At 69.8% G+C, this 111329-nt stretch carries 104 protein-coding genes, 2 rRNA genes and 5 pseudogenes; 63 read left to right on the forward strand and 48 right to left on the reverse strand.

The annotated features are described in order from the left end of the window. From ACZ68L_RS01710 to ACZ68L_RS01755, 10 genes are all read left to right on the forward strand, one after another. Window positions 1–73 (forward strand): 23S ribosomal RNA (locus tag ACZ68L_RS01710); the annotation flags it as partial. A 77-nt stretch (window positions 74–150) separates the two neighbouring features. Further along, a 5S ribosomal RNA gene (gene rrf / locus ACZ68L_RS01715) occupies window positions 151–267 on the forward strand. A 72-nt stretch (window positions 268–339) separates the two neighbouring features. After that, window positions 340–984, forward strand: coding sequence for an HAD family hydrolase (locus ACZ68L_RS01720; protein WP_469573331.1), 645 nt, complete (start codon window positions 340–342; stop codon window positions 982–984). A 42-nt stretch (window positions 985–1026) separates the two neighbouring features. Continuing rightward, window positions 1027–2226, forward strand: coding sequence for an MFS transporter (locus ACZ68L_RS01725; RefSeq protein WP_469573333.1), 1200 nt, complete (start codon window positions 1027–1029; stop codon window positions 2224–2226). Continuing rightward, a complete protein-coding gene (locus ACZ68L_RS01730; RefSeq protein WP_469573335.1) occupies window positions 2195–3367 on the forward strand; it encodes an acetoin utilization protein AcuC in 1173 nt (390 codons plus the stop codon). The genes ACZ68L_RS01725 and ACZ68L_RS01730 overlap by 32 nt, the downstream gene beginning before the upstream one ends. Window positions 3368–3488: 121 nt before the next feature. Then, entirely contained in the window at window positions 3489–4304 is an 816-nt protein-coding gene (locus ACZ68L_RS01735; RefSeq protein ID WP_469573337.1) for a phosphatase, read from the forward strand. A 128-nt stretch (window positions 4305–4432) separates the two neighbouring features. Continuing rightward, the gene (locus ACZ68L_RS01740; protein WP_014046653.1) at window positions 4433–4645 is read left to right on the forward strand and encodes a helix-turn-helix domain-containing protein; all 213 of its coding nucleotides are present in this window, start codon (window positions 4433–4435) and stop codon (window positions 4643–4645) included. Between the two features lie 110 nt (window positions 4646–4755). Next, window positions 4756–4854, forward strand: a complete 99-nt coding sequence (locus ACZ68L_RS01745) for a 30S ribosomal protein bS22 (protein ID WP_003948845.1) — start codon at window positions 4756–4758, stop codon at window positions 4852–4854. Between the two features lie 202 nt (window positions 4855–5056). Continuing rightward, window positions 5057–6151: an NAD-dependent epimerase/dehydratase family protein gene (locus tag ACZ68L_RS01750; RefSeq protein ID WP_469573339.1), complete on the forward strand. Its 1095-nt coding sequence runs from the start codon at window positions 5057–5059 to the stop codon at window positions 6149–6151. A gap of 15 nt (window positions 6152–6166) precedes the next feature. Next, window positions 6167–7234, forward strand: a complete 1068-nt coding sequence (locus tag ACZ68L_RS01755; RefSeq protein WP_469573341.1) for a lysophospholipid acyltransferase family protein — start codon at window positions 6167–6169, stop codon at window positions 7232–7234. A gap of 129 nt (window positions 7235–7363) precedes the next feature. On the opposite strand, the gene ACZ68L_RS01760 is transcribed toward ACZ68L_RS01755, so the two are convergent. The 3 genes from ACZ68L_RS01760 to ACZ68L_RS01770 form a co-directional block, all read right to left on the reverse strand. Next, the gene (locus ACZ68L_RS01760) at window positions 7364–8554 is read right to left on the reverse strand and encodes a DUF5667 domain-containing protein (RefSeq protein ID WP_469573343.1); all 1191 of its coding nucleotides are present in this window, start codon (window positions 8552–8554) and stop codon (window positions 7364–7366) included. A gap of 224 nt (window positions 8555–8778) precedes the next feature. Continuing rightward, window positions 8779–9555, reverse strand: a complete 777-nt coding sequence (locus tag ACZ68L_RS01765) for an ECF subfamily RNA polymerase sigma factor, BldN family (protein ID WP_469573344.1) — start codon at window positions 9553–9555, stop codon at window positions 8779–8781. 362 nt (window positions 9556–9917) lie between these two features. Beyond that, window positions 9918–10883 (reverse strand): HAD family hydrolase, encoded by a 966-nt coding sequence (locus tag ACZ68L_RS01770; protein WP_469573346.1) that lies wholly within the window; start codon window positions 10881–10883, stop codon window positions 9918–9920. Window positions 10884–11053: 170 nt separating this feature from the next. Between ACZ68L_RS01770 and ACZ68L_RS01775 the strand changes: the two genes are divergently transcribed. The 9 genes from ACZ68L_RS01775 (at window position 11054) to ACZ68L_RS01815 (ending at window position 23270) form a co-directional block, all read left to right on the forward strand. Continuing rightward, entirely contained in the window at window positions 11054–11329 is a 276-nt protein-coding gene (locus tag ACZ68L_RS01775) for a glutaredoxin family protein (RefSeq protein WP_361457875.1), read from the forward strand. Between the two features lie 271 nt (window positions 11330–11600). Further along, complete coding sequence (locus ACZ68L_RS01780) at window positions 11601–12368, forward strand: redox-sensing transcriptional repressor Rex (protein ID WP_469573348.1); 768 nt, start codon at window positions 11601–11603, stop codon at window positions 12366–12368. Beyond that, window positions 12365–13858: a glutamyl-tRNA reductase gene (locus ACZ68L_RS01785; RefSeq protein ID WP_469573350.1), complete on the forward strand. Its 1494-nt coding sequence runs from the start codon at window positions 12365–12367 to the stop codon at window positions 13856–13858. Before ACZ68L_RS01780 ends, ACZ68L_RS01785 begins: the two co-directional genes overlap by 4 nt. Continuing rightward, window positions 13855–14841 (forward strand): hydroxymethylbilane synthase, encoded by a 987-nt coding sequence (gene hemC / locus ACZ68L_RS01790; RefSeq protein ID WP_469573352.1) that lies wholly within the window; start codon window positions 13855–13857, stop codon window positions 14839–14841. The genes ACZ68L_RS01785 and hemC overlap by 4 nt, the downstream gene beginning before the upstream one ends. Then, the gene (locus ACZ68L_RS01795; RefSeq protein WP_469573354.1) at window positions 14838–16508 is read left to right on the forward strand and encodes a bifunctional uroporphyrinogen-III C-methyltransferase/uroporphyrinogen-III synthase; all 1671 of its coding nucleotides are present in this window, start codon (window positions 14838–14840) and stop codon (window positions 16506–16508) included. The genes hemC and ACZ68L_RS01795 overlap by 4 nt, the downstream gene beginning before the upstream one ends. 134 nt (window positions 16509–16642) lie before the next feature. Then, window positions 16643–17641, forward strand: a complete 999-nt coding sequence (hemB, locus tag ACZ68L_RS01800; RefSeq protein WP_469573355.1) for a porphobilinogen synthase — start codon at window positions 16643–16645, stop codon at window positions 17639–17641. Window positions 17642–18068: 427 nt separating this feature from the next. Further along, complete coding sequence (locus ACZ68L_RS01805) at window positions 18069–20927, forward strand: right-handed parallel beta-helix repeat-containing protein (protein WP_469573357.1); 2859 nt, start codon at window positions 18069–18071, stop codon at window positions 20925–20927. 370 nt (window positions 20928–21297) lie between these two features. After that, window positions 21298–22371 carry a MarR family transcriptional regulator gene (locus tag ACZ68L_RS01810; protein ID WP_469573358.1) on the forward strand — a complete coding sequence of 358 codons (1074 nt, stop codon included), beginning with the start codon at window positions 21298–21300 and terminating at the stop codon, window positions 22369–22371. A 218-nt stretch (window positions 22372–22589) separates the two neighbouring features. Continuing rightward, entirely contained in the window at window positions 22590–23270 is a 681-nt protein-coding gene (locus tag ACZ68L_RS01815; protein WP_469573360.1) for a GAP family protein, read from the forward strand. A gap of 30 nt (window positions 23271–23300) precedes the next feature. On the opposite strand, the gene ACZ68L_RS01820 is transcribed toward ACZ68L_RS01815, so the two are convergent. The 6 genes and pseudogenes from ACZ68L_RS01820 to ACZ68L_RS01845 all read right to left on the reverse strand — a co-directional run. Then, entirely contained in the window at window positions 23301–23645 is a 345-nt protein-coding gene (locus ACZ68L_RS01820; RefSeq protein WP_469573361.1) for a hypothetical protein, read from the reverse strand. Between the two features lie 212 nt (window positions 23646–23857). Then, entirely contained in the window at window positions 23858–24541 is a 684-nt protein-coding gene (locus ACZ68L_RS01825; protein WP_469573363.1) for a tyrosine-protein phosphatase, read from the reverse strand. Window positions 24542–24706: 165 nt separating this feature from the next. After that, complete coding sequence (locus ACZ68L_RS01830) at window positions 24707–25498, reverse strand: DUF4253 domain-containing protein (RefSeq protein WP_469573364.1); 792 nt, start codon at window positions 25496–25498, stop codon at window positions 24707–24709. A 173-nt stretch (window positions 25499–25671) separates the two neighbouring features. After that, complete coding sequence (locus ACZ68L_RS01835) at window positions 25672–26340, reverse strand: maltokinase N-terminal cap-like domain-containing protein (protein WP_469573366.1); 669 nt, start codon at window positions 26338–26340, stop codon at window positions 25672–25674. A gap of 30 nt (window positions 26341–26370) precedes the next feature. Then, window positions 26371–26562, reverse strand: coding sequence for a DUF397 domain-containing protein (locus tag ACZ68L_RS01840; RefSeq protein WP_469573368.1), 192 nt, complete (start codon window positions 26560–26562; stop codon window positions 26371–26373). Further along, window positions 26559–26849: pseudogene (locus ACZ68L_RS01845) on the reverse strand (Scr1 family TA system antitoxin-like transcriptional regulator); the annotation flags it as partial. The gene ACZ68L_RS01840 and the pseudogene ACZ68L_RS01845, both read right to left, overlap by 4 nt. Before the next feature lie 11 nt (window positions 26850–26860). On the opposite strand from ACZ68L_RS01845, the gene ACZ68L_RS01850 reads away from it, so the two are divergent. Continuing rightward, the gene (locus ACZ68L_RS01850; RefSeq protein ID WP_469573370.1) at window positions 26861–27766 is read left to right on the forward strand and encodes a hypothetical protein; all 906 of its coding nucleotides are present in this window, start codon (window positions 26861–26863) and stop codon (window positions 27764–27766) included. 296 nt (window positions 27767–28062) lie between these two features. Here the strand turns inward: ACZ68L_RS01850 and ACZ68L_RS01855 are convergent, their stop codons facing one another. The 3 genes from ACZ68L_RS01855 to ACZ68L_RS01865 all read right to left on the reverse strand — a co-directional run bounded on the left by ACZ68L_RS01855 (window position 28063) and on the right by ACZ68L_RS01865 (window position 30810). After that, window positions 28063–28659: a dihydrofolate reductase family protein gene (locus ACZ68L_RS01855; RefSeq protein ID WP_469573372.1), complete on the reverse strand. Its 597-nt coding sequence runs from the start codon at window positions 28657–28659 to the stop codon at window positions 28063–28065. A gap of 384 nt (window positions 28660–29043) precedes the next feature. Next, on the reverse strand, window positions 29044–29451 hold the full coding sequence (locus tag ACZ68L_RS01860; RefSeq protein ID WP_469573373.1) for a hypothetical protein: 408 nt from the start codon (window positions 29449–29451) through the stop codon (window positions 29044–29046). Between the two features lie 954 nt (window positions 29452–30405). Then, on the reverse strand, window positions 30406–30810 hold the full coding sequence (locus tag ACZ68L_RS01865; RefSeq protein ID WP_469573374.1) for a hypothetical protein: 405 nt from the start codon (window positions 30808–30810) through the stop codon (window positions 30406–30408). A 171-nt stretch (window positions 30811–30981) separates the two neighbouring features. Between ACZ68L_RS01865 and sigJ the strand changes: the two genes are divergently transcribed. After that, window positions 30982–31968: an RNA polymerase sigma factor SigJ gene (sigJ, locus tag ACZ68L_RS01870; RefSeq protein ID WP_469573375.1), complete on the forward strand. Its 987-nt coding sequence runs from the start codon at window positions 30982–30984 to the stop codon at window positions 31966–31968. 113 nt (window positions 31969–32081) lie between these two features. Here the strand turns inward: sigJ and ACZ68L_RS01875 are convergent, their stop codons facing one another. The 3 genes from ACZ68L_RS01875 to ACZ68L_RS01885 form a co-directional block, all read right to left on the reverse strand. Continuing rightward, window positions 32082–32567 carry an ester cyclase gene (locus tag ACZ68L_RS01875; RefSeq protein WP_469573377.1) on the reverse strand — a complete coding sequence of 162 codons (486 nt, stop codon included), beginning with the start codon at window positions 32565–32567 and terminating at the stop codon, window positions 32082–32084. A 73-nt stretch (window positions 32568–32640) separates the two neighbouring features. Then, window positions 32641–33204 carry an ester cyclase gene (locus ACZ68L_RS01880; protein WP_469573379.1) on the reverse strand — a complete coding sequence of 188 codons (564 nt, stop codon included), beginning with the start codon at window positions 33202–33204 and terminating at the stop codon, window positions 32641–32643. A gap of 37 nt (window positions 33205–33241) precedes the next feature. After that, window positions 33242–33802 carry an NADPH-dependent FMN reductase gene (locus ACZ68L_RS01885; RefSeq protein ID WP_469573381.1) on the reverse strand — a complete coding sequence of 187 codons (561 nt, stop codon included), beginning with the start codon at window positions 33800–33802 and terminating at the stop codon, window positions 33242–33244. Between the two features lie 201 nt (window positions 33803–34003). On the opposite strand from ACZ68L_RS01885, the gene ACZ68L_RS01890 reads away from it, so the two are divergent. Continuing rightward, window positions 34004–34477, forward strand: coding sequence for a MarR family winged helix-turn-helix transcriptional regulator (locus ACZ68L_RS01890; RefSeq protein WP_469573383.1), 474 nt, complete (start codon window positions 34004–34006; stop codon window positions 34475–34477). Window positions 34478–34547: 70 nt separating this feature from the next. Beyond that, window positions 34548–34724: pseudogene (locus ACZ68L_RS01895) on the forward strand (serine hydrolase); the annotation flags it as partial. A 224-nt stretch (window positions 34725–34948) separates the two neighbouring features. Here the strand turns inward: ACZ68L_RS01895 and ACZ68L_RS01900 are convergent. The 3 genes from ACZ68L_RS01900 to ACZ68L_RS01910 form a co-directional block, all read right to left on the reverse strand. Then, window positions 34949–36343 carry an MFS transporter gene (locus ACZ68L_RS01900; RefSeq protein ID WP_469573384.1) on the reverse strand — a complete coding sequence of 465 codons (1395 nt, stop codon included), beginning with the start codon at window positions 36341–36343 and terminating at the stop codon, window positions 34949–34951. A 116-nt stretch (window positions 36344–36459) separates the two neighbouring features. Beyond that, entirely contained in the window at window positions 36460–38115 is a 1656-nt protein-coding gene (locus ACZ68L_RS01905; protein ID WP_469573386.1) for an amidohydrolase, read from the reverse strand. Between the two features lie 283 nt (window positions 38116–38398). Continuing rightward, entirely contained in the window at window positions 38399–39298 is a 900-nt protein-coding gene (locus tag ACZ68L_RS01910) for an Lrp/AsnC family transcriptional regulator (protein WP_469573388.1), read from the reverse strand. A 244-nt stretch (window positions 39299–39542) separates the two neighbouring features. Between ACZ68L_RS01910 and ACZ68L_RS01915 the strand changes: the two genes are divergently transcribed. Both ACZ68L_RS01915 and ACZ68L_RS01920 read left to right on the forward strand, forming a co-directional pair. Further along, window positions 39543–40523: a C-terminal binding protein gene (locus ACZ68L_RS01915; protein ID WP_469573390.1), complete on the forward strand. Its 981-nt coding sequence runs from the start codon at window positions 39543–39545 to the stop codon at window positions 40521–40523. Continuing rightward, a complete protein-coding gene (locus tag ACZ68L_RS01920) occupies window positions 40520–41350 on the forward strand; it encodes a class II aldolase/adducin family protein (RefSeq protein WP_469573391.1) in 831 nt (276 codons plus the stop codon). The genes ACZ68L_RS01915 and ACZ68L_RS01920 overlap by 4 nt, the downstream gene beginning before the upstream one ends. A gap of 73 nt (window positions 41351–41423) precedes the next feature. Here ACZ68L_RS01920 and ACZ68L_RS01925 read toward each other — a convergent pair whose 3' ends face one another. Continuing rightward, the gene (locus ACZ68L_RS01925; RefSeq protein WP_469573393.1) at window positions 41424–42161 is read right to left on the reverse strand and encodes a hypothetical protein; all 738 of its coding nucleotides are present in this window, start codon (window positions 42159–42161) and stop codon (window positions 41424–41426) included. A 153-nt stretch (window positions 42162–42314) separates the two neighbouring features. Here ACZ68L_RS01925 and ACZ68L_RS01930 point away from each other — a divergent pair. Beyond that, a pseudogene (locus tag ACZ68L_RS01930) lies at window positions 42315–42566 on the forward strand (transcriptional regulator); the annotation flags it as partial. A 176-nt stretch (window positions 42567–42742) separates the two neighbouring features. Here the strand turns inward: ACZ68L_RS01930 and argS are convergent. Beyond that, window positions 42743–44515 carry an arginine--tRNA ligase gene (argS, locus tag ACZ68L_RS01935; RefSeq protein ID WP_469573395.1) on the reverse strand — a complete coding sequence of 591 codons (1773 nt, stop codon included), beginning with the start codon at window positions 44513–44515 and terminating at the stop codon, window positions 42743–42745. 188 nt (window positions 44516–44703) lie between these two features. Here argS and lysS point away from each other — a divergent pair, with 188 nt between their 5' ends. Continuing rightward, entirely contained in the window at window positions 44704–46476 is a 1773-nt protein-coding gene (lysS, locus tag ACZ68L_RS01940; RefSeq protein ID WP_469573397.1) for a lysine--tRNA ligase, read from the forward strand. A gap of 123 nt (window positions 46477–46599) precedes the next feature. Here lysS and ACZ68L_RS01945 read toward each other — a convergent pair whose 3' ends face one another. The 3 genes from ACZ68L_RS01945 to ACZ68L_RS01955 all read right to left on the reverse strand — a co-directional run bounded on the left by ACZ68L_RS01945 (window position 46600) and on the right by ACZ68L_RS01955 (window position 50386). Next, window positions 46600–48003, reverse strand: coding sequence for a DUF2637 domain-containing protein (locus ACZ68L_RS01945; RefSeq protein WP_469573980.1), 1404 nt, complete (start codon window positions 48001–48003; stop codon window positions 46600–46602). Window positions 48004–48359: 356 nt separating this feature from the next. Continuing rightward, window positions 48360–49196 (reverse strand): DUF3558 family protein, encoded by an 837-nt coding sequence (locus tag ACZ68L_RS01950; RefSeq protein WP_469573399.1) that lies wholly within the window; start codon window positions 49194–49196, stop codon window positions 48360–48362. Window positions 49197–49477: 281 nt separating this feature from the next. Further along, a complete protein-coding gene (locus tag ACZ68L_RS01955) occupies window positions 49478–50386 on the reverse strand; it encodes a DUF3558 domain-containing protein (protein WP_469573401.1) in 909 nt (302 codons plus the stop codon). A 170-nt stretch (window positions 50387–50556) separates the two neighbouring features. On the opposite strand from ACZ68L_RS01955, the gene ACZ68L_RS01960 reads away from it, so the two are divergent. Next, window positions 50557–51750 carry an RtcB family protein gene (locus tag ACZ68L_RS01960; RefSeq protein WP_469573402.1) on the forward strand — a complete coding sequence of 398 codons (1194 nt, stop codon included), beginning with the start codon at window positions 50557–50559 and terminating at the stop codon, window positions 51748–51750. Window positions 51751–52060: 310 nt separating this feature from the next. Here ACZ68L_RS01960 and ACZ68L_RS01965 read toward each other — a convergent pair whose 3' ends face one another. Both ACZ68L_RS01965 and ACZ68L_RS01970 read right to left on the reverse strand, forming a co-directional pair. After that, window positions 52061–52819 (reverse strand): SDR family NAD(P)-dependent oxidoreductase, encoded by a 759-nt coding sequence (locus tag ACZ68L_RS01965; RefSeq protein WP_469573404.1) that lies wholly within the window; start codon window positions 52817–52819, stop codon window positions 52061–52063. Between the two features lie 54 nt (window positions 52820–52873). Continuing rightward, window positions 52874–53209: a YnfA family protein gene (locus tag ACZ68L_RS01970; protein ID WP_469573406.1), complete on the reverse strand. Its 336-nt coding sequence runs from the start codon at window positions 53207–53209 to the stop codon at window positions 52874–52876. A gap of 550 nt (window positions 53210–53759) precedes the next feature. Here ACZ68L_RS01970 and ACZ68L_RS01975 point away from each other — a divergent pair. Next, entirely contained in the window at window positions 53760–54134 is a 375-nt protein-coding gene (locus ACZ68L_RS01975) for a hypothetical protein (protein WP_469573408.1), read from the forward strand. A gap of 61 nt (window positions 54135–54195) precedes the next feature. On the opposite strand, the gene ACZ68L_RS01980 is transcribed toward ACZ68L_RS01975, so the two are convergent. Beyond that, complete coding sequence (locus ACZ68L_RS01980; RefSeq protein ID WP_469573410.1) at window positions 54196–55653, reverse strand: FAD-dependent oxidoreductase; 1458 nt, start codon at window positions 55651–55653, stop codon at window positions 54196–54198. Window positions 55654–55777: 124 nt separating this feature from the next. Here ACZ68L_RS01980 and ACZ68L_RS01985 point away from each other — a divergent pair, with 124 nt between their 5' ends. Further along, complete coding sequence (locus ACZ68L_RS01985; protein WP_469573411.1) at window positions 55778–56350, forward strand: TetR/AcrR family transcriptional regulator; 573 nt, start codon at window positions 55778–55780, stop codon at window positions 56348–56350. Between the two features lie 121 nt (window positions 56351–56471). Continuing rightward, complete coding sequence (locus tag ACZ68L_RS01990; RefSeq protein ID WP_469573413.1) at window positions 56472–57023, forward strand: MarR family winged helix-turn-helix transcriptional regulator; 552 nt, start codon at window positions 56472–56474, stop codon at window positions 57021–57023. 24 nt (window positions 57024–57047) lie between these two features. On the opposite strand, the gene ACZ68L_RS01995 is transcribed toward ACZ68L_RS01990, so the two are convergent. Continuing rightward, window positions 57048–57791, reverse strand: coding sequence for a Mut7-C RNAse domain-containing protein (locus tag ACZ68L_RS01995; RefSeq protein ID WP_469573415.1), 744 nt, complete (start codon window positions 57789–57791; stop codon window positions 57048–57050). 147 nt (window positions 57792–57938) lie between these two features. Next, window positions 57939–58817: an SDR family oxidoreductase gene (locus ACZ68L_RS02000; protein ID WP_469573417.1), complete on the reverse strand. Its 879-nt coding sequence runs from the start codon at window positions 58815–58817 to the stop codon at window positions 57939–57941. Window positions 58818–59141: 324 nt separating this feature from the next. Here ACZ68L_RS02000 and ACZ68L_RS02005 point away from each other — a divergent pair, with 324 nt between their 5' ends. Further along, entirely contained in the window at window positions 59142–59579 is a 438-nt protein-coding gene (locus ACZ68L_RS02005) for a GNAT family N-acetyltransferase (protein WP_469573419.1), read from the forward strand. Between the two features lie 18 nt (window positions 59580–59597). Here the strand turns inward: ACZ68L_RS02005 and ACZ68L_RS02010 are convergent, their stop codons facing one another. The 4 genes from ACZ68L_RS02010 to ACZ68L_RS02025 all read right to left on the reverse strand — a co-directional run bounded on the left by ACZ68L_RS02010 (window position 59598) and on the right by ACZ68L_RS02025 (window position 63261). Then, a complete protein-coding gene (locus ACZ68L_RS02010) occupies window positions 59598–60134 on the reverse strand; it encodes a GNAT family N-acetyltransferase (protein ID WP_469573421.1) in 537 nt (178 codons plus the stop codon). 147 nt (window positions 60135–60281) lie between these two features. Continuing rightward, the gene (locus tag ACZ68L_RS02015; protein ID WP_469573423.1) at window positions 60282–61139 is read right to left on the reverse strand and encodes a DUF6597 domain-containing transcriptional factor; all 858 of its coding nucleotides are present in this window, start codon (window positions 61137–61139) and stop codon (window positions 60282–60284) included. 126 nt (window positions 61140–61265) lie between these two features. Then, complete coding sequence (locus tag ACZ68L_RS02020) at window positions 61266–62180, reverse strand: universal stress protein (protein WP_469573425.1); 915 nt, start codon at window positions 62178–62180, stop codon at window positions 61266–61268. Window positions 62181–62259: 79 nt separating this feature from the next. Further along, window positions 62260–63261 carry an Acg family FMN-binding oxidoreductase gene (locus ACZ68L_RS02025; protein ID WP_469573427.1) on the reverse strand — a complete coding sequence of 334 codons (1002 nt, stop codon included), beginning with the start codon at window positions 63259–63261 and terminating at the stop codon, window positions 62260–62262. Window positions 63262–63616: 355 nt separating this feature from the next. Between ACZ68L_RS02025 and ACZ68L_RS02030 the strand changes: the two genes are divergently transcribed. The 7 genes from ACZ68L_RS02030 to ACZ68L_RS02060 all read left to right on the forward strand — a co-directional run bounded on the left by ACZ68L_RS02030 (window position 63617) and on the right by ACZ68L_RS02060 (window position 71131). Further along, on the forward strand, window positions 63617–64381 hold the full coding sequence (locus tag ACZ68L_RS02030) for an HAD family hydrolase (protein ID WP_469573429.1): 765 nt from the start codon (window positions 63617–63619) through the stop codon (window positions 64379–64381). Continuing rightward, window positions 64378–66999 (forward strand): glycoside hydrolase family 65 protein, encoded by a 2622-nt coding sequence (locus tag ACZ68L_RS02035; RefSeq protein ID WP_469573431.1) that lies wholly within the window; start codon window positions 64378–64380, stop codon window positions 66997–66999. Before ACZ68L_RS02030 ends, ACZ68L_RS02035 begins: the two co-directional genes overlap by 4 nt. Window positions 67000–67414: 415 nt before the next feature. Further along, complete coding sequence (locus ACZ68L_RS02040; protein ID WP_361443704.1) at window positions 67415–67912, forward strand: SigE family RNA polymerase sigma factor; 498 nt, start codon at window positions 67415–67417, stop codon at window positions 67910–67912. Further along, complete coding sequence (locus tag ACZ68L_RS02045; protein WP_469573432.1) at window positions 67905–68411, forward strand: hypothetical protein; 507 nt, start codon at window positions 67905–67907, stop codon at window positions 68409–68411. The genes ACZ68L_RS02040 and ACZ68L_RS02045 overlap by 8 nt, the downstream gene beginning before the upstream one ends. Before the next feature lie 77 nt (window positions 68412–68488). Beyond that, the gene (locus tag ACZ68L_RS02050) at window positions 68489–69742 is read left to right on the forward strand and encodes a mannosyltransferase family protein (protein WP_469573434.1); all 1254 of its coding nucleotides are present in this window, start codon (window positions 68489–68491) and stop codon (window positions 69740–69742) included. A 184-nt stretch (window positions 69743–69926) separates the two neighbouring features. After that, window positions 69927–70460 (forward strand): hypothetical protein, encoded by a 534-nt coding sequence (locus tag ACZ68L_RS02055; RefSeq protein WP_469573436.1) that lies wholly within the window; start codon window positions 69927–69929, stop codon window positions 70458–70460. 215 nt (window positions 70461–70675) lie between these two features. Continuing rightward, window positions 70676–71131 carry a VOC family protein gene (locus tag ACZ68L_RS02060; RefSeq protein WP_469573437.1) on the forward strand — a complete coding sequence of 152 codons (456 nt, stop codon included), beginning with the start codon at window positions 70676–70678 and terminating at the stop codon, window positions 71129–71131. A 168-nt stretch (window positions 71132–71299) separates the two neighbouring features. On the opposite strand, the gene ACZ68L_RS02065 is transcribed toward ACZ68L_RS02060, so the two are convergent. The 5 genes from ACZ68L_RS02065 to ACZ68L_RS02085 all read right to left on the reverse strand — a co-directional run bounded on the left by ACZ68L_RS02065 (window position 71300) and on the right by ACZ68L_RS02085 (window position 75708). Then, window positions 71300–72634, reverse strand: coding sequence for a Dyp-type peroxidase (locus tag ACZ68L_RS02065; RefSeq protein ID WP_469573440.1), 1335 nt, complete (start codon window positions 72632–72634; stop codon window positions 71300–71302). Between the two features lie 17 nt (window positions 72635–72651). Continuing rightward, window positions 72652–73665: a hypothetical protein gene (locus ACZ68L_RS02070; protein ID WP_469573441.1), complete on the reverse strand. Its 1014-nt coding sequence runs from the start codon at window positions 73663–73665 to the stop codon at window positions 72652–72654. Window positions 73666–73687: 22 nt separating this feature from the next. After that, window positions 73688–74221, reverse strand: a complete 534-nt coding sequence (locus tag ACZ68L_RS02075) for a hypothetical protein (RefSeq protein ID WP_469573443.1) — start codon at window positions 74219–74221, stop codon at window positions 73688–73690. A gap of 237 nt (window positions 74222–74458) precedes the next feature. After that, window positions 74459–74971, reverse strand: a complete 513-nt coding sequence (locus tag ACZ68L_RS02080; RefSeq protein ID WP_469573444.1) for a hypothetical protein — start codon at window positions 74969–74971, stop codon at window positions 74459–74461. A 146-nt stretch (window positions 74972–75117) separates the two neighbouring features. Beyond that, a complete protein-coding gene (locus tag ACZ68L_RS02085; protein WP_469573445.1) occupies window positions 75118–75708 on the reverse strand; it encodes a hypothetical protein in 591 nt (196 codons plus the stop codon). A 327-nt stretch (window positions 75709–76035) separates the two neighbouring features. Between ACZ68L_RS02085 and hemL the strand changes: the two genes are divergently transcribed. The 8 genes from hemL to ACZ68L_RS02125 all read left to right on the forward strand — a co-directional run bounded on the left by hemL (window position 76036) and on the right by ACZ68L_RS02125 (window position 84869). After that, window positions 76036–77343 carry a glutamate-1-semialdehyde 2,1-aminomutase gene (hemL, locus tag ACZ68L_RS02090; RefSeq protein ID WP_469573982.1) on the forward strand — a complete coding sequence of 436 codons (1308 nt, stop codon included), beginning with the start codon at window positions 76036–76038 and terminating at the stop codon, window positions 77341–77343. Next, complete coding sequence (locus tag ACZ68L_RS02095; RefSeq protein WP_469573447.1) at window positions 77340–78032, forward strand: histidine phosphatase family protein; 693 nt, start codon at window positions 77340–77342, stop codon at window positions 78030–78032. The genes hemL and ACZ68L_RS02095 overlap by 4 nt, the downstream gene beginning before the upstream one ends. A gap of 686 nt (window positions 78033–78718) precedes the next feature. Next, window positions 78719–79972, forward strand: a complete 1254-nt coding sequence (locus ACZ68L_RS02100) for a polysaccharide deacetylase family protein (RefSeq protein WP_469573448.1) — start codon at window positions 78719–78721, stop codon at window positions 79970–79972. Window positions 79973–80039: 67 nt separating this feature from the next. After that, a complete protein-coding gene (locus ACZ68L_RS02105; protein ID WP_469573450.1) occupies window positions 80040–80651 on the forward strand; it encodes a TlpA family protein disulfide reductase in 612 nt (203 codons plus the stop codon). Window positions 80652–80655: 4 nt separating this feature from the next. Next, a complete protein-coding gene (locus tag ACZ68L_RS02110) occupies window positions 80656–81420 on the forward strand; it encodes a cytochrome c biogenesis CcdA family protein (protein ID WP_469573451.1) in 765 nt (254 codons plus the stop codon). A 5-nt stretch (window positions 81421–81425) separates the two neighbouring features. Then, the gene (resB, locus tag ACZ68L_RS02115; RefSeq protein WP_469573453.1) at window positions 81426–83201 is read left to right on the forward strand and encodes a cytochrome c biogenesis protein ResB; all 1776 of its coding nucleotides are present in this window, start codon (window positions 81426–81428) and stop codon (window positions 83199–83201) included. Next, a complete protein-coding gene (gene ccsB / locus ACZ68L_RS02120; protein ID WP_469573454.1) occupies window positions 83198–84286 on the forward strand; it encodes a c-type cytochrome biogenesis protein CcsB in 1089 nt (362 codons plus the stop codon). Before resB ends, ccsB begins: the two co-directional genes overlap by 4 nt. A 55-nt stretch (window positions 84287–84341) precedes the next feature. Next, a complete protein-coding gene (locus ACZ68L_RS02125) occupies window positions 84342–84869 on the forward strand; it encodes an SRPBCC domain-containing protein (protein WP_469573455.1) in 528 nt (175 codons plus the stop codon). A gap of 7 nt (window positions 84870–84876) precedes the next feature. On the opposite strand, the gene ACZ68L_RS02130 is transcribed toward ACZ68L_RS02125, so the two are convergent. The 5 genes from ACZ68L_RS02130 to ACZ68L_RS02150 form a co-directional block, all read right to left on the reverse strand. Continuing rightward, complete coding sequence (locus ACZ68L_RS02130; RefSeq protein ID WP_469573456.1) at window positions 84877–86436, reverse strand: hypothetical protein; 1560 nt, start codon at window positions 86434–86436, stop codon at window positions 84877–84879. Beyond that, window positions 86429–88612, reverse strand: coding sequence for a hypothetical protein (locus ACZ68L_RS02135; protein ID WP_469573458.1), 2184 nt, complete (start codon window positions 88610–88612; stop codon window positions 86429–86431). Before ACZ68L_RS02135 ends, ACZ68L_RS02130 begins: the two co-directional genes overlap by 8 nt. Window positions 88613–88727: 115 nt before the next feature. Then, window positions 88728–89156, reverse strand: a complete 429-nt coding sequence (locus tag ACZ68L_RS02140; RefSeq protein WP_469573983.1) for a nucleoside deaminase — start codon at window positions 89154–89156, stop codon at window positions 88728–88730. 73 nt (window positions 89157–89229) lie between these two features. Continuing rightward, on the reverse strand, window positions 89230–89625 hold the full coding sequence (locus tag ACZ68L_RS02145; protein ID WP_469573460.1) for a PLD nuclease N-terminal domain-containing protein: 396 nt from the start codon (window positions 89623–89625) through the stop codon (window positions 89230–89232). Window positions 89626–89697: 72 nt separating this feature from the next. Beyond that, window positions 89698–90507 carry a class I SAM-dependent methyltransferase gene (locus tag ACZ68L_RS02150; protein WP_469573462.1) on the reverse strand — a complete coding sequence of 270 codons (810 nt, stop codon included), beginning with the start codon at window positions 90505–90507 and terminating at the stop codon, window positions 89698–89700. 89 nt (window positions 90508–90596) lie between these two features. On the opposite strand from ACZ68L_RS02150, the gene ACZ68L_RS02155 reads away from it, so the two are divergent. The 4 genes from ACZ68L_RS02155 (at window position 90597) to mqnP (ending at window position 94255) form a co-directional block, all read left to right on the forward strand. Then, entirely contained in the window at window positions 90597–91331 is a 735-nt protein-coding gene (locus ACZ68L_RS02155; protein WP_469573463.1) for a GntR family transcriptional regulator, read from the forward strand. Window positions 91332–91471: 140 nt separating this feature from the next. Then, a complete protein-coding gene (locus tag ACZ68L_RS02160; protein WP_469573464.1) occupies window positions 91472–91756 on the forward strand; it encodes a hypothetical protein in 285 nt (94 codons plus the stop codon). A gap of 127 nt (window positions 91757–91883) precedes the next feature. After that, a complete protein-coding gene (locus ACZ68L_RS02165; RefSeq protein WP_469573466.1) occupies window positions 91884–93341 on the forward strand; it encodes a menaquinone biosynthesis decarboxylase in 1458 nt (485 codons plus the stop codon). Continuing rightward, entirely contained in the window at window positions 93338–94255 is a 918-nt protein-coding gene (gene mqnP / locus ACZ68L_RS02170) for a menaquinone biosynthesis prenyltransferase MqnP (protein ID WP_469573467.1), read from the forward strand. Before ACZ68L_RS02165 ends, mqnP begins: the two co-directional genes overlap by 4 nt. Before the next feature lie 99 nt (window positions 94256–94354). Here mqnP and ACZ68L_RS02175 read toward each other — a convergent pair whose 3' ends face one another. Continuing rightward, window positions 94355–94906, reverse strand: coding sequence for a rhomboid family intramembrane serine protease (locus tag ACZ68L_RS02175; protein WP_469573984.1), 552 nt, complete (start codon window positions 94904–94906; stop codon window positions 94355–94357). 192 nt (window positions 94907–95098) lie between these two features. Between ACZ68L_RS02175 and ACZ68L_RS02180 the strand changes: the two genes are divergently transcribed. After that, complete coding sequence (locus ACZ68L_RS02180; protein ID WP_469573985.1) at window positions 95099–95773, forward strand: UbiX family flavin prenyltransferase; 675 nt, start codon at window positions 95099–95101, stop codon at window positions 95771–95773. A gap of 8 nt (window positions 95774–95781) precedes the next feature. Here ACZ68L_RS02180 and ACZ68L_RS02185 read toward each other — a convergent pair whose 3' ends face one another. Then, window positions 95782–95916 (reverse strand): hypothetical protein, encoded by a 135-nt coding sequence (locus ACZ68L_RS02185; protein ID WP_469573469.1) that lies wholly within the window; start codon window positions 95914–95916, stop codon window positions 95782–95784. A gap of 132 nt (window positions 95917–96048) precedes the next feature. On the opposite strand from ACZ68L_RS02185, the gene ACZ68L_RS02190 reads away from it, so the two are divergent. From ACZ68L_RS02190 to ACZ68L_RS02215, 6 genes are all read left to right on the forward strand, one after another. Continuing rightward, complete coding sequence (locus tag ACZ68L_RS02190) at window positions 96049–96504, forward strand: Lrp/AsnC family transcriptional regulator (RefSeq protein WP_469573470.1); 456 nt, start codon at window positions 96049–96051, stop codon at window positions 96502–96504. A 97-nt stretch (window positions 96505–96601) separates the two neighbouring features. Then, complete coding sequence (gene mqnE, locus ACZ68L_RS02195) at window positions 96602–97765, forward strand: aminofutalosine synthase MqnE (RefSeq protein ID WP_469573471.1); 1164 nt, start codon at window positions 96602–96604, stop codon at window positions 97763–97765. 111 nt (window positions 97766–97876) lie between these two features. Beyond that, the gene (locus tag ACZ68L_RS02200; protein ID WP_469573473.1) at window positions 97877–98401 is read left to right on the forward strand and encodes a GNAT family N-acetyltransferase; all 525 of its coding nucleotides are present in this window, start codon (window positions 97877–97879) and stop codon (window positions 98399–98401) included. A gap of 145 nt (window positions 98402–98546) precedes the next feature. Then, window positions 98547–98843, forward strand: coding sequence for a DUF4229 domain-containing protein (locus ACZ68L_RS02205; protein WP_469573475.1), 297 nt, complete (start codon window positions 98547–98549; stop codon window positions 98841–98843). A 428-nt stretch (window positions 98844–99271) separates the two neighbouring features. After that, the gene (locus tag ACZ68L_RS02210; protein ID WP_469573476.1) at window positions 99272–100600 is read left to right on the forward strand and encodes a dicarboxylate/amino acid:cation symporter; all 1329 of its coding nucleotides are present in this window, start codon (window positions 99272–99274) and stop codon (window positions 100598–100600) included. Between the two features lie 287 nt (window positions 100601–100887). Beyond that, window positions 100888–101019: a hypothetical protein gene (locus ACZ68L_RS02215; RefSeq protein ID WP_469573478.1), complete on the forward strand. Its 132-nt coding sequence runs from the start codon at window positions 100888–100890 to the stop codon at window positions 101017–101019. Window positions 101020–101062: 43 nt separating this feature from the next. Here ACZ68L_RS02215 and ACZ68L_RS02220 read toward each other — a convergent pair whose 3' ends face one another. Beyond that, on the reverse strand, window positions 101063–102250 hold the full coding sequence (locus ACZ68L_RS02220; protein ID WP_469573479.1) for an alpha/beta hydrolase family protein: 1188 nt from the start codon (window positions 102248–102250) through the stop codon (window positions 101063–101065). Window positions 102251–102528: 278 nt separating this feature from the next. Here ACZ68L_RS02220 and ACZ68L_RS02225 point away from each other — a divergent pair, with 278 nt between their 5' ends. Continuing rightward, on the forward strand, window positions 102529–103182 hold the full coding sequence (locus ACZ68L_RS02225; RefSeq protein ID WP_469573986.1) for a TetR/AcrR family transcriptional regulator: 654 nt from the start codon (window positions 102529–102531) through the stop codon (window positions 103180–103182). Here the strand turns inward: ACZ68L_RS02225 and ACZ68L_RS02230 are convergent. Together ACZ68L_RS02230 and ACZ68L_RS02235 are read right to left on the reverse strand one after the other, a co-directional pair. Then, on the reverse strand, window positions 103112–104002 hold the full coding sequence (locus tag ACZ68L_RS02230; RefSeq protein WP_469573481.1) for a MaoC family dehydratase: 891 nt from the start codon (window positions 104000–104002) through the stop codon (window positions 103112–103114). The genes ACZ68L_RS02225 and ACZ68L_RS02230 overlap by 71 nt on opposite strands. Window positions 104003–104020: 18 nt before the next feature. Continuing rightward, window positions 104021–105340 (reverse strand): 3-oxoacyl-ACP reductase, encoded by a 1320-nt coding sequence (locus tag ACZ68L_RS02235; protein ID WP_469573483.1) that lies wholly within the window; start codon window positions 105338–105340, stop codon window positions 104021–104023. A gap of 83 nt (window positions 105341–105423) precedes the next feature. On the opposite strand from ACZ68L_RS02235, the pseudogene ACZ68L_RS02240 reads away from it, so the two are divergent. Together ACZ68L_RS02240 and ACZ68L_RS02245 are read left to right on the forward strand one after the other, a co-directional pair. Further along, window positions 105424–105783: pseudogene (locus tag ACZ68L_RS02240) on the forward strand (acetyl-CoA C-acetyltransferase); the annotation flags it as partial. Between the two features lie 89 nt (window positions 105784–105872). After that, a complete protein-coding gene (locus ACZ68L_RS02245; RefSeq protein WP_469573485.1) occupies window positions 105873–107777 on the forward strand; it encodes an AMP-dependent synthetase/ligase in 1905 nt (634 codons plus the stop codon). A gap of 78 nt (window positions 107778–107855) precedes the next feature. Here ACZ68L_RS02245 and ACZ68L_RS02250 read toward each other — a convergent pair whose 3' ends face one another. After that, the gene (locus tag ACZ68L_RS02250) at window positions 107856–108956 is read right to left on the reverse strand and encodes a glycosyltransferase (protein ID WP_469573487.1); all 1101 of its coding nucleotides are present in this window, start codon (window positions 108954–108956) and stop codon (window positions 107856–107858) included. Between the two features lie 550 nt (window positions 108957–109506). Between ACZ68L_RS02250 and ACZ68L_RS02255 the strand changes: the two are divergent. Together ACZ68L_RS02255 and ACZ68L_RS02260 are read left to right on the forward strand one after the other, a co-directional pair. Beyond that, window positions 109507–109665 (forward strand): annotated as a pseudogene (locus tag ACZ68L_RS02255) (SH3 domain-containing protein); the annotation flags it as partial. Window positions 109666–111042: 1377 nt separating this feature from the next. Next, window positions 111043–111189 carry a hypothetical protein gene (locus ACZ68L_RS02260; protein WP_469574025.1) on the forward strand — a complete coding sequence of 49 codons (147 nt, stop codon included), beginning with the start codon at window positions 111043–111045 and terminating at the stop codon, window positions 111187–111189. Window positions 111190–111329 lie beyond the last annotated feature (140 nt).

Genomic DNA, 111329 nt, shown 5'->3' on the forward strand with positions numbered 1-111329 from the left:
GTTGATAGGCCAGATGTGGAAGCCCGGTAACGGGTGGAGCTGACTGGTACTAATAGGCCGAGGGCTTGTCCTCAGTTGCTCGCGTCCACTGTGTTTGTTCTGAAATAACGAACGGCCGTGTTGTTCCGGTGTTGGTTAATTTCATAGTGTTTCGGTGGTCATTGCGTTAGGGAAACGCCCGGTTACATTCCGAACCCGGAAGCTAAGCCTTTCAGCGCCGATGGTACTGCAGGGGGGACCCTGTGGGAGAGTAGGACGCCGCCGAACTCCTTTTACGGAAAAGCCCCGTGCCCTTGTGGCACGGGGCTTTTCCGCGTTCACAGCGTCTAGTCTCGAACCATGCGCTACGAACTGGTCATCTTCGACAACGACGGTGTGCTCGTGGACAGCGAGCCGATCTCGAACACCATCCTGTCCGAGTACCTCACGGAGCTCGGTCACCCGACCTCGTACCAGGAATGCCTTCGCGACTACATGGGGGCTGCCGTGCACCGGGTGCACGACCTCGTCGAGGAGAGGACCGGGGAGAAGCTGCCCGCAGACTTCGACGAGACGCTCCACTCGCGGATCTACGCGGCGTTCCAGCAGGAGCTGGTGCCGGTGCCAGGCGTCGATGACGTGCTGGGGAAGCTTGTCGCCGACGGGGTTGCCTACTGCGTCGCGTCCTCCGGCAACCACGAGCGGATCAGGGTCGGACATCGTAAGACCGGACTCGACCAGTGGTTCGAGGACGAGTGGATCTTCAGCGCGGAGGATGTCGGGCACGGGAAGCCGGCGCCCGATCTTTTTCTGCATGCCGCTGAGCGGATGGGTGTTCCCCCCGAGCGGTGCGTCGTCGTCGAGGACAGCCCGCTCGGAGTGGAGGCGGCTCGGGCCGCGGGGATGGATGTGTACGGGTTTACGTCGATGATGCCGGCGGACCGGCTCGCCGGCGTGACCGGGCACTTCTCCGACATGAGCCAACTGCGGGAATTGCTCGCCTGATCCATCTACCCATGGGTAGAAACTGGCCTTACGCTCGCGGCCATGACAGATGCTCGTTTGCGTCACGGCAGAGCCTCCCTCTCGTTGAGCTTCTTCGTGCAGGGAGTCACCTTCGCTCTGCTCGTGACACGGATTCCCGCCATCCAGGACCGGTACGGGATATCCGACGGGCTGTTGCCGGTGTTCCTGGCCGCGGTGCCGATCCTGGCCGGGGTGGGCAGTGTGGTCACCGAGAAGGTGGTCGCGCGGGTGCGGCCCGGAATCGTACTGAGGTGGGCGCAGCCCGTTGTGCTGCTTGCGCTGCTCGGTGTCGGGGCCGGGAGCACGTTGTGGGAGGCGGCGCTGGCGCTCGGGGTGTTCGGGCTTGCCGTCGGGTCGCTCGACGCCTCCATGAACATGATGGGAGTCAGTCTCCAGCGGGCGTACGGGCGTTCCATCATGCTCGGGTTCCATGCCGCGTACAGCCTGGGCGGGATCGCCGGGGCGTCCATGGCGTGGGCCGGGGCGCACTGGGACCTCTCGCTGCTGGTCTCCTACCTGCCGGCGGTGGTCGTGCTGCTGCCCGTCGCGTTCATCGGCAGCCGGTGGTACGCCGAGGGCGTGTCGGCGGAGACGGGCACGGCGCAGGGGAAGGGGGCCGCGCCGGTCTCCTTCAAGTTGTTGATGCCGCTCTGTCTGGTGATGAGCTTCGCGTACATCGGGGACTCGACGGTCTCCAACTGGAGCGCCAAGTATCTGCAGGATGTGCTGGGGAGCTCGGAGCAGCTGTCGACGGTTCCGTACAACGTCTACATGGTGACCACGCTGCTGGGGCGGGCCGTGGGGGACTTCGGGGTGCGGCGGTTCGGGGCTGTGGCCGTGGTGCGGTCCGGGAGTGTGCTGGCCGCTGTCGGGTTCGCCGTGGTGGCGGTGGCCGGTGGGGCGTGGGTCGGGATGCTCGGGTTCACGCTGCTGGGGCTCGGGCTGTGCGTGATCGTGCCGCAGACGTTCGCTGCCGCCGGGCGGATGTTCCCCGGGGCGAGTGATTCGGCCATCGCGCGGCTGAACGTCTTCAACTATGTGGGATTCCTGGTGGGATCGCCGTTGGTGGGGGCGCTCGGGGACGCCTGGAGCTACCGGGGTGCGATGCTCGTGCCGATGGTTCTGGTGCTCGCGACGCTCGTGTACGCCAAGTCGTTCGGCGCGGAGCCTGCCCGATACGGTGGCGGGCATGAGCGGCCGCGCACAGCTGATGTGGGATGACGCAGTAACGGGTTACGACTTCGGGGAAAGTCATCCGATGGACCCCGTCAGACTCGCTCTGACCATGGGACTGGTGCGGGCCTTCGGGCTCGACGGTGCGGTGGATGTGGTGGCGGCCAGGCCCGCCGGGGAGTCCACACTGCGGCTCGTGCACCGCGAGGACTACGTGGCCGCCGTGCGTGCCGCCTCAGCGGATCCCCGGCACGCCGATCAGCAGTACGGGCTCGGGACGGTGGACGATCCCGCGTTCGCGGGGATGCACGAGGTGTCGGCGCTGATCGCCGGGCAGTCGGTGGCCGCGGCGGAGGCGGTGTGGCGTGGGGACACCGCGCATGCCGTGAACTTCACGGGCGGACTGCACCACGCGATGCCGGGTGGTGCGGCGGGGTTCTGCATCTACAACGATCCGGCGCTCGCCATCGCGCGGATGCTGGAGCTGGGTGCCGAGCGGGTCGCGTACATCGATGTGGATGTGCACCACGGTGACGGGGTGCAGGCGGCGTTCTGGGAGGACCCGCGGGTCCTGACCGTGTCGCTGCACGAGCACCCGCGGACGCTCTTCCCGCAGACCGGCTGGCCGGAGGAGACCGGCTCCGGGGCGGGCGAGGGCAGTGCGGTGAATGTGGCGCTGCCGGCGGGTACGGGGGACGCGGGGTGGCTGCGGGCGTTCCACGCGGTGGTGCCGGAGCTGCTGGCGGACTTCCGGCCGCAGGTGCTGGTGAGTCAGCACGGGGCCGATACGCATTTCGAGGATCCCCTCGCCCATTTCGCGGTGTCGCTCGACGCGCAGCGGGTGGTGATGGCGGCCTGCCACGATCTCGCCCATGAGTACGTCGAGGACGGGCGCTGGGTGGCGCTCGGCGGGGGCGGCTATGCGGTGGTCGATGTGGTGCCGCGGTCCTGGACGCATCTGGTGGGGATCGCCGCGCACGCGCCGGTGGACCCCGAATCGGTGATTCCGTCCTCGTGGCGGGACGAGGTCTTTGCCCGGACCCGGCAGCTGGGACCGGCCCGGATGACCGACGGGCGTACTCCCGCCTGGAAGCCGTGGGAGCAGGGGTACGATCCTGCGGACCGGCTGGACCAGGCGGTGTTGGCGACCAGGCGGGCGGCCTTCCCGTTGCGGGGGCTGCTGACCTGAACCGGGCGGGGACGGTCACGGCGCGGCCGCTTTGTGTGCCGGCGAGGAATGGTTACGCCAACTGTGGGGCGTGACCGGACTTCTGGCCCCCCGTCCGGGTGATTGGGGGAGCATCGGTGGGGTGTTGAGCATCGGAGCGCTGCGTGCGCATCTGCTGGCGGCCCGGCTGGCCGGGCCCGTGGCCACATCGAGGGAGGCGAGCCTGCGCAGCTATCGGCTCTTCGTGGCCCGCGACCCGAGGGTGACGCTCGGCCTCTCCCCCGAAGGGGGCTGGGAGGAGCAGGATCTCCTTCGTCTCATGGCCGACAAGTGCGGGGTCTCTGACGATCCTGCTCATGTTTCCGGTCCTGATGTGATCGACCCGGAGCGCACCCTGGCCGGTCTGGAGGCTTTCGCCGAGCGGTTGTCGCATGCCGCGGCGCGCCGGGCGCCAGTACTGCTCGGGACCGGTCATCCGCATCGGCTGCTCGGTTTCTACGCAGAGCTGGCAGACGCCTTGTCGGCGGCCGGGTGCCTCGTACTCACTCCCGCGCAGGGGCGATGTGTCGACATAACGACCCGGTTCGGCGTACGCACGTACAACCTCGGTTACGTACGAGGAGTCGCGATGGTGCGCGAACCCGGCGCGCGAGGTGCCGGTGGTGACACCGGCGCACATACCCATTCACCGCTGCCGGTCCGGGTCGCTCTGGAGGCGGCGGCGGAGGGGGGAGGGGGGCTGCCGGAGCTGGTCGTGGGGGACCACGGATGGGTCTGCGGGGCTGGTCAGCTGGGCATCGAGGCGATCGGGCTGGCGGATACGGACGATCCCGCGCTGTTCGTCGGGGAGGCCGAGGGGCGGGTGGCGGTCGCCGTTCCGCTCGACGACGCCGTGCGGTCCGCCTACTACCGGCCGCTCACGCGCTATGTACTCAATCGGGCGTGTCTGTCACAGTAGGCGGCCGATCGCCTCTCCTCTTCCCCACTCGCATCACCCGCCCCTAATCTGGGGAGTGAGCGCACAACGACGAAGAGTCACCGGAGGGGAAGCCGGTGGGCGTCTCGTGCGGAAGGTACAGGTGGGTCATGGCTGCTGGCAGCGAGAGGCCTCTCAACGAGGTCAAGTTTCTGACCGTGGCGGAAGTCGCCTCGGTCATGAGGGTGTCGAAGATGACCGTGTACCGCTTGGTGCACAGCGGTCATCTGCCGGCGATCCGGGTGGGCAGGTCCTTCCGGGTTCCGGAGCAAGCGGTTCACGAGTATCTCCGCGAGTCCTTTGTGGGGGTGGAGTCCGCCTGAGGTTCACCTCGGATTACGCCCCTCACGCGGTGGCGGGTAGGCTAGGCCGACGTAGGTCGTGTGGGCCCAGACGCCCCGCACCAGTGAAGAAGAAGTGAGCGAGGGTAGTCGTGGGCTCTGTTATCAAGAAGCGGCGTAAGCGGATGGCCAAGAAGAAGCACCGCAAGCTGCTCAAGCGCACGCGCGTTCAGCGTCGCAACAAGAAGTAAGCGAACGCGGTTCGTGAATCCGCAGCCCTCCCGCCGATACGGCGGGAGGGCTGCGGTGCGTTGCGCCGCGGCGTCCGCGCGCTGCGCGGTACCCGCATTCGGGCCAAAGACTCGGCAGAAGGCCGCCGCGCGGTCATCACAGGGCAACATCCACCCGCTACGGTGACGACCAGGGGAAACCTTTCGACGGGAGGCGCTGATCTTGGGGAAGGTCGTGCTGGTCACCGGAGCCGCCCGGCAGTTGGGCGGCCGCTTCGTGCGGCGCGTCCAGCGTGATCCGGAGGTGGACCGGGTGGTCGCCGTCGACGCGGTCACGCCCGGACACCCGTTGGGCGACGCCGACTTCGTCCGCGCGGACATCCGGCAGCCCGCGATCGCCAGAGTCCTCGCCGAGCACTCCGTCGACACGGTCGTCCACCTGGACGTCTCCGCCAAATCGGTCGGTATGAGCGGTCGGACGACGGTCAAGGAGACCAACGTCATCGGCACCATGCAGCTGCTCGGGGCCTGCCAGAAGGCGCCGAGCGTGCGGCGGCTGGTGGTCAAGTCCAGTACGAACGTGTACGGCTCCGCGCCCCGCGACCCGGCGGTCTTCACCGAGACCACCCCGCCCAAGTCCCTGCCGAGCGGGGGCTTCGCCAAGGACGTGGTGGAGGTCGAGGGGTACGTACGCGGCTTCGCGCGCCGTCGGCCGGACGTGGCCGTGTGCGTGCTCAGGTTCGCGAACATCCTGGGGCCGGAGGCGGATTCGCCGCTGGCGGACTATCTGTCGCTGCCCGTGCTGCCGACGGTGTTCGGATACGACCCGAGGCTCCAGTTCGTGCATGAGGACGATGTCGTCGACGTACTGGGAATCGCCTCGCGCGAGCCGAGGCGCGGGACGCTGAACAGCGGCACCTTCAATATCGCCGGGGACGGCGTGCTGCTGCTCTCGCAGTGCTCGCGGCGGCTGGGGCGGCCGACGATGCCGTTGCTGCTGCCCGCCGTCACCTGGGTCGGCCAGGCGCTGCGCAGGGTCGGCATGACGGACTTCTCGCCGGAGCAGATCCGGCTGCTCACCCACGGCCGGGTGGTCTCCACCGTCCAGATGCGCGAGACCCTGGGTTTCCACCCGCGGTTCAGTACCGCGGAGACGTTCGCGGAGTTCGCGCGCAGTCAGGGGCCCGGACTGCTGCCGCCGGAGGCGGTGGGAAGGGCGGTCGACAGGCTGGCCGCCCTGCCGTTCGCCGGGGCGGGCGGCGATGTTTTGGGGTTCACCGGGGCGGGCGGCACACGCCCGACCCCCAGCGCCAGGTAGAGGAGCGCACCGACGATGGCGGATGCCAAGGTCATTCCGTTCGACGACGACCGTTCGCGGTCGGGCGGCTCACCGCGCTCCGCGCGACGCCGGACCGCGGGGAGCGGCAGCCGGGTCCAGGGGCCCGTGGCGGCCTCCGTGGTCGGGACGGCGGCCGTCAGTGCCCTACCGGGGCAGCAGGACGCCTCGTTGCCGTCGGAGGAGCCCGAGCAGGCCGGTCCGCACTCGGAGGGGGCCGGGCGCGGTGACTGGGACCGGCGGATCGCCGGCGGGCTCGCGTTCCTGCGGCGGCGGGTCACCGGCGAGTACGAGGTCGATGAGTTCGGGTACGACAAGGAGCTGACCGACCATGTCCTGATGTCGACGCTGCGGCCGCTGTACGAGAAGTACTTCCGGGTCGAGGTGAAGGGCATCGAGAACATCCCGTCCGACGGCGGGGCACTCATCGTGTCCAACCACTCGGGGACGCTGCCGCTCGACGGGCTGATGCTCCAGGTCGCCGTGCACGACAATCATCCGGCGGGCCGTCATCTGCGGCTGCTCGCCGCCGATCTCGTCTTCATGCTGCCGGTGGTCAACGAGCTGGCCCGCAAGGCCGGGCACACGCTGGCCTGTGCGGAGGACGCGGAGCGGCTGCTGCGGCGGGGCGAGGTCGTCGGGGTGATGCCGGAGGGCTTCAAGGGTATCGGCAAGCCGTTCGGCGAGCGGTACAAGTTGCAGCGCTTCGGGCGGGGCGGCTTCGTGTCCACGGCGCTGCGGGCCGGGGTGCCGATCGTGCCGTGTTCGATCGTGGGGGCGGAGGAGATCTACCCGATGATCGGCAACTCGAAGACGCTGGCGCGGTTGCTGGGGTTTCCGTACTTCCCGATCACGCCGACGTTTCCCTGGCTGGGGCCGCTGGGGGTGGTGCCGCTGCCGACGAAGTGGACGATCCAGTTCGGGGAGCCGATCTCCACGAGTGGGTATCCGGTGGAGGCGGCGGAGGATCCGATGCTGATGTTCAATCTGACGGATCAGGTGCGGGAGCAGATCCAGCACACGCTGTACAAGTTGCTGGTGCAGCGGAGGTCGGTGTTCTTCTGACGACGGCCGCCGGGGCACCGGTGGGTTTCTTGTCGCCGATCGCCGGACGGGCTCGGGGAGCCCGTCCGGCGATCGAGGGTTGCGCGAGGTCCTGGCCGACCCGATCCACCCGGGATTACGGGACAGTCCTTAGTCGCGCAGATCCTCGCTGTTGATGCCCAGGCCCGGGAGCAGGCCGGGGAGGAGCGGGGGCAGGGTGACGTCCGGGGCGGGCGGGGGGCTGATCCGGGTGTCGGCGGACGGTGTGGTGCCCTGGGGCGGGGGGCCGAAGAGGCCGTCCGTGCCGCCGGCGATCAGGCCGTCGGACGGGGCACTGCCGGAGCTGGACGGGTGGGGCGTGGCGCTGTCGCCCGTGTGCTCCTGCGAGGCATGCGGGGACGAGGGCGTGGAGTGGCGCGTACCCGACGATCCAGTGTTCCGCTCCGTGGTGCCCGAGCGGGGGGAACCGCTTTCCTTGCCCGGGGCGGGAGGCAGCAGCGACTGCAGCGGTTCGACCTCTTCGTCTATGGCGTCGAAGACCGAACTGACCTGGTCGCGGACATCGGTCAGCTGTACGGGCAGCCGGTCGCGCAGACTGCTCCAGCTGTCTCGGTGCGCGCGGGAGAAGGAGTCCAGGGTCCGGATCGGGCCGATGGCGCCGTCCCGCTGGTAGGCGGCGTGGAGCAGGCGGTGGCCCTCGGTGGCGTCGTGCGTCATGCCGTTGAGCGTGCGCCTGACTTCGCCGAGCTGTTCGTGGTCCAGGTCGCCGGAGCGGGCGCGCTCCATCAGGCGGCGGGCTTCGCCGAGGCGGGTCGAGGCCTGGTCGAGGTAGACCTCGCCGCGGTCGGCGTCGCCGCTGGCCATGCCGAGATGGATGTCCTCCATGCCGCGCTTGAGCCCGTACAGCGAATCACCCGGCAGGGCGTCGGAACTGGCAGCGGCCACTCCGCCGAAGGCTCCCGCCGCCACGCCGACGGTGAGTCCGCCGGCCGCGAGCCCCTTCGCCCAGCGTGAACGCGGACGCAATTTCCGGAGCGGGGAGGCCCGGTGGGCCCCCTTGGTCCGCTGTTCGGGCACCGTAGGGTCCGCGGCCGCGCCGCCCTCGGCGAACATGGCCTCCATGGCGGCGACGAGCTGGGCTCGCTGCACCACTTTGACTTCGGGATCCATCTCCGGCCGCGGTAGCTCACCGAGGCCGTTCGCCAGGGCCAACAGCGGTCCGCGGTCGGCCGGTTCGGCCGGTTCCTCGGGCTGTACGGCCGCCGCACCGCGGAGCGACTGCTCCTCCAGGGCCTGGGCGAAGGCGTTCGCCCGCCGGTGCGCCGAAACGTTTGCGATCACTGGCGGCACCTCCTCTCGTCATGACGGTCGACTCCCCTGATGGTCCGGAAGGTTGCACACCTTGAGCGCTTCCACACGAATGAGTGAGTGTCGGCGGACATGGGGTGACGACAGGGGGCCTGTAACCGGCATAACGAGGGGCGCGGCACTTGGGTTACGCACGAAGGATGATCGGACCAGTGCGTGATGAGCATGTCGCCGAGAGTGATTCGGTCGGGGGCGGGTCAGCGGGCATCGTCCGGAAGGAGCCGGGCCAGGGTGCGGACGGCGCGGTACTGCAGGGTCTTGATCGCGCCCTCGTTCTTTCCCATGACCCGGGCGGTCTCGGCGACCGAGAGGCCCTGCAGGAAGCGCAGGGTCACGCACTCCTGCTGCTGGGGATTGAGGCGGCGCACGGCCTGGAGCAGTGCGGCGTTGGAGAGGGACTCCAGGACGGAGTCCTCCGGGCTGCGCTCGACCTCGTTGGCGTCGAGCATCTCGCCGGTGGTCACTTCCAGCCGGAAGCGGCTGGACTTGAAGTGGTCGGCGACCAGGTTGCGGGCGATGGTGACCAGCCAGGCGCCGAAGTCGCGCCCCTGCCAGGTGAAGGTGGAGATGCGGCGCAGGGCGCGGAGGAAGGTCTCGCTGGTGAGGTCCTCCGCCGTCGCCTTGCCGCCCACGCGGTAGTAGATGTAGCGGTAGACGGTGTCGCTGTACTGGTCGTAGAGGCGGCCGAAGGCGTCGGCCTCGCCGGCCTGTGCGCGCTCGACGAGTTCCATCATGCGCGCGCTGTCGCTGTCGGCGGTGGGCCGGCGGACGGTGGACGTAGTAGTTGCGCCGCGGTTGCTGCGTCTTCCGACCGCCGCACCGCGTTCGGCCATGGCGTAGCAAGGGCCGACAGGTGCAGGGGTGGCACATGCGGGTACGGCGTACGCGGTGGGGACGAAGCCGCGCAAGCGGTCGAGGACCGTTGCGCGCAGCGTAGCCAGGCCCGAGGCGTCAACCCCGACGTGTGGGTACACGGGACTCCCAGAGGCAGAGCTTCCATCACGTGCAGTGCGAAACCGTCACTCGTCGTAGTGAGTGGTGGGTTCCGGAATGCGTCTGAGGAGAATAACGCTTCGTACAGGCGGTGCTACACCCAGTTGCTCAAATCATCGATTACGTCGCTTCTGTAGCGACTAATCGACGCATCAAGTAGCACATCGTGACCGGTTATTGATCGGATTACTTCGCGATCTGCCTGCGGGCGCGACGGGTTGTGGTCAGGTGCGAGCAATCCGACTGGCGGGAGCGGTCGCTGGGTGGAGGGTTCCGATCGGCGGCCGTCGTCCGGGCGCGGCTCGGCGGCCCCCGGCGGTGAACGAACGGGTGTGCGTCAGCGTCAGCGGCGGCGACGGTGCAGGGCGACGGCGGCCGCGGTGCCGCCCGCGAGAGCGCCGACGCCGGCCGCGGCCGGGATACCGACCCTGGCCGCCTTGCGGCCCGTCCGGTAGTCCCGCAGCCGCCAGTCGAGCGCGCGGGCGTGCTTGCGGAGCTTGGCGTCCGGGTTGATCGCGTAGGGGTGTCCGACCAGGGACAGCATCGGGATGTCGTTGTGCGAATCGCTGTAGGCCGCGCAGCGGTCGAGGTCCAGGCCCTCGGCCGCCGCGAGGGCGCGGACCGCCTCGGCCTTCGCGGGCCCGTGCAGCGGCTCGCCGACCAGGCGGCCGGTGTAGACGCCGTCGACGGATTCGGCGACCGTGCCGAGCGCGCCGGTCAGGCCGAGGCGGCGGGCGATGATCGTGGCGGTCTCCACCGGGGCGGCCGTGACCAGCCAGACCCGCTGTCCGGCGTCGAGGTGGGCCTGGGCGAGGGCGCGGGTGCCCGGCCAGATGCGGTCGGCCATGTACTCGTCGTAGATCTCCTCGCCGATGGACATCAGCTCGGAGACCCGGTGGCCCTTGACGATGGACAGGGCGCTGTCGCGGGCGTCCTGCATGTGTTCCGGATCCTCGACGCCGGCCAGCCTGAACCAGGCCTGCTGCCAGGCGAACCGGGTCAGCTCGCGGCGCTGGAAGAACTTCCGCTTGTACAGACCACGGCCGAAGTGGAAGATCGCCGCGCCCTGCATGACGGTGTTGTCCAGGTCGAAGAAGGCGGCGGCCCGGTCGTCGCCGACGACGGGGAAGGCGGGCTCCTCGGCCTCCGTGCGGACAGAGGTGTCCTGGTCGGCGGCGGAGAACAGGTCGTCGGGGAGTTCGGCGGGGAGGGAGGTCTTCCGCGCTGCCTCAGCTGCGGCCTCGCCTGCCAGCACGCTCCGTGCTGTCGCGGGGCGCCTACGGGCTGTGAGCCATCCAAGTGCGGCCATGTCGTGAGCATAGCCAGTCGGTCCGTCCGTTCCCGACCTGCTGGGATGCCGTGCCGTGAACTCTTGGCTGCCGATTTGTCGAACGGGCGTTTCGGGGCGTACCGGATCAAGGGGAGAACCGGCCCTCTTCCGGCTCGGGGTGCCGGTCCGCCTCGGCGCAGAATGAAGGCATGAGTGCACTGTTGCGACGTAGGACGAAGAAGCCCGCGGACCGGGTGGTCACCCTGGTGGGGAAGCCCGGATGCCACCTCTGTGACGACGCGAGGGCGGTGGTGCGGGAGGTCTGCGAGGAGACCGGTGCGTCCTGGGAGGAGAAGGACATCACCCAGGACGAGGGGCTGCACCGGGAGTACTGGGAACAGATCCCGGTCGTCCTGATCGATAACGAACAGCACACGTTCTGGCGGGTGGACCCGGCGAGGCTGCGCAGCGCACTGCTTTCCTGAGTGAACCCGGTTACCATCGTGGGCGTTTTGAGTGGTCTCGGGGGAGTGGCTATGAGGAGTGTGTACCGCCTTGCCCCCTTCGGGCCCGCAACGGGTTGATGCGATCCTTGGTTCCGGGATCGCACGACGAATGTGCGTGACCCCGGTCACTTTGACCGGACAAAACGGACACTATCTTTGTGCACGTGTTCACAAAGACATAGCCTGCATTCGACGGGGCGGCCTTGGGACGCACGGCCGCCTGCAGCCCCGCTCATCCCGCAGGAGCACCGTGGCAACTGGCCGAACTCACCGACCGGCGACCCGTAGCCGAGGAATTCCCGAGGCCACCGTCGCCCGGCTTCCGCTGTATCTACGCGCACTGACCGCGCTCTCCGAGCGCTCGGTCCCCACGGTCTCGTCCGAGGAGCTTGCCGCGGCGGCGGGGGTCAACTCTGCCAAGCTGCGCAAGGACTTCAGCTACCTGGGGTCCTACGGGACGCGCGGGGTCGGGTACGACGTCGAGTATCTCGTCTACCAGATCTCCCGTGAGCTCGGGCTCACCCAGGACTGGCCCGTCGTGATCGTCGGCATCGGTAACCTCGGCGCCGCGCTCGCCAACTACGGCGGCTTCGCCTCCCGCGGTTTCCGCGTCGCCGCGCTGATCGACGCCGATCCCGCGATGGCCGGAACGCCCGTCGCCGGGATCCCCGTGCAGCACGCCGATGATCTGGAGAAGATCGTCGGCGACAACGGCGTGTCGATCGGTGTCATCTCGACCCCGGCCGGTGCCGCGCAGCAGGTCTGCGACCGGCTCGTCGCCGCGGGTGTCACCTCCATCCTGAACTTCGCGCCGACGGTGCTCTCCGTGCCCGACGGCGTGGACGTCCGCAAGGTCGACCTCTCCATCGAGCTTCAGATCCTCGCCTTCCACGAGCAGCGCAAGGCCGGTGAGGACGGGGTCGAGAGCAGCCCGGATCCGGCCGCGCCGCCCGTGCGCGCGACCACCGGCAACCGGAAAGGACCTGACGGGGACATGCCCGCCGTGATGCCGGCATGAGTCTTCTTGTCGTAGGGCTGAGCCACCGCAGCGCTCCCGTCTCCGTACTGGAGCGGGCGTCGCTGGCTGCCGAGACGCAGGCCAAGCTGCTTCAGGACTCCCTCGCCGCGGAGCCCGCGGTCGAGGCCGCCGTGCTGGCCACCTGCAACCGCATCGAGCTGTACGCCGACGTGGACAAGTTCCACGCGGGCGTCGCCGAGCTGTCCACGCTCCTCGCCCAGCACAGCGGCGTCGGGCTCGACGAGCTCACTCCGTATCTCTATGTGCACTACGAGGACCGGGCCGTCCACCACCTCTTCTCGGTGGCCTGCGGACTGGACTCGATGGTCGTCGGCGAGGGCCAGATCCTCGGCCAGATCAAGGACGCACTGGCGCTGGGGCAGGAGCTCCACACCGCCGGCCGCCTGCTGAACGACCTGTTCCAGCAGGCCCTGCGGGTCGGCAAGCGCGCCCACAGCGAGACCGGGATCGACCGGGCCGGGCAGTCGCTCGTCACCTTCGGCCTCGAACAGCTCGCTGCCGGTGCGGACGTCGCCGGCTGGGCCAGGGGCAAGCGCGCCCTGGTGATCGGGGCCGGCTCGATGTCCTCGCTGGCCGCCGCCACCCTGGCCCGTGCGGGCGTCGCCGAGATCGTCGTCGCCAACCGGACCCGGGCCCGCGCCGACCGCCTGGTCGAGATCCTGCGCCAGCCCGGTGGTACGGGAGTGGCGGCCCAGGCCGTGGAGATGGCCGCGGTCCCCGACGAACTGACACGTGCCGACGTCGTCGTGTCGTGCACCGGCGCGACGGGGCTCGTGCTCACCGCCGAGGCCGTCGCCGGGGCGCTCGGCCTGGCCTTCGACCCCGCGTACGAGGCGCCCGCCGCGTCCGTCCCCGCGCCGCCCGCCGACCCCGACCGGCACGCCGCCTGGGTGGAGAACGGCGCCGCCGGCACGGTGCGCCAGGCGGTGCGCCGGGCCACGGTGCCCGCCCAGGGCGCCGGTCCCGTCCGCCTCGCCCTGCTCGACCTCGCCATGCCGCGCGACATCGACGGTGCCACGGCCCGTCTCGACGGTGTGCGTCTCGTCGACATCGAGTCGCTCGCCGAGGCGTCGGCGGACGCCCCGATGGCCGCCGATGTGGACCAGGTGCGCACCATCGTCGCCGACGAGGTCGCCGCCTTCGGCGCCGCGCAGCGTGCCGCCCACATCACCCCGACCGTCGTCGCCCTGCGCACGATGGCCGCCGGAGTGGTCGCGGGCGAGATCGCGAGGCTCGACGGACGCCTCCCCGACCTGGACGAGAAGCAGCGCGCCGAGATCTCGCAGACCGTGCGCCGCGTCGTCGACAAGCTCCTGCACGCGCCCACCGTGCGGGTCAAGCAGCTCGCCAGCGAGCCCGGCGGCGCCGGGTACGCCGATGCGCTGCGGGAACTCTTCGACCTCGACCCGCAGACGGTCGCCGCCGTCTCCCGGGCAGACCTGAACGACCCGAATCGAGGGCGGTCATGACCGACAACTCACCCCTGCGCGAGGGGACCACCGAGCCGCTGAGGCTGGGCACCCGGCGCAGCAAGCTCGCCATGGCGCAGTCCGGCCTCGTCGCCGACGCGGTCAGCGAGGTGACCGGGCGGGCCGTCGAGCTCGTGGAGGTCACCACGTACGGCGACATCTCCCGGGAGCACCTTGCGCAGATCGGCGGCACCGGCGTGTTCGTCGCGGCTCTGCGCGACGCGCTGCTGCGCGGCGAGGTGGACTTCGCCGTCCACTCGCTCAAGGACCTGCCGACCGCCCAGCCCGAGGGCCTCGTGCTGGCCGCCGTACCGGTGCGCGAGGACCCGCGCGACGTACTGGTGGCCCGGGACGGGCTGACCTTCGAGCAGCTGCCGTCCGGTGCCCGCGTCGGCACCGGCTCGCCGCGCCGCATGGCGCAGCTGAACGCGTACGCCCGTAGCCACGGCCTCGACATCGAGACGGTGCCGATCCGGGGGAACGTCGATACGCGTATCGGATTTGTACGAAGCGGGGAGCTGGACGCGGTGGTACTCGCCGCGGCCGGGCTCAGCCGCCTCGGCCGGACCGGTGAGGTGACCGACTTCCTGTCGGTCGACACCGTCCTGCCCGCTCCCGGCCAGGGAGCACTGGCGATCGAATGCGCTGCGACCAGCGCCGACCTCGCCGCCGCGCTCGCCGAGCTCGACGACCCGTACACCCGGGCCGCCGTGACCGCCGAGCGTGCCCTGCTCGCCGCCCTGGAGGCCGGTTGCTCCGCACCTGTGGGTGCGCTGGCCGACCTCCTGGTCGACGGACAGGCTGTCAATGAACTGCGCCTGCGCGGTGTCGTCGGTTCCACCGACGGTTCCTCGCTGGTACAGATGTCCACCACCGGTCCCGTCCCCACGTCGCACGACGACGCGGCGGCCCTCGGTCGCGAACTCGCGGCCGAGATGCTCGCCAAGGGTGCGGCCGGTCTTATGGGGGAGCGAGCACTTTGAGCCCCACCGGCCCCGCCGTATCCGACTTTCCGGCCCTGTCCGCCCAAGGGCACGTCACCTTCCTCGGCGCCGGTCCCGGCGACCCGGGACTGCTGACCCTGCGCGCTGTCGAGGCGCTCGCGAGCGCGGACGTTCTTGTCGCCGAGCCGGAGGTTCTCGGCGTTGTTCGCTGCCATGCGCGGGCAGGGGTAAGCACCCCTGAGCTGGCGATTGTTGACGCGCAGTCAACAGCCGCCGGTGTTCCCGTTCTCAGGGACGCCGCCAATCTTGTCATGGAGGCAGCGAAGGGCGGCAGGCGGGTCGTCCGTGCCGTCTCGGGCGACCCCGGACTGGACGGGAACGCCGGGGCCGAGATGCTCGCCTGCGCCACCGCCGGCATCCCCTTCGAGGTCGTGCCGGGCGTGGCCAATGTCGTGGGTGTGCCCGCGTACGCCGGTGTGCCGCTGCGTGACGCGCAGGGCGCCGACGTCCGGTTCGTCGACGCCCGTACCGCCTCGGACCGCTGCTGGACCGAGGTCGGCGCGAGCGATGCCACGGCCGTCGTCTCGACGACACTCGACTCGGTGGCCTCGGCCGCCGGCGAGCTGGTTTCGGCGGGCCGTAAGCCCGACACCCCGCTGACCGTGACGGTGGCCGGTACGACCACCCGCCAGCGCACCTGGACGGCGACCCTCGGGACGATCGCCCAGGTGCTGAAGCAGGCGAAGGTCCTTCCGTCGCCGGACGGGCACCAGCCCGTCATAGCCGTGGTCGGTGAGCGAAGCTCCGCCGCCCAGCGCGACCAGCTCGCGTGGTTCGAGTCCAAGCCGCTGTTCGGCTGGAAGGTACTCGTCCCGCGCACCAAGGAGCAGGCGGCGTCGCTCTCCGACCAGCTTCGTTCGTACGGTGCCGTGCCGCACGAGGTCCCGACGATCGCCGTCGAGCCGCCTCGTACGCCCCAGCAGATGGAGCGCGCGGTCAAGGGCCTGGTCACGGGCCGCTACGAGTGGATCGCCTTCACCAGCGTCAATGCCGTGAAGGCCGTCCGGGAGAAGTTCGAGGAGTACGGGCTCGACGCCCGCGCCTTCGCCGGGATCAAGGTCGCGGCCGTCGGTGAGCAGACCGCCGTCGCGCTCGTCGACTTCGGTGTGAAGCCGGATCTGGTGCCGTCCGGTGAGCAGTCCGCCGCCGGTCTGCTGGAGGACTGGCCGCCGTACGACCCGGTCTTCGACCCGATCGACCGGGTCTTCCTGCCGCGCGCCGACATCGCCACCGAGACGCTGGTGGCCGGGCTCATCGAGCTGGGCTGGGAGGTCGACGACGTCACCGCGTACCGCACGGTCCGCGCCTCGCCGCCGCCCGCCGACACGCGTGAGGCCATCAAGGGCGGCGGTTTCGACGCGGTGCTCTTCACCTCGTCGTCGACCGTACGGAACCTCGTCGGCATCGCGGGCAAGCCGCACAACGTGACGGTCATCGCGTGTATCGGCCCGGCGACGGCGAAGACCGCCGAGGAGCACGGTCTGCGCGTCGACGTCCTCTCCCCGGAGCCCTCGGTGCACAAGCTGGCCGAGGCCCTCGCCGAGTTCGGCGAGCGGCGCCGGGAGGCGGCGAAGGAGGCCGGTGACCCGGTGACGCGGCCGAGCGAGCGGCGTCCGGGGGCGCGGCGGCGCCGTACGACGACCTGACCCGCGACCCCTGTGACGCGTGTGGACCGGGCGGTCCGGCTGCTTCGGCGGCCGGGCCGCCCGTCGTCCTTGTGAGGTTTTTTCCGGCGCCGGTGTCGGTAAATCGGTGATGTGTACGGGTCTAGTCTCGAAGCATGACTGTGTACGGAAACTTCCCCGGCTCCCGCCCCCGGCGGCTGCGGACGACCCCGGTGATGCGGCGCATGGTCGCCGAGACACGGCTCGACCCGGCGAACCTGATCCTGCCCGCGTTCGTGCGCGAGGGCATCGACGCGCCCGTCGCCATCTCGGCCATGCCCGGTGTCCAGCAGCACACCCTGGACACCCTGCGGAAGGCCGCCGTCGACGCGGTGTCGGCCGGGGTTTCCGGGATCATGCTCTTCGGCGTTCCCCTGGACGAGAAGAAAGACGCCCGGGGCACGGCGGGCACGGACCCGGAGGGCATCCTCCAGGTCGGGCTGCGCGCGGTGCGCGAGGAGGTCGGTGACGAGCTCGTCGTCATGTCGGACCTGTGCCTGGACGAGACCATCGACCACGGCCACTGCGGTGTCCTGACCGAGGACGGCCGCGTCGACAACGACGCGACGCTGGAGCGGTACGCCGAGATGGCCCAGGTCCAGGCCGACGCGGGCGCCCATGTGGTCGGCCCCAGCGGCATGATGGACGGCCAGGTCGGTGTCATCCGTGACGCGCTCGACCGGACGGGCCACGAGGACGTCTCGATCCTCGCCTACACGGCCAAGTACTCCTCGGCGTTCTACGGGCCGTTCCGCGAGGCCGTCGGCTCGTCGCTCAAGGGCGACCGCAAGACGTATCAGCAGGACCCGGCGAACGCCCGTGAGTCCCTGCGCGAGCTGGCGCTCGACCTCGAAGAGGGCGCCGACATGGTGATGGTCAAGCCGGCCGGACCGTATCTCGACATCCTCGCCAAGGTCGCGGACTCGGTGGACGTGCCGGTCGCCGCGTACCAGATCAGTGGTGAGTACGCGATGATCGAGGCCGCCGCCGAGAAGGGCTGGATCGACCGGGACGCGGCGATCATGGAGAGCCTGACCGGGATCCGCCGGGCCGGCGCGCAGATGATCCTGACGTACTGGGCGACGGAGGTCGCGCAGCGGCTGGGGCGGCGCTGAGCGCAGGCGCAGCGGGCGTAGCGGGCCTGGCGGAGGCGCGGCGGGCGTCGGGCGCGGGGCGTCCCCGTCCTTGCCGCGCCGGTCCTGCGTGCTCCACCGCCGGGCGTCCGTGGTTCACTGCCGGGCTTCGGTCCTCCACCGCCGGTCGCCCATGGTTCACTGCCGGTCTTCGGTCCTCCACCGCCGGTCGTCCGTGGCTTCGGTGCCCACCTCTTGAGTGATCGCCGCCGGACCGGTGAGTCCCCGTCTGTCCCGATACCGGGACGGGCGGGGGCTCTTTTTTTGGTTCAACCTCTTGACGGTCATCCGATGTATTTATAGCTTGCGGCGCGGTAATCCCCGTACAACTCGCAGAAGTTGGGCATAGACATTGGATGCCTGGCTTTCATGGAAGCCGACACGACGTGACCGTCGATGAGGAGTGCCCGTGCGCACCGTCCCAGGTTTGTGTTCCAGCCGCCCGGCTCCGCCCCCGGTGCTGACCGCGCTCGTGGCAGCCGCCACGGGGGTCGGGCTGGCGCTCCTGCCCGTCGTCCCTGCCTCCGCCTCGACCTCCGCCCACGGCAAGGGCGCGAAGCCCGTCGTCTTCCATGTGTCGGCCACCGGCAACGACCGGGCCGAGGGATCGGCCGCGAGGCCGTTCCGGACGCTGGAGCGGGCCCAGAAGGCTGTTCGTACGTCGATGCGCAAGGGGGTCGCGCAGCGAAGGCCGGTCGACGTCGTGGTGCACGGTGGTACCTACCGGCTGCGGTCCGCCCTGAAGTTCACCACGGCCGACTCCGGTACGGCCGAGGCTCCGGTCCGCTACCTCGCGGCGCCCGGTGAGCGCGTCGTCATCAGTGGCGGCCGTTCGCTCGCGCCCCGCTGGCGGTCCTTCTCCGGCTCGATCAAGGTCGCGGACATCGGGGCCGGCCTCGACTTCGACGGGCTCTTCGTCGACGGGCAGCGGCAGACGCTCGCCCGCTACCCCGACTACGACCCGGACACGCCGATCCTCGGCGGGTACGCGCCGGACGCCATCTCCCCCGAGCGCGTGGCCCGTTGGAAGAACCCGACGACGGCGCTCGTGCGCGGTCTGCACGACGGGATGTGGGGCGGGAACTCCTTCAAGGTCACCGGTGTGAAGGCGGACGGCACGCCCGAGCTGGCCTGGGTCGGTGACAACAACCGGGGCAGCGGGCTGCACGCCACGTACCGCATGGTCGAGAACGTCTTCGAGGAGCTCGACGCGCCCGGCGAGTGGTTCTATGACAAGCCTGCCGGGAAGCTGTACTTCTATCCCCCGGCGGGTGTCGACCCCGCACGGGCCCATGTCGAGACGGCCGAGCAGAACGAGCTGATCCGGGTGGAGGGCAACGGGCCGGGCGACGCCGTCCGCCACCTGACCTTCTCCGGCTTCACCTTCACCCGGACCCACCGCACCCTGTTCAACCAGCCGTACGAGAAGCTCCAGCTCGGCGACTGGGCCCTGGCGAGGGTGGCCGCCGTCCATCTGAAGAACACCGAGAACGTCTCCGTACACGACTCACGCTTCGACCAGCTCGGCGGCAACGCCCTCCTGATCGACGGGTACAACAGCCACGACGTCGTCTCGGGCAGCGAGTTCAGCCACTCGGGGGCCTCGGACATCGCGGTCATCGGCAACCCGGACGCCGTCCGCGAGCCGTCCACCTGGGACAGCATGCGCAGGACCATCAGCGACACCCGGCCCGGACCGAAGAGCGAGAACTACCCTCGCGACATCACCATCCGCGACAACCACCTGCACGACAACGGGCAGTTCGAGAAGCAGACCTCCGGTGTGCAGATATCGATGAGCCGCCGCGTCACCGTCGACGGCAACACCCTCCACGACGGTCCCCGCGCCTGCGTCGACATCAACGACGGCACCTGGGGAGGACACCTCATCGAGAACAACGACATCTTCAACTGCGTCAAGGAGACGTCCGACCACGGCCCCTTCAACTCCTGGGGCCGGGACCGCTTCTGGCCGCTGTCCGCCGACGACGCCACGAAGAAGTCGTACGCGAAGCTGGACGCGATGGAGACCACCGTCATCCGCCACAACCGGATCCGGCACTCCTCGCACTGGGACATCGACCTCGACGACGGCAGTTCGAACTACCTCATCGAGGACAACCTGCTGCTCAACGGCGGGGTCAAGCTTCGCGAAGGCTTCCACCGGACCGTACGCAACAACGTCTTCGTCAACGGCGGCGCGCACTTCCACGTCTGGTTCGCGGACAGCGGCGACACCGTCGAGAAGAACGTCTTCGTCACCGACACCCCCTACAGCCTGATCCAGGTCGACATGGCCAGGAGCAGGCCCGTCATCAACGACAACCTGTTCTGGAACAACGGCAAAGCCGTCCAGGGCCTCAACGACGCCTGGCGGGCGAACGGGCTGGACACCCGCTCGGTGATCGCCGACCCGAAGTTCACGGGCGCTTCCCCGTTCGCCGACCCGGTCAAGCTCGACTACACCGTCCAGCCCGACTCGCCCGCCCTGGCCCTCGGCTTCCACAACATCGCGATGGGCGGCTTCGGCAAGGCCGGATCCCCCACCCCGCCGCCGCTCACCTGGCCCACACAGACTCCTGACACCGACACCCTCGACGCCCTTCCCGAACCGCTGCTGGGAGTGCCGGTCACCCGCATCTACTCCGACGCGATCAAGTCCGCCACAGGACTGACCGACACCAACGGCCTCCACCTCGCTTCCGTGCCGAGCACCTCGGAGGCGTACCGGCAGGGCCTGCGCGCCAATGACGTCATCCGGGAGATCGACGGCCGGCCGGTGACCGACCGCGACAGCTTCTGGCTCGCGTACAACCAGGTCGCTCCCGGAGCCGATGTCACGCTGAAGGTCTGGCGCAACCAGGCGTCCGTCGAGGTGCCCCTGCGCAAGCCCACCGGAGTTCAGCAGATCAACAACACCTCCGGCGTCGTCTACACCGGCACCGGCTGGGACTGGAAGAACAGGTACCGGGGCGGTGCGGGCGGCTGGGCCGACGACGTGCACGCCACCCAGAACAAGGGGGACTCCTTCGAGCTCGCCTTCAACGGGACCGCGATCGATCTCCTCACCCAGGTCAACACCGACGAGGGCGAGGTCGAGCTCTTCATCGACGGCCGGTCCGTGGGCACGATCGACAACCACAACGCCACGCGCGTGCACCAGAAGACCGTCTTCAGCGCGGCCGGACTTGCTCCCGGTGCGCACACCCTCAAGGGCGTGATGAAGACGGGCGACTACATGATCGTCGACAGTTTCAGGATCCAGTAGCGGAGATCCTCGGGGCTCGGGGCTCGGGGCTTGCGGCTCGGGGGTCGAGCTTCGGGCCTGTCGATTCACTCGTGCGGGGGACGAGTCGGGGCAGCGGCTGGGCGTTGAGCTCCGAGACCCGGGCGTCGGGATCCGGGCCCCGGGATTCGAACCCCGGGGTCCGAGCGCCTTCTTCAACCGGTAGGTGGGGAAGGGTGGTTGGGGCAACCTCCCTGGCCTCCCCGACCCGTCACGGCCAGCAAGTATGACTAATCGTGACAGCTTGCGGCGTGGCGTCCTGGCTGCTTACGGTGCGCACAACGAAACGACCCCGACGCGGTGTTGTCGCACCGGGCCGGGGTCTCACCCCAAGATCGAAAAGAGCGATCTCGTGGCTACCCAGAACTTTAGCCCTGCCCTGCGCACGCCCGCATCCTCGCCCGCGTACCCGATGGCCAGTCCCGGCTACGGCAAGCGATCGGCGCCGGACCAACGTCCCCGTAGTGCCGCTGACTTCGCCCTCCTCCCGGCGCGCGAACGGTATGTCGCCGGATTCATCGACCACCTCCCCGACGGTGCGGCGATGAACGTCAAGTGCCTCTCCAAGCAACTGCCCCTCTACGGCCAGCAGGCCGTCGGTTCGGCCCTGACCGCGCTGTCGGTGGCCGGGCATCTGCGTCGCGTGCGGTGTCTGGTCGGCGAGGGCGGCCAGGTCCGCTGGGTGTTCCGAACCTTCTGGTCGCGCACGGCACGGGACAACGAGTGGTGGGGCGCCTACCTCGCCGTCGAGAACGCGGAGCGCGTCGAGAACGCGGAGAGCGTGGGGGACGCCGAGACCGTGGAGAACGCGGGGGACGTGGGGGATGCGGGGAATCCCGAGAACGCAGGCCGTACGTCCGTGCCCGCGCCCTTCCCCGTATCCGTGCCCGCGCCCTTCCCCGTATCCGTGCCCGCGCCCGTCGTGCCCGCCGCCCCTCTCGTGCCGCAGCAGCGGGCCTCGGACGGGGACACCCCCTCGCCCGCGTATCTCGCCCTGGCAGGGCTCGGACGCACAGATCCCCGGCTCGCCCTCTCCGCCGCCGACTGCACAGCGCTTGAGGCGCTGGCCGCCCAGTGGTTCGCACGCGGTGTGGACGCCGCCTACCTCACCCATGCCCTCACCGCCGGGCTGCCTGCCCAGGTCGGCTCGCCCGTCGGTTTCGTCCGGCGTCGGCTCACTGACAAGATCCCGCCGGCCCTGCCCGTCAGCCCGGTGCCGCCTGCGGCCGGTGCTCCCTCGCGTCGCGTGATGATGGAATGCACCGGCTGCGGCACCCCAGGCCGCCCCGAAGCACTTCCGGACGGCGTCTGCCGACTCTGCCGCCGCTCCGTCGCCCCGGAATCCCCGACGGCACCTGAGCCGACCGTCGAACGCGACATCCGCACCCATGTCGCCGGACTCCGCGACCTGCTCAAGGTTCCCTGACACCCGACTTCTCAGGCCCGGTCGGGCTGCGTGCCGCCGTTGGTCGCATCGAAGGGCTGAATGCCGCACGTGGTGCGAGCCGTCCGCCGCCACCCGCTCGCCGCCAGCGCCCGTTCACCGCCACCCGTTCACCGCTTCTGCCGCGCGGCCGGATGGACCCCGGACCGAAGATGGGGCCGGAACGTCCTGATCATCCTGAGCGCCTGAGGAGGTGGCCCATGGGCAAAGCAATCGGTGATGTGCTGGGCCTGGCGGCCGGTGTAGCGGTCAGTCCCCTCCCCATCGTCGCCATCATCCTCGCCCTGGCCACCCCGCGCGGACGGCTGAACGGATCGCTGTTCGCACTCGCCTGGATCGTGGGTCTTGCCCTGCTGGGCGCGATCATGCTGGTGATCGGTGGCACGGGAGGCGCCTCCTCCACGCACAAGGAACCGGCCACCTGGGTGGGGGCCCTGAAGCTCGCGCTGGGCGTACTGCTGGCACTGTTCGGCGCCCGTCAGTGGCGGCGGCGGCCGGCGGATCCCTCCGAGGCGCAGTTGCCGAAGTGGATGGCTGCGATCGACCGCTTCACACCCGCCAAGATCTTCGGTCTCGGGCTCCTGCTGTCGGCGGCCAACCTCAAGAACGCGCCCTTGACGATCGCCGCAGGCGCCTCGATCAGCTCGGCAGGGATTCCCGTACCGCAGCAGATCGGAGTGCTCGCAGTCTTCGTGATCATCGCGTCCCTCGGGGTGCTGGCACCCCTGGCTGTCTATCTGTTCATGGGGGAGAGGGCAAAAGGCGTGCTCAGCACCTGGCGGAACTGGGCCGCAATGCACAACGTCGCGGTGTTGGCCGTCCTCTTCTTCGTCCTCGGACTGAAGCTGCTCGGGGACGGCATCAGCATCCTCACAGCGTGAGCACGACGGGCCCTGGAGCCCCTGGCAGGCTCAGGGCCAGTCGACCAGGGACATGAACACCACCCACGCGAGAACCACCGTCCCGGGGGCGAGCACGGCGAGCGCGACACCGGCCGGTGGTCTGCGCCGGTTGAGCACCCAACTCGCGACCAGCGCGATCAGGGCCAGGACCAGACCGCAGCGGAACACCGTCCATGCGGGGTCGAAGCTCCTGCTGAACCGATCGGAATCGGCCTCCGAGCAGGAGTCGCAGGCCATCGGCGAGAGCCCGCCGAAGACCAGGGCGAAGAACGCGAGCGGAAGCGTCACGATCGTGGAGATCAGCGAGGCGACCCAGGTGTGCCGGGGGCCGCTGTCCATGACGTTGTCGGGCATGCGTGCGATTCAACCCGGCGGCTGGATACGGCACATGAGTCGAGGTACTCATCTGCCGGGTGCGGGAGCGTGACGCATCGTACGGCGATCTGCCGCACGCGCGTGTCCCCGCGAGACGGCACGCATCACGTCGGCGGCGGCCACAGCGCCCGCACCGGCTGCCCGGCGGGGCCGGTGAGTCCCCCGACCAACGGCTGCCTCGTTGGACCGCGTCAGGTCAAGGCGATGCGCAACGCCTGCAACTCGGCCTCCTTGGCGCCGTGCGCCAGGAGATAGCCGGGTACAGACCCGTAGTGGCTGCGGATCCAGATCATGGCGTGGAGCAGGTGAGTCGCGGTGACGGGACGGGTGCCGTGACCGGTCGGTGCCGCGGCTGAAGCCTTGGTGAGCCCCAGGGACGTGTTCGAGCGGAGGAAGTCCTCCGTGATCTCCGCTTCGGAGGCGTTCAGCAGAGTCTGAAGGATGGCGACGGTCACACCGGTGCGGTCTTTGCCGGAGGCGCAGTGGACCAGCGCGGGCAAGGCTCCGGGAACGATGAGCCGGCGGATGGTCGCCACTGTCGAACGACCGGCGTGCTCGGCCATGGAGGGATAGAGCTCTCGTTGATTCTCGGGCCAACTCTGCTCGGCGAAGACGGGAAAATGGCTGTGCTCGTACCCGAGGTCGTGTCGCAGGTCGGGCCCGGCCGCCACCTCCGGCGTACTGCGCAGGTCGATCACGCTGCGCAGCCCGAGTTTCTTCAGGTGCTGCGCGCCTTGCGGTGGCATGGCGTCCAGGGCACCGGAACGGTAGAGGACCCCGCGGCGGAGGGACCCGACACCACCCGCGTCGCGGAAGTTCCGGATGCCCGGGATGTCGTTGAAAGCGGAGTCGGGCCGGTCAGTGCGTGTGATCACAAAACGAATATATGAGACCCGATCCGGCTCGCCGGTGAACGTGACTCGGCGCACGGTCGCCGGTGAGCCGAGTCGCATGCCGCTCACCGCTCGCTGCTCACCGCTCGCCCGGACTGCGTCGGGCCGGGCGAGCTTCACGATCTGCCGGACTGCCCGGTCACAGCACTAATCCCACCAGAACGACCAGGTCTCCTGGTTCAGCACCATCTTCTCGGCGTAGACGTCCAGGTCGTACGGCGGGTTCTGGTTGATGTTGTCCGGGCAGAACGCGAAGTGCTCGGCGGCGAGCGCCCGTGCCTCCGCCAGGGTGGTGGGCGGCCGTCCGACCGAGACGGTCAGGGTGTCGAAGCCGATCACCACGACCCGTATGCCGAAGCGGTCCTCCCAGGAGCGGAGGACCGCGCAGAGCCGGGCCACGTCCTCCTCGTAGTTGACCGGGCCCGACCAGCCGATCGCCGCCGGGATGTCCGCACTGCGCCGGGCCGGGACGAGCGCCGCACGCGTACCGGGGAACCAGCCGTCCGGGCCGGCGCACTCGTCCGCGATCTCGGCCACCAGGTCGTCGGGGGAGCTCTGACCCGAGGCGGCGGGAACGGGCGCCAGGCCCGGCCATTGGCCGTCGGCGGCGTCGAGTTCGTCGGGCGCGCAGTCCTCCCAGTACTCCCCGAGGACCTCCTCGGCGTCGTGATCACCGGGGTACGACGCGCTGTCCGGCATGAGATCCCAGGTCTCGGGCCACTGGTCGCGTCTCCCGCCGTCGATCAGTACGGGAAGCAGCCCGACCGTCCGCCCCGCCGCACGCAGCCGGTTCCATGTCCCGGGGGACGCGGGCTCGTCGGCGTACCAGAGCAGCGGCTCGTGCCACGGCCCGTCGATCGTCGCGTCGACCAGTGTGCCGGGCGGCAGTTGGAGCCCGGAGGTGGTCAGTGAAGGAAGCGGGTTCGGAAGCGTCGCCATGACCGCGACTCTAGACGCGGCCACTGACAGCGGCCGGGCTGCGGGCGGGTTCCGGTGGCCCGCAGCGCGCTCCGAGCGGGCCTGTCGGAACGGGCCCTTCGGAACGGGCCCTCGGGGACTGCTCGTTGGAGCGGGCCCGTCGGCGCGGGCACCTGGCGGCAGGACGGTTCGGGCTACGGACGTGCGGGGTGGACGACGACGAACGCGGTGCGTGCCGTGGTGCCGTCGGTCAGCGGCGCGTCCGCGGTGACGTGACCGAGTGCCTGCCCCTCGGCGGGCCGGCCGGGCTGGAGAACGCGGTTGATGTGGATCGTCAGCCGGCGTCCGTCGGCTGCGGTCTCCACCAGGATGTCCGTACCGCTCGGGTCGTCGGCCACGGTGGTGGAGGAGAGCGCGGCCTGAGTGCCGGTCTCCGCGAACCAACCGGTCACGGACGGATCGGGGGTGTTGCTCACGCTCTGCATCTGCGGCTCGGCCTCGCCGACGATCAGCGCGAACAGCTGGGCGACGAGCACCGGGTCACGCGTCCCGTCGTACACCCACCGCTGCCCCAGCACCCCGTGTTCCGTCGTGCCGATGAGCGCTTCGTCGGCGCCGGCGATCGGTGCGCCGCGGTAGCTGAACGGCACGAAGTACACGACCGGCTGGTCCCCCGAGGAGTCGGTGACCGCCATGAACTCGATCCCCACCTCGCCCTTCGGGTCGTCCAGCCGGAACCCGCCGGTCCTGGCCAGCTCCGGCTGCTGTCCCGACGTGCCGCGGTACCAGGGCTGTGCGGGCAGCCAGGTGGCGAGGAGCTCCAGCTTGGTGGGCGTCAGCGTGGTCTTGTGGATGACAGCCATGGCGGTGGTGTTCCTCCCGTAGGTGTGGGCTCAGCCGAGGAGCCGGTCGGCGGCGAAGCCGGCGAAGGCCGTCCAGGTGGTGGGCGCGACGGTGAGCGTGGGGCCGTCGGGGTTCTTGGAGTCGCGGACGTGGACGGCGGCGGGGTGGGCGGCGATCTCGACGCACTGCCCGCCTTCGCTGCCGCTGTAGCTGGACTTGAACCACTCACGTGCAGTGCTCATCGCTCTCCCAGCAGACGGTCCAACAGGCCCACGGTGTCTTCGGGGCTGAGGGCCTGAGCTCGCAGCATCGCATATTTCCGGGCGAGGATGCTGACCTCGTCGGGGTCCGAGACGAGCAGGCTGCCGCGTTGTGTTTCGGAGTACGCGACGTGCTGGCAGTCCGGTGTTTCCAGCAGGATGAAAGAGCCGTCGACTCCGGCGTGGGTCCGGCTGTTCAGCGGCAGGACCTGGAGGAAGATCCCAGGGAGTGCAGCACACGCCCGCAGGTGGCGCAGCTGCTCCTGATGAGGAGTGCACCGTGGCCCGCAACGTCCCGTCGTCACCGTTCAAGATTGCGGATCTGATACCTGAGCTGGCCGGTCTGGTCCGGGAGACCACGCTGCTGTACCCGCGTCGCGGGGCGCCGCACGTCCACGAGAGCTCCATCGGTGGGCCGTTGTCCTGGCCGGTCGACGAGCCCTGGCCGCAGTGCACGGACCCGGAGCACTACAAACCCTTGCGCCAGCCCACCGCAGTGGCCGGCCCCGAGCCGGTGGCGATGGTGCCCGTTGTCCAGCTCTACGCCAGGGACGTCCCCGAGCTCCCCTTCCCCAGGGGGCGTGACGTCCTTCAGATCGTATGGTGCCCACTGATCCACGAAGACCGGGATCAGTGGACCGCGCTTCCCCACCTCTACTGGCGTACGGAGGCCGAGGTCATCGCCATCGGCGTCCTGCTGGAACCCCCGGTGCCGTACGCGTACGACGGGGACTTCGTCCCCCGCTCCTGTACGGTCTCGCCGACCCTGGTCAAGGAGTACCCGAACTGGGACATGCCCGAAGGTCTTGCCCAGACTCTGGGGGACCGGTTTGACGAGATCGAGGCGGAATTCGGCTGCTCCTACTACGACATGGCCACCACCATCCAGAGCAAGGTCGGGGGCTACCCTGGCTGGACCCAGCCGTCCGACTGGCCTGACTGTGACTGCGGACGGCGCATGGAGCACCTGCTCAGCATCACTGCCACGGAGCCGGGAGGCGGGCGGTGGCTTCCCGAGGACGAGCAACAAGGCGGTTTTCAGGTGCCTTTGTGGCGGGTCGTGGCCGACCCGGCCGTTGAGGACGCCATCGGGCACGGGATGGACATGGGCGACCTCGGTGGCATGTACTTCTTCATTTGCCCTGCCTGTCCCGGCACTCCATGGACGTATCGCTACGACTGCTGACAGTCCCTGCTCCTGGAGGCCGCACGGAAGCGCGCAGATCAATGGAGTGGCTTTGTTCACGAGTCGTGTGCTTTGACAGCGGTGGGGTGCTTGCCAGGACGACATCGCGGTGTTCCCGGTGAGAGGGCCTGGTCGTGCCGCAGATGACGAAGGTAGAACCGCACGCGGCCGGCCCGGGTCGCCCCCGATGTACTCACTTGCAGCCCCAAGGCCATGGCTTGCGGCCACGGCGGCGCTTGCGTGACGCTCTGAGCGCGCCCGCGCCCGGCCTCGCCGGCGCCGCCCGCCCGGAGCGCTCAGCTGCTGATGCGCGTGTAGGTGAGGAACACCGCGCCGCTCTTGAGGACGGTGTGGTCGGTGAGTGTCCAGGTGTGCGGGTCGAAGGTGGCCTTGCGGGAGAACAGCGGGATTCCGTCGCCGATGGTCAGCGGGCCGATCTTGAGGATCAGCGTGTCGATCTCGGTGTACAGGGAGCCCGCCAGCTCGGCGCCACCGAGTAGCCAGATGTCTTTGCCGTCCTGCTGCTTGAGCTCGCGCACGGTCGCCACGGGGTCGTCGGCGACCAGTTCGACGGCCGGATCCGGGCTCACGGTCAGGGTCCGGGAAAATACCAGGTGACGCAGGTGGGGGTAGGCATCGGTGATTCCGGCCGCAAGGCCGATCTCGTAGCTGCGCCGCCCCTCAAGCACCGTGTCGAAGTGCGTGCCCCCCGCAGTGACGGACAGTGCCTGCCGAGCCTGGACGGGCAGCGTCTCCGGATACTCGGCCACGAGATGCTGGATGTAGTCCGCCGGTATGGGCCAGAAGCCGTTCGGACCGGTGGGGTCCGCGCCGTCCGGGCCCGCGATGAAGCCATCGAGAGTGGTGGCGATGTAGTGGACGAGTCTGCGCATGCCGGGTCCCTTCAGTTGGTCACGCGGTCGCGGTGCGGCCAGTGGTCGCCGGATGGTGCGCCGGGGCGCGAGGCCGCTGAGCGATCACGACATCCGGCCAACGACATGGGCACCGTGCCGTCAAATCTCTTGAACATTCGCCCGCGCGCCAGGGCTCGCCTGCTGCTCGAACGGGCCGACAAACGCTGTCGCTCGAAGTGAACAGAGCCACCGACCGGTGGGGGCGGGGGAGCGGAGTCCCGGCGAGATCGTGTGGTGCGCGTTCGGCCGGCCCACCGCCTTCGGAGGGGACTCCGTGGCTGGTCGGTCCCGGCTGGGTGAGGGGTGAGGAGAGGGGCCGCCCCGCGCGTGCGCGGGGTGCGGTACGGCCCCCCGTCGGGTCCGTCAGCTGTGGATCGTCACGCAGGCCTTGGTGCCGGGGTAGTTGTTCCAGTACCCGCAGACCTTGCTGTTGTTCGCGGCGTTGAGGCCCCACTTGAAGCTGATGGTCTTGGTCTCGACCCGTGCGGCGCTCACCGTCGCGCCCATGTATCCGCCGGAACCGTCGGTGAAATCAACCCGCGCATAATCCGTCCAGGCCCGGTTATTCGACTTCTTGCTCAGCGATACGCTGTCGACCTTCAGGCCCGTCCCGGTGACGGTTATGCATACAGATCCGGAGCCGTCGGTGGATCCGGCATTTCCGGTGCAGCCGGTGGCCGTGAGCGGCTTGACGTCGACGGCGTGCGCGCTACCGGTGAAAGCGATGGTGCTCATACCGATTGCCGCCACGAGGGAAAGAGTCTTCTTCATTGAGCGATCCTCCATGTTTTCGCAAATAGGCTCACGAAACAAAACCATGGAAGATCCACTCTTGACAGTTACTTTCTGGCCATCCGAATTTGGCCGGTTTCTGGCTGGTGCGACAGCGAGGTTCGGTGGACGCGTTGTCGACCGGGTGTGCGGCTAGTGCTGTGGCCGGAAAGGTTCGCGAGCCGGTGAACCTTTCCGGCCACAGCACTAGGTCTTTCGCCTGATCCAAGCGAGAGGCCCTAGGCCGGAGAAGGGGCGTGGTCAGGGTGTGGCGTCGCATGGGTTGGGTCGGACGAGGGGCGCCGAGTCCAAAAACCATCGGCCACCCTTCTGTTTTACCCGCCACGAAGTGCAGACCTTTCCTCCCTCTTTCGTTGCTCCTGAAAGGGTCAGTACATGAACTCCCTGGTGGTCGCCGATGGACACTTCCAGTCGATTCGGCTTAGCGTCCTGAAGGTATGCCAAATAGTCTTTCGTGTAGGAGTCGCCGACGCTGCTCTCGGTGAACAGATCATTCAGGGCGTCTGAGTTTCCCTCGTTTATGTATTCCCATGCCCGAGTTTTGAGATCGCTCTGTGAAGGCGCCCCGGAAGGCGCTTCACGGGAAATCTCGAACATGACCCCACCGACCCATGCAAGGGTCACTCCGAATACGACGTACGGTATCCAGCGTCCATTTTTCTTGCTGAGGGTCCGGGTCTGTGACTGAGGCATGTCGATTGCTGATCCCTTTCCAAGCCGACGGCGGAGGGGCGTTGCCGGCGGCGGCGGTACGAAGTGGCGAGGTTCCCGGTGGGCGGGTTCTCGACCGAGGTCACCACGCCTCCCAGGAGCGTCGCGTGCCTGCCTACCCTTCCTCGACCGGTCTGTCCAGCCGACCCTTGTGCCATCCGGCCGCGCAACTCGTCGAGCGGCGGCGGTTCGTGGAGTCGGCGACCGTGGTCCGCGTGGCGGTCACGAACGACTGCCGGGGCGCTTCGACAAGCGGACGGAGAGCACCTGGCCCAGCGCCAGCACGCTCAGGCCGAACATCAGGACGCCCAGGGGGACATGGAGCGACGGTATGTGCGCGATACCCAGCACCACCTGCACCGAGGCGAGTACGAGGAAACCGGACGCGTACAGGATGGGGCGGGGCGCTCCGCCGCCCGGCCGCCATGCCAGGATCGCGGCGATCACGTACAGCATCGATGCGCCGTACATCACGCGCGCTCCGACGCCGTGCAGTATTTCGCCCTGGGACGAGGACAGCAACAGTCCGGCGGTGACCGCCTGGAAGAAGATGGCCAAGGTCTGCAGGGCGATCGCAACGTGCACGAACGTGAAGCTGCGTTGTTCCGCCGTCGTCTGTGCGGCCATGGCGCGGTCCCCTCTTCTGCCTCGCGGCGGTGGATCGGTAATGTCTCGCCAGTCCGACGACATGGGCCCGAGAAATGTGAGGCCAACGGCCGACCTCACAGTCCGGCGCGGTGTTTCGTCGAAGTGGCGAGAGCGGCAGCGGACGAAGACGACGAGGGAGCGGTCTCGACCATGAGCACCCCATCCGAGCCGGCGCACGACCGGTCCGAGCCGGACCTGAGCGCGGTCGTCGGCGAGCGGCGCCAGCTGATCAATCTCGCCTATCGGCTGCTCGGTTCGCTGGCCGAGGCCGAGGACGCCGTGCAGGAGACCTACGCCCGCTGGTACGCGATGTCGCGGCAGCGGCAGGAGGCCATCGAGTCGCCCGGCGCCTGGCTGACGACGGTGGCCACCCGCATCTGCCTGGACCTGCTCGGCTCGGCGCGGGTGCGGCGCGAGCGCTACGTCGGCGCATGGATACCCGGGCCGCTGCCCGACCGCACGGAGTGGATCAGCGGGTCGGCGGGCGGCGGCAGGGCCGAGCCGGCCGACCCCGCCGACTGGGTCACCCTGGACGAGTCGGTGAACATGGCCTTCCTCGTCGTACTGGAGTCGATGACGCCGGCCGAACGTGTGGCGTTCATCCTGCACGACGTCTTCCGGTACCCCTTCGCCGAGGTCGCCGAGATCGTCGGCCGGACGCCGGCGGCCTGCCGGCAGCTGGCGTCCTCGGCCCGTCGACGTATCCGCGCCGCGCAGACTCCGGCGGTTCCGACGGCCGGGCAGGCCGGTCTGGTGCGGCATTTCAAAGAGGCGTGGGAGGCCAGGGACATCAAGGGCCTCGTCGGTCTGCTCGACCCCGACGCCACGATGATCGCCGACGGTGGCGGACTGGCCGGTGCCGTCCTCCGTCCGGTCGAGGGCAGCGAGCGCATCGCCCAGTACCTGATCCACATCGCCGGCAAAGCCCCTGGGCTGACGCTCCTGGAGCGGACGGTCAACGGCCGGCCCGGCCTGGTCGCCCAGCACGCCGGCGTCACCCTGACCGTGGCGGCGTTCAGCCTCACCGGCGGCCGCATCACTCGCATCTGGGCGGTCCGCAACCCGGAGAAGCTCCGTCCGTGGACGGAGCCTTCGGCCCGGCACACCTTGCCCGGGGGAACGCAGCCGAGCGGCTGATCCGGGGCCTGTCGTTCGGATCCTGCCCGGCTGGTTGCCCGGACGGTTGCCTGGTGGGCGCCATCCATCCTGGACGGCGCCGGACGGTGCCCACCGGTGATCGCGCTGTGGCGCTATGCGGCCAGCTTCTGGAGGAAGGCCGTGAAGTCGGCGTCGGACCAGTGCTCGATGATCTTCTGCTGCTCGACCCGGTCGACCGTGGTCGCGGTGAAGGACGCGTAGCGTCCGGACGGGGGGATGTCGAGGAACTGCCCGGTGTGGTGTCCGCCCAGGAGCCAGCGGGTCGCCACCTTGTCGCCCTCGGCGACCTGGTCGAACACCGTGATGGTGAGGTCGTCGAACGCCGCGACCAGCTTGCTGTCGAACTCCAGCCAGGACTGCCGGTCGAACCCGGGGACGTGCATCACGGCGTCCGGGTGGATGTAGAGGTCCCAGGACGTCGGCAGGTCCCGCCGGCCGTAGCTTTCGTAGAACGCCTTCACTATGCCCTTCGTCGGTCTGCCGTTCTCGGCGAAGGACGGGCTGCCGGACGCGAGCGCCAGGGCGCCCCCGGCGAGAGCGCCGCCGACCAGCCCGCGTCGGCTGATGGACTCCGTCATGTGCTGCCTCCCGGTCGGTTCTTCAAGGACGTCCTGCGCTTTCCCCGCACAGGACTTGGTGGATGGCGATGCGTCAGGGAGTTTCGCCGCGAAGTATCTGGAGGAACCTGCCGAAGTTCCCTTCCGACCAGTGCTCGACGGACTGGCCGTCCACCACGCGGTCGATGGAGATGCCGCTGAGGTGGACCTCGCGGCCGGACGGGGGGATTCCGAGGATCGTCCCCGTGTGGACGCCGCCGAGGCTCCAGCGGGTGACGACCTTGGTGCCCTCCGCGATCTGGTCGAGCACGTCCAGCCGGTAGCCGGTGAGTGATGCCTTCAGTTCGAGGTCGCCCGCGACCCAGGCCGAGCGCTCGTTGGGGCCGTCGAACCCGTGGAGCACCAGGTCCTTCGAGATGTACCGCTCGAAACCGGCGGCCAGGTCCCCGTTGTAGGCGGCGTAGAACGCCGCGGCGACCTTCCTCGGCGAGAGGTGGGATCCGGACGAGGCGCCATGTGATCCCTGGCTCTGCGCCTCGGCCGGGGTGGCGACGGTGACGAGGGCCGCGGCGGTGCCGAGGCCGGTGATGGTGCCGATCGCCCTGCGCCGGCTGGGCGCGGGGGCCGATACGGCCTCGGGAGGTTTTTTGGAGGTCATGCGGAACTCCTGGTGGATGAGTCGCGAGGGCGCGCGGTCAGTTGGTGCGCAGCGGGGCGAGGGCGTTGGTCCAGGCGATGACCTGGTCGAGGGTGGTGGTGAGGGCGTCGCTCTGCGCGTCGATGGGCTTGAAGGCGCTGAAGTTCTCGAAGTCGTTGAAGAGCGAGAGGGCCACCTGGGAGCGCACGTCGGCCATCTGGAGCTCGCCGGCGATGAGGCGCAGGTGCTCCACGGCGCGGGTGCCGCCGGTCGCGCCGTAGCTGACGAAGCCGACCGCCTTATTGGTCCATTCCGCGTAGAGGAAGTCGATGGCGTTCTTCAGCGCTCCGGGCACCGAGCGGTTGTACTCGGGGGTGACGATCACGAAGCCGTCGAAAGAGGCGATCTTCTCCGCCCAGGCCTGGGTGTGCGGCTGGGCGTACTGGCCCATCGACGGCGGGTACGCCTCGTCGAGCAGCGGGAGCTTGAAGTCCACCAGGTCGACGAGTTCGAACTCGGCGTCGGTGCGCTGGGCGGCGTTCTCGTGCACCCAGCGGGCGACGGCCGCACCGTTGCGTCCCGGGCGGGTGCTTCCGAGGATGATGCCGATCTTGGTCATAGCGGTCCTCTCTGTTCTTCCTGAACAGGGCGTCTTCCTGAACAGCGCGACAAGTGCTTGCTCCGTCAAGCAACTGCTTGACGGAGCAAGTACACAGCAGGATTGCTTGACGTGTCAAGGACTGGTGGGTGAGGGGGCGTGGGGGGCGAGGTGGACTCGCGGGTGTAGTTCCTTGCTCCGTCAAGGAACTACAGTGGGGGAATGCCCTCCGACCAGCAGTCATCACAGCCCCTCGATCCGAGCGAGGAGGCGTTCGTACGGGAGCTGAGCCGAGTCATGCTGGCGCTGCCACGTGCGGTCGACGCCGACATCGTGCGCGAAGCGGGGTTGCCGCTCTCCGAGTACACGCCCCTGATGCACCTGTCCGAGGTGCCGGAAAGGGCGATGCGGATGAGCGAGCTCGCCGCCGCCTGCAACCTCTCCCTCAGCGGGATGACCCGTGTCGTCATCCGGCTGGAGAAGCAGGGCTGGGTCGAGCGCGCCAAATGCGCCCAGGACGGGCGCGGCTGGAACGCGGTCCTGACCGACGCCGGGCTCGCCCGGCTCGAACAGGCCTGGCCGGCATTTCTGGTCAGCGTGCGACGACATCTCATCGACCACTTCCGTGGTCAGGACCTCACCGAACTCGCGGCCACACTCCAGCACGTCGCGACGTCCGAAGGCGAACCAGGCTGAGTCCCGGCTCATCCGGCCGAAGCCGAAGCCGAAGCCGAAGCCGAAGCCGAAGCCGAAGCCGAAGCCGCGAGCGGACCTCTACCGGTTCTTCACCGCGCTCCTGGCCGGCCGCCTCCCGGCGCCCCAGCTCGCCCAGATGCGTACCACCGTCCCCGCCGAATACTTCGGCTCCGGCGCCCGCTGCGGACTGGGGCTCGTGAGCATGCCGCTGTCGTGCGGCGGCGTCTACTGGGGCCACGGCGGCAGCAAGTAGGTGTGGCGCAGCCCGATGTGCTTGAGGACGCGCCGGTCCATCTCCTCGGCGACGGGGCGGGGACGTCCTGGACGCGGTGGCGGCGTCGGGAGTGCGGACGCGATGGAGCCCGAAGCGCCGGTCGGGATCGGCGCTTCAGGCTCCGCGCATGCGTGTACCCCCACCCGTGGTCCTTGACGGGAGGGGGTACACGCACCGGCGGGCCGTGTCCGCGGATGTCACAGAGCGGTGGGCACCGGCTTGTGCGTCATCGGGGGCTTGGTCGGTCCGTCGGACGCCTGTGCCTGCGCCTTGCCCAGCCGGTGGAGGCGGGCCGTGCACACGATGCCGATCGCCGAGATGGCCATCAGCATGACGGCCGGAGGCCAGTAGTGACCGCCCGCCGCCGCCGCGAGGGAGACCGCGGCGAGGGGCGCGAGGCCGCCGAAGATCATGTTGCAGATCTGGTAGGAGAGGGAGATGCCGGTGTAGCGGACGTGCGGCGCGAAGCCCTCGACGAGGATCGACGCGATCGGCCCGTACAGCGCGGACATCACCAGACGCATGGCCAGCATCATCAGCCAGATGAGGAAGACGCTGCCGGTGCCCAGCACCATGAACTGGGGCAGGGACAGGACGATGACGCCGACGAGGCCGGCGATGACGACCTTGTGCGGGCCCACCCGGTCGGCGAGCCACGACAGCCACGGGGTGACGAGGAGTTCCAGGAAGGCCGCCAGGGTGAGGCCGTTGAGCAGCATCGACTCCGACAGATGGAGGTCGTCGCCGGTGCCGTACGAGAGCAGGAAGCTGGTCACCACGTAGTAGCCGCCGGTCGCGGTGGCCAGGGCGAAGACGCCGATGAGAACCGTCCGCCAGGCCTTCTGGAAGACCTCCACCACGGGCAGCTTGGCCTCTTCCGCCCCGCCCTCGGCCTGCTTCGCCTGCTGTTCCCTGCGCACCTCCTCCATGACCGGGGACTCCTCCAGCTTGACCCGGACGACCAGGCCCACGATCACCAACACGGAGGAGGCCAGGAACGGCACGCGCCAGCCCCAGTTCATGAACGCGTCGTGCCCGAAGAGGTTCATCAGGCTGAAGGCGCCGGTCGACAGCAACGCGCCGACCGATGAGCCGAGTTGGGCGAACGAGCCGAAGAACGCGGCCTTGCCGCGCGGGGCGTTCTCCACGGCGATCAGCACCGCGCCGCCCCACTCCCCGCCGATCGCGATGCCCTGGACCAGTCGCAGCAGGATCAGCAGGATCGGGGCGAGTGCGCCGACCTGGGCGTACGTGGGCAGCAGACCGATGGCGAAGGACGCGACGCCCATCATCACCAACGTGATGACCAGGGTCTTCTTGCGTCCGACGCGGTCACCGATGTGTCCGAAGACGATGCCGCCGAGGGGCCGCAGCAGAAAGCCCACGGCGAACGTGGCGAAGGCGGACAGGGTGCGGAGGTACGGCGACATGTCCGGCGGGAAGAACACGTCGTTGAAGACGATCGCCGCGGCGGTGGCGAACGCGTAGAAGTCGTACCACTCGATGGAAGTGCCTGCCAGCGCCGCGACGGCGGCTCTGTACGGGCTCTGTCCGGTGGTGGACTGCGGGGATGGGGACGGGGACGGGGACACGGTGCCTCCGGGGGCGGGAGGGGCAGCGGAAGGGGAGGGGAAGAAGCGGAAGAGACGCGGAAGGGACGCGGAAGGGACGCGGAAGGGACGCGGAAGGGACGCGGAAGGGTGGGTGGTCAGCGGCCGGGGGCTGCCCAGGCGCGGGTGCCGCCGATCCAGGTCTCGCGTACGCCGATGGAGGCGAGTTCGGCCGGGTCGGTGGTGAGCGGGTCGCCGGCCAGGACCACGAAGTCGGCGAGCATGCCGGGGGCCAGGGCGCCGACGGCGTGTTCGCGGTGCAGGGCGCGGGCGGCCGAGGCGGTGTGCGCGTGCAGCCCGTCCGCGACGGGCATCCGCAGCGAGGCGTCGCCGAGGACGGTGCCGAGTACGGTGCGCCGGGTCGCGGCGGCGGAGACGGCCTCCAGCGGGGCGGGCGGGGCGACGGGCGCGTCCGAGCTGAAGACGACGGGGACGCCCGCGGCCAGGCAGGTGCCTGCCGGGTTGTAGCGGTGGCCGAGGTCGCCGACGGCGGTCAGCGTGCCGTCGCCGGTGCGCAGGTGGTGCTGGGGCTGCATGACCGGGACGACGCCCAACCGGCCCATGCGGGCGATCTGCTCGTCGGTCGGCAGGCCGGAGTGCTCGATGCGGTGGCGGATGCCGGGGCGCTCCCGGTCGGCCTGCGCCTTCTCGACGGCGTCGAGGACCATGCCGATGGCGTACGGGGACTGGGCGTGGGTCGCGGTCTGGAGACCGGCGCGGTGGGCGCGGCCGACGAGCTCGGCGTACTCCTCGGCGGAGTGGTAGAGCTGGCCGTGGTGGCAGCAGTCGGCGGCGTAGCCCTCGGGGAAGTACGCGGTCCAGCCGCCGAGGGTGCCGTCGGCGTAGAACTTGACGCCCTGGACGCGGAAGAGGTCGTCGCCGAAGCCGTTCACCATGCCCAGTTCGAGCGCGGTGTCCAGGAGCGCGGAGGTCAGGTAGGCGGATACGCGCAGGCGCAGTGAGCCGTCGGCGCGGGCGCGCAGATACGTCTCCATCTCGCGGCGGGACGCCTGGGCGTCGCCGACGGTGGTGACTCCGGCGGCGAGGAAGACCTCCTGGGCGCGCTGGAGGTGGTCGGCCATGATGGCGTCGGGCTCGGAGAGGTGGAAGTTCGGGCCGTGGTTGCCGATCTTCACGCCGCCGGGGCCGGTGAGGAGGTCGCAGGCGGCGTCCCAGAGCTGGCCGTCGGGCTCGCCGGAGGCGGACCGGCCGATGCTGCCGCCCTCGGGGTCGGGGGTGCCCGCGGTGACTCCGCAGCTGCGCAGGGTGTGGGAGTTGACGACACCGCCGTGGCCGGAGGCGTTCATCACGTAGACCTCGCGGTCGGTGGCGACGCGGTCGAGGTCGTGGCAGGTGGGGTGGCGGCGTTCGGCGAGGCGGCGGTGCTCGTAGCCGAAACCGCGTACCGGGACCCCGGCGGGCAGTTCGCGGGCCGCTTCGGTCAGGACGGCGACGAGCGTCTCGATGTCCGGTACGCGTTCGGGGCGGCAGTCCACCCAGGCCAGGGCCTGTCCGTACATCACGGGGTGGCAGTGGGCGTCGACGAAGCCGGGGTGGACGAGTCCGCCGTCGAGTTCGAGGACGTCGTCGGCCCGGCCGCCGAGTGCGGCGCGGGCGTCGTCGGCGGTGCCGACGTGGACGACCCGGCCGCCGCGGACGGCCAGTGCCTCGGCGCGTTCGGCGGTGCCGGGGGCGGCGACGGCCGCGCCGGTCACCAGGAGCGTGCGGTCGGCGTCGTCGAGGGGGTGGTGCATGAGTGGGGCCTGCTTTCGACCTGGGACGTCCATGGGGGAGGCCGTACGCACGGGAGCCCGTACACACGGAGGCCGTAGGTACGGGAGCCCGTCCACACGGAGGCCGTAGGTACGGTCCGCGCGGACGGGAGCCTGTGTACACGGAGAGTCCGTGACGGCTGATTCGTTCGCATGGACGATATGCAGCAGACGATGTCTTGCCTAGACCCTTTGCTCACAAATTTTTCGGAATATTACGTCGGCTTTCACTTACGTATCGTTCGATGCGGCCGCCCTGTGGTGCTCAGGGGGTGGGGGCGGTGAGGTCGTACCGCTCCTTGACCAGCTCCAGGTGCACCCAGCTCTCCACGGCGCGCACGCCTTCACACGCCCGCATGTTCTCCAGCGTGTCCCGCACCGCCGCGAGCGACTCCGCGCTGATCGTTCCGACGAGTTCCGCGCGTCCCATGCAGGCGGACAGGAACGAGACCCGGTCCCATCCGCCGATGTGCTGGGCGACGGCGTCCCGCTCGCCGTCCAGGCGTACGGCGAACCCGCACAGGAAGCCGAGCCCCAGCAGCTCCGGGCGGACCAGTGCGAGCACCTTCGCGACACCGCCGTCGAGAAGACGCAGGGTGCGGGCGCGGGCGGCGCCGGGCGAGAGTCCGACGCGTTCGGCGAGTTCGGCGAAGGGCAGCCGCCCGTCGCACTCCAGCTCGTCCAGGATCAGCCGGTCCGTCGCGTCCAGCTCCGGTATGGCGGGCCGGCCCGCCAGCAGGTACGGGTCCTTGAGGTGCTGGAGGGAGATCAGCGGGTCTATGTGGTCGACGCCGTTCAGCGAGCGGATCGACTCGATGGCCCGGTCCAGCTCCGCCAGCCCTTCGGTGCGCAGCTCCGCCATGATCGCGCGGCTGCCCGCGGTGAGGGTGACGAACGGCGCCTGCGGCATGGCGGCGATGGCGCGGGCCACCGGCTCGGCCGCTCCGCTCACGCCGATCGACAGATGGGCCGAGGCGGTCAGGTCGCGTACGGCGGGGTGGACGACGGCCACCACGCGCACACCGCCACCCGCGAGCAGCCGCTGCACGCGGGCGCGGGTGGCGGGGCGGGAGAGTCCGACGCGCTGCGCCAGCGTCTCGTACGTCAGGCGGCCGTCCGTCTGCAGTTCGCGGACGACGGCCAGATCGGTCCGGTCCAGATCCACCTGGGAGCTTCCCCTCGGCTCGATTGTCCGGGGCGGGCGCACCCGGGGCGGGGCCCATTCTTGACCACCGGGGCTCCGGGGCTTCGAGGTGCGGGCCGAGTGACGCGCGTCACTGACGTACGCATCGCCACCCCTGGACAATTCTGCCGGATGAAACGTAGGTTCGGCGCGACCACGGCAAACGAATCGGCATTTCATTGTCGCTGAAGGTTCAGAAGAGCTTGTGAAGCTTGAGGAGGATGGGATGAGCCGGCCCCTGGTGGTGTTCACGGACCCCGAGGAACTCGACGTCGGTCCGGGGGTGCGGCTGCTGGCCGAGGCGGGATTCGACACCCGGGTCGTGGGCAGTCGCGAGCCGGACGCGATCGCTGCGGCGGCGCGCGACGCCGTCGCGTTGATCGTCGGCTACGCGCCGGTGGACGCCGCGCTGCTCGACCGCCTCCCCGGGGTACGGATGCTGGCCACCATGTCCGCCGGGTACGACATGATCGACACGGCGGAGGCACGCCGCCGCGGCGTGTGGGTGAGCAACCTTCCGCACGCCGCCACCGAGGACGTCGCCGTTCACGCGCTCGCCTCCGCGCTCTCCCTCGTACGCGCGCTGCCCCAGGCCGACGCCACTGTGCGCGGCGGGGGCTGGAACACCGAGTTCGCCGAACTGCCGCGCCGGGCCGGTGAGCTGACGCTCGGCCTCCTGGGGTTCGGGCGCATCGCCCGAGTGCTGGCCGGGATCGCGGGCCCGGTCTTCGGGCGCGTCGCCGCGTACGACCCGCACGCCGACGCGGCCGGGTGGCCGCCCGGCGTCGAGCGGCTCGGCCGGGACGAACTGATCGCCGCCTGCGACGTGCTCTCGCTGCACACCCCGCTGACCGAGCAGACCCGTGGCATGGTCGACGCGGAACTGCTCGCCCGGATGCGGCCCGGCGGCTACCTGGTGAACGTCGCCCGCGGTGAACTCGTCGACACCGCCGCGTTGTTGGCCGCGCTGGACGGCGGACGGCTCCGTGCCGCGGCCCTGGACGTGTTCCCGGTCGAGCCTCCGGCGCCGGACGACCCGCTGCGCACCCACCCGCGCATCCAGCTCTCCCCGCACAGCGCCTACCTGTCCGACACCTCGCAGCGGGCGTACGTGTGCGCGCCCGCCGAGAACGTCATCGCCTGGCACCGCACCGGGCGCCCGCTGACCCCCGTGGTCGACCCGACGCTCGAAGGAGCCGCCTCATGACCGCACCGCCCGCCGACCTCGCCCCGGACCTCGCCTGCGAGACCGACTCGGGCCTCGACTCGAACCCCGACCCGGGCCTCGTCGAGGAGACCCGGCTGCGTCGCGAACTCGCCGCCGTCTACCGGCTCGTGGCGCACTTCCGGATGACCGACCTGATCTTCACCCACATCTCGCTCCGGCTGCCGGGGCCCGAGCACCACTTCCTGATCAACCCCTACGGCCTCCTCTTCGAGGAGATCACCGCCTCCAACCTGGTCAAGATCGACCTGTCGGGCCGGCCGGTCGAGCCCACGCCCCACCCCGTCAACCCCGCGGGCTTCGTCATCCACAGCGCGATCCACGCCGCGCGCGAGGACGCGCACTGCGTCCTGCACACCCACACCAAGGCCGGCTGCGCGGTCGCCGCTCAGCGCGACGGGCTGCTGCCGCTGAACCAGATGTCGATGGAGTTCTACAACCGCGTCGGCTACCACGACTACGAGGGCGTGGCCCTCAACCTCGACGAGCAGAAGCGCCTGGTCGACGACATCGGCAACCACCCGGCGCTGATCCTGCGCAACCACGGTCTGCTCACGGTGGGCGAGAGCGCGGCCCAGGCCTTCCTGCGCATGTACTACCTGGAGAAGGCCTGCGAGATCCAGGTCACCGCCCAGGCGGGCGGCGGACCGCTGATCCTTCCCTCGGCCGAGACCTGCGAATACACCGCCCGACAGCTCGCGGGCGACGCGGACGCGGACACGGACCTTCAGGACGATGTCGCCTACGAGTTGGCGTGGGCGGCCATGCTGCGGCTGCTGGACCGGGTGGCTCCGGACTACCGGGACTGAGCGGAGGACCTTCGAGGATCTTCAGGGAACGGGTCTTCGAGGTCTTCGAGGCTCTTCGGGCAGCGGGGCCGGGTCAGAGCTTCTTGGCGCAGAGGACGCGGTCGTTCCTGACCTTGTTCGAGTCGAAGAGCGGATTCTCGGTGAAGACGGCATCGGCCTTGTAGTCGCACGGATCGCTGAAGCCGCCCAGGGGGATGTCCTCAAGGATCTTCGTGATCCTGTAGGTCGCACCGCCCTTCTTGCCCTTGGTCCGGCAGGCGACCTCCTCGACCGCGTCGCCGGTCTTCGATCCACCGCGCACGCAGTCGCCGATCTCGACCCTGGGGCCGCCGCCCCCTCCGGGGTCGCCGGGGTGCGGAGGCTTCAGGTTGCGCATGCAGGCGTAGCCCTCACCCGTCACCGGCGTGTCCTCCAGAAGGGCGAGACTGATCGGCACATTGATCGCGAAGTCGGTGTGCTCCGCACACGCGGTGGCCGAAAAGGGCTCGGAGAAGCCGATGTCCGCCCGGTCGGTGACCTTGGCGACGGCCTCGGGATCCTTGCAGGGAACCTCACGGTAGGCCCCCCGCTTGCCGGACACGGGGGCCGCGCACTCGTTCTCGGCGAGGTACTCCGTGCCGTAGGACGGGTTCACGCTCGGGGTCGGGGAGGCGGACGGGCTGCTGGATCCGGTGTCCGACGCGTGGCGATCCGCCACCTTGCCGCACCCGGTGACCAGCACCAGCGACACCGCTGCGGCGACAGCCGCGGTGGCCGCCGCCGCGGCCCGCATGCCCGATGCCGCCGGCCTGTCACCACTCGTCGTCCGCACGCCGTCCCCCTCAGGTCCCGATCTCCGAATTCTACGGTCTACTGCCTGTGGGGGACGGTGAGTTGGCGGCCAGGAGAGCGGTCGCGGCGAGGGCGGTGGTGCGGATGCGGTCGCTGCGCATGGTGGTGCTCCGTCCGCAACGCCGATCGGGCCATCGGGGACGCCGGAACGCGTACGCGTGCGTCGACGCTCCACCGGTACTGCAACGGTGACGCCGTGCCCAACGAGTACGCGCCGGTGGAGCGGCTGGGGCGGCTGTGCGCGGCGAGTCCGGACGAACTGGTGGAGTTGCACCGGCGGTGGATCGTGGCCGATGCGGCGAGACGGCGTCCTGCTTCCGTTCCCGAGTCCGCTTCTGCGTCTGCCGTGCCTGCTCCAGCTCCTGCTCCTGCTCCGGTTTCTGAAGCCACTTCAGCAGCAGTGGCCGTGCAGGGACGCTGCGCATCGACGACGGCGGGAAGCCGTTCCGTACGAGCAGCATCACGGCACGGCCGCAGTACACCTACCAGCACGACACGGCCCGGTGGGTGACCGAGCAACGGTCACCCACCGGGCCGGATGCGTAGGGGTGCGGCCGGGGCTCAGAGGCGCTCGGGGGTCCTGATGCCGAGCAGCTCCATGCCCCGGTGCAGGGTGTGGGCGGTGAGGTCCGAGAGGAAGAGGCGGTTCTCGGCCACATTGCCCGGCACCTCGGGCTTCAGCACCGGGCACTGGTCGTAGAACGTCGTGAAGAGCGACGACAGCTGGTAGAGGTACGAGGCCAGCTTGTGCGGCTCGTACGCGGCGGCGACCTCGGCCACGACCTCGGCGAACTGGTCCAGGTGCAGGCCCAGCGCGCGCTCGGCCGGGGCCAGCTCCAGCTCCGGGTGCGGCTGGGACTTCAGCTCGCCCGCCTTGCGCTTGATGGAGCGGGACCGGGCGTGCGCGTACTGGATGTACACGCTCGTGTCGCCGGTCAGCGACACCATCTGGTCCAGGTCGAACTTGTAGTCGCGGGCGGCCGACGTCGACAGGTCCGCGTACTTCACCGCGCCGATGCCGACCTGCGTGGCGCGCTCGGCGATCTCCTCGTCGGTGAGGTCCTGCGCCTTCTCGCGAACGACCGTGGACGCCCGGTCGATCGCCTCGTCCAGCAGGTCCGCCAGCCGGACCGTCTCGCCCTCACGGGTCTTGAACGGCTTGCCGTCCTTGCCCAGCACCGTGCCGAAGGCGAGATGCACGGCCTTCACGTCCTCGTTCAGCCAGCCGGCCCGGCGGGCCGTCTCGAAGACCATCTTGAAGTGCAGGGCCTGCCGCGCGTCCACCACGTACACCAGGGTGTTCGCCTTGAGGTTGTGCACCCGGTCGCGGATCGCGGAGAGGTCCGTCGCCGCGTAGCCGTAACCGCCGTTGGACTTCTTGACGATCAGCGGCACCGGGTTGCCGTCCGGGCCCTTCACATCGTCGAAGAACACGCAGAGCGCACCCTCGGAGCGGACGGCGACGCCCGACTCCTCCAGGATGCGGCAGGTCTCCTCCAGCATGTCGTTGTAGCCGGACTCGCCGACGATGTCGAGGTCGCGGATCTCCATGTCGAGCTTGTTGAAGACCGAGTAGAAGTAGATCTTCGACTCGTCGACGAAGCGCTGCCACATGGCCAGCGTCTCCTCGTCACCGGCCTGGAGCGCCACGACCCGGTCCCGGGAGCGGGCCTTGAATTCCTCGTCGGAGTCGAAGAGCACCCGCGAGGCCTTGTAGAGCCGGTTCAGGGAGGACATGGCGGCTTCGCCGTCCGCCGCGCCGCCGTCGCCCTTGTGGTTCAGCTCGCCCGGGTGCTCGATCAGGTACTGGATGAGCATGCCGAACTGGGTGCCCCAGTCGCCGATGTGGTGGCGCCGGACCACGGTCTCGCCGGTGAACTCCAGGATCTGCGCCATCGCGTCACCGATCACCGCGGAACGGAGGTGGCCGACGTGCATCTCCTTGGCCACGTTCGGCTGCGCGTAGTCGATGACCGTCGTACCCGCGGCACTGTTGTACGGCACACCTAGCCGGCCCTCGTCGTCCGCGTCACGCGCGGCGAGGGTCTCGATGATCGCCCGGTCGCTGAGCGTGACGTTCAGGAAGCCGGGGCCGGAGACCTCGATCTCCTTGATCAGGCCACCCGCCGGGATCGCGGCCGTGACCTGGGACGCCAGCTCGCGCGGGTTTCCCTTGAGCTTCTTGGCCAGGGCCAGGATGCCGTTGGCCTGGAAGTCGGCCCGGTCGCTTCGTCGCAGCAGCGGGTCCGCGGCGCCGGCCTCCGGCAGAGCTGCCGTCAGGGCGTCCGTCAGCTGCTGCTGGAGCGTGGAAGCGAGGGAATTGACCGAGGCCATGGGCTGGCTGCCGTTTCCGTAGGGGTTCAGGGCCGCAGCACAGAGCTGCGAAGGATCACACCCAGTATTCCACGGCGGGTAAAGCCGTTTTCGCGCTGCCGGGGGGACCTGGGAGAATGGGCGGTGCCCCTACCAGTCCCACAAGGGTCGTTCCTACGAGTCCCACAAGGCAGACAAGAGAGAAGGACGTGCAGACCGTGGCTCAGAGTCAGAGCAGCACCGAGACCGACTGGGTCTCCCGCTTCGCGGACGATGTCATCGCCGAATCGGAGCGTCGTGCGCCTGGCAAACCGGTCGTCGTCGCGTCCGGCCTCTCCCCGTCCGGCCCGATCCACCTGGGCAACCTCCGCGAGGTCATGACCCCGCACCTGGTCGCCGACGAGATCCGCCGCCGCGGGTACACCGTCCGGCACCTGATCTCCTGGGACGACTACGACCGCTACCGCAAGGTTCCGAACGGCGTCCCGGGTGTCGACGAGTCCTGGGCCGAGCACATCGGCAAGCCGCTGACCTCGGTGCCCGCCCCGGCCGGGTCCACGTTCCCGAACTGGGCGGAGCACTTCAAGGCCGCCATGACCGCCTCGCTGGACGAGCTCGGCGTCGAGTACGACGGCATCAGCCAGACCGAGCAGTACACGATGGGCGCGTACCGCGAGCAGATCCTGCACGCGATGAAGCACCGCGCCGACATCGACGCCGTCCTCGACCGGTACCGGACGAAGAAGGACCCGGCGGCGGGCGCGGCAGGCGGCAAGGGCGGCAAGAAGCCGCAGCAGCAGAAGAAGGCCGACGAGGCGGAGCTGGAGGCCGAGGCGGGTTCCGGCGCGGCCGGTGAGGACGACGGCAGCGGCGGCTCGGCCGGCTACTTCCCGTACAAGCCCTACTGCGGCAACTGCGAGAAGGACCTCACGACCGTCACGTCGTACGACGACGACAGCACCGAGCTGAATTACACCTGCACGGCCTGCGGCTTCGCCGAGACCGTCCGGCTGAGCGAGTTCAACCGCGGCAAGCTGGTCTGGAAGGTCGACTGGCCGATGCGCTGGGCGTACGAGGGCGTGATCTTCGAGCCGAGCGGGGTGGACCACTCCTCGCCGGGCTCCTCGTTCGTCGTCGGCGGCCAGATCGTCCGTGAGATCTTCGACGGCGTGCAGCCGATCGGCCCGATGTACGCCTTCGTCGGCATCTCCGGCATGGCGAAGATGTCCTCCAGCAAGGGCGGCGTGCCGACCCCGGCCGACGCGCTGAAGATCATGGAGGCGCCCCTGCTGCGCTGGCTGTACGCGCGCCGCAGGCCCAACCAGTCCTTCAAGATCGCCTTCGACCAGGAGATCCAGCGGCTCTACGACGAGTGGGACTCGCTGGCGCGCAAGGTCGCCGACGACTCGGTGCTGTCGGCCGACGCCGCCGCCTACGCGCGGGCCATCGGTACGGCCGCCGGTGAGCTGCCGCGTACGCGGCGCCCGCTCCCGTACCGCACGCTCGCCTCGGTCGTCGACATCACGGCCGGACACGACGAGCAGACGCTGCGCATTCTCAGCGAGCTGGACCCGGAGAACCCGCTGGCCTCGCTGGACGAGGCCCGGCCCCGTCTCGACCGCGCCGAGAACTGGATCACCAGCCAGGTCCCGGCCGAGGCCCGCACCATCGTCCGCGACGAGCCGGACAAGGAACTGCTCGGCTCGCTGGACGAGCAGGGCCGACAGTCGCTGCGGCTGCTCCTGGAGGGACTGGACTCGCACTGGTCGCTGGACGGACTCACCACGCTCGTCTACGGCGTGCCGAAGATCCTGGCGGGCCTGGAGCCGGACGCCAAGCCGACGCCCGAGCTGAAGGCCGCGCAGCGGTCGTTCTTCGCGCTCCTGTACCGGCTGCTCGTCAGCCGGGACACGGGGCCGCGGCTGCCCACGCTGCTGCTGGCCGTGGGGGCCGACCGGGTGCGGAAGCTGCTGGGCGCGTAGGGGTTCCCGCACGGAGGGCCGTCACCCGGTGATTCGGGTGACGGCCCTCCGTCGTTGCCGGTTCCGTTCCGTCCGTTCTCGGGTGCGGGACCGACGGGCGGCGTGGTGAGGCGTGACGCGTGACTACGCGATGTGGTCCGCTTCGAGTTCCGCGTGGTAGCGGTTCTTGAACTCCGGCATCAGGCGGCGGATCAGTGCCGCGCTGCGCGGGTGCCTGATGTTGTGGCCGTCCGAGACGTGTATGTCCAGGGCCTCGACACTCGGGAAGTCGTGGTGCTGGTTCACGAACGCCGCGAACGCCTCGTACGCGATCTCGCCGAACTCCGCGTCCTCCTGCGCCCACTCGGCCGGGTCCTGAGCAGGGTCCTGAGCCGGATTCTGCGCAGGGTCCTGGGACGGGTTCTGCGCCAGATCCTTCCGGGGCTCCTGCGGCTGCTGCTCGTCGGTACGGGGCGCCGGCTGGGATTCCGCGGCGCGGGGGCTCGGGACGGCGCCGATCGTGCCCACGCTGCCCAGGGGGCGGGTGCGGCCGCCGGGGCCCAGCGGGACCATGACGGGGGTGGGCTCCAGGCCCTCCACGTACGTCGGGTCGTACGCACTCTCGTACGCGTCGTCGGGCGTCCGGGGCGCCGCGAACCACGGGCTCTCGTGCGAGCCGGGGCCCTCCTGGGGCCACTGCTCGGCAGCGGCCGGGTCGGAGGGGTGCGTGTGCTGCTGCTGGTGCGGCTCGTACTGCTCGTGCTGCTGCGTGTGCTGCTGTTCGGGGTGGGCCCCGGCGTACGGCAACTCGGGCTGGTACTCGTCGGCTTCGGCGGCGACCAGGGCCGGGGCGGGCGGCAGCAGGGCCGGTTCGATGCCTGCGGCGGCGAGGCCGGCCGCACCCGTGTCGGCCAGCGGGACGCCGTACTTCGCCAGGCGCAGCGGCATCAGGGACTCGACGGGTGCCTTGCGGCGCCAGCTGCGGCCGAAGCGGGCCTGGAGGCGGGCCTGGTAGATCAGCCGGTCCTGTTCGAGCTTGATGACCTGCTCGTACGAACGGAGCTCCCAGAGCTTCATCCGCCGCCACAGCTTGAACGTCGGCACGGGGGAGAGCAGCCAGCGGGTGAGCCGCACGCCCTCCATGTGCTTGTCGGCGGTGATGTCGGCGATCCGGCCCACGGCGTGCCGGGCGGCCTCGACGGAGACCACGAACAGCACCGGGATGACCGCGTGCATGCCGACGCCGAGCGGGTCGGGCCAGGCCGCGGCGCCGTTGAAGGCGATCGTCGCGGCGGTCAGCAGCCAGGCCGTCTGGCGCAGCAGCGGGAACGGGATGCGCATCCAGGTCAGCAGCAGGTCCAGGGCGAGCAGGACACAGATGCCCGCGTCGATGCCGATCGGGAAGACCAGCGAGAAGTTCCCGAAGCCCTTCTGCAGGGCGAGCTCGCGCACCGCCGCGTACGAACCCGCGAAGCCGATCGCGGCGATGAGCACCGCACCGGCGACCACGAGACCGATGAGTATCCGGTGGGTGCGTGTCAGCTGCATTGCGGCCACCCGCGTTCCCCTCCCCGTTTCCCGTATCCGACGTCGCGCGTCGACGTTCTGCGCCTACGTTCTGCGCAGATGTTCTGCGCCGACGTTCTGCGTCCACGTGCTGCTTCGACGCCTTGGTTCGGCGTCACGCTCCAACGTCTCGCTGCGACGTCCTGCTTCGACTTCTGGCGGGCACAGCCTGGCACATGAGGGCGCGGCATGTTGCGCGGGGAGGGGCGAAGCCCGGTACTCGGGGGAGTACCGGGCTTCGTGATTCCGCTTCCAAACAGGGGCGTCGGGGCACGCCGGGCCCCGCTCGCCGATCCGGCGTGACCCGGCGTGATCCGGCCTCGTCCGAACGGAAGACCCTAGCTCGTCTTCTTGTCCGTGGCCTTCTCGTCAGCCTTGAGTGACGCACCCGACTTGGGTGATTCATCCTTCTTCGCCGACTCGTCGGGCTTGGCCGACCCGCTCGGTGCGTCCGGCTTCGTCCCGGCGGTGGCGACCGAGGCCACCGTCTCCTTGGTCGCCTTCTCGGCGCCCTTCAGGATCTCGTCGGCGGACGGAGTCTTCGCGCCCGCGTAGCCCGCTCCGTTGTAGGTGAGGGTGATGACGACGTTCCCCGTGCGGGCCACGATCGTCGCGTACTTGAAGTCCTCACTCGTCTTGGTCAGGTCGTACGTGATCTTGGTGGCCTGCTCGCCGATGCCGGTGACGGGTGCCTCGGCGAGCTTCTTCGCACCCTCGGCGGCCTTGACCTTGGTGATCTGCTTCGCGTAGTCCTGCTGCGCGCGCTTGGCGCCGCTGCCCAGGGACTGGTCCGAGTCGAAGCGGGTGAAGCCGACGTCGAGCCAGCGGTACTGGGAACCCTTCACGCCGTTGTCGTCGAGGCCGTTCCAGGAGCAGCCGGCGCGGTACGCGGTGTCGCTGGAGCCGGCGGGCGTGCCGCCCGGGGTCTTCGCCTGGGGGACCAGTGAGGTGACCGCCTTCTTGCTGATCGACTTGCACGGGTCGGGCAGCGCGGTGAATTTCGCCGGCTCGACGCTCGGTTCCGACTTCTTGGCGTCCGGCGAAGCCGTGGACGACGAGGGCGAACCCGAGTCCTTCTTGTCGCCGGAGTCCGACGAGCAGCCGGCGACGACGAGCATCACCGGAACGGCGGCGCAGGCGAGTATGCGGGCGAGTCGCGGGGCTGAACGGTGCATGGTTCCTTCACTCGGTGGCGCGGCGGGCGGGCTGCCCGGGGGGTCGGGCTGCCAGGTGGTCGGGCTGCCTGGTGGTCGGGGGCGGCGGGTCTGCGAGGTGCCTGGTGGTCTTGGCGGGCTGGCTGGCGGGCTGGCGCGGGCGGTCGGTGTTCCGGTGGCTGTTCGGGGGCGTCCGGAAGGCTTCGGAGGGCCTTCCGGAGGGCCACGGTACGACGGACGGCGGCCGGGTGCGGCACTCGGTGGGCGTGGACGCCGCCCTGCCGGGGGCGCCCCGCGCACGGCTACTCGCTGAACTTGTCGACCAGCTTCTGGGCCAGCGCCGCGGCCGTGTCCTGCAGTTCCTTGCTGTCGGGAACGGCGGTGGAGGTGGCCGGCTGCTCGGTGTACTCGACGGTCACGATGACGTTCGATGTGCGGAAGACCACGCTCACCGTGCGGTGCTGTGCGGTGGAACCTGCCCGAGTGAGCAGATCGTCCACAAATGCACTGTCTCCGAGGTCGTCGAGCGTGCGGGGCAGAACGCTCTCGTCGGCTCCGTCGGACGTGCCGCTGGGCGTGCCGCCGTCGGTGTTGCCGCTGTCGCTCTTCCCGCTGTCGCTCTTCCCGCTGTCGCTCTTCCCGCTGTCGCTCTTCCCGCTGTCGCTCTTGCCCGAGGTCTTGTCCTCGGAGGCCGGGCCGGACAGGGCGTGCGAGGCGGAGCCCGACGCGGAGTCCGAGGAAGGGGGCTCCTCCTTCTCCGTGCTGCTGGGTGAGGCGGAGGGCGAGACCAGTCCGGCGGCGGTCTCCTTCTTCGTGTACACCTCGCGGGCGCGGTCGTCGTCGCTCACCGAGGGGTCGTAGGACACGACACGCTCGAAGTCGACGAAGAGGGTGTGCGAGGAGTCGGGGGCCTCGGACTTCCAGCGGCAGCCGACCCGGCGGTCGGTGTCGTAGGTGACGCTGGCGGCGCCCTCGTACACCTTCTTCTGCTGGTCCTCGGGGAGTTCGGCCGCGCCCGGGAGTACGTCCTTCAGCGTGGACGACGTAATGGCCCGGCAAGGGTCGGGAAGGGTGCGGTACTTACCGGGGGCCGCCGCGGCGACGGTTGCCTCGCCGGGCTTGCTGTCGGCGGCGGAGCTACCGGTTCCGGTACTTGAACTGCAGCCGACGGCGAGCGCTGCCAGTAGCGCGGTGCCGGGTACGTACGCCATTCGTCGCACGGTCCTGGGCTCCCTTCGTGCGAAAAACGGTTGCCGCTCGATGGCGACCGGTGGACACAATGTGTATCGCACGCGCCGCTGTGAATGCCGGTCGACCGACTCATTTGCCGACCTTGGCACCGGTTTTGCGCTTTCAGAATTTTCGGGGGAATCGAGGGGCTATGTCGTATGTAGAGGTGCCGGGCGCGAAGGTCCCGATCCGTATGTGGGCCGATCCGGCCTCGGTCGAGGACGTTGCGATGCAGCAGTTGCGCAACGTGGCCACCCTGCCCTGGATCAAGGGGCTCGCCGTGATGCCGGACGTCCACTTCGGCAAGGGGGCGACGGTCGGTTCGGTGATAGCGATGCACGGTGCGGTGTGTCCGGCGGCGGTGGGTGTGGACATCGGTTGCGGAATGTCCGCGGTGAAGACCTCCCTGACGGCCAATGACCTGCCGGGCGACCTGTCCCGGCTGCGGTCGAAGATCGAACAGGCCATTCCGGTGGGCCGCGGCATGCACGACGACGCCGTGGACCCGGACCATGTGTACGGCTTCCGGGCGCCGGGCTGGGACGACTTCTGGGGGCGGTTCGACGGGGTGGCCGATGCGGTCAAGTTCCGCCAGGAACGTGCCACGAAGCAGATAGGAACGCTCGGATCGGGCAACCATTTCATCGAGTTCTGCCTCGATGAGTCCGGGGTGGTCTGGCTGATGCTGCACTCCGGATCGCGGAACATCGGCAAGGAACTGGCCGACTTCCACATCGGACAGGCGCAGAAGCTGCCGCACAACCAGGACCTGATCGACCGGGACCTGGCCGTGTTCATCGCCGACACCCCGCAGATGGCGGCGTACCGGAACGACCTGTTCTGGGCGCAGGAGTACGCGAAGTACAACCGCGCCATCATGATGGCGCTCTTCCAGAACGTCGTCCGTAAGGAGTTCAAGAAGGCCAAGGTCACCTTCGAACCGGTCATCTCCTGCCACCACAACTATGTGGCGGAGGAGCGTTACGAGGGCATGGACCTGCTGGTTACGCGAAAGGGCGCGATCCGTGCGGGTTCCGGTGACTTCGGGATCATCCCGGGCTCGATGGGCACCGGCTCGTACATCGTGAAGGGCCTCGGGAATGAGAAGTCCTTCAACTCGGCCTCGCACGGCGCCGGCCGGAAGATGAGCCGGAACGCCGCGAAGCGGCGCTTCTCGACGCGTGATCTGGAGGATCAGACGCGGGGCGTGGAGTGTCGCAAGGACTCTGGCGTCGTGGACGAGATTCCGGCCGCGTACAAGCCGATCGAGCGGGTCATCGAGCAGCAGCGGGACCTGGTGGAGGTCGTCGCCAAGCTCAAGCAGGTCGTGTGCGTGAAGGGCTGAGCCCCCTCACTCACGGTTGGACGGAGGGCCGCCGGGCGGCAGGACCTCTGAACCGGAGAGCCTCGGACGCGGGTGGTGCGTCCGGGGCTCTTCGACGTCCGGCTGCGGGGCGGTGTCCGCGTCCGGCTGGGTGGCGTTGTCCGCGGCGGTTTCGGGGCTTCGGCGCGGGCGGGCGTGCGGTGCGGTGGTGTGGTTGGGCGGCGCGGTGGTGCGGTGCGGTGCGGTGTGGTGCGGTGGTGTGGTTGGGCGGCGCGGTGGTGCGGTGCGGTGGCGCGGCGCCGTGGTTGGGCGGTGCGGCGTGGCCGGGTGGTCAGGCGGTGCGGTGGACCTTGGAGTTGGAGGCCTGGGCGCGGGGCCGGACCACCAGGAGGTCGATGTTCACATGGCTGGGGCGGGTGACGGCCCAGGTGATGGTGTCGGCCACGTCGTCGGCGGTGAGCGGGGCCTCGACGCCCGCGTACACCTTTGCCGCCTTCTCGGTGTCGCCGCGGAAGCGGGTGGTGGCGAACTCCTCTGTCTTGACCATGCCGGGGGCCACCTCGATGACGCGGACCGGGGTGCCGACGATCTCCAGCCGGAGCGTCTCCGCCAGGACGTGTTCGCCGTGCTTGGCGGCCACGTAGCCGCCGCCGCCCTCGTAGGCGGAGAGGCCCGCAGTGGAGGAGAGGATCACGACCGTGCCGTCCCCGCCTGCGGTGAGGGCGGGGAGCAGGGCCTGGGTGACGTTGAGCGTGCCGATGACGTTCGTCTCGTACATCTGGCGCCAGTCGGCGGGGTCGCCGGTGGCGACGGGGTCGGCGCCGAGTGCGCCGCCCGCGTTGTTGACGAGGACGGCGAGGGTGCGGAACGCCGTGGCGAACTCGTCCACGGCGTCGCGGTCGGTGACATCCAGGGCGTAGGCCGTTGCCTGATGGCCCGCCTCGTTGATCTCGGCGGCGAGCGCCTCGATGCGGTCTTTGCGACGGGCGGTCAGAACGACGCGGTAGCCGGCGACGGCCAGCTGTCGGGCGGTCGCGGCGCCGATGCCGCTGCTCGCTCCGGTGATGACGGCGATCGGGGTGGCGGCCATGACGGACTCCTCGGGCAGCTGATCGGTACGGGGTCAGGATAGGCAGGCGGACGGTCAGTGATTGCGGGGGGCGTACATGATCACGGCCATTCCCGCCAGGCAGACCAGCGCACCGATCACGTCCCAGCGGTCGGGGCGGTAGCCGTCGGCGACCATGCCCCAGGCGATCGAGCCCGCGACGAAGATGCCGCCGTACGCGGCGAGGATGCGGCCGAACTCGGCGTCAGGCTGAAGCGTGGCGACAAAGCCGTAGGCGCCGAGGGCGATGACGCCCGCGCCGATCCAGATCCAGCCGCGGTGCTCACGCACGCCCTGCCAGACGAGCCAGGCGCCGCCGATCTCGAAGAGGGCGGCGACGACGAACAGAGCGACAGAGCGGGCGACGACCATGGGCGAAGCCTGTCATGGGGCGAGGAGCGTGGGGGAGGGGCACCGGCTGCCGCGGCGGAACGGCGAGGCCCGCAGGAACGAGGTTCGCAGGAATCAGGAGCAAGACCGACCGGCACATGGGGGGCGGCGTCGCGGACCGGAGCGCGGTGCTGCTCGCCCGGCCCGACCCTTGCGAGTCCGTGAGGGGAGCGATGCGGAGGCGCGCCGAACCGGTCGGTACATATGGATAATTCGGGGCGATCTGTATCTTCGGGGCATGGTAGTGACACGGAGAGCTGCGCCGGTGGTGCCCGCCGCCTCGGTGGTGGCGACGGCTGCGGTCGTCGTGGCGGCTGTGGTGCTGGGGTTGGGGTCGGGCGGCGCGGCTGTGGCGGCCGGGGGCGTTGCGCCCGAGGGTGATGCGCCTGGCGGCGTTGGACCTGTCGGCGTTGCCCCGAGTGGCGTTGCACCTGCCGGCGTTGCCCCGAGTGGCGTTGTCTTGGGTGGCGTTGCACCTGCTGGCGTTGGACCCGCCGGCGTTGCGTATGGGGCCATCGCGCCGGAGGCGGATGTGTCGCTCCACGGGCACGTCTCGCTGTGGGGTACGGGGCTCGGGGTCTGGGTGCGGAGCAGGAACCACGGCCCGTCGGACGTGCCGGGTGTCACTGTGCGGGTGCGGACGTCGGTGCCGCTCTCCGGGCGGCAGGAACTTTCCGGGGGCTGTCTGCAGGCCGACCGGCTGACCGTGCTGTGCCGGACGGGTGCGCTGCGCGCGGATGCGGAGGAGGGTCTGCAGCTCGCCCTCGAACTGCAGTTGGCGGGGCGGCCGGACGAGGTCGTTGTCCGCGTCGACACCCTGTGGAACGGCGGCGCGACCGACCGGAACCCGAAGAACAACGACCACGAGGTGCTGGCTTTGGCCACCGGGGACGAGTACGTGTTCTGACGCGCGGTGGCCTGTGGTGCGGTGGCCTGTGGTGCGGGCGCCGCAGGTGCGGGGCGCGTACTCATCGGGTGAGTGCGGCCTGCAGGGCGGCCGGGTCGGTGTGGTCGCTCGCCCAGGCGATGTAGCCGTCGGGGCGGACGAGCAGGGTGGTGGTGCGGTCGCCCGTCCAGTGAGCGTGCACCAGGGGGGCGGGCGTGGCCGGAGTGGCGGCGCCGACGGAGGTGACGAGGACGAACGTGCCGTCGCGCAGCAGTTGGTAGAGGCGGCCCTCCCGCAGGCTCAGGTCAGGGGCGCGCTTCGCGGTGAGGGGATGGGCGCCGTGTGGGGCCGCGTAGGCGATCGAGATGCCGGAGACCAGACCTAGGACCTTGTCGGAGGCGGGCCGGATCGTGGACAGCGTCTTGCTGATGAGCGACCGGACCGTCCGCTGGAGTGGTGTGCCGGCCATGGCGAGGCGGACGAGTGCGCCGCTGGAGCGGAGCACCATCACGCCGACCGGGTGCCGTTCGGCGTGATAGCTGTCGAGCAGCGCCTCCGGGTCGGCCGTGTGTCCGCGCAGTGCGGCCGTGAGCTTCCAGGAGAGGTTGGCCGCGTCCTGAAGGCCGGTGTTCATGCCCTGGCCGCCTGCGGGTGAGTGGACATGGGCGGCGTCCCCGGCGAGGAAGACCCGGCCGGTCCGGTAGGCGGGCACCTGGCGTTCGTCGCTGTGGAAGCGGGAGATCCAGCGTGCGTCGTGCATGCCGTGGTCGGTGCCGAGGGCGCAGCGGGTGATCTCGCGCAGCTCTTCGAGGTCGACGGGATCGCTGCTGGCGCACTGGTGCGCGCGGTGCCAGCCCATCACGCGGTACCAGCCGTCACCGAAGGGGGCAATGAAGGTGAAGGCGTCTCCCCTGCCGTTGACCGTCAGGAGGTCGGTGGGCTCCTCGGTGAGCCGGACGTCGGCGAGGACGATCGACCGGATGACGGATTCGCCTGGGAAGGGGAGGCCGAGTGCCTGTCGGACGCGGCTGTGAACTCCGTCGGTGCCGACGAGGTAGCGGGCGCTGAGCTTCGTCGGGCTGCCGTCCGCCTCGCTCAGTTCAGCGGTGACGGTGTCCGACGCGCTGCTCTGGTGGAGCGCGGTCAGCTCCGTGTCGTACCGGAAGTGGACGCCCGCCGCGCGGGCACGCCGCTCCAGCAGGCGCTCCACCTCGTACTGCGGGGTGATCAGCACGAAGGGGAAGCGGGTCCGCAGCCGGGAGAGGTCGAGCGAAAGCTTGCCGAAGAAGCGCAGGGTGGTGAGGGGCGTGCCCGTCTTGACGAGCTCGTCGGCGAGGTCGCGGGCGTCGAGCAGTTCGAGTGTGCGGGCGTGTACCGCGAAGGCGCGCGTGATGTTGCTGGTCTCGCGCGGGCGGCGCTCCACGAGCGTGACCGAAAGGCCCTGGGTGGCGAGGTCGCCCGCGAGCAGAAGGCCGGTGGGCCCTGCGCCCACGACGAGTACGTCGACGGTGTCGGGTGCGGTGCTCGGGTTGGTGGTCATTTCTGCCTCCTGGGCCCGTCATCAGCGGTCACGTTCGTGCCAACAGATGTTGGTCAACGCTTGTTGGCAACGATAGTCACGGCCCGGCTGGCGTGTCAACGCCTGTTGGCCTACAGTTGTTGGCATGACGATGAAGCCCGCCGCGTCCCGCCGCTCGGATGCCACCAAAGCCGCGATTCTCGACGCTGCGCGCGAGCGGTTCGCTACCGACGGCTATGACCGGGCCACCATCCGGGCCATCGCCCGTGACGCGAACATCGACCCGTCGATGGTCATGCGCTACTACGGCAACAAGGAGGGTCTGTTCGCCGCCGCGTCCAGGATCGACGTGCAGATACCGGAGCTGGGGGCGATGCCGAGCAAGCACATCGGTGCCGTGCTCGTCGCGCACTTCCTGGACCGCTGGGAGGACGACGACGTGCTCACGGGCATGCTCAGGGTCGGTGCCACCAACGACGCCGGCGCCGAGCGGATGAGGGCGGTCTTCGCCGAACAGCTCGGTGCGATGACGGTCGGCGTCTGCCCCGACCCGGCCGAGGCGTCGCACCGGGCTGCCCTCGTCGCCTCGCAGATCCTGGGGATGGCGCTCGCGCGTTACGTCCTGCGGTTCCCGCCCGCGGTCTCGATGTCCCGCGAGGAGGTGATCGCCTGGCTCGCACCCACCATCCAGCGCTATCTGACCGCCGAGCAGCCGTAGCGCGCAGGCGGGGGAGCGGGAGCGGGAAGTGCGGGCGTGACGTCGCGGTGCGGGGTGGGGTGCGTTGCGCCGGGCCGGTGACGCGCGATGCCCGGCAGTATCCGCTTCGTAGACTTTCCGCATGCCGCAGAAGTCCTCGGCCCGGCGCAGTGCGCTGATGGCCGAACTGACCGTCGAGTCGCGCCGCTACATGGCCGCGTACGCCCTCTTCAACCAGGCCGTCGCGGACCATCTGCGGCTTCACCCGACCGATCTGCAGTGCCTCAATCTGCTCGGTCTGGAGACGGTGCCGGTCACCACGGGCCGTATCGCGGAGCTGACCGGGCTCACTACGGGTTCGGCGACCCGGCTGGTCGACCGGCTGGAGCGGGGCGGCTATGTGACGCGCGAGCGTGACACGGTCGACCGGCGGCGGGTGCTCGTCGCGACCGTGCCGGAGCGGATGGCGGAGATCGGCGCGGTGTGGGAGCGGCTGGGCGGGGCGTGGGCGGCGATGTTCGACGCGTACGACGACGACGAAGTGGCCCTGCTCATCGCCCATATGCAGCGAACGGTCGAGCTGAGTGCGCTGCAGGTCGCGGCGCTGCGGGAGTCCGGCCCCTCAGTCTCCGGCCGCAGTGGTGCCGGAGGCCCCGGAAGCCCCGGAGATCCCGAGGGCGCCGGGCGGGATTGACGGTTCGCCGTCCCGGTCGTTCCCTCAGGCGGTGTCCGGCGGAGTGGGCGCGAAGTCGCTGAGTGCCTTCGTGACGATCGCGTCCAGGTGGGTGTGGTGGGCGCCCCGCCAGTAGACGCGGTCGCACTCCGTGCACTGCGCGAACACGTCGTACGAGCGCCGGGTGCCGTGCTCCAGCTGGCCGCTGACGGAGTCCTTGTCGGCCGCCTTCAGCGGCCCGTTGCAGGCGGTGCATCTGGTCCAGGGCGCCAGGCTCGGTGTGAACCGTTCCAGCACGTCCCGCAGTTGGTCCTCGGGGCGGTCGCTGTAGATGTACGCCCCGGCCCAGATTTCCCGCCGGTGCAGCAGCCCGCGGTCCCGGGAGAGCAGTACGCGGCGCTCTTCCGCCGACCGGGTGGCCAGCGCGGCATCGCCGATGTCCTCGCTCTCGTACGCCGCATCGACACCCAGCAGCCGCAGGCGCCGGGCGAGCGTGCCGAGATGGACGTCGAGCAGGAAGCGCAGGGGCGCGCCCGGGACGCGCTGGGGGCGTTCCACGGCGCGCACCTCGACCAGCTCGCCGGCCCCCGGGATGTGCGAGACGGTTACGGGGCGGCCGTCGACCAGGATTTGTCCGGCCTCGGTGAGCGGGATACCGAGCGATTCCACGACATGGCCGAGCGTGGAGAAGCCGTCGGTGGCCACGGTCGAGCGCCCCCGGCGGCGTTCATGGGCGACGAAGAGCCGCAGCTCGGGGGCGACTTCGAGATGGATTTCCGGTCCGTTCACCTCGCCAGGATGTCATCGGGCGGGGTGCCTCGGCCAGGGAATTCGGTGCCGGACGCGTCGCCGGGGGTTCGCTGCCGGGGCCGCGGCTCAGGCTTTCGGCCCAGAGAGGCGCGGGGTACAGGGGGTGCGAGGCGCAGGGGCGTGGGCTCAGGGGCGGAAGGCGGCCGCGTGTTCCTCGGCCCAGGCGGCGAAGGTACGGGCCGGGTGGCCGGTCAGCTTCTCCGTGTCGCCGGTCACCTCGGCCGGCGTGCCGTCCGTGGCGGCCGCGTAGGCGAGCAGGGCATCGGCGACCGGCTCCGGGACGAAGGGCGCCACCGACTCCTTCCAGGCCGCCGCGGTCACGGTGTGGATGGTGAGGGGACGCCCGGATGCTGCCGCCAGCAGGCCGACCTGTTCAGCGGCTGTGAGTGATTCGGGCCCGGTCAGGTGGTACGCCGTGCCTTGCAGCCGAGGGTCGGTGAGAACGGCCAGGGCCGCCTCGGCGATGTCCGTCCCATGGATCGGGCTGGAGTGACTGAGGGGGTGGGGAAGATCGACGGAGCCGCGGGTCCGTACCGACTCCGCCCACTGGTACGCGTTGCTCGCGAAGGCGCCCGGTCGGAGCAGCGTCGTCGTGAGGGACGAGGTCATCAGAGCCTGTTCCACCGCGTGGTGGGAGGCGGCGATCGGGTTGTCGTGGGGGTCCGGGGCGAGGACGGAACTGGAGGAGAGCAGCACGATATGGCCGACCCCGGCGGATTCGGCCGCGGAGAGGAAGGCGTCGATGGCGGACGCCTCGGCGTAGAGGAAGACGGAGTCGATCCCGTCGAGAGCGGTTGCGAACGTGGCTGGATCACTGAGATCGAGGGCTACGACCGGTACACCGGTGGGCAGGCGGCCGGGTCCCGCGGAGGGCCCCTCGGTGTGCCGTCGGGTGAGTTCTTCGGGGTTGCGTGAGGCGGCGCGTACGGCGTGGCCGTCGCGGCGCAGGAGAGAAGCGAGCGTGGCGCCGACGCGTCCGCGGCATCCGGTGACGAGAGTGGGCACGGGTGAGTCTCCTCCGAGGTGTCATTACCTGCGATGTGCATAAGCTGTGTGGCGCAGATAAATATCCTCAAGGGGGCGTCGCTCGTCAAACGTTTTCCGCCGGCCTCCGGGACGGCCTCCGAGACAGGCTCCGGGACCGACTCCGGGACGGTCTCGGGGACGGCCTCCGGAACAGGCTCCGAGGCGGACTCGGGGATGAGCGCGGGAATGAGCTCCGGGCGAGCCCGAAGGAGGGCTGTGGCGCGACGTGGCAGTGCGTGGTGACGTGCCCGCCCGCGCCGGTCGCCCTCGTGCGCCGAGCGGCCCGGCGCCTACAGTTCCCGCATGAAGATCCTCGACCTCGAACCCGGCGATGCCCGACTGGCCGCAGACGCGCTTCCCGTCCTGCGTGAACTCCGTCCGCACCTCACCGAGAACCTCTTCCGTGAGGTGTACGAGAGGGGGTACGCGCAGGGGCTCCGGTTCAGCGCCGCCTACGAGGACGAGGGCGTCTGCGTGGGCGTAGCCGGTTGGCGCGTCATCGACAACACCAGCCAGATCCGGATGCTCTACGTCGACGACCTGGTCACCGCGGAGGGTGCCCGTTCCACCGGCGTCGGCCGTCGGCTTCTCGGGCACCTCGAAGAACGGGCCAGGGAGGCCGGCTGTCTGCACCTCAATCTGGACTCGGGCACGCAGCGCATCGAAGCCCACCGCTTCTATCTGCGGGAACGGCTGAACATCGTCGCGTTCAACTTCGACAAGACCCTTGATCCGGAGTGACTCGATTCGGTTCCGGGGTCAGCTCGTCCCGTCCGGGGTGAGATCCAGCCGCCAGTCGTTCGTCAGCAGCACATGGCCGGGCGGGTACTCGAAGTCGCAGGCGCCGATCAGGGTGAAGCCCGCCTTGCGGCACACGGCGTTCGACGGGCCGTTGTCGACGGACGGATAGGCGTGCAGATAGCGGTGCCTGTGCTCGGCACGGGCCTGCTCCGCGACGGCTTTCGTGGCGGCCGTCGCGATGCCCAGGCCCTGGTGTCCCGGGAGGACGGCCCACCCCGTCTCGTACACCTCCCGCCCCTGCCAGGTCCGCTCCCAGAAGCCGATGGTGCCCACGGCCTCGTCCCGGCCGGTCAGGGCGATGCGGAACATCCTGCCCCCGCCCGTCCGGCCCGCGCTCATCGCCACATAGCGCTCGTGGCGCGCTATGAGCTGCTCCTCCGACTCGGGGCCGCCGAGATGGGCCATCAGTTCCGGTGCGTTCGCACGGCGGAGCAGCTCCAGGTCGGCGTCCGACCAGGCCTCGATCCGTACGGACGATGAAGCGGTGCGTTCCATGCCGAAACTGTAGGACGCGGCACTGACACCAGGACGCGGCACCGACACTCGGGCGGCGCCTTCGGCGGTCGGGCGGTCGACTCGGGGGGTGGAGGGCCGACTCGGCGGCCGGACGGTTCTGTCGGCGGTCGTCCGGGGCCCTGGTGGTCAGTGCTGGGCGAACGCCGTCGGAGGGGCGCCGACCGTTGCCGTGAAGTCTCTGACCAGGTGGGCCTGGTCGCTGTAGCCGAGTTCCGCGGCGAGTGCCGCCCAGTCCACCCCGCGGTCCGACTCGGCCCGCTCCAGTGCCTCGTGGATGCGGTAGCGGAGGATGACCCACTTGGGCCCGACGCCGACGTACGCGGCGAAGAGCCGTTGCAGCGAGCGCGGCGACAGCCCTTCGGCGCGGGCGAGTCGGTCGACACGGCGCACCGTACGGTCCGTACGCACCAGGTCGACCAGGGCCATCGCGCGGTCGGCCAGTGGATCCGGTTCCGGGGCGAGCGCCAACAGGTATGCGTCGAGAGCTGCCACTCGTGCGTCCTCGTCCACCGGGTCCAGCACGGTCGACGGCGAGGTGCGCGATGCAGGTGCGGCGGACGAGGTGGGTGGGACGAACGAGGCGTACGGGGCGAACACCTCGTCCGCGGGCAGCCGTCGCCCCGTCCACTGGGAGACGGGCCGGGCCGGTGCGAACGGGCGGAATCCGCCGGGCCGGAACTGCACCCCGCAGACCCGCCCCCGGCCCTCCAGCTTCTGCGTGAAGAGCTCCAGGCCGATGCCCGAGACCTCCGCGAACCCGGTGTCGTGCCCCCGGCCGTCCTCGTACCGCTGGAAGACCAGGTTCACGGACGGGTGCGGCACCAGATGGGAGGAGTAAGGCTCCCGCAGGTCCCAGTCGATGAGCCAGTAGTGCTCCAGGTACGGCCGGAGTTCCGGGCAGGGCTCGTGGCGGCGGAAACGCACCTGCGCGAAGAGTTCGGAGGCGTCGACGATGCCTCGGGTGTTACGTCGCGGACCGGCCATGGCGGCGATCCTATGGCGCGCGGAACTCATCAGCGAGTCGCCGGAAACGGCCGTCGGCCGGCCTGCTCCCGTGGTGGGCGGAGCCCTGTCCCGTGCCGGACGGGGTGCCGTGCCGCCCGGTCGGAGTCAGTCCGGGCCCGCGTAGGGATCGGGTCCGGGGCGGCCGTACGTGTCGGGGACGACGGCGACCGGGCAGGGCGCGTAGTGCAGCATCGCGTGGTTCACCGGGCCCAGGTGAAGGCCGTGCCGGCCGCCGGTCCGCCGTGTGCCGACGACCAGTAGTTCGGCACCTTCGGCGGCTTCGAGCAATTCCTGGTGAGCCGGACCCTGTACCACCGAGCGGTGGATGACGACGTCGGGGGAGCCGGTCCGGTCCAGCCCCGCCAGGACGTCTTCGAGGTGCTCCTCGGCCCGCTGTCGGTGCGCGGCAGCAGGGGAGCCCGAGAGGAGCGGATGACTCATGGCCTCGTGGGCGGGGCAGCGCCAGGCCCGTACGGCGATCAGCTCGCCGTTGCGCGCTGCCGCCTGGCCGAGGGCGAAGACGGTGGCCGCCGACGGTTTCTCGGCGCTGCTGATCCCGACGACGACGCGGCCGGACCGCGGCGGGGTGCTCGGCGTCCTCGCCGGGACCACCACGACCGGGCAGTGGGAGCGGTCGGCGAGCGCGAGGCTGACGGATCCCAGGAGCATCCCGGCGATCCGGCCCCGGCCGCGGGAGCCGAGGACGATCAGGGCTGCCTCGTGGCTCTCCTTGACGAGCGCGGCCACCGGGTCCTCGGGCTGCACCTCGGTCACCACGGACAGCTCGGGGTCGAGCCGTTGCGCGCGTTCCCGGGCGGTGGCGACAAGATGCTCGGCCAGGACCTGCTCGGTGGGGCGCTCGGTGTCGGAGTCGGGGCGCAGGCCTTCGTAGCGCTCCCACAGCGACGCGTGGACGACGCGCAGGGGAAGCCGTGAGCGTGCCGCTTGGGCCGCTGCCCAGTCGAGGGCGCGCAGACTGCCCTCCGATCCGTCCACTCCGACGACTACGGGGAGCGGCATCGCTCCCACCGCCTTCCGTGCTGGGTGCTCGCTCCACCGCGGGCTCGGGCGCATCGTTCCGGCGTACGCCGGGGCGTTTCTACGGATCGATCGTCAGCACGTGGTCCAACGGGCGGCGCGGTGTGCGCGGTCCCGTGGGCCCGTATCCCATGCGGACGATCATCTGCGCGTACCCCGTGCCGAAGACCGGGTCGCGCAGGAGCCATCGCAGGTCCGGCCATTCGATGGGCTGCGTGGCGAACGAGGTGGACACATGGTGGATCGTGGCGGTGAGCAGGACGCGCTCCAGCGCCTGACCGGCACTCAACCAGTCCGTTGCGCGGTCGCCCGGGGTGCTCAGCAGGCCAAGCTGCGGCTGCTTCTCGAACGGGATGCGTGCCCGGCCGGGGATCGCGCCGGTCCGCGCGAAATCGCGTGTGATCGCCCGTTCGGAGGTGTCGCGGGGGCCGAAGGCGTAGTCCGGGATTCCGTCCACGGGCGCCTCGGTCCTCGTGTTCCGGGTCCACCGCTCCTGCTCCGCCTTCCGCTCCGGGTCCCCGCGGTCGTATCCCTCGGCGTCCTGGATCAGTTCGACGACGGTCTCCAGATGCGGCGGGGCCAGGAACGTGAAGTCCGCGCCCTCGATACGGGCCGCTTCGGCGAAGCGCGCGCGGACGTTCTCGGGGATCACCTGTTCATCGAACGGATAGCGGCTGGTGTGCCGGTCCCGGATCGCGCGGTGGAGAGCGGCGAGAGCTCCGTCCTCGGGCCTTTGCGCGGTGTCGGGGCGGATCCCGAGACGGATGGTGGCCAGTACCGCCGGGTCCGACGGTACGGGCAGCAGCGTGGTGACCGTGTCCAGGCCGCGGTGGGCGGCGGACACCCGCAGATTCAGCAGAGCCGCGCCACAGCCCACGTGCAGTGCGCGCTTCGCGGGGTCGGCCTCCGGTATCGCGCGGTCGAATTCCGCCAGAAGCGTGAGGGTGCGGCCTGCGCGTGTGTAGCGGAACCGCCAGGGCTGGGCGTTGTGCAGGGACGGGGCGGCGCCGGCGTCGGCGACGAGGCCGGAGAGCGTCGCGTCGTCGAGTGACTGGCTGAGCATCGGAACTCCCGGAGGTCGGGAACGGTCGATGGTCTCTTCAGCATGTCAGCATGGACCAGATAGCGCCGTGGCGCTATGGGGTTTTTGTCCCTTTATTGTGACCTTTTATTGTGGCCTTGCCTGTCCTCTCATGGCCCTGCTCGTGTTCTCGCAGCCATGCTGGTCTCCTCATGACGATGCTGGCCCGTTTGTGGCTTTGGCTGGTCCGCCGCCGGTCTCCTGCGCCGTGGGCTGTCCCGTGCTCCTGCGCAGTGGGCCGTCCCGTGGCCGGACGGAATCCCCCATTCACGCCGCGCCCGTGGGCCTGAACCGTGGTGCCATGAAGGAGAGCCCCTGACGAAGGGATCGCCCGGTCATGGCAGCCGCACCGCCCCTGGCACCGTGCCTGCGTTCCGTGCGGGCCGTGGTCTTCGACACCGACGGAGTGATCACCGACTCCGCCCGGCGCCACGCCGCGGCCTGGAAGAGGGCATTCGACGCCTGCCTGTCGGCCGCCGAGGGCCAGCGGCCGTTCGACGACGTCGACGACTATCTGCGCTTTGTCGACGGCCGCTCGCGAAGGGACGGCGCGGCGGCGTTCCTGCGATCGAGGGGGCTGGACCTTCCCGAGGGCCGCCCCGACGACCCACCGGGAACCGGTTCGGTGTGGGCGGTCGCCGCCCGCAAGGACGAGCTCTTCACACAGAGCCTGCGCACCGGCCCGGTCGACGTCTGGCCCGGCACGGTCCGCCTCCTCGACGTGCTGCGCGCCGAGCGGGTGCCCTGCGCCGCCGTCTCCGCGTCCCGGCACGCGGCGGAACTGCTGGCGCGGGCGGGTCTCGACGACCGGTTCGACGCCGTGGTCGACGGGAACGAGGCCCGTCGGCTGCGGCTGGCCGGGAAACCGGACCCCGCGCTCTTCGTCGAAGCGGCGAGGCGTCTGCGGGTCCCGGCCGGGGACACGGCTGTGGTGGAGGACGCGCTGGCCGGGGTCGAGGCCGGACGCCGCGGCGGTTTCGGCCTCGTGGTCGCCGTGGACCGTACGGGTGATTCCGCCCACGCCGCCGAACTGTGCCGTCGCGGCGCCGATGTCGTGGTGTCCGATCCGGGGGACCTGCTGACGGCCGGGGGCGGCGGATGACACGGGCCTGGACCTGGTCGTACGAGGGGTACGACCCGCAGGAGGAACGGCTGCGGGAGGCGCTCTGCACACTCGGCAACGGCCGCTTCGCCACTCGTGGGGCCGCACCCGAGACGTCCGAGGGCCGTTCGCACTACCCCGGCACCTATGCGGCGGGCTGCTACAACCGGCTGACCTCGTCGGTCCGGGGCCACCAGGTCGAGAACGAGGACCTCGTCAACCTGCCGAACTGGCTGCCGTTGCGCTACCGCATCCACCCTGCGGGCACGGCCCCCGGGCCATGGCTCACCCCGGACCACCCGCACCTCGTGGAGCACGGTCAGTCACTTGATCTGCGCGGGGGCACGCTGCGCCGTCGGTCCGTCTACGAGGACGAGGCGGGCCGTCGCCTGCGGGTGGAGCAGTGCCGTCTGGTGCACATGGGCGATCCGCATCTCGCCGCGCTGCACACGGTGTTCCGGGCGGAGGGATGGACGGGCGTGATCGAGGTGGAGGCGGGGATCGACGGAGACGTCCGCAACTCCGGCGTCGCGCGGTACCGGGACCTGTCGAACCGGCACCTCACCGGCTGGGTGACCGGCACGGAGGAGGACGGTGTGGTGTCGCTGCGGTGCCGCACGGTGGAGTCGGACGTCGGTGTCGCGCTGGCGGCCCGCACGCTGGCCGGGTGCGATGGCGAAGGCGGACAGTTCCCCGGCCCCGGTTCCGGCCTCGGCCAGGAACCCGAACCGGGTTCCGAAACCGACCCTGGCCCCGGCCTCGAAACCGAACCGGGTCCTGGCCCGGGACCGGGTCCTCGCCTCGGCCAGGAACGCGGCCTCGGCCACGAACCCGGTCCCGCCCCCCGCTTCCGGCAGACGGAGAAGGCGGTCTTCCGGCGGCTGGTGCTGCCGCTGAGTCCGGACTCCGACGCCGTCGTCGACAAGACGGTGGCCCTTCACACCACCCGAGACCCCGCGATCGGCAGCCCGCTGCGGGCGGCCGTCGCCGAGGTGCGGGGCGCCCCTGAGTTCTCACGTCTGCTGTCCTCGCACCAGCGGGCCTGGGCCGAGCTGTGGCAGCAGGTCCGGCTGGAGGTCCCGGGTGAAGCGGGCCGCGTTCTCCGGCTGCATCTCTTCCACCTGCTGCAGACGCTCTCCCCGCACACGGCCGAACTCGACGTGGGTGTACCGGCGAGAGGGCTGCACGGCGAGGCGTACAGGGGCCATGTCTTCTGGGACGAGCTGTTCGTCCTGCCGTTCCTGAACCTGCATCTTCCGGAAGTGTCCCGAGGGCTTCTCGACTACCGCTACAGGAGGCTGCCCGCGGCCTGTCGCGCGGCACAGGAGGCGGGCAGGGCCGGGGCGATGTACCCCTGGCAGAGCGCCGACGACGGACGTGAGGAGACCCAGGAACTCCATCTCAATCCGCACTCCGGGCGCTGGCTGCCCGACCGTTCGCGGCTGCAGCACCATGTCGGCTCGGCCGTCGCGTACAACGTGTGGCAGTACTGCCAGGCCACCGGGGACACGGAGTACCTGCACTCCAAAGGCGCGGAAATACTGGTGCAGATCGCCAGGTTCTGGGCGGACAGCGCCGAGTGGGACGAGTCGCTGGCCCGGTACCGCATCCGCGGTGTCGTCGGGCCGGACGAGTACCACGACGCCTATCCGGACACCGGGGCCGCGGGCCTCGACGACAACACGTACACGAACGTGACAGCGGCCTGGGTCCTGTCCCGCGCGACGGAGCTGTACCGCACCCTGCCCGAGGCGCGGCGACGGCAGCTGCTCGACGGGATCCGACTCGGCCGCGACGAACCGGAACGCTGGGAGGACATCTCCCGCCGACTGCATGTGCCGTACCACCAGGGTGTCATCAGCCAGTTCGCCGGTTACGGGGAACTGACCGAGCTCGACTGGGCGGGGTACCGGAGGCGGTACGAGGACATCCGGCGGCTCGACCGCATCCTGGAGGCGGAGGGCGACACCGTCAACCGCTACCAGGCGTCCAAACAGGCCGATGTGCTGATGCTCGGCTACCTCTTCTCGCCGCAGGAACTGGCGGGCCTCTTCCGGCGGCTCGGGCATGTGCTGGACGACGACATCTGGCGCGCCACCGTCGACTACTACCTCGCGCGTACGAGCCACGGCTCCACGCTCAGCTCCCTGGTCCACGCGTGGGTGCTGGCCCGAGCGCACCACGAGGAGGCGTGGACGTACTGCGAGGAGGCGCTGACCGGGGACGTGGCCGACATCCAGGGCGGTACCACCGAGGAAGGCATCCATCTGGGGGCGATGGCGGGCACCCTCGATTTCGTGCAGCGCGGGATGACGGGGCTGGAGACCCGCGACCGCGCCCTGTGGCTCGCGCCTGCCACGCTGCCCCAGCTCTCGAAGTTCGGGGTACGCGTCAGATTCCGCCGGCACTGGGACGTGGACCTGAGCTTCCGCGCCCAGCGCGTTCGGATCGCCGTACCCGACTCGTACCACCCGGCCGTCCGGGTCGTGCTGGGAGGCCACACCCATGTGATCACCCCGGGCACGGCCCGATGGCTCGATCTGCCCCCGGCCGGGCACGACTCCTTCCCGCCGGGCCACGCGAGGTGCGACTGCCCCGCCCGGTGGCTGCCGGCCTGAACGGTCCTCCCGCGAGTCCGGCCGCCGGTGGACCGAGGCGCCCGTGAGACGTCGCTCGGGCAGCTGCCGCTGCGGTTCGTCAGCGCCCGCCACTTGAGGATTCGAGGTGGGGCCGGGACCCTCGCCGAATACACAGGCGATCATTTCTTCGGCCTGTTGTCCGAGACTTGTTGTCCGAGACCTGCTGCCTGACACCTGCTGTCCGAGACCTGCTGGTGATCGCGGCGCGATCCGGTGCTTCGGTGGGCCGGGGCGGGCCGGGCCGGAGCGGACGGACGAGTCGCGTCGGTAAGGGCGTGTGCCGGTCCGGGGGCCTGTGTGATGACCGTCACTCAGGTTTCTTCGGGTTCGGTGTCGTCCGAACACGGGGTGCCGGGCGTATGCCCGGTAGAGCGAAGAGATCCAGGAGCTGTTTTTGACCGTCGAGGAATTCGAAGAGTTCTACGCGCAGACGGCTGCCCGGCTGACAGGGCAGCTGTTTGTGATGCTCGGCGACCAGCACGAGGCGCAGGACGTGGTGCAGGAAGCTTTCGTCAAGGGCTGGAACCGACGGCGTCAGCTCGACCGCGACGGGCAGCCCGAGGCGTGGATCCGCACGGTCGCCTGGCGCCTGGCGGTGAGTCGGTGGCGCGGCCGGCGCCGTACGGCGGACGCCTGGCAGCGCAGCGGTGCCCCACCCCACGTGGAGGCGCCCGGCCCGGACTCGGTGACTTTCGTGGAAGTACTGCGGGATCTTCCGCCCAAACAGCGCCGCACGCTGGCCTTGCACTACGTATGCGATCTGACCGTCGAACAGATCGCCGCGGAGACCGGTCTGGCGGCCAGCACCGTCAAGACGCATCTCGCCCGGGGACGGGCCACGCTCTCGCACCGTCTGCAGGATCCGCGTACCGAGGAGGGGCCCTGTGTCTGAAACCCACGACCCGTTGCGGTCACTGTTCAAGGAAGCCGCCGCCGCGGGCCAGTCCCGCGCCCTTTCCGCTCCGCCCTCGTTCATCACCGAGCGCGGGGAGCGAGTGCACAGGCGCCGGATCCTCGCGCTGGCCGTCGGAGCCTGTCTGGTCTTCTCCGGCGCGGGCGCGGCCGCGGCCTCACTGCTGCCCGAGAGCCCGGACACCTCCGTGCCGGCCACGACCCCCTTCACGCTCCGGCCCTCTCCTGCGTCCTCCCTGCCCGACTCGCCCCGCACCAGCCCGTCGCCGACGGGCCTCCCCTCCTCCAGCCGGAGCACATCGGGGACACCGGCCTTTCCTGGCTGGAGCGCATCGGAGACACCGGCCCTTCCTGGCTGGAGCGCATCGGAGACACCGGCCTTTCCCGGCCGGAGCACATCGGGGACAACGACCTTCCCTGGTTCGAGCCTGTCGCGGGCATCGACCACACCCACGCCGAGCAACAGCTTGCCCGGCTGACCTCCATGCCTTCCGTGCCCCAGCGGCGCTTGCCCGGCCGGTCCGGCACGCGCACATCCGACCCAGGAGACCCTGTTGTGAGCCTTTCCTCCTTTCATCGGCAGCGCGAGCGTCCGCCCAGCCCCACCGGGACCGCTTCCGGGCAAGCGCCCCATGAGGCCCTGTCATCGCAGGACACGAGCTTCCTCGGCCGGTTGCTGCTCCGGCTCAAGCCCGCCGACCGCGAGGTGCTGTGGCTGTACCTGATGACCCGGGCAGGTATCTGGGTCACGGCCTACTGCACCCGCTGGCTGTTCGCCGACGACCGCCAGGCCCACCACCCGGCCTCGTTCTTCTCCCCGTGGCAGCGGTGGGACTGGTGGCATTACCTGCACATAGCCCAGGACGGCTACTTCCCGGGAGGGAGCGGCCCCTGGACGTCCGGCTGGGACAACAGAGAAGCCTTCTTCCCCGGCTTCCCGCTCCTGCTGCGGGCCGTCCACACCGTCGTCCCGAGCTGGCCCGCGGCCGGCGCGCTGATCTCCTTCGTCGCCGGTGGCGTCGCCGTACTGGCCCTGGCCCGGATCGCCCGGCTGCATCTGCCGCAGGACGACGCGGGGCAGCGTGCGGCCCTGTTCTTCCTGCTCTCCCCGTGCGCGGTATTCCTGGCGGCCGGGTACACCGAAGCGCTCTTCCTCGCCCTGGCCCTGCCGGCCTGGCTGGCGGCCCAGCGCCTCAACTGGCCGCTCGCGGCCGTTCTGACCTGCCTGGCCACCACCGTCCGTGTCAGCGGCCTCTTCCTTGCCGCAGCCGTCGCGGTCCACTTCCTGGTCACCGCCCGCAGCTCCGCCCAGTGGCGCGCTCTTCCCTGGCTGGCGCTGCCCGCCCTCCCGCCCCTTCTCCACAGCTGGTACCTGCACACGCACACCGGTGACTGGATGGCCTGGAAGCACGCCGAGGAGCGCGGCTGGTACCGCGACTTCCACGCCCCCTGGGAAGCGTGGCAGAACACCTGGCACGCCGCGTTCGGGCATTCCCAGTCCACCGGGTACGCCCTGATGTTCCAGGCCGAGCTCCTCGCCATGCTGGTCGGCGTCGGTCTGTGCGTCCTGCTGCTCCGGCGGCGCCGCTGGGCCGAGGCCGTGTACATCGGCCTCAGTCTGTGGGCCCTGGGCACTTCGTACTGGTACACCTCCATCCCCCGCGCGACCCTGCTGTGGTGGCCGCTGTGGACCGGTCTCGCCGCCTGGAGCCTGCGAAGTCCCCGTATCAAGACCGCCTATCTCACTGTCGTGGCACCGGTGATGACGGTCTTGGCCGTCACGTTTCTCGCGGGACGCTGGGCGGGCTGACCCCCACCCCGCCGAAGGGGCGGTCCGGCCGACACGGGATCGCGTCGCGGATGATCCCGACATGGGATTTGGTCGCGGATCGTGTCGCGGATCCTGTCGTGGGTCGCCGTGACCGCGAAATTGGCATATGCCAATCGGTAACTTTTGTTTCCGTAATCGAGGTTCGGTAACTAAAGTTGTCGGCATGACGCGAACTCAGGCCACCGACGCCGAAGTGGCAGTCCTGGAGAAGGCCCTCTATGACGCCCTGACCCCTCTCGCCTCGGCCATGCGTGCCCGGGAGACCGGGCGTCCCGCGCAGCACATGTGGGATGCCGACCCCATCGACGTGACGCTGTCGATCCTCCACTGCTGGAAGGTGGTGGACGAGACGGTCGAGCGGCTGACGGCGAATGCCGCACGGACCGCCGGTTCCTACGGCGCGAGCTACGAGCAGATGGGAGCCGCCTGGGGGATAACCAGGCAGGGTGCCCGCAAGAAGTGGCCCGGCGCGATCAGCAAGCCGACGGCCGCCGAGCCGGAGCCGAGCACGGTCGTACTGTTCGGCGGTTCCGCCGAGTTGTACTGGGAGCCGTCGTTGAGCGGCTGGCGGTGGACCGGGCACGGGGCCGACGGAACACGCGGCGAAACCGACGGATCCCTCTCCTTCGACGCGAAGGAAGAGGCCGCGGCCCACGCGGGCGCCTTCCTGAAGGAACATCTTGTCGAGAGACCCTAAGGGCCGTCCCGTCATCCCTGGCGGCCGCGCGACGACAGCCACGGCACCTCGCCGCGTTGTCGGGACGTCCGCACACATCCAGGATGCGGACGTTCCTCCGCCTTGCGATGCACCGCATCCGTCGCCGCGCGCTGATCCGCCACGGATTACGGGACAGCCCTGGGGCCTGTTGCGAAAGTGGATCGTCTGTCAGACCTGCCTGGGATGCTCCGAGCATGGAGATGACAGTGCAGCTGACGATCGACTGCTCCGATCCGCAGAGAATGGTGACTTTCTGGGCCGAGGCCCTGGGCTACGTGCCTGAGCCTCCGCCGGGCGGGCACGCCACGTGGCGTGCATACTGGGCGACGGTGGGGGTGCCCGAGGCAGAATTGCCGGCCGGTGCCGGGGATATTCCGGAGTCGATCATCGATCCCGCGGGACGTGGACCGAGGGTGTGGTTCCAGCAGGTTCCGGAGCCGAAGGTCGCCAAGAACCGGTGGCACTTCGACCTGAAGGTCGGTGGGGGCCGTGACGTCCCACTGGACGTCCGCACACAGCAGGTCAAGGCTACGGTGGAACGGCTGGTCAAAGCTGGTGCCACCGTGCTGCGGATTAAGGATGAGCCGGACATGGGGCTGTACGCCGCCGCCATGCAGGACCCCGAGGGCAACGAATTCGACGTCGTCTGAGGACCGTTGCGACGGCGCTGGTCACAGCCACTCGTTCACGGCTGCGACCAGCACAGTCGCCTCGTAGCGGACGGAGAGCTTGTCGTACCTCGTGGCAGGGTCTCCACCGGTCTCCCTTCGGGCGGCGGAGAACGGGGGGACGGTGCCGGGGCACCGGTCGCCGCGCTGTCAGTCGCGCAGGCCGCCGAGCCGGCGCAGGGCGGTCAGGCTCGGCAGGAAGCAGTACTCGCCTCCTCGGGTGACGACGAACCGCGGCAGCGGGGCAAGGCGTCGGCGCAGCGGCCGACGGGGAATGGTGAAGCCGGCGGAGCCGTCGTGGGATCCGGTGACGGGGTCCTTGGCGTCATTCGCGCCGAAGAAGACGCCGTCGTTCATCCATTGCGACTGGACGAACTCGAACTGCCGCCCCAGATGCGCGCCGATGAACGCGAACATGAGGCCGCGGTCGGCCCCGTCGTCCTCCAGTACCCCCTCGGGGAGCGGCGGACCGTAGACCGCGCCGCGCCGGATCATGCGGTGCAGTCGCACCTCTCCCGCCACCGCGGCGTCGCGGGGGTTGGCCCGGCGGATGTGGCAGCCGCCGGGCGTCTTGAAACCCGCCGGATCGTCGCTCTCGTACAGGAAGGTGTTACGGCGGTGCGGGTCGACACCGAGCGCGGGATCGTCGTGCTGCGGAGTCAGCGCCAAGGGAGCACCGCTGCGCCAACGCCCCATGATCTTCGCGGCGATCAGCTCTTCGTCCTGGGGCCCGGTGGAGTTGTCCTTCAGATAGCGCCGGAACTCGGCGACGTTCTGATGGAGCTTGCGGAAGACCGCGTAACTGCCGTTGCGTCCCAGCGCGGTCGGCTGTGGGCTCTGGATGCCGCCGATCTCGTCCCGGTAGCCGAGGACGAACTCCCCGGCCTTCAGCGGCACTTCCAACTGGTTGGATCCCGGTATGCCGCTGCCTTCGACGGCCGGATGGCTGACCCCGTCGCGATAACCGAAATGCTCGGTCTCGGTGGGAAGTGCGTAGCAGTCCTGCCGCCATATCGCCGTCACGCCGGAAAGCCCGTCGTATGCGGCGCGGGCGCGGTCGACGGCCGCTTTCAGCCGTGCGGGGTCGGGCGCGACCGCCGTGAGCACCACATGACCATCGGGGCTGCCCAGCGGCGCTTCCCAGTGCTCCGGGCTGCTCTCGCCCACATCGCCCAGCGCTTTGGCACGGGCCGCCATCCCCTGCCGGAACTCCCAGGCGAACGTGTCCAGCGAGGCGCGCGGTACCCCCAGCGCCTCCAGGCCGCGACAGGTGAGGGCCACGCTCACCCAGGTGTCCCCCAACGGGCTGACCGGGTCCGCCGCGGAGGTCACCGCCGTGCTCGCGCGCCGCATCAACTCCCGTCCGGGACCCCGGTCATCGATGCGGAAGGCGAGGTAAGTCGCCGCGTACGGCGTCGGCCGGGGACTGAGAACCCCACGCTGGATGTCGTCGAGCTCCAGCGTGACGTCCGTGTGCACGCTCACGGTTGGCCTCCCGGGCCCTACTTGGCGACGAGGTTGCGCCAGAAGTTCCGCAGGCTTTCGTCCCCGCCGAACAAGGAGCTGAAGATCGTCGAGTCCGCCAGCAGCAGGTCGGCCGCGCGGTCACCGCCGGGAGGCATCCACAGGAACATGTTGAACTCCGTGTTGCCGGCCTCGGTGAACGGATGCGGCCTGGACATGTCGATCGGCTGCCTGGCCAGCACGCGGACGGCGTCCGGCTCGTCGGTCGTCACGTCGTAATGCGGCAGATGCAGGTGGAAGTTGAAGTTCGTCACCCCGTCCAGCCAGCCCTTCGGGTCCAGGTCATCGACCGTGGACAGAGGGGCGATCCGGTTGCCCTCGCGTGTCGCCGGGCGCAGCCCGTACCGGTTCATGACCGGCACTCCGAGGCCCTGCATCAAGTCCCTGACGTAGGTGGCGAACCGCTGCTGCCGGGGCACCAGGGGATCGCCGTGATGGCGGTACTCCATCTCGCGGACCGCCAGGTCGTCCGATGCGCCGACGTCGTGGTGCGGGCCCAGGACGAGGCAGGCGTCCTCCCGGCGGAGGAACGCCCGTAGGGCCTCGATCTCCCCGGGCCGGACCTCCTGCTCGGTGACCGTGTGGTCCAGCCCGAACACGAACATGACGTCCGTGTCGTCGAGCACCCGCTCGTCGAGTGGGGTGTGGAAACCCGCCTGGTCGATGCGCTGATACACCGGCACGGGATGCCCCGTGACCTCCTCGACGAACTCCTGGAACGGCACCCATGCCCAGAAGAACAGCTCCAGTGATCCCGCGATGCCCTGCTGGAACCGATACGGATCCGACCACTTGGGGTCCTCGTAGGCCGGCCATGTCACCCGCCTGACCTCGGTCATCGTGGAGAAGCGGTTGTCCAGCTCGGCCGTGTTGCGGCCGGCCTCGGCCGGATAGCTCCACGAGACGTAGATGCTCACCCGCCGCCCACCAGGGGTGTACTCCCGTGGAATGTGCCTCTGGTTGTATGTGCGCGCGGTCTTGACCTCGCTCATTTCGCTCGTCTCACTGATCGTCTCACTGCATCTGGTCGAGCATCTCCGACAGGGCGTTCTTGACCTGCAGAGCCTTCTTGATCTCGTCCGACGTCACGTACGGATACTCTCCGTACTCGATGAAGCTCGGACAGTGGTGTTGCCGTACGAATCGGACGAACGCCTCGGGGTTCGTCCGCCAGTCCGCGGGAAACCCTTCGAGATTCTCGAAGGCGGTGCTGACGCCGGCTTTGGAGAACAGCGCGACGGCGTCCTCCGTGTACTTGTCGAAGTCGGTGTCGAAGGTGCCTTGGTACATGAAGCGCGTGTCGTCGTCGAAGAGAACCCAGCGCAGATAGTGCAGCTTCAACGGCGCGAGAAGATACGGATCCTGCTCCAGCGCCTCGGCCAGGGCGCGGCCGTACTCCCGCATCGCGTCGGCCCTGCCCGGTTTGACCTTCGCCACGATGGTGAAGCCGTAGCAGGCTGGAGTCCTCGGGAAGACGGGGCCGTACTTGCCCTGTTCCAGATGGTCGGTCTCCTTGGGGATGACGACGGCCTGCGGCTTGATCTCCATGTCCGCTCCTCTCCGCATTCCAGAGGTGGGGACCCATCTCCAGCGTTGCACCCGATGCCTGGGTGTGCCTGCTGGGCGGGAGGTGCCGACGGCTCCGGTGCCGACGGCTCCGGAGCCGGCCACGGAAGCCGGGCGGTTTGCGCGGCACAGCTGTGAGAGACCACCTGCGTACGACGGCTGAGCAACGCCGCTGATCGACGCCGCTGATCGACGTTTCGGACCGCGGCGACGGACGCGTCAGTGCGTCAGGGCGACCTTGAGGAGCACGATGAGCAGGCCGAGCACCAGGTTGACCGCCCCAGCGGCCACCACCATGCGGCCCGCGGCCCCCGCGCGCAGAGCGGCGACCGAGGCCCAGCCGACCTGACCGGCCAGCGCGACGCCCAGGGCCAGCCACAACGCCCCTTCCGGGCCGAGGCCCAGCAGAGGAGTGACGGCGACCGCCACGGCCGGTGGGACGGCCGCCTTGACGATGGGCCACTCGGCCATGCACACCCGCCGGATCTCCCTCCCGTCCAACGGCACGTACATGATCCGCTCCCCGAGCAGCCGGGTGAGCACATGGGCGGCCCAGAACACCACCCCGGTGCCCAGCAGCAGGAGAACGAGTTCCAGCCGTGGGAAATAGCCGAGCGATCCGGCCCCGACCACCACCGAGGCGGCGAGCAGCGAGCCGTACACGGCGCCCGCGTAATCACGCCGCTCCGTGGCGCCCACGTGCGGACCCTGTGCGGGAGGTGGACCGTCCATGATTCCAGTGTGGCCATGCCTGTTGTGCGCCGCACGGCCACAGGTTCCCCGGCATCCGGACGCGTTCGATGCCCTGTCGGCCACCTCCCTGGGCATGTGCGGCGGCGGGGCCCGAAAGCCCGGCACGCACCCAGCGAAGCCTCGGGTCAGGGCCAGACCAGGCAGTACGCCTGGTGCCCCGCGTCGTGCAGCCGGTGGGAGAAGTCCTGCCACTCGTGCAGCAGTTGGTAGACGTTGAACGCGTCGCGCGGGCCGCCCCGGTCCGGGACCGTGGACCAGATGAAGGCCGCGGCGCCCACCGACTCCTCGCCCACGCCGCGCAGCGGGTCGACGACCGTCATCGGAAGCTTGACCACCGCGTAGTCGGGGTGCAGCACGACCAGTTCCAGCGGGGGGACCTTGTGCAGGGGTATGCCCTGAATGCCGGTGAGGACCATCGCCGCCACCGTCTCCGGCTTGATCTTGGTGAACATGCCGCCCATGCCCAGTTCGTCGCCGCCGAGTTCCTCGGGACGCATCGAAATGGGCACGCGTGCGGCCGTGGCCCCGTCCGGGGCCCCGAAGTACTTGTAGGTCACCCCCACCCGGCCACCACTCCTGCTTCCGGCTCCGCCACCCTGCGCACCACTGGCCTGTGTGCCTTGTCTGCGCTCCGCCTCACGCCGGTGCCGACCCCGCCGGGCAGGCTCGGGCCCCAGGTCGTCGGTCCCTTCGCCCACTCCGCCACCGCGATGCATATCTCATCCACCCGACTACTACTTAGGAGACGCAGCCCCCGCCGCGCAACCCGATCATCGTGTCAGTGACCTCCCCCGCGGGCGTGCGGTGAAACACTTGCCCGCAAGACCGTCCGTGACCCCGGCACCCTGGCGTGTGTGAGCTTTCCCCTTGAAGTCACCAGTTTCGCAGACGCGAGGGGGCTGACGCCCGGTCGTCGCGCGACCAATGTGCTCGTGGGGCTTTCAACGGCCGGGATCTTCCGCTCCCGGCCGCTCGGGAGGGCTGTCCTACCCTGGGGAGGTCACTAACCCCCGGAGTCGGAGAAGTCGCAGGTCATGACCGAACTGCCTTATCGATATGAAGCCCCAGTTTCGCAGACGCTTTTCGACCGCGCGTCCCTCGTGACGCCCGGCGGCGTGAATTCTCCCGTCCGTGCCTTCCGGGCCGTGGGCGGCACGCCCCGCTTCATGGTGTCCGGTACCGGTCCCTACCTCACCGATGCCGACGGCCGGGAGTATGTCGACCTCGTGTGCTCGTGGGGGCCGATGATCCTCGGTCACTCCCACCCCGAGGTCATCGCCGCGGTTCAGGAGGCGGTGGCCCGCGGCACCTCGTTCGGTACGCCCGGTGAGGGCGAGGTGGCGCTCGCCGAGGAGATCGTGGCCCGGGTCGAGCCCGTGGAGCAGGTGCGGCTGGTGTCGTCCGGCACCGAGGCGACCATGTCCGCGATCCGTCTCGCCCGCGGGTTCACCGGCCGCGCCAAGGTGGTGAAGTTCGCCGGCTGCTACCACGGCCACGTCGACGCGCTGCTCGCCGCCGCCGGGTCCGGGGTCGCGACCTTCGGCCTTCCCGACACCCCGGGGGTCACCGGCGCGCAGGCCGGCGACACGATCGTGCTTCCGTACAACGACCTGGAGGCCGTGCGGGAGGCGTTCGCCGCCCAGCCCGGCGAGATCGCCTGTGTGATCACCGAGGCGTCGCCCGGCAACATGGGTGTCGTACCGCCGCTGGACGGTTTCAACGCCGGGCTCAAGGAGCTCTGCGCCGCCAACGGTGCGCTCTACATCTCCGACGAGGTCATGACCGGATTCCGTACCTCGAAGGCCGGCTGGTTCGGCGTCGACGGAGTGCGGCCCGACCTGATGACCTTCGGCAAGGTCATGGGCGGCGGTTTCCCGGCCGCGGCCTTCGGCGGGCGTGCGGACGTGATGGCGCACCTCGCCCCGGTCGGTCCCGTCTACCAGGCGGGCACCCTCTCCGGCAATCCGATCGCCACCGCCGCCGGCCTCGCTCAGCTGCGGCTGCTCGACGACGCGGCCTACGCGAAGGTGGACGCGGTCTCCGCGGAGATCCGCGGCCTGGTCGGCGAGGCGCTGGCCAAGGAAGGCGTGGCGCACGTCGTGCAGGCGGCGAGCAACATGTTCTCCGTCTTCTTCACCGACCGGCCGGTGCGGAACTACGAGGACGCCAAGCAGCAGGAAGCTTTCCGCTTCACCGCCTTCTTCCACTCGCTGCTGTCGCAGGGCGTCTACCTGCCGCCGTCCGCCTTCGAGTCCTGGTTCGTCTCCACCGCCCACGACACGCAGGCCGTCGAGCGCATTGCCGCCGCTCTGCCCGCCGCCGCCCGCGCCGCCTCGGAGGCCACCGCATGAGCGAGAACAGAGGCCCCAAGGACATCACCGTCGTCCATCTGATGCGGCACGGAGAGGTGCACAACCCGGAGGGCGTGCTCTACGGACGCCGTCCCGGCTACCACCTCTCCGAGCTCGGCCGGCAGATGGCCGACCGGGTCGCCGAGCACCTGGAGGGCCGTGACATCACCCATGTCGTCGCCTCCCCGCTGGAGCGCGCCCAGGAGACGGCCACGCCGATCGCCAAGACGCACGGCCTCGACCTGGCCACCGACGAACGGCTCATCGAGGCCGCCAACGTCTTCGAGGGCAAGACCTTCGGAGTCGGCGACGGGGCACTGCGCAAGCCGGACAACTGGAAGCACCTGACGAATCCGTTCCGGCCTTCGTGGGGGGAGCCGTACATCGATCAGGTCGTGCGGATGATGGGCGCCCTGGACGCCGCGCGTGACGCGGCCCGCGGTCATGAGGCGGTGTGCGTCAGCCACCAGCTGCCGATCTGGATCGTGCGGAGTTTCGTGGAGCGGCGGCGGCTGTGGCACGACCCGCGCAAGCGGCAGTGCACGCTCGCGTCGCTGACCAGCTTCACGTACCAGGGCGACAAGATCGTGTCGGTCGGGTACACGGAGCCGGCGCGTGATCTGGTGCCCGCGCATCTGCGGGCGGGGGCGAAGCCGGTGAAGGGGAAGTCGAAGGCGTTCGGCGCGTAGCGCGCCCTTGGCCAGCGGGGGCGCGGTATGCGCCCCCGCCGGCCCGGGTGCGGTGTGCCGCACCCCGGTCCTCCGGCTCCCGCCGGTCCTCCGGCTCCCGCCGGTCCTCCGGCTCCCGCCGGTCCTCCGGCTCCCGCCGGTCCTCCGGCTCCCGCCGGTCCTCCGGCTCCTGCCGGTCCGCCGTGCCCCGGCCCTCACCGCCGCCGGTCCTCCGCGCCTGACCGGTCTTCCGGTCCTCGCCGGTCTTCCGCACCCGGCCTTCACCGGTCCGCCGTCGGCCCCTGTCTTCACCGGTCTTCCGGGCCCGGCCCTCACCGCCGCCGCGCCCGGCCCTCGCCGGTCCGCCGTCGGCCCCTGTCTTCCCTTGCCGGGCCGCCCTCGATCGCCGGACGGGCGTGATCCTTCCGCCCATCCGGCGATCGCGCTGCCGTGCCGTTACCGGCGCCGCATGACCCGCGGTCGAGGACAGCTCGACCCGCGATCGGGGACAACGCGACCTGGGACCGATGACAGCGCGGAGCTCGTACCGCCCCCGGGTGAGCTATCAGTCATACGTTCGTGCGCGTACTGGTCTGGTCACGCAAAGAAAAATGTGCTAAATCGCGGAACCCCCGTGTTGATTCCATCATCTAAGCCTTCGGCAGTTTGTATGGACTTGGGATAAAACGACCGCAGATGGGGAACTCATGCGCGAGATCAGTCGAAGGGGCTTGCTCGGAGCCGGGCTCGGGGCTACGGCCACGATCGGTCTGGCGGGTTGCGGTTCCTTCGATACCGGTCGGCCGGGGCAGGACACGGGGACCGCGGGGGAGAAGGGTGCCGACGGGCACACCCGGGGGACCGGATCCGCGAAGAAGGACGTCCGGGAGATCGGGGACGGTTCCACCGCCGACACCGGGAAGCAGCCGCACCAGCCTTCGGCGCCGGTTCCGCTCGAACCCGGGCAGACGCCACCGCAGTTCGTGATCTTCTCCTGGGACGGTGCGGGCGAGGTCGGCAACGGGCTCTTCCCGCGTTTTCTGGAACTCGCCAGGAATCACGACGCGGCGATGACCTTCTTCCTCTCCGGTCTGTATCTGCTTCCCGAGTCGAAGAAGTCCATGTACCGGCCGCCCAACAACCCGATCGGTGCTTCCGACATCGGTTATCTGACCGATGATCACATCAAGGAGACGCTGAAGAACGTCCGTCAGGCCTGGCTCGACGGACATGAGATCGGCACTCACTTCAACGGGCATTTCTGCGGCGGCTCCGGATCGGTCGCCAGCTGGTCGCCCTCCCAGTGGCGGAGCGAAATCGATCAGGCGGTCTCCTTCGTCACCGAATGGCGCACCAACACCGGCTGGACCGACCTCGATCCGCTGCCTTTCGACTACCGCAAGGAACTGGTCGGCGGCCGTACTCCCTGTCTGCTCGGCCAGGACAATCTGCTGCCCACGGCGAGCAAGCTGGGCTGGCGCTACGACGCCAGCTCGCCCGGCGGCACCCAGGTGTGGCCCCAGAAGCGCCAGGGCATCTGGGATCTGCCGCTGCAGGGCATGCCGTTCCCGGGGCACACCTTCGAAGTCCTTTCGATGGACTACAACATCCTCGCCAACCAGTCGCAGAATTCGACCAAGGGCATGCCCTCGCGCTATCCGGGCTGGCGGGAGCAGGCCGCCAAGTCGTATCTCGCGGGTTTCGAGCGTGCGTACACGACGAATCGCGCACCCTTCTATATCGGAAACCACTTCGAGGAGTGGAACGGCGGCATCTATATGGACGCGGTCGAGGAAGCGCTCAAGAAAATCGCCGGGAAGCCGGATGTGCGGCTCGTCTCCTTCAAGCAATTCGTCGACTGGCTCGACGTCCAGACACCGGCCGTGCTCGACAAGCTCCGCACGCTGGGCGTCGGACAGTCGCCCGAAGGCGGCTGGAACGCCTTCTTTAAACAGGCCTGACAACGGGCTTTACGGGCACTGAGGGGGGTGCCCGAGATCGCCGGAACCGCCATGCGAAACTTTTCACATGAGCTATGGCCGGGCACCTCGTCGCCGCTTCACCCTGCTCGCCGCCCCCGCTGCGGTCGTCGCACTCGCCCTCACGCTGACGGCGTGCGGTGGCGACGACAACAAGACGGGTGGCGGTGGCAATACGAACTTCGTCACGGGCAGTGGCGGAATCTCCACCGTGGCCAAGGGTGACCGCGCGGCCGCCCCGAAGCTCGACGGCGAGACCCTCGAAGGCAAGCAGCTCGACGTCGCCGACTACAAGGGCAAGGTCGTCGTACTGAACATGTGGGGCTCGTGGTGCGGGCCCTGCCGTCTGGAGGCCCAGTACTTCTCGCGGGTGGCGAAGGAGACGAAGGACAAGGGCGTCCAGTTCGTCGGGATCAACACGCGCGACGCCCAGAAGGGCCCTGCGCAGAGCTTCGAGAAGGACTACGGGGTCCCCTACCCGAGCCTTTTCGACCCGACCGGCAAGCTCATGCTCCGCTTCCCCAAGGGCACGCTGCGTCCGCAGGCCATTCCGTCGACCGTGGTCCTGGACCGGGACGGCAAGATCGCCGCCCGTACCCTGACCGCGCTCGACGCCGACAAGCTGCACAAGATGATCGACCCGCTGATCGCGGAGAAGTGATTCCGTGCACACCCTTGCCGCGCTCCAGGGCGAGAACCTGACCATCGTGAACGGGGCGCTGATCGTCGCCCTGCCCGTCGCCGTACTCGCCGGGCTCGTCTCGTTCTTCTCGCCGTGCGTGCTGCCGCTCGTGCCCGGCTATCTCTCGTACGTCACGGGTGTGAGCGGCACCGACCTGGCGCAGGCCCGGCGCGGGCGGATGGTCGCGGGCGCCTCGCTCTTCGTGCTCGGCTTCACCGCCGTGTTCGTCTCCGGCGGCGCGCTCTTCGGCTTCTTCGGCCAGACCCTCCAGGAGCACAGCGGAACGCTCTCCAAGATCCTCGGCGTGCTGATGATCCTGATGGGGATCTTCTTCATGGGCCTGATGCCGTGGATGACACAGCGTGAGTTCCGTATCCACAAGAGGCCGGTGACCGGGCTGGTGGGTGCACCGCTGCTGGGCGCCCTCTTCGGGATCGGCTGGACCCCGTGCCTCGGCCCGACGCTCAGCTCGGTGAGCATCCTCGCGATGCAGCAGGGCACCGCCGGGCGCGGGGCGATACTGACCGTCGCGTACTGCCTCGGGCTCGGCCTGCCCTTCGTGCTCGCGGCGGTCGCCTTCCGCAAGGCGCTCGGCGCCTTCGGCTGGGTCAAACGCCACTACGCATGGGTCATGCGGATCGGCGGCGTCATGATGATCGCGACCGGCCTGCTCCTGCTCACCGGCGTGTGGGACACCATGATGCAGGCATTGCAGGGCTGGTCCAACGGCTTCACGGTGGGGATCTGAGTTCCATGAGCAACACCAAGTCCAACCCGTCCCCGCAGCGCGAGCACCGCGACGAGCGGGAGATCCGGGACGCACAGGACCGGGAGAACGCCCGCGAGCTCGGTGCGGCCGGCTCCCAGCTCTCCACCGCCCCGCGCGAGGAGTCCGTGGCCAATCTGCCGGCCATGGGCGTCATCGGCTGGGCCCGCTGGTTCTGGCGGCAGCTCACCTCGATGCGGGTCGCGCTGATCCTGCTCTTCCTGCTGTCGCTCGGCGCCATCCCCGGCTCGCTGATCCCGCAGAACAGCGTGGACGAACTGAAGGTGAAGGCCTTCAAGGACGCCCACACCACCGTCTCGCCGATCTACGAGAAACTGCAGTTCTTCGACGTCTACAGCTCGGTGTGGTTCTCCGCGATCTACATCCTGCTGTTCATCTCGCTCATCGGCTGCATCGTGCCGCGCACCGGCCAGTTCGTCGGCCAGCTGCGCAGCCGCCCACCGGGCGCCCCCAAGCGCCTGACCCGGCTGCCCGCGTACACCACCTGGCGCACCGAGGCGGAGCCCGAGCAGGTCCGCGAGGCCGCGCTCGGCATGATGCGCAGGCGCCGCTACCGCGCGCACACCGTGGGGGACGCGGTCGCCGCCGAGAAGGGCTATCTGCGCGAGGCCGGGAACCTGGTCTTCCATATCGCCCTGATCGTGATGCTGGTGGCGTTCGCCTGGGGCCAGCTCTTCAAGTCCGAGGGCGCCAAGCTGATCGTCGAGGGCGACGGCTTCTCCAACACGCAGACCCAGTACGACGACTTCAAGTCCGGTTCGCTGTTCGACCCCGACTCGCTCGCCCCGTTCAGCTTCAAGCTCGACAAGTTCATCGGTACGTACGAGCGCAGCGGCCCCCAGATCGGTACGCCCCGGACCTACGAGGCCCATGTGACGTACGAGAACGGTGCCTACGGCAAGCCGCAGAAGACCGTCATCAAGGTCAACGAGCCGCTCGTCATCGACGGCACCAAGGTCTATCTGAACGCGCACGGCTATGCACCGGTCGTCTCCGTCAAGGACGCCGACGGCAAGGAGGTCTACCGGAACGCCGTGCCGTTGCTGCCCATCGACAACAACGTCACCTCGTCCGGTGCGATCAAGGTGATGGACGGCTACCGAGACAAGGACGGCAGGAAGACCCAGCTGGGCTTCCAGGCGTTCTTCGTGCCGACCTTCGCGGGCGACGGCAAGGGCACGATGTTCTCCCAGTTCCCGGCCGCCGACAACCCGCGACTCGCCCTCAACGGCTTCCACGGGAGTCTCGGTGTCGACTCCGGACTGCCGCAGAACGTGTACCAGCTGGACAAGTCCAAGATGAAGGCGTTCAAGGACAGCAAGGGCAACCCGCTCAAGCAGCGCCTGGCGGTCGGCGACACGATGAAGCTCCCCGACGGCGCCGGCTCGATCACCTTCGAGGGCGTCGAGGAGTGGGCCAGCTTCCAGATCTCCGAGCAGCCCGCCAGCGGCTGGGCGCTCACCGGAGCCATCGCCGCGATCGCCGGACTCGCGGGCTCGCTGTTCATCCAGCGGCGCCGGGTCTGGGTGCGGGCCGTGCGCGGTGCGGACGGCGTCACCGTCGTCGAAATGGCGGGTCTCGGCCGCAGCGAGTCCGCGAAGCTTCCCGAGGAGCTGGCCGGTCTCGCGGTCACGCTCAATGACGTGGCGCCCACGGCGCCCGGCTCTGACACCGACCCCGGATCCGATGCCGGCTCCGTCGGAGAATCCCCCGTAGAACCTGCCGAAGGGGCTGAGAAGTGAATCTCGCCGCCGCAACCAACGAGAACCTGGCGCACACCAGCAATGTGCTGATCTATTCGTCGATGGCCGTCTACACCCTGGCCTTCTTCGCGCACATCGCGGAGTGGGTGTTCGGCAGCCGCAGCAAGGTCGGCCGCACCGCCGCCGCGCTGACCGGGGCCGATGCCGGGGCCGTCGGCGCCTCGGTGAAGGTCCAGGTCGCACAGAAGAGCGGCGGCACCGCCGTACTCGACCGCCCGAAGATCATCACGCGCTCCGCAGCCGGTTCCCGCGACGTCCCGGACGGGCCCGGCGCGGCCGGCGGCACGTTCAAGGGCGATCTGTACGGACGCATGGCGATCTCCATGACCGTGCTCGCCTTCCTCGTCCAGGCCGGCGGAGTGCTCGCGCGTGCGCTCTCCGTGCAGCGTGCCCCCTGGGGCAACATGTACGAGTTCTCCATCACCTTCTCCACGGTGGCGGTCGGCGCCTACCTGATCCTGCTCGCGCTGAAGAAGAACGTCCGCTGGATGGGGCTGCTCCTGGTCACCACCGTCCTGCTGGACCTCGGCATCGCGACCACCGTGCTCTACACCTCCAGCGACCAGCTGGTGCCCGCACTGCACTCGTACTGGCTGTGGATCCACGTCTCCACCGCCATCATCTGCGGTGCCGTCTTCTACATCGGCGCGGTCGCCACCCTGCTCTATCTCTTCCGCGACAGCTACGAGAGCAAGCTCGCCAACGGCGGGCAGCCCGGCTCGTTCGCCCATTCCGTGCTCTCCCGGCTGCCCGCCGCCTCGACGCTCGACAAGTTCTCGTACCGCGTCAACGCCGCAGTCTTCCCGCTGTGGACGTTCACGATCATCGCGGGCGCCATCTGGGCGGGCGACGCGTGGGGCCGCTACTGGGGCTGGGACCCCAAGGAGGTCTGGTCCTTCATCACCTGGGTCGCGTACGCCTGCTACCTGCACGCCCGCGCCACCGCCGGCTGGAAGGGCCGCAAGGCCGCCTACCTGGCGCTGATCGCCTTCGGCTGCTGGCTCTTCAACTACTACGGCGTCAACATCTTCGTCACCGGCAAGCACTCCTACGCGGGCGTCTGACCGGCGCTCCGACCGTACGGGTGCGGATCGGACACCGCCGGGCCACGCTGGAACCATGACCGATGCGACCCCCGTCATCGAGCGTGGCACCAGCGAGACCCACGGTGACCAGCACACCCTGCGGTTCACGTTGCGGCTGCCCCACCCCGTTCCGCGGGTGTGGGCAGCCGTTGCCAGTTCCGAGGGACTGTCCGGCTGGCTCGCCGCCGCCGACCCGTTCGAAGCGCGCATCGGCGGAGCCGTCACGCTGCGCTGGCTGAACACCGACCAGGACGGAAACGCCACGGTCGCCTCCGGCACCGTCACCGCCTGGGACATCGAGCGCGTCGCCGAATACACCCTCGAAGGCCTCCACGGCCGTATCCGCTTCCACCTGGAGCCACCGCGCGGCGACCATGTGCTGCTGCGGTTCACCAACGAGTTCCGGGGTGACGACGCGCTGCGGCTGGACTGCCTCGCCGGCTGGCACGACCACTTCCAGTACCTCGTGGACGCGCTCGACGGTTACCCCGCCGACTGGTCCAAGTGGACCCCGGTCCGGTGGGCGGGGCTGCGCGAGGAGTACGCCGCGCCCGAGCGCTGACACGGCGTCACGGTGCCGAGGACGGCGGCAGACACTTCGCGTCCGGCGGTGTGCCCTGCGGCCAGGCGATCGTCACGAACCGCTGACTGGCGTCCTCCGGCGCCAGCTCCACCACCGGCACCGCCTTGTTGTAAGGGTTTCCGTGGTTGTCCAGGCAGATCCAGCCGCTGGCCCCCGACACCCGCAGCGACCCCTTCACCCGTGGCCACTGCTCGCCCACGTCCGCGAGCTGCGGCAGCCGCTTGCCCTCCGGGGTCGCCTGCCGGATGCCGTGCACCGCGAGCGACATCGCGTCGTACGCGATGATGACCTGGCCGTCGGTCAGCTCCTGGTGACCGGTCGGACCGACCGGCCCCACGGGCTTCTTCCCGATCGTGATCAGCAGATCCAGCAGGCTCCGGTAGTCCGCCGGGGAGCCGCCCGTCGCCGCCCCGCCCTTCGCCGCGGCCCAGGCGTCCGGGTGCGCCAGCGAGGCGTAGCGGACCGTCACCTTGCGGCGCAGCGCGCCCCGGTCGAGCTTCTTGTCGCTGCCGAGGTACGAGCCCTCGTCGCCGGTCAGGATCGTGAACGGGCGGCTCTGGCAGCCCCGGGCCCCGAGCGCGTTGATGAACTGCCGCAGCTGGGTGTGGCGTCCGGCGAAGAACACCGTCTCCGCGTCCGTGTCACAGATGAGGTGCGTGATCTGCTGGAACGTATTGGCCGTGGTGCCCTCGTCGTTCGGGTCGTTGCGCGAGGTGAACAGCTGCGGCTCGTACCGCGTGCCCCTCGTCAGCGAGGTGAACGCGGCCCGCAGCGTGTCCGTGTAGTGGTCGCCGGTACGGGTGTCCTGCACCAGCAGCGCCTTGTCCGCCTTCACCTTCCCGAAGTGCGCCAGCGCCCGCGCCTCGTCCCGATTGGTCGGCGACACCCGTGCCAGACCGGGGAACGGATCGCCGGCCGGCCCGTTGGCGATGTCGTCGGCGGTGATCGTGGTACCGACGACCGCGATGTGCGCGGAGGTCAGCTCCTTGATGGCCGAGCTGACCTCCGGACTGCTGGTGGCGACCCCGGACACGGCCCGCAGATGGTCCGGGGCCCCGGTCATCCTCTTCAGCCGGTCCACCGTCGGCCGCCACAACAGGTTGTTCTTCCCCGTGTTGGCGAGCACCAGCCGGATCTTCGGCACCTGATCGTTCGACAGATGATTGGCCCGGTACTGCTCGGCGAACGCGCCCTGCAGCTCGTGCTGCATCTTCGTCTGCATGGCCTCGTCCGTCGAGGTCAGCGGCAGCAGCAGTGCGACCGTCGCGTACCGGCCGGGCTTCAGGGTGTCGTTCTCCCGGGCGATGGCCGCGGCGACCTCGGTCAGCTTCGGCCGGCCGAAGTCGTACGCGTCGCCGGAGACGCCCACGCACTCGTCGCTGCCCTGCGGCCGCTCCACCCCCGGCGCGCACGAGCGGTCCTCGGGAGCGGTGAGCCGGCCGACGCCGTACCAGCCGGACGTGATGACCAGGGTGCCCACCACCACGCTGGTGACGACCTTCTGCCTCGCCGTGTACCAGACGCGATATCGCAGTGGATTACGCATGTGAACCACCGTCCCCCCGCCGTTGCCCGCTTCCGCCCGGGTCCGGTCCGTCCGTGCCCGACGCCCCCGGCGGCATGGAGAGCTGCCGCCAGGCCCCGATGTCCCGCGGCCAGTGCGTCGCCGCGTCCCACAGCACGCTGTTGCCCGTCGGATGCCTGCCGGACAGCTGTCGCAGTTCGTGCGCCATCTTGTCGATCACCTCTTCGTCCGGCAGAGCCAGCGGATCGGACAGCAGCCATACGGCGTGCAGCAGCCGGCGCAGCTGCAGCTGGAGCTCCACGGCCCGCTCGCCGAGCCCCGCGAGCCCCGTCTCCCCGTCCGGCAGCGAAGCGGACGCCTCCCGGCCGAGCGCGACCGCCCGCCGGGGATCGGGACCGGTGTAACCGGGCGGGCGCGGATACGGGGCCGAGGCGATGAACCGCAGCGAGCCGAGCCACGCCGTCACGTCCGGCTCGGTGAACCGTTCCCGCAGATGCGTCACACAGTCCCTCGTCCTGCCCAGCACCAGCTCCTGGTGCAGCCGGTGCGGGACGCTCGGGCAGCGGCCCCCGGGCGCGTACGCCGTGCGCAGCGTCTCGTGCACCGCACGCCACACCGCGTAGTGCGGATGGTCGTCGTCCTGGAACCGCAGCCGGTGCAGCAGCAGCGCGCGCAGCAGCGGATCGGCGACGAAGTGGTCCGGCCCGACCGGCCAGTCCTGCGCCCGCAGCACATCGCGCACCCGCAACGCCACGTCGCCGTCCAGCGACCGGCCGCGCAGCCGGGCCGTGGCCAGCAGCCGCGCCGAGTCCTCGCCGTGTGCGGCGGCCAGCACACTCAGTACGTCGAGCTGCTGCCCCGGCAGCAGCCGCGCCAACAACTCGTCCGAAACCCGCACCGGCGCCCGGTCCTCGCGCAGCTCGACCGTGCGGTCCAGCAGCGTCCCCGGCACCAGCGAGCCGGGCACCGGCGTGCCCAGTCGCGGCGTGCCCGCGTGGGACGGCCCCGGCGCCAACGCCTCGCCCGCCGCCTGGGCCAGCAGCGCCACGCCCAGCGGGCGCCCGCCCGTCAGCCGGTGCACCCCGCGTGCCAGGCCGGCCGGGGCGCGGCCCACCGGATCACGCCGGTCGAACGCCGCCTGCACATGGGCCGGGCCCAGCGCGGTGAGCTCCACGGCCAGGATCCCGGACGTCACCTCCGACCCGCGGACCCAGTGCGAACCGTGCGCCACCTCGGGCAGCCGTCGGCGCACCGCATGGCTCAGCCCTTCGTGATCACGGGCGCGCGAGGAGGCGAACACGGCGATCCGATCCCGCACCCCGGCGGCCCGCTGCCGCAGCACCGGCTCGACCAGCTGCCGGCCCAGCAGCGTGTGCGCGTTGTCCAGCAGCAGCACCGGGCGGCCCCGGCGGGCACCGCGCGCCAGTCCCCCGTACGCCCGCACCAGGTCCGCGACCAGCGCGAGCACCAGATGATCCTCGGCCCGGCGGCGCAGATCGCCACCGCGCTCGAAATCGACCGCCAGCTGCCGCAGCCCGATCCGTCCGTTGCCGCCCGCGTGCGGATAGCTCCCGTACCAGTCCGCCGAACGCCGCTGGAACCGGCTGAAGGACTCCTCCAGCACCGTCTCGATCGTGGCCTCGGCGACCATCCCGGCCAGCGGCACGACGGAGTCGAAGGCGCTCGCCGCCAGCTTCGTCAGCACCTTGGTGACCCAGCCCGTCGCCGCGTCCCCCCGCGTGTCGACGGTCGCCAGCACCGGGCCGAGCGACTGCAGGTCCCGTTGCGCCCGCGTCTCGTCCTCCCGCGTCCAGGAGATCGAGGCGACCGCCACCAGGCCGAGGCTCAGCCGGGGGAACTGCACCGGCCGCGCGGCACGCACCTTCGCGGTCAGCTGGGTGGCGAGCTCCGGCAGCGCCGCGGTGACCGGGGTCCAGCCGGGCCCCGGGTCCGCGGGCGGTACGACCGCCTCGCAGTCGACCAGGGCGACCGGGGTGATCTCCCGGTACAGATGGCGCAGTTGCTTGAGCACGGCCGTCTTGCCCATGCCGCGGCCCCCGGTCAGCACGGCGACCGGTGGGTCGTCACGGTGCTCGTAGGAGACCCCGGCGGAGCCGTACGGGGTGAGACCTGCCAGACGCGCCGCAAGTCCGTCGTTGCCGAAGATCGCCTCGCGCCCGTACAGCTCTCTCTCCACAGCACCCCCAGCGCCGATGTCCCAACTGATCTGTCACACCGTCAACAGCAGGATATCGGCAGGGTGTTGGGGGAAGGCGAAGATTTTCGAACGATCAGGGACGCGGGGTCGTAAATCAGTCGACGCCGATGTCCTCGTGCCACAGGCGGGGGTGATCCCGCACGAAGTCCCGCATCAAGGCGACGCATTCGGCGTCATCGAGCAGCACGATCTCCACCCCGTGCCGGGCCAGCCAGTCGTGCCCGCCGCAGAACGTCTCCGCCTCGCCGATCACCACCCGCGAGATCCCGAACTGCCGTACCAGACCGCAGCAGTACCAGCACGGGGAGAGCGTCGTCACCATCGTCGTGCCCCGGTACGAGCGCTGCCGTCCGGCCGCTCGGAACGCCGCCGTCTCCGCGTGCATGGAGGGATCGCCGTCCTGGACGCGGCGGTTGTGGCCGCGGCCGAGGAGGCCGCCGTCCGGCCCGTAGAGCGCGGCACCGATGGGGATACCGCCCTCGGCGAGCCCGGAACGGGCCTCGGCGAGGGCGATGGCGAGCATGGCGCTGTCGTTCACGAGTGCGTGCTCCTGATCGCCGTCGCCGGGGGCGCTGTCATCCTCGGACGCCCGTTCCTCACTCGCCGGAGGGGCTTGAGCTCTCCCCGCTCTCCCGGCGCTTGAGCTCCTCCTCGCGGCGGCGCAGATCCGCCTCCCAGTCCTTGAGGAGCGACTCGTCCTTCTTGTTCTCTTCCTTCAGCGTCTTCAGGAACTCCGGATTGTCGTCCGGCGCCACCCACTGCGAGCGGTGATTGCGGTGCCATTCCGACGGCGTACGGCCTCCGGCGGGCACGGTGCGCATCTTGCCCGCGGCGAGCCAGACGATCGGGCCCACGATCCAGAACAGCAGGATGATGAAGACCCAGGCGATCTTCGGCAGGTGCTTCGCCTCGTCCTCGGGGGTGTTCAGGCAGTCGATGAACGCGTAGATCGTCAGCGCCAGAGGCAGGAGATAGATCAGGGCCCGGAACATGGTGGAAAGGTCCCCCTGCGGAGAGATGGCGGGGCTTGTCCCGCCCCGGTGACGGGCCCAGGGTAGCCGGTGTCAATTGCGTCCCACGGCGAGCAGGTGGGAACCGGCGGCGAGCAGGTCGGGGTAGGGCTCCGCCATGCGGGCCGCGGCCAGCGCGGAGGCGAACATCCGCGATCCGGTGAGTGATTCGCCGGTGTGCTGCTCGGTCGCCTTCAGCAGGGCCCAGGCGGGGCCCTCGACGCCGTACACCCGGATGTCGGTGAGCCCGGCCTCGCGCATTTCCGCCTCCAGTTCGGGGCCGGTGTGGAAGTGCGCCTCGGTGAACCCCTTCTTCCCGTCGTGCGAACCGGTGGCCAGGATGCGGCCGATGCCGTCCTGGAGAGCCGGGCGGTCGAGGTGCGCGAAGGCGGTGTGCTCGAACAGTGAGGCGTACCGGTTGATGCCCGCCGCGGCGACGAGCCCGCCGGGCCGGACCACTCGACGCGCCTCGGCGAGGGCGGCCCGGCGGTCGGCGGCGTCGACGAGGTGGTAGAGCGGGCCGAGGAGCAGAACCACGTCGTACGAGTTGTCCTGGGCGCTCAGGGCTCGCGCGTCCCCCAGCTCGACACTGCACCCGGCGCTCTCGGCCTCTGTGACGTGACGTGGTACCGGGTCCACGAGGTGGACCCGGTAGCCGTCCTCGGAGAGCCATCGGGCGTGGGTTCCTGGACCGCCGCCGACGTCGAGCACGGACGCCGGTGCGGGCGGGAGGTGACGGCGCAGGAGTTCCTGGGTGCGGACCATCTCCAGGACGCCGTCGGCGGGGACGGACAGCCGGTCCGCCTCGTTGATCGTGGAGGTGTAGAACTCGATGATCCCCGGCGGTACTTGGTGAGTCGTCATGAATCCGTCCCGTTCATGGTCGAAGCCCCGGCGTATTCGTCCCTCGATTAACCTAGCCGGTTGACCTGTCCAGTTACCAGGAGGCCACTGTGCCGCTACTCAAGTACGAGCAGATCGCCGAGTCCCTGCGCGCCAGGATCTCGGACGGGGAGTTCGGTCCGGGCGATCTCCTGCCGTCCGGGCGCGACCTGTGCGAGCAGTGGTCGGTGTCGCGGGCCACTGTCATCAAGGCGATGGACGTTCTGCGCGGGGACGGACTCGTCGTGGCCCGGCAGGGCTCGGGCTTCACGGTCGTCGAGACTCCCGTAGCCCGCCCGGCGGGGCGGCGGACTGCCGGCTCGGCCCGCGTAACCGGTGGCAGTCCATTCCGGCGGCTCGGTACGCCCGGTAAGGAGAAGCCGCCGGCGAGGGTGGTCGAGGCGCTCGGGCTGGGGAGCGGCGGTGTCGCCCTTCGCCGCGATCGGCTGATGCTGCTCGATGACGGCACACCGCTGTCCCTGGTCACCGCCTGGTTCCCGGAGGAGGTGGCCGACGCCTGCCCGAAGCTCGCCCAGAAGGGGCCGATCGCCGAGGGGACCACGCATTACATCGCCCGGACGTTCGGCAGGTCCCCGGCTCAGGGGATGGATGTCATGTCGGTACGTCTTGCGTCCGAGAGTGAGGCCGGGCACCTGGGCCTTACCTTGCCCACCGCTGTCGCGGTCGTCCTTCATGCGGCGAGCGACAGCGCCGGACGAGTGCTGGTGTGCGAGGAAGGCGTGACTCCGGCTCACCTCTGGGAGCAGGTCGACAACTACCCGATGGGCGGAAGAAGCGGCGAATAGCTTGACTGGACCGGTCAACTGGTCCAGTCTCCTGTTTCGTGAGCTCCCCAGAGCAACTCCATTCCTTCGATGCCCGGTTACTTCCGTGGGCCGGGCCGGATGGCGGGCCGTGCTACCTGCGTACCGGCGGCCATGGATATGTGTCGCGCGTCGCGGACCAGATGGAGGTCGTGCAACTCGGTATGGGGGCCGAGGTGCTCGACTGTGCCAGGCCGATCATCGCCGCCGCCGATGCGACAGTGACGGAACTCCGGTTTTCCGCTGCCCGGTTGGCCGAGTGCCTGACCGACGCGCTACGGATCGCCGAGAGCCGGGGCGGACGGCTTCAGCAGAGCCAGGCCGGGCGACACGGTGCGCAGTCCGACGGGGGAGAGTGGGCCGCTTTCGAGGGCGGCGTGGTGGACGGCGAGTTCCAGTGGCCGTAGCCCCGGCGAAGCCGGTCGTCCGGACGCGTCCGCGCCCCCGTGGTGCGGGAGCTTCCCTGTTCCGTCAGAGGGGCGCTGAGGTGGGGCACCCCAGGTGATCGGCAGTGGTGATGACAAACTGGACGGCATGGCTTACGACGATCTTCGTTCCCTCCTCCGGGCCCTGGAGCGCGAGGGCGAGCTCAAGCGCATCAAGGCCGAGGTCGACCCCTATCTGGAGGTCGGCGAGATCGTCGACCGGGTGAACAAGGCGGGTGGGCCCGCGTTGCTGTTCGAGAACGTCAAGGGGTCGTCGATGCCCCTGGCCATGAATGTCTTCGGGACCGACAAACGGCTGCTCAAGGCGCTCGGGCTGAAGTCGTACGCGGATATCGGCGACAAGATCGGCGGGCTGCTCAAGCCGGAGCTGCCGCACGGCTTCGTGGGGGTGCGGGAGGCCTTCGGGAAGCTCGGCTCGATGGTGCACGTGCCGCCGAAGAAGGTGAAGCCCGAGAGCGCGCCCGTGCAGGAGGTCGTGCTCACCGGCGACGACGTGGATCTGGACCGGCTGCCCGCGCTCTTCACCTGGCCCGAGGACGGCGGCTCGTTCTTCAACCTGGGGCTCACGCACACCAAGCACCCGGAGACCGGTGTACGGAATCTGGGGCTGTACCGGCTCCAGCGTCACGACCGGCGCACCATCGGGATGCACTGGCAGATCCACAAGGACAGCCGCAACCACTACCAGGTCGCCGCGAAGCGCGGGGAACGGCTGCCGGTCGCCATCGCGTTCGGGGCGCCGCCCGCGGTGACGTACGCGTCCACCGCGCCGCTGCCCGGGGACATCGACGAGTACCTCTTCGCCGGGTTCATCCAGGGCAAGCGGATCGAGATGGTCGACTGCAAGACCGTGCCGCTGCAGGTCCCGGCGCAGGCGGAGGTCGTCATCGAGGGGTGGCTGGAGCCCGGGAAGATGCTTCCCGAGGGGCCCTTCGGGGATCACACCGGCTTCTACACGCCGCAGGAACCGTTCCCCGCGCTGACCATCGACTGCGTGACCATGCGGAAGCGCCCGCTGCTGCAGTCGATCGTGGTGGGCCGGCCGCCGACCGAGGACGGGCCGCTGGGGCGGGCCACCGAGCGGTTCTTCCTGCCGCTCCTCAAGATCATCGTGCCGGACATCGTGGACTACCACCTGCCGGAGGCGGGCGGCTTCCACAACTGCGCGATCGTCTCGATCGACAAGAAGTACCCGAAGCACGCCCAGAAGGTGATGAGCGCCATCTGGGGCGCGCACATGATGTCGCTGACCAAGCTGATCGTGGTCGTGGACTCCGACTGCGACGTCCACGATCTGCACGAGGTGGCGTGGCGGGCGCTCGGCAATACGGACTACGCACGGGACCTGACCGTCACCGAGGGGCCCGTCGATCATCTCGATCACGCCTCCTACCAGCAGTTCTGGGGTGGCAAGGCGGGTATCGACGCGACGAAGAAGTGGCCCGAGGAGGGCTACACGCGGGACGGAGGCTGGCCGGACATGGTCGAGTCCGACCCCGAGACGGCGGCGAAGGTCGACCGCCGGTGGAAGGAATACGGACTGTGAGCGCCGCCGAAGCAGCACTGGGCTCAGGGCCCGTACAGCCGAACAGCAAGGTCAAGGCGTTTCTGCGGCTCGTGATGATCGAGCACTCGGTCTTCGCGCTGCCCTTCGCGTACATCGCCGCGCTGACCGCGATGTTCCAGGCGGACAAGTCCATCCACTGGGTCACGCTGCTGCTCGTCACCATCGCGATGGTGGGGCTGCGGACGTTCGCGATGGCCTGCAACCGGATCATCGACCGGGAGATCGACGCCCGTAACCCGCGCACCGCGAGCCGGGAACTGGTCACCGGCGCGGTGTCCGTGAAGTCGGCGTGGACGGGGGCGCTCGTCGCCGTCGTGGTCTTCCTCGGGGCGGCGGCCCTGCTGAACCCGCTCTGTCTGGCGCTCGCGCCGGTCGCGGTGGTGCCGATGGTCGTCTATCCGTACGGGAAGCGCTTCACCCACTACCCGCACGCCATCCTGGGGATCGCGCAGGCCATAGGGCCGATCGGCGCCTGGCTGGCGGTGACCGGCAGCTGGTCCTGGGACGCGGTGATCCTCGGTCTCGCGGTCGGGATCTGGATCGGTGGCTTCGACCTGATCTTCGGCTGCCAGGACGTCCAGGCGGACCGGGCGCACGGGGTGCTGTCGGTGCCGGCCCGGTTCGGGATTCCGGCCGCGCTGTGGGGGGCGCGGGTCTGCCACGCGGTGACGACCGGGCTGCTGATCTGGTTCGGGCTGGCCACGGAGGCGGGGCTCTTCTACTGGATCGGCATGGTGATCGTCGCCGTCGCCTTCGTCTACGAGCACCGGGTCGTGCGTCCGCACGATCTGTCCCGGCTGAACCGCGCGTTCTTCTCGGTCAACGGGTTCATCGGCATAGCGCTGTTCGCGTGCGCGCTGCTGGATCTGCTGGTGCGGGGGCTGACGGTCTGAGCGAGAGCCGTACCCGGACCGTGCCGTCGGCGTGTCGTCCCGGGTCGTGTCGTCCCGGGTCGTGTCGTCCCGGGCAGTGTTGTCCTGGGCCGCCGCGGCCTAGGACATGAGCGGCCGGGCGGCTGCCGGTGCGTTCCGGCGGCGGAAGGCGAAGGCCGCCGCCACGCCGGCCGCCAGTCCGAACAGGTGGCCCTGCCAGCTGACCGAGGTGTTGGCGGGGGAGAGCCCCAGCAGGATCGACGAGCCCCATATCGCGCCGATCACCAGGCCGACGCCGATGTCGAGCGGTCTGCGGTCCACGAAGCCGCGCACGAGCAGGTAGCCGAAGAGGCCGAAGACCAGCCCGGACGCGCCCGCCGTGTTGGAGTGGTCCGGTGCGACCAGCCAGACGCCGAGGCCGTCGACCACGATGATCAGCGCGGCCACGGCCGCGAAGCGGCGGATGCCGCCCAGCGCGGCCAGGAAGCCGAAGACCAGCAGCGGCACGCTGTTGGACGCGACATGGCCGAAGCCGAAGTGGATGAAGGACGCGGGCACCACGTCCAGCAGTTCGCCGGGCCGGCGCGGCTCGATCCCGTACGCGTCCAGGGAGTGGCCGGTCGCCACGTCGACGATTTCGAGGATCCAGAGGAACGCCACCCAGCCCACCATCAGCTTGGCCGCGGCCTTCGCGCGCTCGCCCGTGCTCCACGCCGATGCGAATCGATCCGACGATGCGGCCACCGATGCCCCCTGCCGTTGCGTGTCGCCCCTGTTTCCCTCCCTCAAAACGCCTGAGGCACCTTACTCAGTTCCGGTTCCGTGCAGCCGGATAGGCTCGGGTGCGTGGATTCCGGGACTTCAGTGAGTCAGCAGCAGCGGCAGCCTTGGATTGTCGGGGTTTCCGGCGCATCGGGCACCCCATTCGCCGCCGCCGTGCTGCGCGGTCTGCTGGCCGCGGGGGAGAGCGTGGACCTGGTGGTGAGCCGGGCGTCGCGGCTGACGCTGCTGGACGAGACCGGGATCGCGTTCCGCGACGCGCACTGGCGGGAGGACCTGCGCGGCTGGCTGGCGCGCGGGGCGGACGGAAAGCCGCACACCTTCGACGTGGACGTCGAGGACGTACGGCACTGGGCGGCCGGTGACCTCGCGGCGGGTCCGGCCTCCGGGTCGTACCCGGCGAAGGGGATGCTGATCGTGCCCGCTTCGACGGCGTGCGTGGCCGGGGTGGCGCTCGGGCTCTCGAAGGATCTGCTCCAGCGGGCCGCGAGCGTGACGCTCAAGGAGCGGCGGAAGCTGGTCGTCGCGGTGCGGGAGACCCCGCTGAACGGGCAGACGCTGAAGCATCTGGTGAGCCTGGACGAGGCGGGCGCCGTGGTGCTGCCCGCCTCTCCGGCGTTCTACGCGGGGGCGACGCACATCCAGGATCTGGTGGACTTCGTCGCCGGGCGGGTGCTGGACGCGGCGGGGGTTCCGCACGACCTGTACCGCCGGTGGGAGGGAGAGCTCGGTGGCGGCTCTCGTGGCTCCGGGGGCTGAGCCTGTGGTCAGCGCTTCTTCGTGGCGCGCGGGGTGCGGGTCTTGTCGACCCGGTGCGCGGCGGCGGGCTGGTGGGCACGCGAGCGGTTGGCCAGGTCCTGCAGCTCGCGCATTCGGGCGTAGGCCATCTCGATCGTGTACACGGTGTTCTCACTCCTGAGGATTCGAAAGCGTTTTTAAGGTGTTTGAGAAGTTTTGCAGGCGATGAAGCCTGCATGCCTTAGATTCTACACGTAGACTCGCGGTACTGCTGAACAATGGAAGGTTTCAGTCATATGGACGCGGTGGACAGGCAGCTCATCCAGGCCCTCAGGGAGAACGGCAGGGCCTCGTACGCCGAGCTGGGGCGGCTCGTCGGGCTCTCCGGGCCCAGCGTCACCGACCGCATCAACCGGCTGGAAACCGCCGGTGTCATCACCGGCTACCGCGCCACCGTCGACGCCGCGTCCCTGGGGCTCGGGGTCACCGCCCTGATCGGCATCTCCCTCTCCGACGCGGCCGACCACGAGGACGTGGCGCGCAGGCTGAAGGACCTCGCGGAGATCGAGGACGCCTGGTTCATCGCGGGCGACGACTCGTACATGCTCAAGGTGCGGGTCGGTGACGTGGACGGTCTGGAGAAGACGATCCGCCGGCTCAGCGGTACGAGGGGCGTCTCGCGCACGCGCACCACGATCGTGCTCTCCACCAAGTGGGAGGACCGGGTCGGGGAACTTCCCGAAGAGGTGTAGGCGTAACGTGGTGGGGCCCCCGGGGGACCGGGGGTTTCGCCCGGTATCACCTGTCACCGGGATACGCACAGCACGTCGACGACTGGGAGGCAGCCGCATGGACGTTGGGCTCAAGCGCGAGCTGGAGGAGAAGGTCCGCGCAGGGGAGCGGCTGACCCGTGAGGACGGCGTCGCCCTCTACGAGTCGGACGACCTGGCCTGGCTCGGCGGTCTCGCCCATGAGGTGCGCACCCGCAAGAACGGCGACGTCGTGCACTTCAACGTCAACCGGCACCTCAACATGACCAATGTGTGCACCGCGTCGTGCGCGTACTGCTCGTTCCAGCGCAAGCCGGGCGAGAAGGACGCGTACACCATGCGCATCGAGGAGGCCGTCCGGCTCGCGAAGGCGATGGAGGGCGACAACCTCACCGAGCTGCACATCGTCAACGGGCTGCACCCCACCCTGCCGTGGCGTTACTACCCGCGCTCGCTCAGCGCGCTGAAGGAGGCCCTGCCGCAGGTCTCCCTCAAGGCGTTCACCGCCACCGAGATCCACCACTTCGAGACCATCTCCGGGCTGTCGGCCTCCGAGATCCTCGACGAGCTGATCGAGGCCGGTCTGGAGTCGCTGACCGGTGGCGGCGCGGAGATCTTCGACTGGGAGGTCCGTCAGCACATCGTGGACCACGCCACCCACTGGGAGGACTGGTCGCGCATCCACCGCCTGGCGCACGAGAAGGGGCTCAAGACCCCGGCGACGATGCTGTACGGGCACATCGAGGAGCCCCGGCACCGCGTCGACCACGTGCTGCGGCTGCGTGAGCTGCAGGACGAGACCGGTGGCTTCCAGGTCTTCATCCCGCTGCGCTACCAGCACGACTTCGTGGACATGAAGGACGGCAAGGTCCGCAACAAGCTCCAGGCGCGCACGACGATGGCGACCGGCGCCGAGGCGCTGAAGACCTTCGCGGTCTCGCGGCTCCTGTTCGACAACGTCCCGCACGTCAAGGTCTTCTGGGTGATGCACGGGGTGCAGACCGCCCAGCTCGCGCTGCAGCACGGCGCGGACGACATGGACGGCTCGGTCGTGGAGTACAAGATCACGCACGACGCGGACAACTACGGCACGCCGAACAAGCTCGGCCGTGAGGATCTGCTGGACCTGATCCGCGACGCGGGCTTCCGGCCCGTCGAGCGCAACACCCGGTACGAGATCATCCGCGAGTACCCGGGCCCGGACGCCGAGCGGCGCGAGTCGCCGCAGCCGATGCGCGTCTGACCTGCACGCCGTCAGCGCCATGCCCCATGAGAGCCCCGGCCGCCGGCCGGGGCTTTCTCGCGTACCGGACAGGGTTTGGGGCCAGGGTTCGGTAATAGTTAATCTGCGCCTATGGCACTTACGTTTGAGCGAGACCCCAAGTTCGACCGCGCCCTGCGGGACGGCATCGCCGAGCTGTGGACCGATGTCTCCAACGCGGGCGGGGCGGTCGGCTTCGTGCCGCCCGTCACGACCGACGACGTCCGGCCCGAGCTGGTCAAGCACCTCGTCGCCATGGCCGAGGGGCGCACCCGGCTGCTGGTCGGTCACGACGAGGAGGGGGCCGTGGCCGCCACGGCCTTCCTGGCCCTCAATACGCACCGGCTGATGAAGCACTGGATCTGGCTCTACACGGTGATGGTCCACCCCCGCCACCAGGGCAAGGGGTACGGGCGCGACCTGATGGACGCCGCGGCCCGTGCCGCCCGGGAGCTCGAAGGGGTGGAGGCCATCCGGCTCACCTGCCGGGGCGGCACCGGCGTCGACCGGTTCTACGCGTCGTGCGGATACAAGGAGGTCGGGCGGGTGCCCGACGCGATCCGGGTGGCCGACGGGGACGACCGCGACGACATCATCATGCTGCTGCCGCTCGGCTGAGCGTTCCCGGGCCCGCCCCGCGGGCCGGGTCCGGGGCCCCGTCGGAACCGCTTTGACGCAGCCCTCCGAAGTGATCGATTCCGGGGCATGCTTCACTGGTCGGGCAGGATCGCAGGACTGTCGTACGTAGAGAGAGAGGCCAACTGTGTCCGCTGCCAGGCCGAGCGCGACAATTCGGTACACCGCGATGCGCCTCAGCATCTTCGTCGGCTGCTTCTTCGTCGCAGCCGTGGCCGTTCACTTCGGTCTGCTGCCCTCCGGGGCACACGATTCCAACTTCATCTGGGTGATTCTGCTCGCCCTGGTCCTGTCCGCGCCGCTCAGCTACGTGCTGCTGCGCAAGCAGCGTGACGAGATGTCCGAGCAGATCGTGTCCAAGGTCGACCGCACCAAGGCGAGGCTCGAAGCGAACCGGACCCGCGAGGACCGCGTCACCTCGTGACGAACGGGTGAGGGTGGCGTAAGGGCCACGTAAGTTTCCTCACACCCAGCACGCTTTCCGTGCCGAACCCGGAACCCCGGTGCCGGAGCAGTCGCTCCCGTACTGGGGTTTTGTCGTTCCCGGCAGGGGTTTCGGGCACCCGGCGTCCACGTTGTCGTCCGGCGAGCCCAAAGAAGTCCTTTGAGGTTCTCAAAGTTCAAGTGTTAACGTGTTCGGCATGGAGACAGCTGTGCGCCCCCGAGCCGCCGCGAGCGTCGCGCTCGTGGAGCGCCTGCATGTCGACCTCTGCCGCTGTATGTCCGCGGTCTGTTGCCGCAACGTCTGAACCGGCACCATGCAGCGGCGCCGCCCCTGACGCGGGCGCCGCACCCCCGTCCCCCCGCACAACGTCCCCGTGCGCCCCGATGCGTCACATCAGGAGTGTGTCCGTGTCCGCGAATCCCGCGTCCACCGCCGAGACCGACAGTCCGTCCGGCTCCGGTTTCCGTATACCCAAGGTCCCGTTCTGGGCCCAGATCGTCGCCGGTCTCGTCCTCGGTGTCGTCCTCGGGTGGCTCGCCCGTACGTACGACATCAACTGGCTCTACACCACGCTCGACAAGGTCGGCCACATCTTCGTCCAGCTGCTCAAGCTGGCCGTCGCGCCGCTCGTCTTCTTCGCGATCCTGGTGTCGATCACCAACCTGCGCAAGGTCAACAACGCCGCCCGGCTGGCCACCCGCACCCTGCTCTGGTTCATGATCACCTCGCTGATCGCGGTCGCCATCGGCCTCGCGATCGGCCTGATCACCAACCCGGGGTCCGGCACCGGCCTCACGCCGAAGGACGGCAAGCTGCCGGAGCACGCGGGCTCCTGGCTGGACTTCCTCACCGGCATCATCCCGGACAACGTGATCACCCCGTTCACCGAGCTGAACGTGCTCCAGATCGTCTTCATGGCCGCCGTCGCCGGTATCGCCGCGCTGCAGCTCGGCGAGAAGGCCCAGCCGATCCTCACCCTCAGCGAGTCCGTCCTGGAGCTCCTCCAGAAGGCCCTGTGGTGGGTCATCCGCCTCGCCCCCATCGGCACCATCGGCCTCATCGGCTATGCGATCGCCGACTACGGCTGGGACCTGATCGGCAAGTACGCCACGTTCACCGCCGACGTCTACATCGGCTGCGCCCTGGTGCTGTTCGGTGTGTACCCGCTCCTGCTCGCCACCGTCGCCAAGCTCAGCCCGCTGCAGTTCTTCAAGGGGGCCTGGCCGGCGATCCAGCTGGCCTTCGTCTCCCGCTCCTCGGTCGGCACGATGCCGGTCACCCAGAAGGTCACCGAGCGCCTCGGCGTCCCGAAGGAGTACGCCTCCTTCTCGGTCCCGTTCGGCGCCACCACCAAGATGGACGGCTGCGCCGCGATCTACCCGGCGCTGGCGGCGATCTTCATCGCGCAGATCTTCGACGTCCAGCTGGGTGTCGGCGACTACGTCCTGATCGCGTTCGTCTCGGTGATCGGCTCCGCCGCCACCGCCGGTCTCACCGGCGCCACGGTCATGCTGACCCTCACGCTGTCGACGCTGGGCCTCCCGCTGGAGGGCGTCGGTCTGCTCATGGCCATCGACCCGATCCTGGACATGATGCGTACGGCCACCAACGTTGCTGGGCAAGTTGTCACACCATTGATTGTGGCTTCGCGGGAGAAGATCCTCGACCGTGAGAGGTACAACGCGACCGCGTCGTCTCCTGTGGATGAGCCGCAGGCCGTGGTTGCTGCCGCCTGACGTCCCCAGGCTCGTACGGAACGTGCCCCGCGCCCTTGGTCGGGTGCTGGGCACGTTCCGTTGGGGTGACAGTTTCTCCGCGCTTTAAGCTGCTGCTTGGTTGACAGGTAGCCGCAGGATGCAGCCCCAGGCCGACAGCAGCACGAGGCCCACTGCTGTTGGTGACTCGGGTCGGCCTGCCCTCCCCGACACGAAGGCGAGCCCGCCCGCCCTGAGCGTGAAGACGATGATTCCGATGATCCGGTGTCGTCGGCTGCCTCGGTCCCCTTCCTGCTGCAATAGAGCCGATGCATGCGGCTGCGGCCCGTATCGCTGCCGCGCAGGCATCGTTGGACCTGATCGAGTGCGCGCTGGGCTGCGAGCACGGCGACTTCACCCGGTGCCCGCACTACCGCACGCACGTGGCACTCGGGCTCTGAGCACCACGTGTGTGCGTGACGCGCGCGCCTCGTCCGGGCCGGATCAGTGCTGGAATTCGACCTCGGGGTTGTCCGGTGTCGGGCCGTCCAGGAGCGGCTGGGGCGTGCCCTGCAGATGCAGATCGAAGAAGGCCGCGACATAGTCCCGGGTGATCCGCATCGAGCGTTCGCCGGAGAGCGGTACCTCGGGGTCGACGATGCCCAGCTGGTCTCCGAGTGCGGGGACATCGGTGAAGGTGAAGTGGCCGGAGCCGGTGACGGTCAGCCAGCGCTTCCAGCCGTCCAGCTGCGCCCAGCCCTTGTCCCAGCTCTCGTCCTCACCGCCGGGACGGTGGTCGGAGGCGGTGCCGAGCATCAGGAACGGTCTGCCGTCGAGTCCGCCTGCGGGTACCGGGTCGAAGAAGGTGCCGTCCATGTCGACCCCGGCGTGCACGCGGTGGTCGGCGGCCATCGTCGAGGCGGTGGCGTTGCCGCCGATGGAATGGCCGGCCATGCCGATCCGGTCCGGGTCGATCATGCGGGCGTGACGCCAGGCCGGGTGCCGGCCGGTCAGCCGGTCCAGTACGAAGGAGAGGTCCTTGGCCCGCCCCGTGGCCACGGCTGCGATCCCCGTCGTCGCGGTCTGTTCGCAGGCGGCGCAGGTGAGCAGGCGCCCGCCGGGGAAGGTGGTGCCGGTGGACTCGTAGGCGTGGTCGACCGTCGCGACGACGTATCCACGGCTGGCCAGGTCCTCGGCCAGGCCGGTCAGCGTCGTCCGCGGTGTGCCGAAGCCGGGGGAGAGCACCACCAGCGGGAACCGGCCGGGTGCCGGGCGGGCGGCCGTCCACGCGTGGGTGAGGGTGGCGCTGACCGTGGTCGCGGGGACCACGTCTTCCAGCCCGCGGGACGCCAGCATGAGCCTGGCTTCGTCCGTGGTCATGTACGGCGCGTTCGTCGTGCCGCTGCCGGGCCGGGCCGGGTAGTGGACCGACACCATCAACTGCCGGGCGCCCGCCGCCGGGACCCAGGGGTCCGGTCGGCTCCGGTCGGTCAGATGCAGGGTGTCCCGGCCCGTTGTGTACGGTCCGGTCGGCCGGGGGACTTCGAGGGACGGTCCGGTGACGGCGTGCGCCGTAGGGGCCGCATCGGGGCGGGGTGCGGGGCCCGGGGCGGCTAACGCGGTCGTGGGCGAGGCGAGCAGGACGGCCAGGGTGAACGCCGTGGCCGTGGCCCGGCTGCGAAGACTGATCATGGTGAAGACGCTACGGATCCGGCCGTGCCGGAACATCGCACGCAGGGGGGATCCCTGTCCCACCACAGGAGGATCCCGGGTCCCGGGATCACATCGTGGTGGGACAGGGGATCCCGGGTTCCGGGAGACATGACTTCCGATGGAGGTGCGACCGGCCGCTCCGCGGCCGCGGAAGCCCTCACCGTACGACGGGCGAGGGGCCTGCGCCGTACTCTTGCCGAGGAGCAGGTCAGCGGGGGTGGGAGGAAGTCGACGTGGGTGCTGTGAAGAGCAAACGGATGCCACGTGCCGTGCGTGAGCAGCAGATGATGGACGCCGCCGTGCAGACCTTCGGGCAGCGTGGATACCGTGCCGCCTCGATGGACGAGATCGCCGAACTGGCCGGGGTGTCCAAGCCGCTGGTCTATCTGTACCTCAACTCCAAAGAAGAGCTCTTCACCGCCTGTATCCGGCGTGAGGCGAAGGCACTGGTCGACGCGGTGCAAGCGGGGGCGGAGCCGGGGCTTCCGGCCGATCGGCAACTGTGGGCCGGGCTACGCGCGTTCTTCACGCACACGGCGGAACATCCGGACGGCTGGGCGGTGCTGCACCGGCAGGCGCGCACGCACGGGGAGCCCTTCGCCACCGAGGTCACGGTGATGCGGGACGAGATCGTTGCGTTCGTGACGGGTCTGATCGGGGCCGCGGCCCGCGAGGCGCACCACGATCCGGGCCTGCCCGACCGTGATGTGTCGGGGCTGGCGCAGGCGCTCGTGGGGGCCGCGGAATCGCTCGCCGAGTGGGCGAACGAGACCCCGGGCGTCTCGGCGAAGGAAGCCGCGGCCACCCTGATGAACTTCGCCTGGGCGGGGCTGGAGAACCTTATGAACGGCCGTCCGTGGCAGCCGCCGAACCCGTCGGCGGGCCGGGAGCGCCGCGCGTCGTCCCGGTGAGGTGGACGCGCCCCGCACCGCGCAACTGGAAGCCGGTGGCGTCCGCCGCGTAGGTGACGGTGGCCGGCAGCAGGACGGGGGCCCTGAAGTCGGCCCGCACCCAACGGATCTCATCGGGTTCCGGCGCCTCGGCCAGGCAGCGGGCGACGGTCCACATGCCGTGGGCGATGGCCCGGGGGAAGCCGAACAGCCGGGCGGTGAGCGGATACAGGTGGATCGGGTTCCGGTCGCCCGACGCGGCGCCGTATCGGCGTCCCAGATCACCGTGCAGCCGCCACTCGGCCACGACGGGAAGCTCCGCGGCCGGTCCCGGGGCCCCGGCCGTGTCGGCCGTGCCCGCCGTGTCGGGCGCGTCGGCTGTACGAGCCGCGTCGGGCACACCGGTCGCGTGCCGGGACAGATAGCCGCTGCGGGACTCCCAGACCAGCTCGCCCGACCGGCGCGCCTCGGTGACCATCGTGACCTCGGTGCCGCGCCGGTGCGGGGCCAGACCGTCGGCGTACACCGTGAGTTCGAGCAGATCGGCCGGGTGCGGGACCCGGTGGCGGGTGATCTCGATCCAGGTGTGGACGAGCCCGACGACCGGCAGCGGGAACCTCCGGGCGGCCATCAGACGCAGCGCGAGCGGGAAGCCCAGGACATGCGGGTAGGTGAGCGGCAGCGGGCCCGACTCGCGGAAGCCGCAGATCCGGTTGTACGAGGCGAGCGGGCCGGGGGCGATCGGCGCGGCCGGGAGCACCGCACGGCCGGTGGGCATGGTGGCTCCGGGTCGGCCGCCCCGCTTGAACGGGGAGGTGACGGCTGCCCGTACGAGGGTCATGTTCGTATGCGGCACGGGTCACGCCCCCAGCAGGCTCTGGCCACAGACCCGGACGATCTGGCCGTTGACGGCCGTCGACGCGGGCTGGGCGAACCAGGCGGTCGTCTCGGCGACGTCGACCGGAAGGCCGCCCTGCGAGAGGGAGTTCATCCGGCGGCCCGCCTCCCGGATGAAGAGAGGGACGGCGGCGGTCATCCTCGTCTCGATGAAGCCCGGGGCCACCGCGTTGACCGTGACGCCGTGGTCGGCGGCGGCGCGGGGAGCCAGTGAACGGACCAGGCCGATGACGCCCGCCTTGCCGGCCGCGTAGTTCGTCTGCCCGTTGTTGCCCGCGATGCCGGCGATGGACGCGGTGGCGACGATCCGGCCGCCGCGACGGACGGTGCCCGCCTTGAGCAGGGCGTCCGTGGTGCGCAGCACGCTGTCCAGATTGACGTCGACGACCGAGGCCCAGCGGTCGGCCGGCATGTTGGCGAGCCGGCGGTCGCGGGTGATGCCCGCGTTGTGGACGAGGACGTTGAGACCGCCCGGGACCGCCGCGGCGATCCGCTCCGCGGCGTCGTCCGCGGTGATGTCCAGCGGCAGGGCCGCGGCGCCGAGCCGGTCCGCGGTACGGGCGAGCTCGTCCTTCGCCTGCGGGATGTCGAGGCAGACGACGCGGGCGCCGTCCCGCGCCAGCACGGAGGCCACTGAGGCGCCGATGCCGCGCGCGGCGCCGGTGACCAGCGCGGTGCGCCCGGCGAGCGGGACCTCCCAGTCGGCGACGGGATCGGGGGCGGCCGAGGTCAGCTCGATCACCTGACCACTGACGTACGCGGACCGGGGGGAGAGGAGGAAGCGGAGGGTGGACCCGGCCGAGGCGAGGGCGTCCGGTGCGACACGGAGCAGTTGTACGGTGGCGCCCCTGCCGATCTCCTTGCCCAGTGAGCGTACGAAGCCTTCGAGGGCCTGCTGGGCGGCGGCCTGGTGATGGTCGTCGGCCGACGGCCGCACGCCCACCACCACGACGCGTCCGCCCGGCGCCAGCGAACGGATCACGGGATGCAGCGCCGCGTGGACGTCGGCGAGCCCGCGCGGGGTGTCGACGGCCGTCGCGTCCACCACCATCCCCGCAGGGTGTTCGGCGCGTGCGGTGACGTCGAGTCCGGTCGCCGTGAGAAGTGCGCCGAGTTCCTCCGTGACGGCGGAGTTCCCGGCGGTGAGGTGCAGCAATGGCCCGTCCAGCGACGGGGTTTCCGGCGACCAGCGGCGCAACGGGGCGGGCTGCGGAAGGCCGAGCCGCCGGGTCAGAAATCGGCCGGGTGCTGTGCCGGTGAAGTGCAGATAGCGGTCGGCCATTGTCCGGACTCCCTGCTCGGTCGTAGATTTACTCCAAAGTAAGGTTACTCAAGAGTCAGGAGCTGGTCGAGATGATCCCCCTCCACGTGGGCGGTGAGGACGGCCTCCTGATGGCGCCCGCGTACGCCGTACCGCGCATGCTGGAGCGCGCCGGGCTCACCATCGAGGACTTCGACCTGTTCGAGATCCACGAGGCCTTCGCCTCCCAGGTGCTGGCCACCCTCGCGGCCTGGGAGAAACAGGGCCTGGCCCCCGTCGACCGGGCGAAGCTCAACGTCGCCGGCTCCTCGCTGGCCACCGGCCATCCGTTCGCCGCGACCGGCGCACGAATCGTCGCCACCCTGGCCGAGCTCCTCGCCGAGCGCGAGGGTCCGGGCCGGGGCCTGATCTCCATCTGCGCGGCGGGCGGCCAAGGCGTCACCGCCATCCTCGAACGCGCGTGACACCCCGGAAACCCGACACGGGCCGCCGGACGAAACGGCCGCCGGACGGACCCGGCAGAGCCACCCGACCCCACGTTCAGGAGCCGCACATGTCCACGCCACCCACCTCCGACGCCGTCCCCGCCCTCGTCGAGCCGACCAAGGTCAGAGCCGCGGACGGCTCGGTGCGACAGGTCTCCGTACCTCCCTTCGCGGCCCCCGTCCGCCGCGGCTCACTCGCCGAGATCCCGTTCGACAACGCCCGCGAAGCACCGGCCGAGGCCGTCCTCAGCCGGAAGCAGCCGGACGGCGGCTGGCAGGACGTGACGGCCGCGGAGTTCGCCGACGAAGTGCTCGCCGTCGCCAAGGGCCTCATCGCGGAGGGGCTCGGCGCCGGGGACCGGATCGCGATCATGGCCCGGACGACCTACGAATGGACGCTGCTCGACTTCGCGGCCTGGGCCGCCGGGCTCGTCACCGTCCCCATCTACCCGACCTCCTCCGCCTTCCAGGCCCGCTGGATCCTCCAGGACTCGGGCGCCGTCGCGTGCGCCGTCGAGACCGTGGACCAGGGCCGGCTGATCAGCCAGGAACGCAAGCAGCTCGGCGACCTCGCCCATCTGTGGCAGTTCGACACGGGCACGCTCGGCCGGCTGAAGAAGCTCGGCCGGGACGTCCCCGACGACGCGGTCACCGCCCGCCGCGCCACGCTGGAACCGGAGACCCCGGCCACCCTCATCTACACCTCGGGCACCACGGGCCGCCCCAAGGGCTGCGTCCTCACCCACGGCAACTTCTTCGCCGAGGTCGACAACGCGATCGAGCTCCTCCACCCGGTCTTCAAGTCGGTCAGCACGTACCCGGCGTCCACGCTCCTCTTCCTCCCCCTCTCCCACGTCTTCGGGCGCATGGTCGCGATCGGCTGTCTGCGGGCCCGGGTCCGCCTCGGCCACGCCCCGTCCATCCGGACCGAGGACCTCCTCGCCGATCTGGCCGGATTCCGGCCGTCGTTCCTGCTGGCCATCCCGTACGTGCTGGAGAAGGTCTACAACACCGGCCGCGCCACGGCCGAGAAGATGGGCCGCGCCTCGTCGTTCGACCGCGCCGCGCGGATCGCCCAGCGGTACGGACAGGCCGTCGAGGCCGCCGAACACGGCACGGGCCCCGGCCCCGGCCCGGTCCTCCGGGCGGCCCGCGCGCTCTACGACCCCCTGGTCTACCGCCGGATCCGGGCCGCACTCGGCGGACACGTCCGGTACGCGATCTGCGGCGGCTCCCCGCTGGGCCGCCGGCTCGCCTCCTTCTACGCGGGCGCGGGCATCGAGATCTTCGAGGGCTACAGCCTGACGGAGACCACCGCGGCCGCCACCGTCACCCCACCGCTCAAACCGCGCCTCGGCACCGTCGGCTGGCCGCTGCCCGGCACCGCCGTACGGATCGCGGACGACGGCGAGGTGCTGCTCAGCGGCGGCCAGGTGTTCCAGGGCTACTGGGACGCCGAACGCGGTGAGGCCGTACCGGAGCGCGACGGCGGCTGGTTCGCCACCGGTGATCTCGGCGCCCTCGACGAGGACGGCTACCTCACGATCACCGGCCGCAAGAAGGACATCATCATCACCTCCGGCGGCAAGAACGTCACCCCGGCACCCCTGGAGGACTGGCTGCGCGCCCACCCCCTGATCAGCCAGTGCATGGTGGTCGGCGACAACCGCTCGTTCATCGGCGCCCTGATCACCCTGGAGCCGGACGGACTCGCCCACTGGCGGCGGATGACGAAGAAGCAGGACGTGCCGATCCGGGACCTCGTCGGCGACGACGAGCTGCGCGCGGCCCTGCAACGGGCGGTCGACGAGGCCAACCGGCTGGTCTCCCGCGCCGAGTCGATCCGTACATTCACCGTGCTGCCCGTGGACTTCACCGAGGACGGCGGGCACCTGACGCCGTCGCTGAAGCTGAAGCGCGACGCGATCGCGCGGGACTTCGAGGCGGAGATCGAGGCGCTGTACCGGAAGTGACCGCAGGGGCGGCACATCGTCACCGGAACCGGACCTCCGGGCCTCTGCGGGATTCCTCCCGGCAGTCCCGCGCGTTTGTCATGCGATCCGCGCGCGGGCAAAAGTGGCGGGCGTCGACCGGGCGGAGAGCTCGGCGGTACGGTCGGCCGCGAATGTCCGGTTCATGATGGTCTGTTCGCGATGGGTGGCCGGAAGGTCGGGCAGGGAGAGGAGGCGATCGCAGGAAGTCAGTGACCCGCGCGGGTCGCCGGTCCAGTACGAGGTGATGGAGTGCTCGAAGAGCAGGCCCCAGCTGTAGATCCAGGGTTCCATGAACAGCCAGTCCTCGGGGGCTGGACGGCCCAGGCCGGCGGTGACGACGGCGTGAGCCGCTTGATAGCGCCCCATCTTCCTCAACCGGGAAGCCAGTTCGTAGCAGGCCTCCAACCGCTGCGGCCGGTTCTCCCACGCGCGGGTGAGAGCGTCCATGGCGTCCGGCCAGTCACCGCGGTCGGCCTTGAGTACGCCCACCTGCAGCAGGGCGTAGTACACCTCCTCGTCCCATCCGCCCATGCCGGCCCGGCGCTCGTAGGCCGCGATCGCTTCCCGGGTCTCACCCATGTCACGGAGAGTCTGCGCGAGGTAGAAGACCGTGCGGGGATTGTCCGGATCGCGCTTGAGGTCCTCACGCAGCAGGCGGGCATCCCGGGTGAACTTGTCCCCGCGCGAGCCGCCGTCGGCGAAGTGCTCGATGCTGAGCGCCGAGAGATTGGCGACGGTGTGCTGTTGATCGGCGGTCAGGTACTCGTGGGTCGCGCCCTCGTAGCGCCACGGGAGGTGCCCTCTGACCAGCCTGGGGATGCGGTACTCAAGGGGGCCGAGATGGCGCAGCATGTAGGAGTCGGCGCTCAGTTCGGACAGTTCGGACAGCGGGCCGTCCCGTCGGACGGCCATGTCGGCGTCGATGAGCAGGAGATAGTCGGCCTTGCCGTGTGCGCGCTGGATGTTCAGGGTGCGGTTGTGGCCGAAATTGGTCCATGGGTCCTCGTGGAGCTCCCCCGGAATCCCCTTCATCGTGGCGCGGATCAGTTCTTGTGTTCCGTCACGTGAGCCGGTGTCGGAGATGACCCATGCGTCCACCAGGTCGCGGAGGGAGTTCAGGCATCGTTCGATGACCTGCGCCTCGTCCTTGACAATCATGCACAGGCAGATTGACGGCTTGTGATGCGGTGCGGATGACCGTTCTTCAGTGGAGCGGTCGATCAGATTTGTCATATACATTTCCCGATCTGGCTTTGATGGAGTAACACCCCACGGGGAATTGGCGCAGTGTGCGGGATCAGCCGATCCGGTCACCGCGGAGAGCGACGCTAGTGCGCTGGAATCCGGTGGCCGCGACGCGACACGGGGTTGTCTGCGTGGCCTGCCCGGAATGGTCAGCGGATCAACCAGTCGTTTCCTGGCGGCAGATGGCCGAAGGATTTCTCCTCCACACAGGGGGCTGTCTGCACCCAGTCGGTAGATCAGCGGCGTGGCGCATATGCCTTTCCTGTGTTGTTCCTGTCACAGTCACGGCTCCGACGCACGCAGATCCCGTAAGGAATCCGAGATGCACAAATCGAGAAGCTGGGACATTCTGTCCCGTTCAACCTTGGGCGCCATGTCGCTGGGACTGACCCTGGCGCTGTGCCCCATGGACATCGCTCATGGAGCGCCGAGTCCTTCGGGCACGCAGGCGGCCAACCGGGCGATGGCCGGCCGGGTGGCGGCCAGTGTGTCCGGGACGGTGATCTCCCAGACCTCTCAGAACATCCGCAGTGGCCCCACCACCGCGTCGGCGATCGTGGGCAGCGTGCCGTCCGGCGGCACGGTGTCCATCGCCTGCCAGGTGGTCGGCCAGAACGTCGACGGAAACTCGATGTGGTACCTGCTGTCCAACGGCAGCGGCTGGATGAGCGCCCGCTACATCACGACGCAGACCACGGTTCCGTTCTGTGACGACTTCCCGGGAAGCGGCGCCACCGGCCCCACGGGTCCCACCGGCCCGACGGGGCCGACGGGCCCGACGGGGGCTCACGGTTCTACCGGTCCGACGGGCGCGACGGGTGCGACGGGTCTGCATGGCGCGACTGGTGCCACGGGTGCGACTGGTGCCAACGGCACCAACGGCACCAACGGTGCCAACGGTGCCACGGGCGCCACCGGTCCTGCCGGTCCGACGGGTGCGACGGGTCTGCAGGGCGCGACCGGTGCCACGGGTGCGTCAGGTGCTGTCGGTGCTCACGGTCCGACCGGTGCTACCGGTCCGACGGGTGCGACGGGTCTGCAGGGCGCGACCGGTGCCACCGGCGCGTCTGGTGCCAACGGCGCCAACGGTGCTACGGGTCCTGCCGGTCCGACGGGTGCGACCGGTGTCAACGGCGCCACGGGTGCGACGGGTGCCACTGGTGCCACGGGTGCGACGGGTCTGCAGGGCGCGACCGGCGCGACCGGTGCCAACGGCGCCAACGGCGCCACGGGTCCGACGGGCGCGACGGGTGCCACTGGCGCCACGGGTGCGGCCGGTGCCAATGGTGCTGATGGTGCTACGGGTCCTGCCGGTCCGACGGGTGCGACGGGTCTGCAGGGCGCGACCGGTGCCACCGGCGCGTCTGGTGCCAACGGCGCCACGGGTCCGACGGGTGCCACGGGTGCCGCCGGTACTAATGGTGCGGATGGTGCGACGGGTCCTGCCGGTCCGACGGGTGCCACGGGTGCCGCCGGTACTAATGGTGCGGACGGTGCGACGGGTCCTGCCGGTCCGACGGGTGCCACGGGTGCCACGGGTGAGGCCGGGGCCAATGGTGCTACGGGTCCTGCCGGTCCGACGGGTGCCGCTGGTACCAATGGTGCGGATGGTGCGACGGGTCCTGCCGGTCCGACGGGTGCCACGGGTGCCGCTGGTACTAATGGTGCGGATGGTGCGACGGGTCCTGCCGGTCCGACGGGTGCCACGGGTGCCGCTGGTACCAATGGTGCGGACGGTGCGACGGGTCCTGCCGGTCCGACGGGTGCCACGGGTGCCGCTGGTACTAATGGTGCGGACGGTGCGACGGGTCCTGCCGGTCCGACGGGCGCCACGGGTGCCGCCGGTACCAACGGTGCGACGGGTGCCACCGGTCCGACGGGACCTGTTGGCCCGTCCCAGACCGCCACCAGCGCCGCCACGCTGGTGCCCGCTGGAGGCAGCGTTCAGGACATCACGGCGACATGCCCCGCCGGAACCGTGGTGACCGGCGGAGGTGCCGTGAACCAGTTGCAGAACCCGGACATCATCTGGACCGCGAGCTCTCCGGACACCTCCACCAACACCTGGCACGTCTCGGCGTACAACAATGGCGCCACCCCGCAGACCGTTCAGTCCTACGCGGTCTGCATCCCCTCCGGTTCGTGAAGTGACTAGCCACAAGGGGAACGAACAGGAATCCGCGTAGGGGCCGGAACAGTCCCCCGTGGTAGCTGCCGCAGCAGATGAAGCGCCTTCTGCTGCGGCAGCTTCCTGTCCATTCCGGTACATCGCACAGCCCCCGAGTT

The sequence above is a fragment of the Streptomyces sp. NPDC104309 genome, from assembly GCF_055584025.1.

What these genes read in the sequence shown, in the direction of transcription:
- ACZ68L_RS01720 (WP_469573331.1), top strand. Translation starts at nt 340, where the DNA reads ATGCGCTACGAACTGGTCATCTTCGACAACGACGGTGTGCTCGTGGAC.
- ACZ68L_RS01725 (WP_469573333.1), top strand. Translation starts at nt 1,027, where the DNA reads ATGACAGATGCTCGTTTGCGTCACGGCAGAGCCTCCCTCTCGTTGAGC.
- ACZ68L_RS01730 (WP_469573335.1), top strand. Translation starts at nt 2,195, where the DNA reads ATGAGCGGCCGCGCACAGCTGATGTGGGATGACGCAGTAACGGGTTAC.
- ACZ68L_RS01740 (WP_014046653.1), top strand. Translation starts at nt 4,433, where the DNA reads ATGGCTGCTGGCAGCGAGAGGCCTCTCAACGAGGTCAAGTTTCTGACC.
- ACZ68L_RS01755 (WP_469573341.1), top strand. Translation starts at nt 6,167, where the DNA reads ATGGCGGATGCCAAGGTCATTCCGTTCGACGACGACCGTTCGCGGTCG.
- ACZ68L_RS01770 (WP_469573346.1), bottom strand. Translation starts at nt 10,883, where the DNA reads ATGGCCGCACTTGGATGGCTCACAGCCCGTAGGCGCCCCGCGACAGCA.
- ACZ68L_RS01775 (WP_361457875.1), top strand. Translation starts at nt 11,054, where the DNA reads ATGAGTGCACTGTTGCGACGTAGGACGAAGAAGCCCGCGGACCGGGTG.
- ACZ68L_RS01785 (WP_469573350.1), top strand. Translation starts at nt 12,365, where the DNA reads ATGAGTCTTCTTGTCGTAGGGCTGAGCCACCGCAGCGCTCCCGTCTCC.
- hemC (WP_469573352.1), top strand. Translation starts at nt 13,855, where the DNA reads ATGACCGACAACTCACCCCTGCGCGAGGGGACCACCGAGCCGCTGAGG.
- hemB (WP_469573355.1), top strand. Translation starts at nt 16,643, where the DNA reads ATGACTGTGTACGGAAACTTCCCCGGCTCCCGCCCCCGGCGGCTGCGG.
- ACZ68L_RS01815 (WP_469573360.1), top strand. Translation starts at nt 22,590, where the DNA reads ATGGGCAAAGCAATCGGTGATGTGCTGGGCCTGGCGGCCGGTGTAGCG.
- ACZ68L_RS01820 (WP_469573361.1), bottom strand. Translation starts at nt 23,645, where the DNA reads ATGCCCGACAACGTCATGGACAGCGGCCCCCGGCACACCTGGGTCGCC.
- ACZ68L_RS01830 (WP_469573364.1), bottom strand. Translation starts at nt 25,498, where the DNA reads ATGGCGACGCTTCCGAACCCGCTTCCTTCACTGACCACCTCCGGGCTC.
- ACZ68L_RS01835 (WP_469573366.1), bottom strand. Translation starts at nt 26,340, where the DNA reads ATGGCTGTCATCCACAAGACCACGCTGACGCCCACCAAGCTGGAGCTC.
- ACZ68L_RS01840 (WP_469573368.1), bottom strand. Translation starts at nt 26,562, where the DNA reads ATGAGCACTGCACGTGAGTGGTTCAAGTCCAGCTACAGCGGCAGCGAA.
- ACZ68L_RS01855 (WP_469573372.1), bottom strand. Translation starts at nt 28,659, where the DNA reads ATGCGCAGACTCGTCCACTACATCGCCACCACTCTCGATGGCTTCATC.
- ACZ68L_RS01860 (WP_469573373.1), bottom strand. Translation starts at nt 29,451, where the DNA reads ATGAAGAAGACTCTTTCCCTCGTGGCGGCAATCGGTATGAGCACCATC.
- ACZ68L_RS01865 (WP_469573374.1), bottom strand. Translation starts at nt 30,810, where the DNA reads ATGGCCGCACAGACGACGGCGGAACAACGCAGCTTCACGTTCGTGCAC.
- sigJ (WP_469573375.1), top strand. Translation starts at nt 30,982, where the DNA reads ATGAGCACCCCATCCGAGCCGGCGCACGACCGGTCCGAGCCGGACCTG.
- ACZ68L_RS01875 (WP_469573377.1), bottom strand. Translation starts at nt 32,567, where the DNA reads ATGACGGAGTCCATCAGCCGACGCGGGCTGGTCGGCGGCGCTCTCGCC.
- ACZ68L_RS01880 (WP_469573379.1), bottom strand. Translation starts at nt 33,204, where the DNA reads ATGACCTCCAAAAAACCTCCCGAGGCCGTATCGGCCCCCGCGCCCAGC.
- ACZ68L_RS01885 (WP_469573381.1), bottom strand. Translation starts at nt 33,802, where the DNA reads ATGACCAAGATCGGCATCATCCTCGGAAGCACCCGCCCGGGACGCAAC.
- ACZ68L_RS01890 (WP_469573383.1), top strand. Translation starts at nt 34,004, where the DNA reads ATGCCCTCCGACCAGCAGTCATCACAGCCCCTCGATCCGAGCGAGGAG.
- ACZ68L_RS01905 (WP_469573386.1), bottom strand. Translation starts at nt 38,115, where the DNA reads ATGCACCACCCCCTCGACGACGCCGACCGCACGCTCCTGGTGACCGGC.
- ACZ68L_RS01915 (WP_469573390.1), top strand. Translation starts at nt 39,543, where the DNA reads ATGAGCCGGCCCCTGGTGGTGTTCACGGACCCCGAGGAACTCGACGTC.
- ACZ68L_RS01920 (WP_469573391.1), top strand. Translation starts at nt 40,520, where the DNA reads ATGACCGCACCGCCCGCCGACCTCGCCCCGGACCTCGCCTGCGAGACC.
- argS (WP_469573395.1), bottom strand. Translation starts at nt 44,515, where the DNA reads ATGGCCTCGGTCAATTCCCTCGCTTCCACGCTCCAGCAGCAGCTGACG.
- ACZ68L_RS01945 (WP_469573980.1), bottom strand. Translation starts at nt 48,003, where the DNA reads ATGCAGCTGACACGCACCCACCGGATACTCATCGGTCTCGTGGTCGCC.
- ACZ68L_RS01950 (WP_469573399.1), bottom strand. Translation starts at nt 49,196, where the DNA reads ATGCACCGTTCAGCCCCGCGACTCGCCCGCATACTCGCCTGCGCCGCC.
- ACZ68L_RS01955 (WP_469573401.1), bottom strand. Translation starts at nt 50,386, where the DNA reads ATGGCGTACGTACCCGGCACCGCGCTACTGGCAGCGCTCGCCGTCGGC.
- ACZ68L_RS01960 (WP_469573402.1), top strand. Translation starts at nt 50,557, where the DNA reads ATGTCGTATGTAGAGGTGCCGGGCGCGAAGGTCCCGATCCGTATGTGG.
- ACZ68L_RS01965 (WP_469573404.1), bottom strand. Translation starts at nt 52,819, where the DNA reads ATGGCCGCCACCCCGATCGCCGTCATCACCGGAGCGAGCAGCGGCATC.
- ACZ68L_RS01970 (WP_469573406.1), bottom strand. Translation starts at nt 53,209, where the DNA reads ATGGTCGTCGCCCGCTCTGTCGCTCTGTTCGTCGTCGCCGCCCTCTTC.
- ACZ68L_RS01980 (WP_469573410.1), bottom strand. Translation starts at nt 55,653, where the DNA reads ATGACCACCAACCCGAGCACCGCACCCGACACCGTCGACGTACTCGTC.
- ACZ68L_RS01985 (WP_469573411.1), top strand. Translation starts at nt 55,778, where the DNA reads ATGACGATGAAGCCCGCCGCGTCCCGCCGCTCGGATGCCACCAAAGCC.
- ACZ68L_RS01990 (WP_469573413.1), top strand. Translation starts at nt 56,472, where the DNA reads ATGCCGCAGAAGTCCTCGGCCCGGCGCAGTGCGCTGATGGCCGAACTG.
- ACZ68L_RS02005 (WP_469573419.1), top strand. Translation starts at nt 59,142, where the DNA reads ATGAAGATCCTCGACCTCGAACCCGGCGATGCCCGACTGGCCGCAGAC.
- ACZ68L_RS02010 (WP_469573421.1), bottom strand. Translation starts at nt 60,134, where the DNA reads ATGGAACGCACCGCTTCATCGTCCGTACGGATCGAGGCCTGGTCGGAC.
- ACZ68L_RS02015 (WP_469573423.1), bottom strand. Translation starts at nt 61,139, where the DNA reads ATGGCCGGTCCGCGACGTAACACCCGAGGCATCGTCGACGCCTCCGAA.
- ACZ68L_RS02020 (WP_469573425.1), bottom strand. Translation starts at nt 62,180, where the DNA reads ATGCCGCTCCCCGTAGTCGTCGGAGTGGACGGATCGGAGGGCAGTCTG.
- ACZ68L_RS02025 (WP_469573427.1), bottom strand. Translation starts at nt 63,261, where the DNA reads ATGCTCAGCCAGTCACTCGACGACGCGACGCTCTCCGGCCTCGTCGCC.
- ACZ68L_RS02030 (WP_469573429.1), top strand. Translation starts at nt 63,617, where the DNA reads ATGGCAGCCGCACCGCCCCTGGCACCGTGCCTGCGTTCCGTGCGGGCC.
- ACZ68L_RS02035 (WP_469573431.1), top strand. Translation starts at nt 64,378, where the DNA reads ATGACACGGGCCTGGACCTGGTCGTACGAGGGGTACGACCCGCAGGAG.
- ACZ68L_RS02055 (WP_469573436.1), top strand. Translation starts at nt 69,927, where the DNA reads ATGACGCGAACTCAGGCCACCGACGCCGAAGTGGCAGTCCTGGAGAAG.
- ACZ68L_RS02060 (WP_469573437.1), top strand. Translation starts at nt 70,676, where the DNA reads ATGGAGATGACAGTGCAGCTGACGATCGACTGCTCCGATCCGCAGAGA.
- ACZ68L_RS02070 (WP_469573441.1), bottom strand. Translation starts at nt 73,665, where the DNA reads ATGAGCGAGGTCAAGACCGCGCGCACATACAACCAGAGGCACATTCCA.
- ACZ68L_RS02075 (WP_469573443.1), bottom strand. Translation starts at nt 74,221, where the DNA reads ATGGAGATCAAGCCGCAGGCCGTCGTCATCCCCAAGGAGACCGACCAT.
- ACZ68L_RS02080 (WP_469573444.1), bottom strand. Translation starts at nt 74,971, where the DNA reads ATGGACGGTCCACCTCCCGCACAGGGTCCGCACGTGGGCGCCACGGAG.
- ACZ68L_RS02085 (WP_469573445.1), bottom strand. Translation starts at nt 75,708, where the DNA reads ATGCATCGCGGTGGCGGAGTGGGCGAAGGGACCGACGACCTGGGGCCC.
- ACZ68L_RS02095 (WP_469573447.1), top strand. Translation starts at nt 77,340, where the DNA reads ATGAGCGAGAACAGAGGCCCCAAGGACATCACCGTCGTCCATCTGATG.
- ACZ68L_RS02100 (WP_469573448.1), top strand. Translation starts at nt 78,719, where the DNA reads ATGCGCGAGATCAGTCGAAGGGGCTTGCTCGGAGCCGGGCTCGGGGCT.
- ACZ68L_RS02105 (WP_469573450.1), top strand. Translation starts at nt 80,040, where the DNA reads ATGAGCTATGGCCGGGCACCTCGTCGCCGCTTCACCCTGCTCGCCGCC.
- resB (WP_469573453.1), top strand. Translation starts at nt 81,426, where the DNA reads ATGAGCAACACCAAGTCCAACCCGTCCCCGCAGCGCGAGCACCGCGAC.
- ACZ68L_RS02125 (WP_469573455.1), top strand. Translation starts at nt 84,342, where the DNA reads ATGACCGATGCGACCCCCGTCATCGAGCGTGGCACCAGCGAGACCCAC.
- ACZ68L_RS02130 (WP_469573456.1), bottom strand. Translation starts at nt 86,436, where the DNA reads ATGCGTAATCCACTGCGATATCGCGTCTGGTACACGGCGAGGCAGAAG.
- ACZ68L_RS02140 (WP_469573983.1), bottom strand. Translation starts at nt 89,156, where the DNA reads ATGCTCGCCATCGCCCTCGCCGAGGCCCGTTCCGGGCTCGCCGAGGGC.
- ACZ68L_RS02145 (WP_469573460.1), bottom strand. Translation starts at nt 89,625, where the DNA reads ATGTTCCGGGCCCTGATCTATCTCCTGCCTCTGGCGCTGACGATCTAC.
- ACZ68L_RS02150 (WP_469573462.1), bottom strand. Translation starts at nt 90,507, where the DNA reads ATGACGACTCACCAAGTACCGCCGGGGATCATCGAGTTCTACACCTCC.
- ACZ68L_RS02165 (WP_469573466.1), top strand. Translation starts at nt 91,884, where the DNA reads ATGGCTTACGACGATCTTCGTTCCCTCCTCCGGGCCCTGGAGCGCGAG.
- ACZ68L_RS02175 (WP_469573984.1), bottom strand. Translation starts at nt 94,906, where the DNA reads ATGGTGGGCTGGGTGGCGTTCCTCTGGATCCTCGAAATCGTCGACGTG.
- ACZ68L_RS02190 (WP_469573470.1), top strand. Translation starts at nt 96,049, where the DNA reads ATGGACGCGGTGGACAGGCAGCTCATCCAGGCCCTCAGGGAGAACGGC.
- mqnE (WP_469573471.1), top strand. Translation starts at nt 96,602, where the DNA reads ATGGACGTTGGGCTCAAGCGCGAGCTGGAGGAGAAGGTCCGCGCAGGG.
- ACZ68L_RS02200 (WP_469573473.1), top strand. Translation starts at nt 97,877, where the DNA reads ATGGCACTTACGTTTGAGCGAGACCCCAAGTTCGACCGCGCCCTGCGG.
- ACZ68L_RS02215 (WP_469573478.1), top strand. Translation starts at nt 100,888, where the DNA reads ATGCATGCGGCTGCGGCCCGTATCGCTGCCGCGCAGGCATCGTTGGAC.
- ACZ68L_RS02220 (WP_469573479.1), bottom strand. Translation starts at nt 102,250, where the DNA reads ATGATCAGTCTTCGCAGCCGGGCCACGGCCACGGCGTTCACCCTGGCC.
- ACZ68L_RS02225 (WP_469573986.1), top strand. Translation starts at nt 102,529, where the DNA reads ATGCCACGTGCCGTGCGTGAGCAGCAGATGATGGACGCCGCCGTGCAG.
- ACZ68L_RS02230 (WP_469573481.1), bottom strand. Translation starts at nt 104,002, where the DNA reads ATGACCCTCGTACGGGCAGCCGTCACCTCCCCGTTCAAGCGGGGCGGC.
- ACZ68L_RS02235 (WP_469573483.1), bottom strand. Translation starts at nt 105,340, where the DNA reads ATGGCCGACCGCTATCTGCACTTCACCGGCACAGCACCCGGCCGATTT.
- ACZ68L_RS02245 (WP_469573485.1), top strand. Translation starts at nt 105,873, where the DNA reads ATGTCCACGCCACCCACCTCCGACGCCGTCCCCGCCCTCGTCGAGCCG.
- ACZ68L_RS02250 (WP_469573487.1), bottom strand. Translation starts at nt 108,956, where the DNA reads ATGATTGTCAAGGACGAGGCGCAGGTCATCGAACGATGCCTGAACTCC.